Consider the following 115343-nt stretch of genomic DNA (forward strand, 5'->3'; position numbering starts at 1 on the left):
CTTAGCAATCATGCGTATTCAGTTTTGAAGGAACAAGCCTTCTATATGGAGCTGTGGTGAAGTTGGAGTTCACGCCGGTCTGTCACACCGGAGGTCGCGGGTTCGAGTCCCGTCAGCTCCGCCATTCTTATTTAAGAGTGGCGAACAAAGTATATGGCTCGGTAGCTCAGTCGGTAGAGCAGAGGACTGAAAATCCTCGTGTCGGCGGTTCGATTCCGTCCCGAGCCACCATGTACGAGCCATTAGCTCAGTTGGTAGAGCATCTGACTTTTAATCAGAGGGTCGAAGGTTCGAGTCCTTCATGGCTCACCAGTTTTTTCAATCGGACAAAATATGAATAGTTGATAAGATATGCGGACGTAGCTCAATTGGTAGAGCGTCGCCTTGCCAAGGCGAAGGTCGAGGGTTCGAGACCCTTCGTCCGCTCCATTTTTGTTCGTAAACACCACTTGCTATGGGCCAGTGGTGTTTCTTGCTTTATCCGCTGAACACTTTAAAAGACGAGTCAGCTTGTAGGGTGCCGATGCTTCTGGTACGATACTTGGAGTGTAAGCTCCTACGATGTTGGAGGTTTTATGAAACATAACAAAAGTATTTTGAAGAAAACGACCGTCGTTGACTTTAAGCAAGATGCTGCTTTTTTTGTTGACCGGGGAATGCGTTGTTTGAATCGGTACGACTATGATAAAGCTTTGCGTTCATTTCGCCGAGCAGTTGAAATGGAGCCGACGAATGCAGAATGCCACTGCCATTTGGCTAGTGCCTTAGCTGAAACCGGACAGTTTGAAGCGTCAAATGAAGTCCTCTATGAAGTGATAGAAAAATGGGACCCATCCATGACAGAAGTGTATTTCTACATGGCGAATAACTATGCCAACTTAGAAGATTACCATATGGCAGAAGAAATGGCTGTTCGTTATTTACAAGAAGATAGCACTGGACCGTATCGGGAAGATGCTGAAGAGCTCCTCGACTATATTTACTTTGAGCTGGACATGCCACCGCGACACTTCCTCCCAAGTGAAAAAGAGGACGTATACAGTAAGCATGAACGAGCTCGTCGCAGTCTGGAAGAGGGACGTTTCCTGGAGGCACTGGATATTTTAAAGGAAATCGTCGAAGCCGATCCTGACTTTTTGCCAGCGTGGAACAATTTGTCTCTTGCCTACTATTATGCTGGCGAATTCCAGAAGGCGATGGAGACAATCGAGCAGACGCTGGATAAGGAAGAAGGAAACCTGCATGCACTGTGCAATTTGGCGGTTTTGCTCTCCCATCACAATCAAACGACAGAGCTGTTGAGCTTGATTGATATGCTGAAAAAGGTCGTTCCGTTCCATCCGGAAAATACCTATAAGCTCGCAACAACAATGGGAGTGCTCGGCCAGCATGACGAAGCATATTTCCATTACCACCGAATGCTGCGAAATGGACGGCCGCATGAAGCGTGCACGTACCACTATGCTGCAATCTCCGCTTATTTGAGCGGGAAAAAGGATCAGGCACTACGCTGGTGGCAAAAAGCCAAGCAGTTAGATCCAGAAGCAGGAATCGCAGATCAATACATTCAAATGGTAAAAAACGAACAAGAAGGGGAGACTATAAAACCGATCCCCTACCAATACAATACGACCCAACATGATGTTTCTTGGGAAAAGGCTTCGTTCACGGGAGTGGAAGATTTTAAAACAGACCCGATGATCCGAGCTTCCCTTCTCTGGGCATTGCAGCATGGACGCGATGAAGTGAAATTCGCGGTGCTGCAAACATTGTCTCTGATCGGAGACGATGAAGCTGAAACTGCGGTCCGTCAATTTTATTACCAGACGGATAACCAACAGCTGCAAAAGTTGGCTTTGCTGGCTTTGGCTGATATGGGTGCAGACATGCCGGAAGGAACTCCTGATGGACCGAATGGTTCACCGACGACGGAAGAGCAAAAGAGCAGTATAGAAGAAGAAATAAGCCATTATTTGCTCTCGCAGGGCAAGCAAGAGGCCGGAGAATGGTGCCTCGATGTATGGCGCAAGCATCATGAATATGCCCAAAGTCGTGTACAAGTGCGAAAAGAAGTAGCGTGGGTCGCAGCATTAGAATATGTATACGGAACGATAAGGAACGAAAAACAGTCACAAGCCCTTCTAGCTCAAAAATACGGCATTTCTGCCGCTACCTTGGCAAAGTGCGTCAAAGTTTTGTCGACACTTGATTTTAAATAGATTATTACATTATAATTAATTTAAATAAGGAAACAAAACTGTGTGAGATGAGGAGGCAACAAGCATGAGCGATCAAAAAATTTATGATGTTATTATCGCCGGAGCTGGCCCTGCTGGAATGACGGCTGCAGTATATACATCCCGTGCGAACATGAGCACATTGATGCTGGAGAGAGGAATTCCAGGCGGTCAAATGGCGAACACGGAAGATATCGAGAACTACCCAGGCTTCACTTCCATTCTTGGCCCTGATCTCTCTACAAAAATGTTTGAGCATGCACAGCAATTCGGTGCGGAGTATGCATATGGCGAAATCAAGGAAATCCGCGATGAAGAGCCGTACAAGCGCGTTATCACGGGTGACAAAGAATACTTGACCAAATCTGTTATTGTGGCAACTGGTGCAGAGCATCGTTTGCTCGGTGTACAAGGCGAAAAAGAATTGTCCGGCCGTGGTGTTTCTTACTGCGCGGTTTGCGACGGTGCATTTTTCCGCAATAAAGAGCTGGTGGTTGTTGGTGGAGGAGATTCCGCGGTAGAAGAGGCTGTGTTCCTTACTCGATTCGCTTCCAAAGTGACTATCGTACACCGTCGTGATCAGTTCCGTGCACAGAAAATCCTGCAAAAACGCGCTTTCGATAACGAAAAAATCGAAGTGATCTGGGATACAGAACTAAAAGAGATCCGTGGTGAAGGCAAAGTACAAGCGGTTCTCTTGGAAAATACGAAAACAGGTGAACAAAGAGAATACCCAGCAGATGGAGTGTTCATCTACGTTGGTATGGACCCATTGACTGCAAGCGTACGTCCACTGGGCATCACCAACGACGCAGGCTACGTACTGACAGACGAAAAAATGAACACCAAAGTAAAAGGTGTTTTTGCAGCAGGAGATGTACGAGAAAAAATGCTGCGTCAAGTCGTGACAGCTACTGGAGACGGTTCTATCGCTGCTCAATCTGCTCAACACTATGTAGAAGAGCTGAATGAAAAGCTAAAGGAACAAAATGTCACAATCTCTTAACCTGCTTGTAACATGGGTGAAATAATTCAAGAGTAATCTATAGACAATGAATTGACCCCCTTATCTATATAAACAATTGTTGCGTGGCTGGCATTCAGTCACGCATCTTTTTTTCTAAAAAAGCTTGAACACCTGTAGAAGACGTCATTGGAAAAACAGGGGAAGCGGTTCAAAAAGGTGCGAATAAGGTGGACAATATGGTATGCTATTGTCAGAATCGTAGGAGGCGAGTTGCGTGACGGAATTGGGAAACGACAAGGCCATGAATCTCCTGATTATTACCGGAATGTCAGGTGCGGGAAAGACAGTTGCTGTACAAAGCTTGGAGGACCTGGGCTTTTTTTGTGTAGACAACCTACCCCCTGTACTGATTCCCAAATTTGCTGAGTTGGTCAAACAGTCTGGTGGGAGTATTGAGCGAGTCGCATTGGTGATTGACTTGCGAGGGCGTGAGTTTTTTGAAAATCTAGCCGTAACCATGGAGAGCCTCAATCAGATGAATGGATTATCGTACCACATCCTTTATCTGGATGCCAACGATCAGACATTGGTTTCTCGCTATAAGGAAACACGTCGCAGACATCCGCTTTCCCCGAACGGTTCGCCTTTGGAAGGAATTCACGCTGAGCGCCGTTTGTTGGAGGAAATGAAGGGCTGGGCGCATCAGATTATCGATACGAGTCAAATGAAGCCAGTTCAGCTTCGAGAAAAAATCATCAACCAATACGGTCAACAAGGATCACCACTTACGATTAATGTATTGTCGTTTGGTTTCAAATACGGCGCACCGATAGACGCTGACTTGATGTTCGATGTCCGTTTTTTGCCTAACCCACATTATGTGGAGGATTTGCGTCCGAAAACAGGATGTGATCCAGACGTGGCAGAGTATGTGATGCAGCACAAGGACACAAAAGAATTCTTAGAAAAGCTTACAGACTTTTTGGGGTACACCCTGCCGCATTACCAGCGAGAAGGAAAAAGTCAACTTGTGATAGGAATTGGATGCACCGGTGGCAAACATCGCTCGGTCGCCATTGCAGAACATTTGGGAGAAACCTTTGGCAAAGATTTTTCTGTCCGTGTCAGTCATCGAGACATGGAAAAGAACAAATGAGCATAAAATGGCAGGAAAGACTGAAACGCGCATAAATAGCCACCTGTGGTATGTGTATTAGAAATAATGAGGTGACATATGCCTACTAAGGGAGTCGGGAGGCTACAGTCAAGGCCATTACGGCTAGTCGTTATTGGCGGAGGAACGGGTCTGTCCGTCCTTCTACGCGGTTTGAAGCACGAGCCGGTGCATATCACAGCGATTGTTACGGTAGCAGACGATGGGGGAAGCTCTGGACGTTTGCGAGAAGAAATGGATATGCTTCCACCTGGCGACATTCGAAACGTCTTGACTGCTCTGGCCGATACAGAGCCGTTGATGGAAAAAGTCATGCAATATCGTTTTTCCACAGGCACGGGATTAGCAGGGCATAATTTGGGAAATCTATTACTTGCAGCGATGAACGAAATCACTGGAGATTTTGTCACCGCAGTCAAAACATTGAGCGGGGTTTTGGCAGTACGTGGAGATGTATTGCCAGCTTCCACGCAATCGATTCAGTTGAAAGCGGAAATGACAGATGGATCTCTCGTAATCGGAGAATCCCAAATACCGTTGACAGGCAAAGAAATCAAGCGGGTGTTCCTCGATCCGGAGGACGCTGTTCCTCTGAGCGAAGCCCTGATGGCTATTGCCGACGCGGATGCCATTTTGATTGGGCCTGGCAGCTTGTACACAAGCATCCTGCCTAATTTATTAGTACGCGGGTTATTTGAAGCGATTACACGCGCACAAGCCCCGAAAATCTACATTTGTAACGTCATGACGCAACCGGGGGAGACAGACGGTTTTTCTGCATCCAGGCACGTGAATGTCATGTATGACCATGTAGATAGACCATTTCTGGATACGATCATTGTCAATTCAGCCGAGCTGCCTACCCATGTATTGGACAAATACGCGGAAAAAGGAGCAGCTCCTGTCCGATGTGACTTAAAGCAATTGCGCCAAATCGGTCTGCATGTTGTGGCGAAGCCGTTAGTCACATTTGAGGACGGATACTTACGTCATGATGCACATGCTGTCAGCAAGCAGGTTGTGTCACTCGTCAGACGAAGACGGAAGGTGCTGAAGATAGAGAAGGAGTAGTGAAGTCGATGTCATTCGCCGCGCATACCAAAAAAGAACTTACCATGATGGAGGGTGCCGATTGCTGCAGCAAGGCAGAGCTTTCAGCCTTGATTCGGATGAATGGAAGTCTGCAGTTTGGAGCCGGACGACTGGTGCTGGATGTGACGACAGAGAACGCGGCGATTGCCCGACGCATTTACACGTTAATCAAGAGGTTGTTTCAGATACATGCTGAACTGCTGGTTCGCAAAAAAATGCGTTTGAAGAAGAACAACGTCTACATTGTGCGTATTCCGAATAAGGCTAATGAGATCTTGCAAGACTTGGGCATCATGGATCAAAGCCTGTCGTTTATCCCAGGAATCGCTCCTGAGATCGTGAAAAAGTCCTGTTGCCGCGCTGCTTATTTGCGGGGGGCTTTTTTGGCGGGGGGATCAGTGAATCATCCAGAGGCATCCAGCTATCATCTGGAGATTTTCACTTCCTATCAGGATTTTTGCGAAGCATTGACCAAGATCGCCAATCGGTATAAACTAAATGCCAAGTGCATCGAGCGGAAAAAAGGGTATGTTCTCTATATTAAAGAAGGCGAAAAGATTACAGAGTTTTTGAGCTTGATTGGCGCTCATCAGGCGCTTCTGTATTTCGAGGACGTCCGAATCGTAAAGGACATGCGGAACTCAGTAAACCGTTTACACAATTGTGAAATCGCCAACATAAACAAAACGGTGAATGCAGCCACCAGACAAATGGAAAATATTCAGCTCATCGATCAAGAGATGGGATTGGAGAATTTGCCAAAACGTCTGCGAGAGGTCGCGGAGCTTCGAGTGGCTCATCCTGACATCAATTTGAAAGAATTGGGTGAGATGGTGCCAAGCGGAGTAGTGAGCAAATCGGGCATTAACCACCGCTTGCGAAAAATTAACGAAATCGCTGACAAAATACGAGAAAAACAAAATATTTCGATGTAGATGCATGTTATACTAAAGGATAATAGTCTACAAGTGAGGAGGTCCATTCATGGTTCAACAGCAGGTCGTGGTTCAGTTAAAGACCGGTTTGCAAGCTCGTCCAGCAGCCTTTTTCGTACAGGAGGCTAACCGTTTTGCATCGGAAGTATTCGTAGAAAAAGGCACCAAGAAGGTCAATGCGAAAAGCATCATGGGTATCATGAGCCTCGCAATCAGCTCTGGAACGGAAATTACCATTTTGGCAGAAGGGCCGGATGCCTCCCAGGCAGTCACCAGCCTTACGAATCTGGTAAGCAAGGAAGAATAGAGTTACGAGAGACACTTTTCCCTTATAGGGAAGTGTCTTTTTTTGTTGGTCATCTTGATGAATATGTATCAATTCACTTCGGGCAGGGCATTTCTAACCATGTATATTGCATGAAGGAGGAATGACACATGAGTAACCGCGATAAGTGTTACGAAGGCCGTGATTGTTATGATATGGACATTGATCGGATGGTAAACGAGGGACTGGGGGGCGGAGTTGTTTCCGACCAAAACGGACTGATTGAAGAAACGACTGTAGACACGATGACAGGGGCGTCGTCAGCCAAGCAAGCCCTTGAAGATGAGCAATAGGGAGCCGCTTATGAATGTAACGAGAGCACAAGCCATAATGAGCTCCGACGACCATATCAAGGTAGAGTACGAAGGACAAGCCGTTTGGATAGATGCTGTAGACGAAAAAACGTCAACAGCACGTGTGCATGAGGAAAAAAATCCGGGACATAGCCGGACAGTCTATGTCAGTCAGTTAATGGAAGTATCACCATGATCCATCGAAATAGCCGAGCAAACCAAGGGAAGCCTCTTGGGATTTGCTCGGCATACAAAAAAACACTCGGCCTGTAGTCCAGGCACGAGTGCTTCTTTTTTTACTACGTATCTCTTATTTTTTGGAAGATGGTTCAGAAGTGATGACTTTGTCAATCAATCCGTACTCTACTGCTTCTGCGGCAGAGAGGAAGTTGTCGCGATCGGTATCCTTTTGGATGCGCTCCAAAGGCTGTCCAGTGCGTTCAGCCAGGATGGTGTTCAGATGATCACGCATCTTCAAAATACGTTTTGCGGCAATCTCAATGTCACTCGCTTGACCTTGTGCTCCACCCAATGGTTGGTGGATCATGACTTCACTGTTTGGCAGAGCAAAGCGTTTGCCTTTTGCCCCAGCAGCCAGCAGGAATGCTCCCATCGAAGCAGCCATTCCGATACAAATGGTGGATACATCTGGCTTGATGAAGTGCATAGTATCGTAAATTGCCATACCAGCAGTAATTGAACCGCCTGGGCTGTTTATGTACAAGTGAATGTCTTTCTCCGGATCTTCCGCCTGAAGGAACAACAACTGTGCCACAACGATATTGGCTACGGTGTCGTTGATTGGGGTTCCCAGAAAGATGATGCGGTCTTTGAGCAGGCGGGAATAAATGTCGTAAGCACGTTCCCCACGGTTCGTCTGTTCAATGACGGTTGGAATTAAATTCATATGCATCTAGTCTTCCTCCTCTCTTTGTAACAATATCATACACAAAAGGTCAATGAAGGTCAAACACATAAGTGCGTGCCCTCACTACCATGTTTGCCAATTTCCCTCTGTCTAAACGTACTCGAAAAAGAAAACATTCATTCCTTGGAATTCTCATCGGCCTCGGCCAAATCGACGGCGAGTTTCAACGTGGCTTTCATCTTTTTTCCCTTGATGATCGTATATTCATCGATTTGTTTGGCTTGCAGCTGATTGATGGCTTCCGCCAGCTCCTGTTGGTCTTTATATGGTTCAATGGTCAATAAGCATTCTTCGTCACTGGCCTCTTGATAAATGAGAAAAAAACGTTCCCCTGCCATGGTAAGCCTCACTTTCGAAAGTTATCCACAATGTTATACACAGGTTGTGCACAAAAACGTTTGTTCGTGGGATATTTATTTTTTTTCCTAGTCTTGTCATGTTTGGGGAGAGAATTACATAGGAAATGTATGGAATAAAAAAGAAGGGAAAAGTTAATTCATGTCGAACCTTACATAATTGGAATTCATTTCATGATATTTGAGGGGTGTTAATTATGCTTCGCAAGTTTTCGACAATGATGCTGACAGCGGCTCTTCTAACAGGAAGTGTAGCGGCAACGGCTGCGTTTGCCCAATCTGCTCCTGTACAGCAACAAAAAATCAAGGTTCAGCTAAACGGCAAGGAGTTCCCATTCCCACAAGAAATCGTTACTGAAAATGGTGTTGCGTATGTGAATTCGAGCACATTGGCGATTGCTTTGGGTGGTACTGCAGCTTGGGATAGCACGACCAAATCTCTGCTGATTGCCAAAGACAACCAGTACGCTCTGCGCATGTACGAAAACAAAAACTTTGCTTATAAAAACGGCAAAGAAACAAGTGTAGCAAATCCGCCACGTCCAGTGACCGGAGCAGTGCTCGTTCCACTCGTATTCATCGCCCAAGAATTGGGTGCAAAAGTAGAGTACGATGCAAAAACGCTCACTTACAAGCTGAGCATTCCAATTAATTCCTAATAATCAAACGGATACTTCTCATCAAGATAGCCACTTCTATGCGTAGAAGTGGCTATTTGCCTCAATACACCACGTGTACGCCTCTATTAGCAGACAGTGATAGAGGTTTTTGATTGATTCTTCTTTCAATCATTTCTATTGCAAATTTTCTAAAATATCCTACAATAAGATTGTGATTCATAGTTTGCTCATAAATAAAGAGGGGGATGTTTTGCTATGAAAAAACAGAAATCATTGTCGATACTGGCTGCAACATTTGCTCTGAGTACATTGCTCGCGGGCTGCGGTGGAGGTACGGGGACTGGTGGTCAAAGCGCGACACCACAGCCGAGCAACAATAGCGGAGGAAGCACGGGCGGTTCAAGCGGAGCTACTGAGAAGCTCGTGATTGCTGTAGTTGGTCCGATGTCTGGTCAGTACTCCGATTACGGAAGCACTGCAAAAGCTGGTGCTGAATATGCATTGAAAGAAAAAAAGGAGGCATTCAAAGCACTTGGCTTTGATGTTGAGTTGTCCGCGCAAGATGACCAAGCTGACCCGAAACAAGGGGTAGCAGTCGCACAAATGTTGATTTCAAATTCTGACGTAGTTGGAGTAGTTGGACATGCTACAACAGGTGCTTCGATTACAGCAGCAGCGCAATACGAGCAAGAGAAGCTCGTAATGGTATCTCCTTCTGCAACGGGGTCAGATTTGACTGAGCAAGGCAAGAAGATCGTACACCGCATTTGTGCGCGTGATGATCAACAAGGCTCCAAGGCTGCTATTTTTGCCAAAAATCAGTTGAATGTAAAAACGGCTTTCGTTATGCATGACAAGGCTGCTTATGGACAAGGTCTTGCGGAAGAAGTGAAAAAGCAATTTGAAAAAGACGGCGTACAAGTTCTCGGCTTTGAAGGGGTAACGGCAGGCGAAAAGGATTATAGTGCGATCATCACCCAAATTCTTGCGAAAAATCCAGAGATGATCTACTTCGGTGGATACTACTCTGATGCAGGGATCATCGTGAAACAAGCACGTGAAAAAGGCTTCAAAGGTGTCTTCATGGGCGGCGATGGCTACGACTCCGCTGACATGGTGAAAATTGCTGGTGCGGAAAATGCGAATAACGTAGTCTTTACTTCTACTGTTGGTGATATTGGTGCTACCGAAGACGGCAAGAAATGGATCACAGATTTCGAGGGCGCGACTGGCAACAAAGTAGGGATCTTCACTTCGTTTGGTTATGACTCCATGGGTGTTATGCTGAACGGACTGGAAGAAGCGATCAAAGCAAACGGCGGCAAAAAGCCAACTCGTGAACAAGTGCTGGAAGCTGTTCACAAAACCAAAGATTACAAAGGCAAATTCGTCAACGTAACATTCAATGAAAAAGGCGACAACGACTTTGCTTCCGTATACGTGTACAAGTATGAGGATGGAAAGAAAGTATTTATGGGTGAAGCGAAGTAATTCTTCATTATGAATAAGCTGTTTGGGACATACTACGTTTGGCATGAATACCAGGATGAAAAGGAAGGGATTCTGATGTCAAACAATCGTAATACGAAGAATGGCGGCAACCAAGGACACAGCAGCAAGACGCAAGGCACCCAGAAGCAAAAGTCCGAAAGAGATCGTAACCTGAATAAGCAGGATCCACAATAACAAACAAAAACCCACCTGGCTCGGCAGTGAGCTCGCAGGTGGGTTTTTGCTTCGTTATACTCGTTGCTTGCTGGGCAGACGCTGTTCCGGATGACCGTAGCCCTGATGCTGTTTGTTACGCAGGTTTTTCGCTTGGGATTCGCGAATTTTGGCCACGAACTCACTCGTGCTCATTTTGGTGAAATCCATAGGGCACCTCCATTGATGATGGGATGTACACCTTTCTAGGATGACCCAATTTGGTCTTGTACAATCGGAAGTGTAATCTCTACCACTGTACCTTCGTGCTTCCTGCTTTTAATTTCGAGGCTGCCGTTGTGGTCTTTCATGATTTTGCTGCTGATCATAAGGCCGAGGCCAGTCCCGTTTTCTTTTGTCGTGAAAAAGGGGGCACCCAGCTTGTGAATCATTTCTTCAGAGATTCCACAGCCAGTATCCGTGAGCGTAATGAGTACTTGATGATTGTCTATTAAAGCAGTGGCAATAAGAACCTCACCATGTCCGTCGATCGCTTCGATGGCATTTTTAATGATGTTGATAAAGACTTGCTTGAGCTGGTTTTCTTCTCCCGCAATGATCGGATGGTAAGCAAATGCGGTACGGAAATTGATGTTTTTCAAATTTGCTTCCGACCTCAATAGTGCCAAGACGCTTTCTAGCAAAGGGATGAGCGGAAGAGGCTTAATTTGGATGCTATGTGGCTTTGCCAAGACAAGCAATTCACTCACAATAAAATTGATCCGGTCCAGTTCAGAGAGCATAATGTCGGCGTACTGCTGGTTATCATTCATGCTCGGATAAAGAAACTGGATAAAGCCCTTCAAAGATGTGAGTGGATTGCGAATCTCATGGGCGATTCCAGCAGCCAGCTCCCCAATTACGGACAGCTTCTCAGCCTTTCGTAATAGTTCCTCGTTATTTCGGCGTTCTGTAATATCCCGCGATACAATGATAAAGCCATCACAATCTCCCGTTTTTGTCAGGATGGGGGCACCCTTTGATTCGAGAACGATCCATTTGTTATTTTTGGTTTGGAAACGAAACTCGCATATTTTTGGTTCTTGGGTCGCCAGTAAATGATGAAAGTGGTCAATGACAGTTTGCCGATCTTCTGGATGTATCTCGGCAAAGGTGAGCTGACGGCATTTTTCACTCGTTTCGATTACACGTGAATGCGATGGGGAGAGATAGAGGATATCCCCGTTTTTGTCCGTAATCAGAATAAGATCATCTGTGTATTCTGAGATGATTTTGTTCGTATTCTCGCTTTTAAACAAGGCGGCCTCAGAGTATTTGCGTTCTGTGACATTTCGCGAGACTAACATGATGTTTTGGACGTCTCCTACCGCGCTTAAAATGGGGATACCGCGTGTTTCGAAGGAGACCTCGTTTCCGTTTCTATGCATAGAGCGCGTCTCGAAATGAACGGGTTGTTTCGTTGCCATGATCTCTTGAAATTTGTCCTGAAACATAGGAATATCCTCTGGATGTGTGAGTTGCAGATTGTTAGGGGAAGTAACCTCGGCTGGAACAAATCCCAATTGCTCGATTGATGGGGATGCATAGATGCGGCGCATGGATAAATCATAAATCGTCACGATATCCTGGGTATGATCGATGAGGAGACGATATTTGGCTTCGGTTTGACGCAAGGCCTCTTCAATTTTTTTGCGGTCGGAAATGTCACGGGTAATGCATGAAGCACCAATAATTTTTCCCGTTTCATCTTTGATTGGAGCAGCTGACAGAATGACATCCATCTTCGTGCCATCTTTTCGCTGCCTGATGGTTTCGTAATTGGTTAGTAGTACACCCATGCTCCTGACCGCATCAAATAACTGTTTGGTCTCGCTCCTATACTCGTCTGGAATAAAGCAGAGCGGTGAAGTGTAAATCTCCTCCATGGACCAACCGTAGTATTGCTCAAAAGCATGATTTACCAAGACGATATTGTTATCGAGATCACTAATCGAGATGGCATCCGTCGTAAAGTGAAAAAATGCTTTTAATATTTGATCTGGAAACAACACTTGCGTGATTTCCTTTTTTGAGCGTTTCTTTTTCCAGAAGAAAGGGGTATTAAGCTTGTTCATCAGATTTCCCCCGCATAGTCTATCAAGTATTTGAGTGAGATAGCGTTGTCGTAACTATTCGAGATATAGGAGCCATTTTCCTATCAAAATTTGGAATAGTTTGTTATTCCATAATGAATTGGTTATGCATGAAGGTTCTGACTCGTATGGAAATCAGCTATAATGAGAGTTAGAAAAAAGTCGGGGGTGTATGCATGACAACTGGTTTTATCGTTGCGTTGGTGCTCATTTTTATCGTCATCATCGGTGCGACGATTTTGGTTACAAACAAAGCTTATTCGCGTAAACCTGAACAAATAGATCCGATTCTGCCCAGTAAAGATACTGCTGGTAATAAGGAACTCGATCAATAATGCCAGTAGGCAAAAGAAAAGGAGTGGTTATCTCAACCACTCCTGCTTTTTTGACGGTATCGGAAAGTATATAGCCTACAGTTTGGAGAAGCGTTCTACGATGTCATCAACAAGCAGTTCCGCAGAAAGGATACCGCCGCCTACGTTCCAGATCACTTCGTTAACTTGGAATGCCTTATTGTTTTTCGCGACATTCAGTTTTTGATAGAGCGGATCTTTCATCCATTCCTCGGTGTATTTATTGGCAGATCCATCACCGGAATAATCGCCGACCCAGTAAAACATGATGTCGCCATCCATTTCAGCCATGAGCTCTTTTGGAATGTCTTTTTTGAACTTATCGATATCTTGGGAGGCTGGTCGAGCAAAGCCGAGCTGGCTCAAAACAACGCCAGAGAAAGTGTCTTTCAAGTAAAGACGGGTTGTGCCTGCTACGAAACGAGCGACAGAGACTTTCATCTTCGTCTTGTCACCCAGTTTTCCTTTTGCATCCTCAATCTTCTTATCGAAATCAGCCATTAGTTTGTCGCCTTCAGCCTTTTTATTCAACGCTTCGGAGTAAAGGGCAAAGTTGATTTTCCATCTGCCTACGAGATCCTCGGAGAAGACGGTTGGGGCAATCGTGGAAAGCTGATCGTATACTTTTTCTTGTCCTTGGCGTCCTTTTGTTCCCAGAATCAGGTCTGGCTTCAGGCTGGCGATCAGTTCAACGTTTGGTTGGTTCTCGTCACCCAAATCAACTGCATCCTTCATTTTTTCTTTAATATGTGGATGCCATGGATCACCAGGTTTACCGAGACCACTCATGACAGCCCCAACTGGCGTAATCCCTAATGCGAGAACAGCCTCTGTGCTTTCACTGGTAAGAGCGACGACACGTTGCGGAGTCCCTTTTATTTTTGTTGACCCCATAAAGTGTTTTACTTCTCTCTCTTCAGACGCTGACGGTGCAGGCGCTGGTGTAGTTGTTGATGCAGCTGCAGCTGGAGTAGAAGAAGATGAGCTAGATGAAGACGTTGCCTGTCCCCCGCAACCTGTTACGAGCATGACAGCGGAAAGCATCGCCCCGAGCATCAAACGCAGGGAAGTTTTGCGCATGATGGAAAATCCCCCTTTTAACTGATAATGATTATCATTTTTCTTCACTACTGTATATGCTTATATGACAATGTGTCAATATATTTTTTGGAATGAAAGGAAAACTATAGATATTTTTGTGCTAAATTTTCCAATACCGATAATAAAAATCAATATCATTGACTAGCCCTATCCGCAAGCTTAGACTGATTAGTGGGAGAAACTTACATACATATGTAGCGAATAGACAGAATAGGTAGAATGCAACGGAAAGAAGGGAACAGGCGTGAATGTGATTTTGTCCAGCCGACTGCAAAAGATTACTGTACTCATAGTAGGACTCGTCGTCCTGGCAGTCGTGATGGTAGCTAGTATCCTTTTCGGAATCAATCGGTATTCGCTCACTACTGCAGTAGAGGCATACACCCAATTTTCCGGTTCAGAGGAACATTTGATTATTACGACTTCCCGAATGCCGCGTACACTGACAGCGGTAGCGGTGGGGAGCAGCCTCGCTGTAGCAGGTGTTTTGTTGCAGGCGTTGACTCGCAACCCTTTGGCTTCACCATCTCTTATCGGTGTGAACGCTGGGGCTGCAGCAGCTATTGTGACGACGATTGCTGTTTTTGGCTCGCAATTCCCAATGTCGCAAATGATGTGGGCAGGCTTTATCGGGGCGGGTGTGACTGCTCTCCTTGTATACGGGTTGGCTTCCGCTGGGCGGGGAGGCATGACTCCGATCAAGCTGACACTTTCGGGTGCAGCGGTTGCCGCTTTTGCTTCGTCTGTAACTTCTCTATTTATGCTGCTACAAGAAAAGACGATGACAGAGGCCTTTTACTGGTTAGTTGGTTCTGTGGAGGGAAGACAGCTCGATCATTTTTTTATGATCATTCCATATTTGCTAGTAGGCTGGTTAGGCGCTATGCTACTGACCGGCTCGTTAAACTTGATGGTACTCGGTGATGATGTAGCGATTGGCCTGGGCCAAAAGATTATCTTGGTAAAAGCTACAGCGATATTGATCGTGGTGCTCTTGGCAGGTGGGAGTGTCGCGCTCGCCGGACCGATTGCATTTGTGGGCATCATCATACCGCATCTTTGTCGTTTTTTAGTCGGCCTTGATCATCGCTGGTTGGTTCCCTATTCGATTGTCTTCGGCGGAGCTTTTCTGGTTTGCGCTGATTTGCTTTCTCGCCTTGTTTTGATGCCTATGCGTTTGGAAGTACCAGTAGGCGTAGCAACTGCCATGATCGGAGTGGCTTTTATCATCCCGCTGGTCAGGGGGAGGGCGTATGCATAGACATGTAGTCATTCGGACCAAAAAGCCAGCGCTCTCGTTTCATGTTAATAAGCGGGCGTTAGGAATTAATTTCATACTATTTTTGCTGTTATCTGTTGTGATTGTATTGAGTATTGGCTTAGGAAGCTTGCATATTCCTGTATGGGAAGTCATCAAAGCTTTTGTGGGAGCGGGCAGTGAACAGAATGAATTAATCGTGCTTGATTGGCGGTTGCCTCGTGTTGTCGTTTCAGTTATGGTGGGGGCTTCCCTAGCGGTATCGGGGGCCATCTTACAGTCTTTGGTGCGAAATCCGTTAGCTTCGCCTGATTTGATCGGGACTACAGCGGGAGCCACGGCAGCGGCGGTAGCATTTATCACATTCGCAAAAGATGTAAGTGTGCAATGGATGCCATTGGTGGCCTTGGTTGGTGGATTGTTAACCGCTACGCTTACGTATCTCACTGCGTGGAAGGAGGGAGTATCACCTTTTCGCCTCGCGCTTGTCGGTGTATGTATCTCAGCGGGTATGGGGGCATTAACGATCTTTTTCCTGGTGATCACCCAAACCCACAAAGCCTCAAACGCTCTCGGGTGGATGACTGGAACGGTGTACGGTATGTCTTGGGTAAATGTCATGACGTTGCTTCCATGGACCGTTTTGTTTCTCGGCGCTACGATTTTCCAAATCCGTTATTTGAATGCCCAGGAGCTCGGTGATGATATCGCCAAAGGCATTGGTGTAGCGATTGATAAAAAAAGATTGCTCTTGATCGCGATCAGTGTGGCGCTGGCTGGTGCTGCGGTCGGTGTGGCAGGAGGAATCAGTTTTATCGGTTTGATGGCTCCACACATTGCTCGTAGGCTAGTTGGCTCTGCGTATGGCTACTTACTACCGGCTTCCGCCGTTTTGGGCGGGATGCTAGTCGTCTTGGCTGATTTGATTGGGAGAACGGTGTTTTTACCGCATGATTTGCCAGCTGGGATTTTTACCGCAGCGATTGGAGCGCCGTTTTTTGTGTATCTTTTGTATAAAACGAGGAATTATCAGTAGGGAATTGAAGTGTGTTTATCGATAGTTGAGTGAGAACCCTGAAGGAGAGTAATGCTTCAGGGTTTTTTCGTATTCAATTTTTGTTCCCATGGGGGTTCAACATAAAAAAGCGACCTCTTGAAATTCAAGAGATCGCTTTTGGTTTGAAAGTATGGTACGCCTGAAGGGAATCGAACCCCCGCACATGGTTCCGGAGACCATTGCTCTATCCACTGAGCTACAGGCGTATATTGTGACGACAACTTTTATTATAAAACATCGAGAATCTCAATGCAAACGAAAAAAAGTAGTTCAACAGAAAAAACTAGCCATAAGGTAAGCGAGAGTGAAAAAGCCCATTGATGAAGAGCTTTCGCTATTTTTTGTGTTCTGCTTCATCAATTTGGCAGGAAAATTGCATGAGAGAACGAATATAATGAAAATAAAGAGTCATCGAGCAGCATGAGCAAGTGCGAAGGAGGCGAGCTTCATGAACATGGGATTGGGGTTATTTCAAGAACAAACACTGAAATTAGTGATGACGCCGGAATTACGCCAAGCGATTACCATATTGCAGTATTCAGCCATTGATCTCATCTCCTATTTGCAGGATCAGGCCAATGAAAATCCTGTTTTCGACCTTGAAGTGGCTGGAGAAGTCGCTTCTGCAAAAGCAGAGAAACCAGCTCCTGAGATTGACTGGAAAGAAATTGTGGGCAATCGCGCGACAGGTGAGTACGGTTCGTCGAAAAATGAAAGCACTTACAATCCACTGGATTACGTCCAGCAAGGTGCGGAGACGCTGTACGAACATTTGGAGCGTCAACTCGGCTATGTAAAAGGATTCTCGTCGCTGCAAAAACAGATCGCTCTCTTTTTGATCGGGAATCTGGATGAGAAGGGATATTTGGAAATTACACTGGAGGAAGCGAGTGCGCGCCTGGGTGCTGAAATGCTGGAGATTGAGGACGTGTTGTCCGTTTTGCAGCATTTTGATCCGGTTGGTGTAGCTTCACGCAGCCTGGAAGAATGTCTTTTGCTGCAGCTCGGACATTTGGCACTCGATGACGAAAAGATCGTTCAGGTCGTTCGCAACCACCTGCAAGATTTGGCGGACAATCGCTATCAGCGGATTGCAGACAAAATCGGATGTACACCGCAAGAGGTACAGGCGATGGCAGACCTGATCCGTACGCTGAATCCGCGTCCAGGTGCGGCCTTTTCCTCGGTAGAGACAAGATATGTCATTCCAGATGTGACAGTAGAGAAGGTCGGGAATGATTATGTGGTATTGGTTAATGATGTTGCTGCACCGAGGCTGAAAATCAGCAGCTTTTATGAAAAAATGCTCAGCCAGCAAAAAAGTCAGGATGAAGCCAAGCAGTTCATTCACGAAAAGCTGAATTCCGCCATGTGGCTGGCAAAAAGTCTGGAGCAGCGCCGCCTGACGCTCATGCGTGTAACACAGGCCATCCTCGATATGCAACGGGAGTTTTTTGATCGGGGGATTCATTATTTAAAGCCCATGACACAAAAGGAAATAGCAGAGCGGGTCGGCTTACATGAATCGACGATCAGTCGGGCAACCAGCAACAAATACGTCCAGACACCGCGCGGGATCTTTGAGCTGAAGTATTTCTTTACGTCAGCACTCTCTACTTCTAGTGGGGAAGCGACTTCTTCTGAGAGTGTTAAGCGCAGAATCAAAGCACTGATCGAGCAAGAAGATCGGAAGTCTCCGTTATCTGATCAAAAGCTGAGTGAGATGCTGCTTACAGAGGGGATTGAAATTTCCCGCCGCACGGTTGCCAAGTACCGGGAAGAAATGCTGATCCCGTCGTCGGCCAAACGAAAGAGGTTTTAATGGGAATGAATGAAAAAACGTTTGAGATGGTCTTGTACGGACGAAATAAATGTCATTTGTGCGACGAGGTGGAGCTCTACATCCGCAGTCTGGCGGAGGAGTTCCCCCTTCGTATGCGTATGGTTGATATTGAAAGTGATCCGGTCTTGCATGAAGAAATGATGTTTGTCATTCCAGTAGTCGAGATTGATGGAGAAATCGTATTTCGTTCCATTACACATGTGGTGACGCTCGAGGAGCTGCGAAACGAATTACATAGACGTGCCGCTCGGTCATGAGTGGCACTTTTTTGTATGGGTTCGTGGGAACTTGCAAGATATTGTTAAATATGATACATTCAAGTTGTAGCAAGTGATCTTTTTTTTGCACCAAGCGGGACATAAAATGTATATAGAGGGACATTAAACGTCCCGATCAACAATTTGTAACCAAGGAAGAAGGCAAAATGCGACGTTTACTGGAACTGCAACAAAAATTGTTGCCTGACTTGATTCAGGTTTTGCGTCAGCGGTACATGTTGCTCCGATCCATCTATCATTTGCAGCCGATTGGCAGAAGAGGTCTAGCTCAAGCCATGGATACCACTGAGCGTATTTTGCGGGCAGAAGTGGAACTGCTAAAAGAGACGGGGCTCCTTCATGTAACGGCTGCGGGAATGAGCCTGAGTGAAGAAGGACAACAAGTCTTGGACGACATGGAGCCTTTCGTCGGAGAGCTATTCGGCCTTACTGACTTGGCGGAGCGCCTGCGAAAAAAGCTGGGCATATCAGAAGTCATTGTGGTGCAGGGCAATGCAGACCAATCGCCTTGGGTAAAGGAAGAGCTTGGACGGGTAGGGGCAAGGGTTCTCAAACAGGTCGTGCAAGAAGGAGACATTGTAGCGGTAACAGGTGGTTCATCCATCGCCAGCGTAGCAAGTCATCTAATGCCTTCTGCTTCGTTCAAAAACGTTCAGTTTGTCCCTGCTCGCGGTGGACTGGGAGAACGCGTAGAGCTGCAAGCAAATACGCTCGCTTCCGCCATGGCAGCGAAAACAGGTGCTTCTTATCGGCTTCTTCACGTACCGGATCGCCTTCATCCAGAAGCCTTGCAGACATTGGTCAAAGAGCCGCAAGTACAAGATGTGCTGTCGCTCTTGGGTGAAACTCGAATCGTTTTGCATGGAATCGGGGATGCCGTCACGATGGCGAGAAGGCGGAATTATTCGGAGGAAGAACTCGCAGAATTAGTGGAGACGGGTGCTGTATCAGAAGCATTCGGCTACTACTTTAATGAAGCGGGAGAAACGGTCCACAGAATGCCGACAATTGGTTTACAGCTAGAGGAAGTGCACAAGGCAGAAACTGTGCTCTCCATTGCGGGGGGCGAAAGCAAGGCAAAAGCGATTCTTTCCTTTGCTAAGCAATCGTGTCAGAATGTACTCATTACGGACGAAGGAGCAGCTTACACGCTGTTGTCCACACGATTGTAACGGAAGGAAGTCGGTCGCATGTCTATCACATCGGTAACACCCATCTTGGCAATGATCGCTGGCATCATTTTGAGCCTATCGCTCGGTTTTCCGATTGCATGGGGGATTGTTTTTGCGATCTTGGTCACACTTGTTAGTGTAAAAAGATTGGGTTATCCGTGGAAGCAGCAGTTCGTGTTTGGCTGGGAAGGTGTCCAAAAGGCAAAGCCCGTCCTTACGATTCTGTTTTTAGTAGGACTCTTGATTCCGCTATTAATGATGGGAGGAACTATTCCCGCCATCATTTACTACGGATTATCGATTGTGAATGTCGAGTATTTGTTCGTTCTCTCTTTTCTGTTGACCGCAGGCGTCAGTTATTTATTGGGTACATCAATCGGTACGCTGAGTACGATTGGGCTGTCCCTGATGGGCATTGCCCACGCAGCAGGGATATCACCTGCAATCGTAGGAGGTGCGCTCATCTCTGGAGCGATGGTGGGGGAACGTTTCTCACCGATATCCAGCAGTCGATTACTGGTGCTTTCCAATGTCGGTATGACAGAAGAGCAGGAAAGAAAAATACGGCGTCCTGCTTTGCTTACGGTAGCGATTTGCGCGTTACTTTTCCTGATCCTTGATCTGGTTCGACCTCAGGCGAACTCGACGGATACCATTCAAATGTACCAAGAGCTGTTAGTCAGTCATTTTTCTGTACATTGGCTGCTCATGCTGCCTCTCGTCGTGTTAATTGCCTCTTTTGCACTGAGAGTAAAAGCAGTGAAAGCATTGCTTTTCGGTATCGGAGCCAGTGCGATTCTAGTCGGGATCAATGGGAAGTTGGATGTCAAGACGTTTTTTACATCAATGCTATATGGATTTGAGCTTCATTCAGGAACGCCGCTGGATCAACTGGTCCATGGGGGCGGGATGTTCGCCATCTTCAGTGTTCTGGCGTTAATCATTCTCGCAGGCTTTTTAAACGGCATTTTGAACAGAGCCAATTTATTAACCCCCATCGTAGACAAAATGATGGGTCATACAAAAAATAATACGGTGTTGGTAGCGAAGGCAGCGGCATTGTCGTTGTTAGTGGTCATCATCAGCTGTAATCAAACCATTCCGATTCTGGTTCTTGGCTCGACTCTTCTCGGGAGGTTCTCCCAATGGGAGGGAGGGCGCGAGCTGTTGGGCAAGACGATGCTGGACTCCGCAGTTGTCATGCCTGTACTGATCCCATGGAACGGACTATCGATGATGATGGCACTCACGTTAGGTGTTTCGACGATCCAGACATTACCCTTTGTGTTTTTTCCAATCTTATTACCGATTGTTACGATATTATCGACCCGCTGGTTTTCGCCAGAGGGCAGGTTTCTCGCGATGAAGAATAAAGCTAGCTAATGAGCAGGAGGTATACATTATGGTAAAAGTAGGTATTAACGGATTTGGTCGTATTGGTCGTAACGTATTTCGTGCAGCACTGAACAATCCGAATGTAGAAATCGTGGCGGTCAATGACCTGACAGATGCACACACACTGGCTCACCTTTTGAAATATGACTCTGTTCATGGTGTTCTGAACGTGAGCGTTGAAGCTTCCGAAAACACGCTTATCGTTGACGGCAAAGAAATCAAGGTATTGGCAGAGCGCGACCCAGCTCAACTCAAGTGGGCAGATTACGGTGTTGAAATCGTAGTGGAATCGACTGGACGCTTCACGAAGCGCGAAGATGCAGCGAAGCACTTGGAAGGTGGCGCGAAAAAAGTCATCATCTCTGCTCCAGCAACAAATGAAGACATTACAGTCGTAATCGGTGTAAACGAAGACAAGTACGATCCAGCACAACACACTGTGATCTCCAACGCGTCCTGCACAACGAACTGCTTGGCGCCATATGCGAAGGTCCTCAATGAAAAATTCGGTATCGTGCGCGGATTAATGACAACCGTTCACTCTTACACCAATGACCAACAAATTCTCGACCTGCCGCACAAAGATTTGCGCCGTGCCCGTGCAGCTGCGGAGAACATCATTCCAACCTCTACAGGAGCGGCAAAAGCGGTAGCACTCGTACTGCCTGAGTTGAAAGGCAAGCTGAATGGTTTCGCAATGCGCGTACCAACTCCAAACGTATCCGTTGTGGACTTGGTAGTTGAGTTGAAGATAGACGCAACTGTTGAAGAAATCAACAACGCTCTGAAGGAAGCGGCAGAAGGCCCACTCCAAGGCATTCTCGGCTACTCCGAAGAGCCGCTCGTATCGTCTGATTACAATGGAAACCCTGCATCCTCCACAATCGATGCTTTGTCTACAATGGTACTGGAAGGAAACATGGTGAAAGTCGTTTCCTGGTACGATAACGAGTGGGGTTACTCCAATCGTGTCGTAGACTTGTGTCATTATGTTGCACAGCGCGGCTTCTAACACGTAAAATAGAACTGTTGTGGAAAAAAAGGGAGAGCAATCTCCCTTTTCCCATATCTTTTTTCCGAATAAAAAGCCAATGATTTGGGAGGATCGTTCATGAACAAGAAATCTATCCGCGATGTTGAGCTGGCAGGCAAGCGCGTATTCTGCCGTGTCGACTTTAACGTGCCGATGCAGGACGGGGTAATCACCGACGATACACGCATTCGTGCTGCTGTACCAACCATCCGTTTCATGATGGAGGCAGGGGCCAAAGTAATCCTGGCGAGCCATTTTGGGCGTCCTAAAGGCCAAGTAGTGGAAGAGATGCGTCTTACTCCTGTCGCAGCTCATCTGTCCTCGCTCTTGGGTAAGGACGTGCGTAAGCTGGAGGATTGCCATGGTGCTGACGTAGAAGCGACAGTAGAACGGATGGAGTCTGGCGACGTCATCCTTTTGGAAAACGTGCGCTTCCATGCGGGAGAAGAAAAGAACGATCCAGAACTGGCAAAAAACTTTGCGGCCTTGGCTGATCTGTTTGTCAATGATGCATTCGGGACAGCTCACCGGGCACATGCTTCTACAGCGGGAATCGCTGAGTACATACCAGCAGTTGCGGGCTTGTTGATGGAAAAGGAGATTCGCTTCATGGGCGGAGCCTTGTCCAATCCAGAGCGTCCGTTTACAGCGATTGTCGGCGGTGCAAAAGTAAAAGATAAGATTGCTGTCATTGAAAATTTGTTGACCAAAGTCGATCATCTGATTATTGGTGGCGGTATGGCGAATACATTCCTCAAAGCACAGGGTTATGGCATTGGGGCTTCTCTGTGTGAAGACGACAAGCTCGATCTCGCACGTACGTTGATGGATCAGGCAAAAGAGCGCGGCGTTCAATTACTGATGCCAGTTGATGTTGTCGTAGCTGACCGTTTTGCGGCAGATGCAGAAAAGCAGGTCGTGGCAATTGATGCGATCCCAGACGGCTGGATGGCACTCGATATCGGGCCAAAAACAGTGGAGCAGTATCATAGCGTCATCGTAGAATCCAAAACAGTGGTGTGGAACGGTCCGATGGGCGTATTTGAAATGGATGCTTTTGCAGGCGGCACGATTGGCGTAGCCAAGGCGATGGCAGCATGCAGCGGAACGACCATCATCGGTGGCGGTGATTCCGTAGCAGCAGTGGAGAAAGCAGGCGTAGCCGAGCAGATGACACACATTTCTACAGGCGGCGGAGCGTCCCTGGAATTCATGGAAGGCAAGGAACTGCCAGGCGTAGCTGTGTTGGCAGATAACAAATAAGAGCGAAGAGGGGGAGTTTGCATGCGAACACCAATTATCGCGGGGAACTGGAAGATGTTCAAAACGATGGCCGAGGCAAGAGCGTTTGCGCAGGAAGCCAAGGCAGGCAACAATACTTCCGGGGTACAAAAAGTCATTTGCGCACCTTTTACAGCGTTGGCAGCACTTAAGGAAGAGCTGGCGGGCACGGATATTGCCATCGGCGCGCAAAACATGCATTTTGAAGAGCAAGGTGCTTATACAGGGGAAATCAGCGCGTCCATGCTCAAAGAAATCGGTGTGGAGTACGTGATCCTTGGTCACTCCGAGCGCCGTCAATATTTCAATGAGACAGATGAGACCGTGAACAAAAAGGTTGTAGCCGCTTTAGCAGCAGGTCTCGTTCCGATTGTGTGTGTAGGCGAGAGTCTGGAGCAACGGGAAGCGGGCGAGACAGCTGACGTAGTCCGTACGCAGACAGAAGGTGCCTTTGCTGGAGTGGATGCTGCACAAGTGGCGGATACCGTTATTGCATACGAGCCGATTTGGGCGATTGGCACAGGCAAGTCCTCCACGGCAGAAGATGCAAATGAAACGATTGCTATTATTCGCAGCGTAATCGGTGAACGCTTCGGACAAGCGACAGCCGAGAAAGTGCGCATTCAATACGGCGGAAGCGTAAAGCCGGAAAACATCGCAAGCTACATGGCACAGCCGGATATCGACGGAGCATTGGTCGGTGGAGCGAGTCTCGTAGCGGACAGTTACTTGCAGCTTGTGGCAGGAGCAACGTCGCGATAGGAGGAGAAAGCAATGGCACAAAGACCAAAACCGGTTGCCCTTTTGATTGTGGATGGTTTTGCTCTGCGTAACGAGACGCATGGAAACGCAGTAGCACAAGCCAACAAGCCGAATTTTGACCGTTACTGGAATCAATACCCTCACGCGACCCTGGAGGCAAGTGGGCTGGCTGTTGGACTGCCAGAAGGACAGATGGGCAACTCCGAGGTAGGCCATCTCAATATCGGGGCAGGGCGTGTTGTTTATCAGGATCTGACGCGCATTACCAAGTCGATTCAAGAAGGCGCTTTTTTTGAAAACGAAACACTGATCGCTGCTTTCCAGCACGCGAAGCAAAATGGCAAGCAGCTCCATCTGTTCGGGCTTTTGTCCGATGGTGGTGTACACAGTCACATTAACCACTTGTTTGCGATGCTCGAGCTGGCGAAAAAGCAGGATTTTGCGGATGTGTTCATCCACGGTTTCCTCGATGGTCGCGATGTATCGCCTGACAGTGCAGTGGGTTATATCGAACAGCTGCAAGCCAAAATCGCAGAGATCGGCGTTGGCCACATTGCTACCGTACAAGGCCGCTACTATGCGATGGATCGTGACAAACGCTGGGAGCGTGTAGAGAAGGCGTATCGTGCCATGGTGTACGCAGATGCTCCAGCTTATCGTGATCCGGTTCAAGCGGTAAAGGAATCCTACGAAAAGTCCATTATGGATGAGTTCGTTATGCCAACCGTGATTCTCGATGAAGCAGGAAAACCAGTGACGACCGTTCAAAGCGGCGATTCGATTATTTTTTATAATTTCCGTCCAGATCGTGCGATTCAAATGTCGCAAGCCTTTACGAATGAAGATTTCCGTGGCTTTGACCGCGGCGATGAGCGCCCACGCGATCTACATTTTGTGTGCCTGACGCATTTTTCCGAGACGGTTGACGGGTATGTCGCTTACAAGCCTTCCAATCTGGATAACACGTTGGGTGAGGTGCTTTCCCAGCACGGCTTGAAGCAGCTGCGCATTGCTGAGACGGAGAAATATCCGCACGTGACGTTCTTCTTCAGCGGCGGGCGTGAAAAGGAGTTTCCAGGTGAGATGCGTATCCTGATTCCTTCGCCAAAAGTGGCAACGTACGACCTGCAGCCGGAGATGAGTGCACCAGAGCTGACAGACGCTGTTGTGGCTGAGATCGAGGCGGATAATTTTGATGCGATCATCCTGAACTTTGCCAACTGCGACATGGTTGGTCATTCCGGTATGATGGAGCCAACGATCAAAGCAGTCGAGACAGTCGATGCATGCTTGGGTCGAGTGGTCGATGCAATCGTTGCAAAAGGTGGCGTAGCCGTCATCACGGCTGACCACGGTAACGCGGATCTGATGCTGGATGAAGCGGGACGTCCGATTACTTCACATAGCACGTATCCGGTGCCTGTAATCGTGACCAAAGACGGGGCTGCTCTGCGCGAAGACGGTATTTTGGCCGACTTGTCGCCAACGCTTTTGGAGCTTTTGGGGGTAGCGCAACCGGTTGAAATGACAGGCAAATCGTTACTTGCAAAATAGGCTTTACTGGGACACACTGTAAGGGTAGCTTGGCGTTTATCGAAAAATAGATTGTAAGTGCACATGAAAAAAGGAGATGGACGAGAAATGGCAATGATTACTGACATTTATGCACGCGAAATTATGGACTCCCGCGGTAATCCAACTGTGGAAGTAGAAGTATATCTCGAAGATGGCTCGATGGGTCGCGCAGATGTTCCATCTGGAGCGTCTACAGGTGCGTATGAAGCAGTTGAGCTTCGCGACGGTGACAAATCCCGTTACTTGGGTAAAGGCGTTCTGAAAGCCGTAGAAAACGTGAATGAAATCATTGCTCCTGAACTGATCGGCATGGATGCCCTTGATCAAGTTGGCATCGATATGGCGATGATTCAGCTCGACGGCACGCCAAACAAAGCCAAGCTGGGCGCAAACGCGATTCTCGGCGTGTCCATGGCAGTAGCACGTGCAGCTGCAGATTCTCTCGGCGTTCCTCTCTACAACTACCTCGGCGGCTTCAACGCGAGAATGTTGCCAGTTCCTATGATGAACATCCTGAACGGTGGTAAGCACGCAGACAACACCGTAGACATTCAGGAATTCATGGTCATGCCAGTAGGTGCGACATCCTTCAAGGAAGCACTGCGTACAGGTGCGGAAATTTTCCACTCCCTGAAAAAAGTATTGGGTGAAAAAGGCCTGAGCACAGCAGTAGGGGATGAGGGCGGATTCGCTCCAAACCTGAAATCCAACGAAGAAGCGATCACAACTATTTTGGATGCGATCAAAGCAGCAGGCTATGAGCCAGGCAAAGACGTGTTCCTCGCGCTGGACGTAGCAGCTACAGAAATGTTCAAAGACGGTAAATACCACTTCGAAGGCGAAGGCGTTGTGAAAACAACAGAAGAAATGATCGCGTTCTACGAAGATCTGGTAAACAAATACCCAATCATCTCCATCGAAGACGGTCTGTCTGAAGACGACTGGGATGGCTGGAAAGCACTAACTGACAAATTGGGCAGCAAAGTTCAGCTGGTAGGTGACGATTTGTTCGTAACGAACACCGAGCGTCTGGCTCGTGGAATCGAGACCTCTACAGGTAACTCCATTCTGGTAAAAGTAAACCAAATCGGTACGCTGACAGAAACCTTCGAAGCAATCGAAATGGCGAAGCTGGCTGGTTATACTGCGGTGATTTCCCACCGTTCCGGTGAAACTGAAGACTCTACGATTTCGGATATCGCAGTCGCTACAAATGCAGGTCAAATCAAGACTGGTGCGCCTTCCCGCACTGACCGCGTAGCGAAGTACAACCAATTGCTGCGTATTGAAGACGAACTCGCTGATACAGCTCGTTTTGGCGGTCGTTCTGCATTCTACAACCTGAAGAAGTAAGCTTGTATGATTGATAGATAAAAAGAGCGCGCGGCAGTCCAGGACGCAAAAAAGTCCGGGACTGCCGCTGTTTTTTTCCACCGGAAGCCTCGATTCGTTGCGCGTTCAAGTTTTTGCATACGAAAAAAGACTGCCCATACGACTCGATGGACAGTCTTTTTGTTGTTTGGCGCTTACGACATGGCGAATGCTTTTCGTTCGGTCTGCACAGTGCCCAGGCGACTTTTACTGTACGGGATGCACATAGGAGTTCCGTACAGCGGGTCTTGCGTAATTTGGCAATCCATATCGAATACCGTACGGACAAGGTCGGTCGTCAGCACTTCGTTCGGAGCGCCCTCTGCCACTACAGTCTGATTGTGAACGGCAACGATATGGTGGGCATAGCGGCAAGCGAGATTCAGATCGTGGAGAACCATGACGATGGTGCGCATTTCCGTTTGGTTCAGTTCAAACAATAGGTCCAAAATCTCAATCTGATGCGACATATCCAAATAAGTCGTAGGCTCATCCAGCAAAATCGTTTCGGTACCTTGTGCGAGCGTCATCGCAATCCAGGCGCGCTGACGTTGTCCACCAGAGAGACTGTCGACGGCACGGTTAGCCATACCCGTGAGTTGTGTCGCTGCCAATGCTTTGTTGACCATCTGCTCGTCTTCTTCTGACCATTGCTGTAGCCAGTTTTGATAAGGATAGCGTCCTTGTTTGACCAATTGCAGAATCGTCAATCCTTCTGGTGCAGATGGGCCTTGAGGAAGGATAGCAAGACGTTTAGCTACCTCTTTGGTAGAGCGTTTCGCGATCGATTCTCCTTCAAGCAGGATAGCGCCTTCCTTTGGTTTGAGTAAACGTGCCAGAGAGCGCAGCAATGTCGATTTGCCACTGCCATTACTGCCAATGAAAACTGTGATTTTTCCACGCGGGATGTTTAAATCTAATGCTTCAATGATGTTGCGTTCTCCGTACGATAACGTAAGCCGTTGGGTTTCCAAAGCTTGCATATGGTCTGGACTCCTTTCACTAGCGATTTCGGTTTTTGTACAGCAAGTAGATGAAAAACGGAGCGCCGATGGCAGAGGTGAATACTCCTACAGGCACTTCGATTGGTGAAAAAGCCATACGTGCAATCAAATCCGCAAGCAATACGATAATGGCACCCAAGAAAGCCGAGAGTGTCATGGCACCGCCAAAGGACGGACCAATCAGTTGCTTGGCAATGTGTGGGGCCAGCAAAGCCACAAAGCTGATATCTCCTCCAACAGAGACGGCTGTTCCCGTCAAAGCCGCGCAAATCATGAGCAGGAGGAAGCGATCCAATTGCAAGGAACTGCCGAGACTTGTCGCCAGATCATCGCCGAGCTGTTGAATGTTCACGCGTCTAGCAAGTAAGCCAGCTACGAGAATCAGTCCGACGACCCACGGCAAAATCATGAATACGTCGTTCCAGGCAACGCCGTAGATGCTTCCTGTCAGCCAGAGCAATGCTTTATTTTGCAGCAAAAACGGACTGAACATGATCAGCATGGTGACAATGGCACCCGCTGCGATTTTGATTCCAACACCGATCATGACGAGACGAAGCGGCGTGACGCCTTTTTTCCAAGAGAGAGCGTACAGCAGGAATGTCGTCAATGTTGCTCCCAAAAAAGCGATGGGAGGAAGCCACTTGATACTAGCTGTTTCAAATAAGATCAAGAAGCCGACTGCAAAAACAGATGCTCCACCCGATACCCCAAGAATATCCGGGGAAGCCAACGGATTGCGGACGAGGCCCTGCATGATGGCACCGGCGACGGCGAGTGCAGCACCTACCAGAATAGCAATGACGATGCGCGGCAGGCGAAATTGCTCCACAATCAAAGCATTCTCTTCTGAACCTATTCCCAACAGAACTTTTACCACATCGAGCGGGGCGATTTTCATTTCACCCATTCCGAGACTGACAACCGCCACTGCGATGACGATCAGCAAGGCGAGTAGCGAAAACCAGATCGTCTTTTTATGTAGCTGAAACGATGAAAAGCGCTTGCCGATGCGAAGAGACAGGTAGTCTTTCATTATTTATCCAGCCCCTTGCGTGCGACATAGATGAAGAATGGAATCCCGATCAGGGCTGTCATTACTCCAATAGGAACTTCAGCAGGCATTGCGATATAGCGAGCGCCGATGTCTGCTAACAGCAACAGAATGGAACCAAGCAGACCGCTGTATAAAAGCACCCAGCGAGTGTCGATTCCGACGAGATAGCGGGCCAGATGCGGAGTGACCAATCCGACAAAACCAATGGGTCCCGCAACAGCAACCGCGCAACCAGATAAGAGAACAATGACAATTCCAACACTGAATTTGACCAATAATGTGCGTTGTCCGAGACCTTTTGCTACGTCATCACCCATCAGTAACGTTTGAATCGGGCGTGCGAGGACAAAAGCAGCGATCCAGGCAATGATCATATAAGGAAAGACAGTGGCTAAATACTCTAGCTTTCTGCCTCCAACGGAACCCGCCAGCCAGAAAAGTACCTCATCAGTAGCCTTTTCATTAAGGACCATCATGCCGTGTCGGATCGAGGAAGCCAAAGCGGTGATAGCTGCACCCGCTAGAACCAGCTTCACAGGCGAAAGCCCATCTCTGCCGAATGAACCGAGCAAGTAGACGATCATACCTGCTACAGCGGCTCCTAAAAAGGAAATCCACGTAAACTGGGTCAAGGAGCTGATCCCGACAAATGTAACGGCGAACACAACAAAAAGAGAAGCACCTGCATTAAGACCGAACAATTCAACGTCTGCAACAGGGTTTCTCGTCAAGGATTGGAGCAGAGTTCCGGCCAAGCCGAGGCAGAAACCGACTGTAAGCGCATTGAGCACACGCGGTACTCGCACTTCTTTAATGACGATGTGTTCATTGGAGCCGTTGAAATTCGTGTAGGCATCAATCGCAGTTTGCCAACTCGTGTCAATGACGCCAAAGATGAGGCTGGCATAACTGAGGTAAGTAAGGATGAGGAGGGCGAATACCACTCCCAGAATTTTACGAAAGTTGCTAGCTAAAAAAGAATTCATGATGGCTACATCCTTATTTCTTAGATGGTTTCATAGTTAAGTGTAGAGCTACATAAAGGAAGTGTCAATGACGTTGATAGTCATTATCATTTTATGATTGACTTTTGACAAGCAGGGGAGTAGGATAGACTACGTCATTGATATGAATTCTCATTATAGAAAAGGGAAAGGGGTCCTTTCATCATGTTTTCTCGTACATATCGGACCGCAGGCGGTAAAGCTTTCTTTGCTGTCTTAATGGCGCTCTTGCTGGTTGTTACAGGTTGCGGTACTCCGCAAGCAAGTGAACAAAAGCCGGCAGAACAAAAGCCTGCTGATCAAGCAACAGGCAATTCGGAGGGTTCCGGACAAAGTTACACAGTGAAACACGCGATGGGCGAAACGACCATCAAAGGTACACCAGAACGCATCGTCATGTTGACCAACCAAGGTACTGAAACTCTGATGGCTCTCGGTGTAAAGCCAGTAGGGGCTGTAGGTTCGACCATTGATCCTACTCAATTCTACGATTTCACCAAGTCCTTCCTTGAGGGTACAAAATCCGTTGGTACAGAAGGACAACCTAACCTGGAAGCAATCGCAGCACTGAAACCTGACCTGATTCTGGGTATGAAATTCCGTCATGAAAAAATTTATCAACAATTGACTGCAATCGCTCCAACCGTATTTGTGGATGAGCCACGCGGTGACTGGAAAGAAAACTTCTCCTTGTTCGCAGAAGCAGTAAACAAAAAGGCTGAGGGAGAAAAAGTCCTCGCTGATTGGAACAAGCGCGTAGAAGAGTTTAAAGCAAAAGCGGGCGACAAGCTGAACACAAAAGTTTCCGTTGTACGCTTCATGCCTGGTAAAGTTCGCATCTACTACAAAAACACCTTCACTGGCGCGATTTTCAAAGACCTTGGCCTGGCACGTCCAGCTGCCCAAGACAAAGAAGAATTCGCAGCAGAAGTAACCAAAGAGCGCATTCCAGAAATGGACGGCGACATCATGTTCTACTTCACGTACGAAACAGGCAAAGGCGAGGCTTCCAAGCTGGAGCAAGAGTGGACGAACGATTCCCTTTGGAAAAACCTGAACGTCGTGAAAGCGGGCAAAGCATTCAAAGTAGATGACACCATCTGGAATACTTCCGGTGGCGTAATCGCAGCCAATAAAGTACTGGATGAGCTGGAAGGCTACATCATCGGTAAATAATGAGAAAAGACGGGACTAATGCTCCCGTCTTTTTTGTATAGTTATCCTGCCATGTTGTTAAATGTTCCTCGTGGGTAGTAAATGTTTACGTGATCGATGTAGATAGTGTTTGGATCATCGGTCATGATGCCTGAGAAAATGAATTTCAATTCGTAATCAGGGGTTACCTTGTAGGTGTAGATGGTTTGGCCGCCCGTTGTGGCTTTGTTTGTTGGCTCCCCAAGTGTTTCACGCACCTCGGCAAGTGTGATTGCTTGCAGGCGTGGGTCATAGGAGCGAATATCAACGATCTGCATTCCTTTGTTAAAGGCAAAGACTAGATTGAGATCCCGGTACGTATTGTACGTGATGCCATTGATGAAGGAGACGACATCCGGTTTACCCAGTTGTTTTTCTGCGTCATCGAATACATCCTTTTCCAAACGATACTGACTGCCAAAGATTTGGCCTTTCCCGGCGAGATCACGCACGCTTTGCAACAACTCGGCATTGTCCCCATAAAGCATGAGATTTTTATTTCCTTGCGGGTAATACAGATGGTACTCAACAAGAATCAGGTCTTCCTTGCTCGTGCTTTTTGTTCCTTGGAAGATCAGCTTGACCTGATATTTGCTCGTCACATCATAGGTATAAATCGTATGATCGCCAAACTCGCTGATACGCCCCGGCTTTCCCCAGCTCTTTTCGACGGCAGACAGGCTAATTTGCTGCAAACGAGAATCTGTCCTACGCATGTCTACGAGCTGCATGCCTTTGTTGTAGCCAAACACGACTTCTTTTTTCGGGTAGGCGGAGTAGATCAGTCCATTTGCTGTGTAGGTTTTCTCAGGTTTTCCCCAGCCCTTTTCTACGTCATCTACCGTTTTTTCCAGAACGAAAGGAAGGGAGATGACTCTGCCTTCTTTAGCATTTGAGCGAATTTGTGCCAAAAGCTCCTCTGACTGCGGAATAGGCTGAGTTGTTACGCTGTTGTTTGGATCAGGTCCCGGAGAAGCGGTAGGAGAGCCAGGAGCAATAGGCGCAACGGTCTCTGGTAATGTGCTCTGTTGTTGATTCGTAAGGAGTGAGGCTCCGAGCCAGACGGTCACAGCAAGTACGGAGCAGAGGGCCAATCCCTTGCCAAGTGCAGAGAAACCACGAAAAGAAGCAGTCCCTCCAGATTTACTCACATTTGTTTGGCGAATAGCAGAAACGATCTCGTGATTTTTTTCTCCACTCATTTTCATATCCGGCATCCCTTTCAATTTAGCTAGTAAGTCATGGTCTGAATTAGATCGCATCGCCAATCATCTCCTTTTTCTCACGCTCAAGTATTTCCCTGACGGCTTTCATGGCGCGGTGCAGTGTCACGTTCACTTTGTTTTCGGACCACCCAAGTATTTCAGCCGTCTCCTTGGAGGACAGTCCCTTGACTCCACGCAAAATGAGCACCTCGCGAAAAGCGGGTTTTACTTCACGGATTGCATGGTAAAGTGCTTGCTGCTCCTCATGTACATGCAGAATTTCTTCCGGTGTTTTCTCTTCCGCCTCTACGTTCGCCAGCCATTTATCTGGCAGCCAATTACGAAGACGTTGCTTTCGTTTATGATCGATGGCGGTGTTCCTCGCGATCGTCAATAGCCATGTTTTCGGTTGCGATCTGCCTTCGAATGCATCCAGAGACCGAAGCGCTTTTAAAAAGACATCCTGAACGAGGTCTTCTACATCACGGGTTCCTGTGTAGTAAATAAGAAATTTGTAAATATCATCGCCATAGCGGAGGAACCATTGCTCCATTAAACCGTTTTTGTCCATAGCTGAACCACCTTTTGTACGTTCTACTTGTAATTTGACGACTCAGGGTGCATTTCATTACAAAAACAAAAAAACTGCCGGAAGCTGTATCCGACAGTGTGTGTATTTAAGCGTGGAGCATGGAGTCACGCGTAAACCAGAGCTGATAACTGAGCATGCTGATCAGGACCGCCGAAATGGCCGCAGAGGAGCTGAAGCTGAGCATAATGAGGATTTGATAGCGTACGGCCTCGATGGGACTGGCACCCGCGACGATCATTCCGGTCATCATCCCTGGCAATTGGACGAGTCCGATTGTTTTCATCGTGTCAAAGGTAGGAATCATGCTCGCTTTGACCGCGCGCTTCAACACTACATGCACGGCTTGGCGTGTAGTGGCTCCCAGACAAAGCAGTGTTTCGATTTCCCCACGAGAGGCTTCTACTTCTCTGTTCATATGCGTGAGAAAAAGGCTCGTGACGATCATAGAGCTGCCAATAATCATGCCGCTCATCGGAATGAGATACTGCGGCGTAGGAGAGATAAGCCCGAGTATAACCAACAGTCCCATGGTGATGATCTCTGTTATCGCAAGTGAAAGGGAGATCCGCCAAAAGATCCCCGATAAATGCTTCGCTCTGCTGGCAGCGTTCCACGAAGCGACCAAGATCATCATGAGAATGATCAATAAAATAAACCAGACACTATCGGCAGCAAAGACAAAATGTAGGACGTAGCCGATCGCGAGCAATTGAACGGTAGAGCGGATGGTACCAATCAAAATATCTTTTTCCAAACCGAGCTTCTGCCAAACGGAGAGCAGAAGGGCAATGAAAACAAAGGCATAGGCAAAGAGTAGCCACATGTATGAAAACGTAAACGTATGCGTCATCGCTGTACCTCACTTAGGGCAGCATGGACATTTCCATCTTGCAAAAATTCACGAGCTTCAACGGATTGGGGAGAGTGGAAAAACGCTTCACATTCAGCGTCTTCTGCGAGTTGGTGGTTGGCCATAAACCAAATGCGCTTGCAAGCAATTCGCGCTTCTTCTAAATCATGTGTGACCCAAATTAAGGTCGTACCCGTTTGGCGGTGCAAATCGACGAGGAGCCGCTCAGCAGCCTTCTTGCTTTTCGTATCGAGTGAAGCCGTGACCTCATCCAGCAGCAGGACAGGTGGCTGAAGCATTAGGCTGCGAACGAGAGCGAGCCGTTGCTTTTCTCCGCCAGACAGTTGAGCGGCTGGTTTTGACCAATCGATCTCTTCCATATATAACTGCTCCATCAAGTCAGAAGCGAGCTTCTTATCAAAAGGACGCTGATGCAGGCTGCTCACTGTCCGTAGGTTGTCTTCCACGTTGCCGGGCAGCATAACCGCTTGCTGTGCCACATAACTGATTTTCATTCGCCAAGCTCTCGCGTCCCACAGTGACATTTCTTTATTCTCCAAGAAAACCGTACCGGCGTCAGGTTGTAGAAGACGACCCAAAATACGAAGCAAGGTGCTTTTTCCCTGACCTGATTTGCCCAGAATTCCAATAATCGTAGGTTCATTAATACTAGCATTTACGTCACGGAACAACCATGTACTCGTGGGAGAGTGAATTTGTTTCCCTAAAGCTTCAATCTTGATGGTCATATGTAAAAGCCTCCCCATTAACGCGGAAAACACCGAAGAGGACGAGTCTTCGGTGTTTCTTTCTTACAGGCTATCTATGTACTTATTTTTTCTCCGACAGCCACTGTGAAACCGCTTGAATTTCTGGTTGTTTCTTCAGCATTCCAGGAGGCATGCCGCCCTTACCGTCTTTGATGATTTTAGCAATGTCGTCAGCGCTGAGCGTCGCTCCAATTTTCGTCAGGTTTGGACCTGCAATGCCTTCGAGATTTTGACCGTGACAGGAAGCGCAATTTTGTTTAAATACAGCAGCAGCGTCAATTTGTGCAGTTGGTGCGCCGCCACCATTTGCCTCTTCCCCATGTTTTGGTGGAAAAATAATTGATCCTACAAGTGCAATGAGAAAAACTAGAAACAAGATACCAAACGAAGTGAAAAAGGCCTTCGCGGAATCAATTACATCGTTTTGATTCATGTCTTTTTTGTTGGACCCAGCCATCTGACAAAGACCTCCCAAAGCAAATTATAAAGTTTCATGGTAATTTTACGGCAAAAGTTTGACAATATCAAGGCGACTACCAAACAAGACAAAGAAAGTACACAATTTGCCATTTTTTCGTAAAAACACATTGCTCTTATTCTACCTTATAACGGTCAATATTATTTGAAAGAATTTCTCTTATAATGGAAGGGATAGCGGGTTGCTGTTACCAGACAAGTGTGATAAAGTTGTTGTATTGGTTTTTTCCGCCTTGGAAATACGTTTTGAGGTGAATGAAAATGGCATTGGCTGCGAAAATTTTACTTGTGATCGCAAGTATTGGCTTAATTATCGTCGTGTTGCTGCAATCGGGAAAAAGTGCCGGCCTTTCCGGAGCGATTGGTGGCGGCGCAGAGCAACTGATGGGCAAACAAAAAGCCCGCGGGATTGACGCACTTTTAGGGAAACTGACCGTTGTATTTGCGGTTGGCTTCATGATTTTTGCGATTTTGCTCGGGTATTTCTTGAAATCAGGAGCGTAATAGACGAATGGCCGAAAGACAGCGAGTGCAACTTGCTGTCTTTTTCTCTATTCCGATTGCGATATGCGGGAACGGTGAATACTACATAATAGGATGGTCATGGAGAAACGCGGGAATGCCACGCGAAAAAGGAGGTTTGTAAATGGAAGACCAAGAAAAAATACTCGCGTTTATGCGAGAGCAAGCATACCACCCGATGACGGTGAGGGAACTGGAAGAAGCGTTTGGAATTAAGGAATCTGCCACGTTTAAGGAGCTTGTGAAAACGCTGAATGCACTGGAAGCGAGCGGAGAGGTGATCCGCACCAGAGCGAATCGGTATGGCGTGCCTGAGAAAATGAATCTGGTACGTGGACGCCTGCAAAGTCACCCGAAGGGCTTCGGATTTGTGATCCCGGAGACACCTGACACGGATGACGTATACGTACATGCGAATGATATGAATGGAGCGCTCCATGGCGATACGGTTTTTGTCCGCGTGGAAAAAGAAGCAGGCGGCAATCGTCTGGAAGGGCAGATCATTCGCATTGTCGAGCGTGGAATCAAGCAGGTCGTAGGGACATTCAAGGATGAGAGGCATTACGCGTTTGTCATCCCCGACGAAAAGCGAATCGGCAAAGATATTTTCATCCCGAAAGACTCCTTCAACGGAGCAGTAGATGGTCACAAGGTAGTCGTGAGCATCGTTCGCTATCCAGAGGGGCGTGTGAATCCAGAGGGTGAAGTCGTCGAGATTCTCGGACATAAGAACGATCCGGGCGTCGATATTCTGTCGATCATCCGCAAGTTTAACTTGCCTGAGGCTTTTCCTGAGGACGTATTAGCTGAGGCTGAGGCAGCACCAGATGAGATATCCGAGGAAGAGATCAAGGGTCGTCGTGACTTGCGTGATCGGATGATGGTCACCATTGATGGAGCAGATGCCAAAGACTTGGATGATGCTGTGTCTCTTGAAAAGCTGCCAAATGGAAACGTAAGACTCGGCGTGCATATCGCTGACGTGAGCTATTACGTTCGCGATAAGTCCCAGCTGGATAATGAAGCGTATCGTCGCGGTACCAGTGTCTACTTGGTTGACCGCGTCATTCCGATGTTGCCACATCGCTTGTCCAACGGAATATGCAGTCTCAATCCGCAGGTGGATCGATTGACGATTTCTTGTGATATGGAGATGGATGCAGGCGGGAACACCGTTAAGTACGATATATTTTTGAGCGTGATTCGTACAGATGAGCGCATGACGTATGCGGATGTACGAAGTATTTTGGACGAAAAGGACGAAGCGCTGATCGAGAAGTACAGCCAGCTCGTCCCGATGTTCGAGGAAATGAAAAACCTGGCCCTGACGTTACGTAAGAAACGGATGCAGCGTGGTGCCATTGACTTTGACTTCCGCGAAGCGAAAATTTACGTCGATGAAGAGGGAACCCCTACGGAAATCGGCTTCCGTACGAGATCGATTGCGGAGCAGATCATCGAAGAGTTCATGCTCGCAGCCAACGAAACAGTGGCAGAGCACTTCCACTGGATGAAGCAGCCGTTCATGTACCGGATTCACGAAGACCCGAACGCTGAAAAGCTCATGGCCTTCATGGAGTTCATCACGAATTTTGGCTACTCGATCCGCGGGAAGGGCAATTCTGTTCATCCACGTGCGCTGCAGCAGCTGTTGGAAGAGGTAAAAGGAACACCGGAAGAAATCATCATCAGTAAGGTTATGCTGCGCTCGATGAAGCAAGCGCGTTACGACGCGGAAAGCTTGGGGCATTACGGCTTGTCTACGGAGTTTTATACCCATTTTACTTCGCCGATTCGCCGTTATCCCGACCTGATCGTACATCGTCGTATTCGTGAATGGATCGAGCTAGGAAATCAAATATCAGAAAAACGTCTGGGGTATTGGGCAGAGCAAATGCCAGTAATCGCAGAGCATGCGTCACAGCGTGAACGGTTGGCTGTCGATGCTGAGCGTGAAACAGACGATCTGAAAAAAGCGGAGTTCATGCTGGAGCGAGTGGGAGAAGAATTCGAAGGGGTCATCTCCAGCGTCACTTCGTTTGGGATTTTCGTCGAGCTCCCTAACACGATTGAAGGCTTGGTGCACGTCAGCTTTTTGACCGACGACTACTATCATTACCATGAGAAAATGTTTGCGCTGGTCGGTGAGCGTACAGGCAAGCAGTATCGGATCGGGGATGTCGTCGAGGTACGTGTAGCGAATGTCAACGTGGATGAACGCACCATCGACTTCGAAATCGTCGGGATGCCGAAGGCTGGCTTCCGTGGTAGCCGTGAGCGTACGCCTCGCGTAATAGATGGTCGCGGTGGGGATCGTAAGCCGACACGTGGCAAGCAACAAGATCGTTCACGTACAGGCCGTCCGGAGCGCCCAGAGCGTCCAGGCAGACCAGATCGTCAAAAGGATAAAAAGCATCCGGCGGAAATCCGTCAGAAATACAAGGATCGCCGCAAAGCAGAGGGGAACAAACCTCCTCGTCGCGCTGGAGCGGGCAAAGCATCGAGCGGTGAAGAAGTGCTGCCAATCGGTACAGGAGAAGGGGATACCCCAACGAAACGCCAGAAGGGATTCTGGGAAGATCTCGTCAAGTCCAAGAAAAAGAATCGCAAAAATGTAGCCAGTCAGGTGAAACGGAAACGCCGTTAAACAGTTGTTTAATCCCCGAAAAGTACTCGGAACGATCCGGTTCCCTTTTCGGGGATGGCTATTTACCCGGTAAATGACTTGCCACAATGGGCAAAATTTGCTAGACTAACTGGTACGAAACGCAGTACGTACAAGTGAGGTGATCTCCATGTCAAAAGATAAGGCCGGAACCAAGACAATCGCCCAAAACCGAAAAGCGCGCCACGATTACCACATCGAGCAAGTATACGAGGCAGGCATTGAGCTGACCGGTACGGAGATCAAGTCCGTGCGTGCGGCGCGTGTCCAGCTCAAGGACAGCTTCGCCCGTGTGCAGGATGGCGAATTGCTTCTGTACAATGTGCACATCAGTCCGTACGAGCAGGGAAATCGTTTTAACCATGAGCCAGAGCGCACTCGCAAGCTGCTGATGCGCCGCTTGGAAATCCTCAAGCTCAATGGTCTGATTCGTGAAAGAGGGTACTCGCTGGTCCCGCTCAGCATTTATTTGAAGGGCGGCTGGGCCAAGGTCGAGCTCGCACTTGTCAAAGGGAAAAAGAACTACGACAAGCGTGAAGACCTCAAGAAAAAAGAGTCTGCGCGTGATATCGAGCGTGCTCTGCGTGAACGCCAGAAGGTTTGATTGGGTTGCACTGGCAGGCTTGGTAGCAATCAACGTTGAGTTTTGGTTGTCGCCTGTGCTATATTTAATAAGCAACAACAAGCACAACAAGCCAATACACTGTTACAATATAGTCTAGGTGCGGATTTAATGGCTCTTCACCTAGACTTTTTCTCACCTACCTGGGGGCGTTCTGGATTCGACGGGGATGGTAGAGCATGAGAAGCGAGCCGGGGGGCTGCGGACCTCGTCAACAACGCGGAACGCCATTAACTGGCAACAAACAACTTTCTCTCGCTGCTTAATAACCAGTGAGGCGCTACCATTCCATCGCCCATGTGGCATGACTAGCGCTCAACTTTAGTGGGATACGCCGGAGGCTTCCGCCTGGAGCCGAAGGAAGAAGATCAATCAGGCTAGGTAACGGGTCAGCGCGTCACTCCGCGAATCCGGTACCGAAATTTAAATGAGTGACTGCGCTCGGAGATGCTCATGTATCGCTGTTTTCGGACGGGGGTTCGAATCCCCCCGCCTCCACCAAATACATAACAATGAACACCACTGAATTAGTGGTGTTTTTTTATATATTCAAGTCAGGGTCAAAGAAGGAATTGGATATGTCCATGTCTCATTGTTCATAACAGATTGTGTTATAATAGTAAAAAATTACTTAGGGAGATTGGTATGATCATTCCAAAAGTCTTTAAAGACATGATTGATAATAACCAGGAAATATCCGGTGTCTTATATTCCACAATATCTAAATTCGAACAAATAATAAAAGATAGTAAGTTCGAATTCTTCGATGAATATTCCAATCACGGAGTTGAGCATATCGAAAACGTATTATGTACGGCTGAATGGTTAATATCAGATGAAACGTACGCTCTGTTAAACTCAAAAGATATTTTAATACTTGTTTTATCAGTGTTACTACATGATCTTGGTATGCATCTTACTCATGAAGGTTTTTTAGAGTTGATATCTGGTAGTCATAAAGATAGAAAAATCCATGGTATTGATGAAAAGCAATGGTTAAAGGAATGGGAGGATTTCTTAAAAGAGACTAAACAATGGGATGATAAAAAAATAATAAAAGTGTTCGGTGAAAAGATTAACATTACTACTCCATCTAAAAATCGTGAGCATTTAACAGGTTATGATAAGAAGCTTATTGGTGAATTTATTAGGAGGATGCACCCAAGAATTGCGCATGAGATAGCAATATATGGTTTCCCGACATTTGATGGAGAGACAATTCCATTTGCTGAAGGCTTATCAGAACAGTTAAGAGATCTGTCAGGCTTGGTAGCGAGAAGCCATGGAATGGATCTTCGTAACACTTTTGAATATTTAGAGAAAAGGTTTACTCGACATTCGTGGAAGACTCCACACGAGATCAAAGTAATATTCTTGATGGTAGTATTACGTATTTCTGATTTTCTTCATATTACGCCAGATAGAGTGACTCCGACGTATTTGGAAATAAGAAAGTATTCCAGTCCCCTATCCAGAATAGAAAGAGACACTCATAAGTCAGTTGAGTATATACACAATAACTCTGATGATCCTGAATTAATGTATGTTCATGGTAACCCACCAACTAGTGAGTTGTTTCTTAAATTGAAAAAGTTATTAAGGGACATTCAACATGAGTTAGATTTATCATGGGCCGTACTAGGTGAAGTTTATGGAAGTCATAAAAATTTGAAAAATATGATGATACGCTTGAGACGGGTACAGTCTAATATAGATGACGTTGAAAACTTTAAACAGCAAGTTAGCTATTTACCAGAAAAAGTGCTTTTTGATACTAATCCAGATTTAATAAAATTATTAGTCGCCCCTTTATATGGAAATAATCCCACATATGGTGTTAGGGAACTATTACAGAATGCGATAGATGCTTGCAGAGAGAGAGAACAATATCACAAAAACAACAATGAATTCGAAGAATATACACCTGAGATTACAATTTCTATAGAGGGTAGTTCACAGAATGGTTATTACTTTGTGATTTCAGATAATGGATTAGGAATGGCTGAAGAAACAATTTTAAATTATTTTTTTAAGGCGGGCGCATCATTTAGAAAAAGTGAAACTTGGTCAAAACAATTTATAAATAATAACGGAACTTCTAAAGTTCAGAGAAGTGGAAGATTCGGTGTTGGTGTATTAGCATCATTTTTATTAGGTGAAGAAATTACAGTAAGCACGAGATTTGTAAACGATATAACCGGGTGGAAATTTAAAGCTAAGATTGATGATCAACAAATAGAAGTATTAAAAGATGAACGAGAAGTAGGAACCACTATTAAAATTGCTCTTACAACTGATACACTTAATTTATTTAAACGTGATGTGGAATTTTATGAATATTGTTTCACCCCTTCCGAGACATATTGGTATACTTGGCACAGGTTACCACATCCTAAGATTAAACTATGTTTACCTAATACATGGAAGGGTGCAAATGAAGTAAATGAGATTATAGAAAACTTTGATGATGTAAAAGGGCACCAAATTTATCCTGATGGTTATCAAGTAGTTTCTTGGGATTATGAAGCTGAAAGAAGAGAATTACTATGCAATGGAATCTTAATACCTGATTGGGAGAGGATTGGAGGATACGAATTCCCAACTTTCCCCATAAAACCTAGAGTTGTCGTGTCGGACTTTGATGGCAGGCTTCCAATGTCTTTAAATCGTGACAAACTTGATGGAAGACTTCCTTTTTCAGACGAATTAGCAATTGATGTTTGCAGGGATCTTTTGGCTAAGCTATTCTTACAGCCTGACATTAAAGTAGATATGTTAATTTCCAAAGATCAAACTATATTTAGGCATCCCTCGTTAAAAATATCTGAAAAGAATTCTTATATTACAAGGTGGGGGGAAAACGAGTTATTATTGCATAAAAATGGATATGTATTACCACATTCATATTTTTTACAAAAACTATCCATTCGAGAAATTACAAAGGTTTGGCTAAAGAAAAATGCAGAAATTTGTATAGATGATTTTTTAAGTTCTAACAGGTTTGTGTCATTCAGCAGAGACGAAGTTATGTCTGCGTCTGATCTAAAGGCTCTAATGTATCCATCTGAAATTCAACTTGATAAGCGTTTTCAAATAAATTCAAAGAGATTCTTAATGAAGAAGGAACACAAGGATTTTTTGTTTGCTGAAGTTGATCGTAGAATGAGAAAAGATTTTAAACAAAAGGTTACTACTATTAGTGAAACAAGGGATTGGGTCGATTTAAGTGTCGACTCTGAACTCAGATCATTTATTGACATTCAGAAAATTGAGAATTACACAAGTGAAATTGATTTTGTACTACAAGTAGAAATAGGAGAAGAGATTCCAAAGCAAAAGTATGAAAGAAATATAAAGGATATATTTAGTAAGCTCTTGGAAGAATATTTTGAGGATGAATCTCTAATACCATACAATTTAGATGAACGCAAAAAGCTGTTTCCAAAGGTCTTTAAAGAACTAGATAAATACATGTGGAAGTATCTCAACGTGATGAATAGTTAATTAAGATTCTCATCGCACTAATAACCAGTGAGGCGCTACCATTCCAAGGCCCATGTGGCATGACTAACGCTCAACTTTAGTGGGATACGCCGGGGGCTTCCGCCTGAAGCCGAAGGAAGAAGATCAATCAGGCTAGGTAACGGGTCAGCGCGTCACTCCGCGAATCCGGTACCGAAATTTAAATGAGTGACTGCGCTCGGAGATGCTCATGTATGGCTGTTTTACCCCTGCGGGGCACTAAGGTCGAACGGGTATTAGAATCCCCCACCTTCACCAGATACATAAAGTGAAGCCACCTGATGAGGGTGGCTTTTTTTGTGTTTATGGGGGAACTGCTATCTATACATTGTGGTTTGGGAAGAAAGATATAACAAACGTTATAGAGATTTACCCATGTAAACTGGACTAAACAGTGCTGTTCGAGTCCCAGGACGCACCGACGAGAGAGACTTTGAGCAATTTTGAGGCGACAGATGAAGCGAAAAAACTGGACGATAACTGGAAAATATCACCATAATCTCAATAAGAAAAAACACCCGCTCTCACAAGTAGGTGTCATTGTCATTATGCATGTTTTCTCTAACTACCACTATCCTCTATAAGTAAGGATATAATAGTCTGATGTAGCGGTTGTAATGACCCAGCCTGGTGGAATTTGGGTAATTTTTGCGGTCTGTACGGTCTGTCCAAAGCTTGCCCCTCCTACATACATCAGTTGATAAAAATCCGAAGTCGCTAGAGTAATTACCCAGTTTTCTGGAACTTGGGTTATTTTTGCGGTCTGAATTGTATGTCCGAAGCTTGCTCCTCCTACATACGTCCATACAAAGAAATCACTTGTTGCTAGAGTAATCACCCAGTCTTTTGGAATGGGGGTCGTTCTAGCAGTCTGTACTGTCTGACCCAATCTTGCTCCACCTACATATTGGATGACGTAGTAGTCACTCATTACTGTTGTAATAACCCAATCTGGAGGAATCGGAGTTGATTTTGAAATTTGTCTTGTAGCTCCAAAATTAACACTAGTTACTCTTGATACTTCACGAGAGTCGGTTGAATGATTTTGAAGTAACGTCGTTTCCTGAGAAGATGTTGTGAGTTCAGTAGCCTTAGTAGGAATGGATAGAGACATTGTAACTACTAGTAGACCTAAAGCAGAAACCACTTTTTTTAAGCATGAACAAAACATCCTTTCATAAGACATATTTTCTGTTAGGATTCGCTTTTGTCTTATTAAGCCCCTTCAATTATTTAGTGTTTTTAGAGAATTTTGCCATAAAATGCGATAGACTTAATCGATCCAATCAACAACTCTAATCTAAGACTTTATTTTTTCCCTGTGAGATACAACAGACTCCGTGCCAAGTCTTAGGATGAAGCGTCGTTCTCTTATGCTAAACTAAAAGAATACTCCCAAAAGCAAAGGAGCCCCCTCATGTCTTCCACTCTACGAAACCTACTAACCATGCTCCTCCTCGGAGCCGCAGGTGGCTTAACGATCTTCTTCCTAGACATAGAACCTACCCCAATCATATGGATCACTTTTTTCCTGATCGCTTTCGTCATTCTCATCGGCAAAGACCTCTATATTTTTAAATTCAGTACCAACATGAATACAGTTGAACGCTACGTCAAAAATTCAAAACAACCTTACTATCGTTTCTTGTACGCCTATCTACACGAAAACGAGGCGGAAGCCGAGAAGGAACTAGCAAAAATCACATCCGATAAACTTCGTGCCTACATCACCGTAGTGGTAGAACTCCATCGCGGCAACTACGATTTAGTAGAAAAAGCACTTAGTAAGATTGATTCAATCGAGCATCGACACTATTACTCCGCACATTTAGCACTACTAAAAAACAACCAAGATGCCTACAACCAACACCGCTCCGCAATCAAAAACCGTATCTACCAGTTGTCACTCGATGCTGAAGTGGCCTATCATCAAGGAAACATGGCAGAAGCAGAACAATACGGCCAACTAGCCATTGCCGAATCCAAGGGCGTACAAAAGTATTTGATGATCAAGACACTTGAAAAAAGCAAACACAGTCTGCATCGGAACTCTTACTTCTAGATCACTTTCCTAGTGCGTTTTCTGAATCTGGGAGGGAAAGTTGTGTCTCACGAATACCGATCACGACTAAACCGTGTCGTCACATGGCTGCCACAGAGAGGTTACGTACCAAATGATCGTCTATACTACGAATACTATACAGGTGGGCAAGTAGGGGACAGGTACGTCGTCGATATTTGTGTGCCGGTAAAACATATCTAGATCTGCGTTTTTCTTTTACAAGAAGGACTGTCCCGATTCAACGCTCGAGACAGTCCTTCTTTGCGCTACAGTTCCATCGCCCATGTGGCGTAACTAAGCAAGCCTATTTCTTCAATATAACCCACTCGACTATAACAAAATTAAGAATAAGCCCAGCCCAAATGTTTACATTCAATACCTCTCCAATGACGGTTTCTATACCTTGCGGAAGAGAAAAACCGTGTAAAATAAAGTACAGAAGGAGTAATACTGGCACCAATAGACGCGCGCTTACGGCAACTAATGTCATTCCAAAGCTGCGGATCATCCATTTTCGGTGTTCCTCAAATTCCCTGTTGATGGCGGTGCGGTACCCTTTCCAGCAAGTGAACAGCCAAGCCAAAGATAAGACAAGGAAGCTTGTTGCCTTCATGAAATTTTCTGCATAAAAGATACTAGCTAAAGAGAGGAGTCCGCTGATAAACACACTGTACACATAAACCCTCCCAAGAAAACGATGTATTCTTGGGTTCTTTATACGAATTCGGTCGACAAACTGGAAAAAACCAGTGAGAAGAGCAATGAAAGCAGACACGATATGAGCAACTAATAAAGGATACTGAGCAGTGCCGGGAATAATCGTTATTCGACTGTTTGCAGGATCTAATGTTAAATAGGGAGCCATAAATGGAACGATAACCACTAGAGATACAAGAAATAAGCCCCACCAAATTTTAGGGAGTTTCATGCCTGTTTCCCCCCTAGATTATGAGCATGTTTTACAGTGGTGAGAGATCCCCAGAAGAGAAATAAGGCAATGACCGGGTGAAGTGCAGAGAGGATTCCTAAGTTGGAGGAATAAATAACGGTAAGGAACTGCGCAACGATCATTAGGTATAATCCGAGACAAATCCAACGAAGATGTACGGGCAGCTTTCCAAGGAAAGAAAGAACCAACATGCCGACTGGAAGCAATGCAAAATATTGAGCCATGGTTCTATGCATTATCCAATGTTCTCCGTTGACGAACAGCCCAAGACCTGCCAGTGATACCTGAACAATAATGAAAGCAAAAAACACCCATGCGAGGACAATAAACATGTACCTCAATATTTTCACACGAGGAGGGGGAAGGGGAATCTTCTCATTCATCTCAAGCATGCAAAAACCTCTCCGATCTGAATAATTTGTCTTACCCCCATCCTAAACGCAATTTCAAAACAAACCCTAAACGATTTCTAAAAAAAGGATAAAATCCGAATGTCATAGCGGCATATGTGTACGTTACATAAAAAAACAAAGACCAACATAGTAAATATCGCCGGTCTTTGACTCATAATCAGCTATTAATTGGGCTCTAACACAAAGTAATAGGGTTTGGAGAGAAGATTGTGCAAATGATCGCGTACTTCCACGTTAGGCAATCGGTTTAATGATTCGTTAATTTCTCGTTTCATATCGGCGTGCTGGCTTTCATGCTGTTCTTCCGGGCCCACTTTTTGTTTCTCCTCAAGAATTACTTTAGCTAAACGCTTTGCTATCTCAAATAGCTCTTGATTGGTGTCACCATAACCAGGTTCATTCGCGTTTGCCAAATATCCGCGCATTTCTGCCAACCGAGACAGGGTATCACGCCAGTTCCATACTTGAATATTTTTTTCTCTTATTTGAGAGCATACCTCAACAAACGGATTTTTCGATAACAAATCCTCTAATGTACTCCATGAATCTGGTCGCATAGATTCTTCGAGTTTTTGCAAACAGTACGCATCAGGAGAGAGTAACTCTACTACTTCACGAAACGCTGGAATCGAATTTCGTCGATAGCTTTTGATTCCCCACAAGCTATGTACTTGCAATGCCGTAGCAAATGACTTGCAGTATGTATCGAGCTCTTCTAATCGTTCTTCATCTAGCTTATGACTAGCAAGAATCCTCGTTTTCACCTCATTATCAGGGATGTTTTCATTCGCTTCGCCTAATTGCATGTTTCTTTTGATGTAAGTGCGAACCGTGTCTTTTGGTATCGATCTATCCTCTTGAGCACCAAGAATTCCAAATCGATAAGAGATAAAATCCTCGAATCCTTTACTACTTCCGAATCCATCATCGATGGCATGCAAGTCTGGTTGCACTTCCATCATTTCAGCTAGCACTTGCTCCTCAAGACCATAAATGCATGCTTCGATATGTGTCCAGTAGCTTCTGCATTCGTCTTCGCTACCCAGTACACGTTGATAGACGTCATGGAAGAAGAGGATATGAGCAATTTCGTGGAAGTAATTTTGAAAAGGGAACTTGATGTGATTTCCCTCCAAATACGATCCTGCATTTTGATAGATCCGTCCATGCTCTGGTCGGAATAATGTTGGTAGCGTCGAGTGTAAATCTAAGTATAATCCAATCCCTTCATTGTAACTATGTGCCCAAACAGCTAAATAGGTTGGGCTTAACAACAAAGCGATGGAGTGATTGGTAATTTGAACAGGCAAGTTGAAATAGCCGCCGTTTATTTGAGGCTGTAAGCTTAACCAGGTCATCCCAACTGCTAGAGCCTGATAGAAAGGAAATTCACCATCTGCGGATGCTTCCCTACAATAACGTTGAAATTGACGTATATCGCTTACAATTCCATGGTTCTTAAAACCGTAGTTACCCTCGAATCTCTCAAGTCCCTCAATAAAATCCTCTGGTGATACCGTTAAAAATACGTTAATGCCATCCACCCAAAGATCGGAACCGATCTCTGATTCCAGCCATGCGTCTGCGTCCTCGGCAAGCTCTCTCAACTGATGATATTTTTCCAACAAATGCGCTTGATTCATAAACTGCACCATCCCGTCATGTTTGCTTACTGCCTGGAAAGCGAGAACTCTATGCAAAAAATTCAAGAGCACACGAGGTGCTCTTGAACGATCGATTACTTTTTACATGCAAGTGTCATAATTGGATGGAAAAGCAATTTCATTTCTTGAACGTTTTGATTGTTAGAAAGTTGTGCTTTCACTACCTTTTTCATGGGCAATCCCGTCCTTTCCAAATTTTATATACGGAGATAACGCATGCTATTTTGATTCTTTTACAAGCACACATCAACAACTACACGCCATTTCAGTGCTTTCATTTCTTGCACTTGTTTGTTCTTGTTTACTGCTACCTTTACGACTTTTTTCATGAGTTTACACCTCCTTCCCAAAGAAATAGAATTATACGTGCCCTCTCTCAACAAAAGGCTTAATTGTAATTATAAGGAAAATTGACAATTGATTTCAAGTTAAGAAAAATAAATATTTTCTGAAATATATAAATTTGATTGATGGCGGGGTGAATCTCCCTCTTCCAAGAAATACATAAATGATAGGTGGTTTCCAGGGAAGGTACTTCCTGCTGCGACACTGGGGGTGCTTGTAGTAAACTGTATCAGGGATGTAAGCTTGATTTTCGGCAACTTGGAGTATCTGAGCTCATAGTGAATGGAGTGTCGAGCTCCTCCGTATTTGGAAGAGAAAGATGATTCGTGTGTTTGAAAAGAATGTTTATTTGGAGTATAGTATCAGAATGTATAAATGAGGGTTGGGTAAGCAACCATCTGAATGAACATTTATGAATGAGAGATAGAGAACAATTAGGAGGATTGTTGTGTCACAGAAAGCGCCAGTTTCTTTTGTAGTTACGATAGGATTCATGTTATTTGCTTTGTTTTTTGGAGCGGGTAATTTAATTTTTCCGCCAATGCTTGGCCAATTAGCAGGAACAAATGTATGGATAGCCAATGCAGGCTTTTTGGTTACAGGGGTTGGGTTACCTTTGCTAGCGATCACAGCCTTTGTTTATTCGGGAAAAGACGACTTGCGCTCATTAGCCAGTCGGGTGCATCCCGTATTCGGAATGGTATTCACGATTGTTCTTTATCTAGCAATCGGTCCGTTTTTTGCGATACCTAGATCCGGCAATGTATCGTTTGATATTGGGGTAAAGCCTTTCCTGTCAGAACAAGCAGGTTCGGCACCGCTGATTCTATTTACCATCTTGTTTTTCGCAATTGCCTGCTTCTTATCGCTCAATCCTATGAAAATTATCCATGTAGTCGGAAAAATCTTAACTCCAATTAAATTAACGTTTATCGGAATTATTGCAGTAACGGCTATTATTTATCCAATTGGATCCCTTCAAGCCCCGCAAGCAGATTACACATCCCATGTATTTTTCAAGGGTTTTCAAGAAGGGTATTTAACATTGGATGCGCTTGTAGCTTTTGTTTTTGGAATGATCATCGTGAATGCGATTAAGGAAAAAGGAGTTACTGCCAAAAAACAAGTTTTGGCTGCGTGTGCAAAAGCAACAATGATAGCCGGTTTACTTCTCGCTCTTTTCTATACCGCACTTTCCTTTATGGGTGCATCTAGTGTAGAAAAGTTGGGCCACTTAGAAAATGGAGCGGAAGTTTTGGCGAAAGTTTCGAATTACTACTTTGGTTCTTATGGTGGCATTTTATTGGGATTAATGATTACAGTGGCATGTTTGACTACAAGTGTAGGGCTTATTACAGCCTGCTCTTCTTTTTTTCATTCATTGTTTCCGAAGATCTCTTACAAAAAATTCGCGGTTATTTTGTCTGTTTTCAGTACTCTCGTTGCTAATATTGGATTAACGCAACTCATTAAAGTCTCCGTTCCGATCTTAATGACCATGTACCCGATTGCCATCTCGTTACTCTTCTTGACGTTTCTGCACAAAGCGTTCAAGGGCAGGCCAGAAGTGTATCAAGGAAGTTTACTTTTCACTTTTCTGATTAGTCTGTTTGATGGCTTAAAGGCTGCTGGAGTCGAAAACAGTGTTGTCCAACATTATTTTACTCAGTACCTTCCGCTGTATGATGTAGGTTTGGGCTGGCTGCTGCCTTCTCTTATAGGGGGGATATGCGGATACATGATTAGTGTATTCCGGAAGAATACGTACCACGTTCAAAAACAAAAAGAGGCATGAATATAACTATTCACATAGACACATGCCACTTAGAAGATGCTTTACAAACCCGTCTCTTACCGTATAGGAGACGGGTTTATTTCATAAGCCAATTAGCATCAAGTAACAGTTAAAAATATTTGTACTCTTCTAAAATTTATTGATTGAAATTACCCGTTTTATGGTATTCTATTTTTTGCGATGGAAGTCATATATATGGGGTGCATAATAATGATAGAGCACACGACAGAGAAAGAACGGACGATATTTGATCATACTGGGAATAGGATCAAGACAGCAGATCGAGAGATTCGAATTCTTGCTAAGTATGAGGAACCACTGGTTGTCGTGTTAGGAAATGTGCTTAGCGATAGTGAATGCGATGAGCTAATCGAACATTCCAGAGAAAGATTGCAACGCTCAAAAATAGGCGAAGATCGTTCAGCCAATTCTATTCGGACGAGCAGCGGGGTGTTCTGCGAGCAGACGGAGACGATTACAAGAATCGAGAAGCGAATCTCTCAAATCATGAACATTCCTATTGAGCACGGTGATGGCTTGCAAGTTCTACGATATACCCCTGGCCAAGAATATAAACCCCATTATGATTTCTTTGCAGAAACGAGTCGAGCAAGTACGAACAATCGCATTAGTACGCTCGTGATGTATTTGAATGATGTGGAGCAAGGCGGAGAAACGGTGTTCCCTTTGCTTCATTTATCTGTTTTCCCTACGAAAGGCATGGCTGTCTACTTTGAATATTTTTATAGCAATCAAGAATTAAACGAGTTCACTTTGCATGCAGGGACACAAGTGATTCATGGGGAAAAGTGGGTTGCAACGATGTGGATGAGAAGACAAAGCTTTCGGGTTTCCTAGATAATGATGTACTAAAACTACCACCTGAAAAAGGTGGCTTTTTTGTGTCCACAAGCCAAGAGTCGGCAGTTTGAACTTTCTTATATACTTGAAACGAATATTATCAAGTGTTAGACTATTTTTTATTTATTGCATAATGGCTACATGCTAAATACAAGGGGGCATCGAATGCCTGTCTTACGAAAAAAAGCAAACCACTCAAAAAAGATTAGCCTAGTGACACTATTAACAGGACTAGTCTCTTTATCCGTTGTTCTGACTGTTACCATTCTCCTTATCTCATTCTATCAGTCCAAAAAACAGGCACTGATTCACACCACGTTGACCTTAAATCACACAAGTGCAACCAAAATGAGCCACACCATAGACTCTTTGATAAAATCCATGCGGAGTAGCTTACAGTATTCGGCGAGCATCTTTTCCAATAGGAACGAGATGAATGCAGATGAGGTATATTCCAAGCTTGAGTTGATCCGCCGTACAAACAACTATTTTAATTCGGTTACCGTGATAGATGAAACCGGGCTGGTTCGAAGTGTGTCTCCCGGATATATTGGTACCGTAGGAAGCTATATTAAAACGGAAACAGCGAAATCGGCATTGGCTTTAAAAAAGCCATACATTTCTAAGCCTTACGTAACTGCAAACACCAAGCGACTCATCGTACTGATGAGCGAGCCCATATTTGATAAGGACGGGCTCTACCGGGGGTTTATCGGGGGAACGATTTATCTTCATGAAGATAACATATTGAATGCGATCTTAGGGAGTAATCCAACAGACGAACTAGGTTCATCTTTCTACATCGTAGGATCTGATGGTCATTTGTTGTTCCATCGTGATACAAGTCGGATCGGAGAGGATATCAGTGCGAATCCAGCTGTGCGAAAGCTGATTCAAGGGAAAAGTGGCTATGAACAAATCGTCAACTTGAGAGGGCAGACGGTATTAGCCGCTTACGTGAAGGTTCCTGAGAATGACTGGGGTGTCGTTGTCGTTTCGCCTATCAGTGTTGTTTATGAACAAGTAAATCGTGATATTCAATGCGTTTTGTTGTATACGTTGCCTCCCTTTTTATTATTAATGCTAGTTGTGATTGGGCTTGCGCGCAAAGTAGCAAGACCTTTCGTATCCCTGGCCGATCTTGTGAGCAAGGCCGGTAGAGAAGAGGTTGAGTTCTTGGAAGGTGATCAGCATTGGAATCGAGAGGCTGAGCTGTTAACGCGAGCCATTCGCTTTACATTAAACGATATCAAAAAACAGACAGATCAGTTGGCTCATGATGCTCGAACAGATCCGTTGACAGGGCTAACAAACCGAAGAACGCTCGAGGAAACCATGGAAAAATGGATGGCGGAGCAAATCCCCTTTTCTCTTATTATGATGGACCTTGATCGATTTAAAGCCATTAATGACACATATGGCCATCCGGCTGGAGATGAAGTGTTGAGGCATTTTGCGAAAATCATTTCTTCCTCACTTCGGCCTGATGATGTCAGCAGTCGCTTTGGCGGTGAGGAATTTGTTGTTCTTGTTTCCCATGCTGGCGTGGAGGAGGCCTATCAGGTGGCTGAACGAATACGCCATGCCTTAGAAACAAGTACAAATCCAATCGGGCAGCCGCTGACCGTGTCACAAGGCATTGCGCACCATCCTTCCCATGCTGTTTCGGCTGAAGATCTGATGTATGTAGCTGACGAGGCCATGTACAAGGCGAAGAGATCGGGTAGGAACCAAACAATGATAGCGGAGAAGTGAAGAAAAAAGATTTACTCCTCGGGTGCTAAAAAAGTAAATTCGGAGATATATTATCGCGGAATTTACATATGCATCTAATAAATGGATAATTAAGGGAATTTCTTGTTCGAAAATGTGAAGCACATGATTCTTGCATCTCACTTTGAAAGAGGGGGATTCAGATGGAGAATGTTGTCACATGGGAACAGTATGAGAGGGCACAACGCTTGCATCCCGCCAATTATTACGACGCAGTATTCAATGCTTTTGTCAGGCCAAATTGGATCAGCGGGAATCAGTTCTGGTACATCCGTGAACTCCGTTTGGAGAAGGGTACTGGCAGGCAATATGTGATCGTGGATGCTGAACAGAATACGAGTCAGCCAGCATTCGATCACGCGCGATTAGCCGTCTGTTTGTCAAGAAGGGCAGGAGAAACGTATAGCGCAGAAACATTGCCACTTGGGGAACTTTTGTTTACCGAGAATGGATCGTCATTCCAGTTTGAGGTGGGCGGTACTGTTTGGAACTGTGATTTACAGGAATACAGCTGCAAGCCAATAGATAAAGTTGATAAGCCGTCGATGGATGAACTGCCGTCTCCAGATGGAAAATGGGTGGCGTTCGTATATGATCACAACTTGTATGTTCGGTCACTCGAAACCGGAAAGCGTATCAGGCTGACCCGCGACGGCAAGGCTTACTATGATTACGGAACCCAACCTGAATGTCGGCTCTCGACAGTGGCGGAGCGATTGGCAAACATGAAGCTTCCTCCAGTAGCGATTTGGTCACCCGATTCCAAGATGCTGTTGACCCATCGGCTTGACCAAAGAAAGGTGCGCAATTTGCATCTGATTCAATCAGTTCCGAAAGGCGAAGAAGTAAGACCGGTACTGCACTCGTACCGTTATCCTCTGGTTGGCGATCCACACGTACCGTTGGCAGAGTTGGTCGTCTGTGATTTGGAAAGGCGAACCACAGTCCAGATTGAAAGCGAGCCTTTACTGGCATGTCCAGTCTCACCCCTTACTCCGGGGATGCAAATGGCCGGATGGTCAGCCGACAGTAAACAGGTTTATTTCGCCCGGATGTCCCGTGATGCCCGCTCTGTCGATTTTTCCGTAGCTGACCCTTGCTCCGGTGAGGTTTGCACGCTACTGCGGGAAGAAAGCGATACGTTTTTGAACCAAGACCTGCATAATCTCGGAGCAGCTAATCCGAATATTCGGTTATTGGCCGATGGTTCGTTCATTTGGCACTCAGAGCGTGATGGGTGGAGCCACCTCTACCATTGCGATGGCAATACGGGGGAAATTCGCAATGCGATCACATCAGGTTCCTGGACGGTACGAAGATTGATGGCAGTGGACGAGCAGCAGGGATGGGTGTATATCACTGGAGGGGGGCTAGAAGAGGGGCGCGATCCTTATTATCAACACCTGTATCGTGTTCGCCTGGATGGAACGGATCTGTCGTTGCTGACGCCAGAAGATGCAGAGCATGATGTTGTGTTTTCTCCCACTATGAAGTATTTCGTCGATACGTTTTCGCGAGTTGATTTGCCGGCTGTTTCTGTTTTGCGCTCGGTAGATGGTACCCTGATTCGCGAATTGGAGCACGCTGATGTGGAAATGCTGCTCGAGATGGGGTACCAATTTCCAGAAAGGATTACCGTCAAAGCACGAGACGGTGTGACCGATCTTTATGGGGTGATGCTTCGTCCATTCCCGTTTGATCCTTCACGCAAGTATCCGGTCGTAGATTACATTTACGGGGGACCACAGATCATCAATACGCCGAAAGCTTTCGCGCTCGATCCCGGTCGAAGCCATGACCCGCTGGGTGGTGGACAATCATTGGCGCAGTTGGGTTTTATCGTATTGATCCTAGATGGAATGGGGACACCTTATCGTTCCAAATGGTTCCATGATATCTCGAACGGAAAATTGGAGGAAGCAGGAGGTTTGCTTGACCATGTGACAGCGGTAAGGCAATTGGCTGAGCGCTACCCGTATGTGGATGTTGATCGGGTAGGCATTTGGGGCTCGTCAGGGGGAGGCTATGCTTCGACAAGGGCCATGCTCTCATTTCCTGAGTTTTACAAGGTTGCGGTTTCCGCGTGTGGGAATCATGATCAACGACTGTATATAGCAGCATGGGCAGAACGCTATCAAGGTCTGTATGATCCGGACTTGTACAGGGAACAAGATAATGCACGTCTGGCAGCCAATCTGACAGGAAAGCTCTTACTGGTGAGCGGAGATATGGATGAAAATGTGCATCCTTCCCAAACGATTCGAATGGCGGATGCGCTGATTAAAGCGGACAAAGATTTTGACATGCTGCTATTGCCCAACCGACATCACGGCTTTTCTTTAGAACCTTACTTTATCCGCAGAAAATGGGATTACTTTGTACGGCACTTGATGAGAACAGAACCTCCGTGGGGAAATCAAATAGCCAACAAAAAGGCCAGTGATAAAGAGCCGATAGAGAAATAGCGTGTGAGTGGAAAGAAAAAGCAATTCTTAACCCATGCAGCTTCGCAAAAAAAAGAGGTTCTACAAAAGTAGAACCTCAGAGTGTTGAGAAAGTCCCCTTTCGCAAAAAAGGGGACTTTCTGTGCCATTTTAGGGGGTACAAATATGTCTCCCCACCTTCGTAAAACGCCTTAGAAGCGAATCTAGAAGGTCAAAATTTTTTATCTTAATCCGAGAAATCCAGACTGGGGGTTTCTCGACAGCCTGAAGCCACCTAATTAAGGTGGCTTCTGTGTTCAGTCGCTATTTTACCTCGCGAAAACTTGCACTGACCTTTTGCAGCTCTTGCTTGAGGGACTCAAATCTTTTTTCTTCTGTCCAAGCCATGATTTGATGAAAATGTGTAGGCGTTTCGACCAATGTCACAATATAAGCGACCTTAATGCCGTCTACTTCGCCTTTGGCATTGAATTGGATAGCCACCTGGTTGTCGACTACAGTACGAATCTGTTTATCAACGGATACATTTTCTACACCCTCTTGAAGATTTGCTTCAATGACTTGGGTATAATCTTGAAGCGTGAATGAACTGTCTAGATCCTGTTTCGATTCTGACAGTACCAATACATACTTTTCGCTAAAACGATTGGAGATTTGTAAACCAGCTTCATCGTGGAGGGCTGAATCCTTGCCCCAATCCGAAGGTGCTGTAATTTGAAACTTTTTATCCTTGCTATAGAAAATTTCTTCGGTAGGCGTTCTTGATGCGAGATCGACTATCCCAAAAATCATACCAATGATAGATAAAACAGCTACGATGGAGAAGACAACAGCGAGTACGGTTGTTTGCTTTTTGCTGACGTTGTTTAGATCCTTCACTTTAACGACGTATGTATTCGCTGCTAGATCGCCTAACCGTTGTCTTTTGTCAGAAGCCAACACACTGATACCGGCTGGCAACCCGCCTAGAAGAAATACATTTGCTTCGAATAGACGAATAAGGGAACGAATAAATGATTTCCATAACCCGGGTGGTCGTCCTTCCGCATTGACAGCAATGATGCGGAACGTAAATTTTCCGATCGTATATCCGGTAAGTCCTTCTAACAGTACATAATAAGAACATAGGATAATTGCGGCTAGGATGAAGAAGTAGAGACCGTTGGCGTCTTTATCAATGGAAACCCCAAGTGAGAGCAATCCGATTAGAAAACAAGCGAGAAGAATATGATCAAGAACATGGGCTCCCCATCTCGTGAAAAAAATCGTTGCCCTGTCGTACGATTTCGATAAATCTCCCATGTTTTTTGGTGGATCTTGCTGGGCAAGAGGAGAAAACTCTGTTGGTACCAATGGTGATGGCGGTTGTTGCTCCAATTTTGTGCACCTCCTGAAGAATGTAAACATATTACATTTAACCACTTTGAAAATTGTATTGTCAATTGTAGACGATTAGAATGGGAAAAGATGAGTAAGGCGCTGCCGTCCCATTCCGGGGAGAGGGGAATCGCATATGGAAATCCACCAAATATCTGGTCAATTGCCAGTGATCAAACATTCCAAAGACCGCTGGGGCTCTTTTGCCTATAGCAAGTGTAAGGATGCATACGGTTATGACGAGAACGGGCTGAAAAGATACGCGCTGATCGTTCAGCTTCAATACGATCAGACTGTGACAGAAGCAGACAAGGAGTTCCTGCACTATTTGATGAGCCAAGAGATTGAGATGCATAAGTCCCATCCGTATCAGGGATTACATGAATCCATGGACATCGTGGCTTATTTGTTGGCGAAGTTTAAGGATGTTAACCATATCCCACTGTTTGAGCAGGCAAAATTAAGCAATTTCGATACCTACTATGGCTTTGACACCGAGTATATCATTTCGGCGGGGATTGAAGAGGCGATCACGTATATCGAAGAGAACGATCTGTACCGAATCAGCTCTTTCTTTCAGGAAAAGAAAGAGGAGCTGGAAACGATGTATACGGCTGAACATATGGAGCGATGGTTTCAAGCCAAGGCAAGGAATTATCCCGCCAATCTAGAGGATGAGTCCTTGATTACGTTAATGGACAGAGCAATCGATTTTGGTAACAGGGAAGAAGCCAGAAAATTACTGGAGAAGCTGGAGGAGCAGCTAGGCTCTGACAAAAGGAATTATTCTCTGCTGTATCATCGTGCAAAGGAATTGGAAGAGTACGACAAAGCGCTTCATTATCTCACACAAGATCTCCCGGAACAAAAAGATTCTTTTGACAAAGTATTCCTCTGGTTAAAAATTGCCGAAATCCATTTGCTCAAGCAGGACTGGGTCCAGGCTTTTGCGAGCGTCAAGCAGTGCGAGCCAGAGCTCAAACTCTTTTCCTCCTGGAGGAGTGCCGGTTTGGGCAGAAGCTTGAGCGAGACCTTGTTGGATATCAGCTTGAAGGCAAAGGACAGCGACGAGTCTTTGGCTAGAGAAGCGTACCGCTGGGCCGACCAGATGTTGAAATCGACAAACAACTACAGCAGTAACGTTTTGAGAAAGGCGCACCAGTGTGCCAAGGTGCTGCAACTCAAACAGGATAAAAGGCTGTACAGTAAAAAAGTCGCGATAGAAGCCAGACGAATCAACAGAATGCTTAGATGACTCAAAGTAAACCCGACATCTGTAATGGTCGGGTTTTTCTCTGTTTGGAAGCAACGTTCATAAAAAAAATATCCACTCAGGGATCACTTTGCTGTATCTTTAATCTGAGCAATATTTCCTATCTTTATATAGACACTTTTTCCTCGTTAGCCAACCTCATTGCGCTTCAGGTCATCGATAGCAAGGCTACTTTCCATGTTTCCTTCATGAATGTCATTTTACTTCTAGGCAGGAGATGCGTATGGATTTATTAACGTACAGTCCACTTATCGCAACCAAGCTTCATGTTCCGAAGTATGGTTCGGACCTGTTACTTCGACATCAGATATTGAAAGAAATCGATGACGCGGGCGCTGCAAGATTGATTCTCGTGTGCGCGCCAGCCGGTTTCGGTAAAACGACAGCAGTCAGTCAATGGACGCAAAATTCTGGCAAACCGACCGGCTGGATCTCTCTGGATGAATCAGATAACGATCCCGTGCGCTTTTGGCGATATTTTGCTAGGGCAATTGATAGGGCTCAGGAAGACTTGGGCAAAGAATCTTCCTCGGTGCTCCACCCACAATACACGGCCTCTGCTGAGCAGTTGATGTCCGTGTTACTCGAAGAAATTGCGGGGTTTGAACGTGATTTTTATCTGGTATTGGACGATTACCATCTCATTAAGGAACCTTCCATTCATGAAGGACTGCAGACACTGATCCAGCATGCTTCCTTCTATATGCATGTCGTCCTGATTACGCGGGAGGAACCTCCTTTTGCCCTTCACCGTCTACGCGTTCGGAAACAGTTGAAGCAACTGGGCTCAGACACTCTTCGGTTCAATGAGGAGGAGTGTCGACGCTTATTCCATGAGCAACTGGGTCTGAGTCTGTCAGAACAAGATATTGGCTCGCTAAGTAAACGAACGGAGGGATGGGTTGCTGGTTTGCAGTTAGCAGCCTTATCCATGCAAGGAAAGCCTGAAGCGTCTAAGGTCATTCATCAATTTTCCGGTAACGATAAGTATGTCGGAGAATATTTGACGGAAGAAGTATTGAAACGACTTCCAGAAAAGGTGCAGATGTTTTTGTTGAAAACGTCCATACTGCCGCGTTTGACAGGAGATCTATGCGCAGCCGTTACCGGAGAGCCGGACGCTCACGACATCCTTCGCATGCTCGAGAGAACGAATTCATTTGTCATCGCGCTGGATGGCATAAATGAGTGGTATCGTTATCACCATTTGTTCGCAGAACTTCTTCTTTCCCATGTAAGGAAAATATATAACGAATTGCTTCCTGCCCTACATATCTCTGCAAGCTGTTGGTTTGACAGTCACGGGTGGATAATGGAGGCGACTGAGCATGCGTTTCTCGGAAAAGACTGGACCCGGGCGAGCCGTTTGATCGTCGCACATGCGCCGTGGATGTTGAAACAGTACGAAAATATAACACTGCGCAGATGGATGAAATACTTTGAGAAGTCCTGGTTGGAATGCAACCCCGAGCTGTGCATTGCTTTTGCTTGGCTGCATGCTGTGTCCAACGAAATTGATCAGGCGGAAATCCTCCTTCAATTGGCTGACGAAGCAACACGGATCAATCATGGGAGCTTTGACGACTGTCGAGTAGAAATGTGTGTGCTCCGGGGATATATCGAAGTAATGCGGGGAAATGTAGACCTTTCCCTCAAATATATGGAAGAATCAGTTCAAATGAAGCCAAAATTCAGCCGCTACTTCATCATTGGCATAGAGCTGAATTCGGATGAGCCCTACGTGCTGCGTAGTCGTGTGGCCTTGAGCGGGTATTTGTCCAACGTGAATGAATACTATCCAAAACTAAGGGCGATCTGGAAGCACAGTGGTCTTGGTATATTAGCCTACGGTTCCATCGTGATGGCTGAGCTCTATTATGAGAAAAATGATTTTGAGCAGTTAAAATATTTCGTACCACGAGCTATCCAGTTAGGTACCATCTCCTTGAATTTTGGCGTATTGGTTCCCGTGTATTTGACTTTGGCCCGATGGAGAAAAGCAGAGGACCGTAACGACGAGATGTGGCTGGCCATGGAGGAAATCACATCGTTATGCCGCCAGCATGATGCGCCTCCCCATTGGATGTCTTTTGTAGAAACATTCCGCGTCCGATTATGGATCGAAGAAAATCGACGGGAAGAAATAGAAAAATGGGCCGAGCCCTACACCAAAATGAATGTCGATATTGTCGCTTCCCGACATGAATTTGAGCGAATGACGTTGGCCCGGGCATACATCTATGTAAAAAACGACAGTGCAGCCATCATGCTACTAACCAGCTTAAAGCACGAGGCGGAAATAAAGGATCGGCTCGGGAGTCGGATTGAAGCCTTTCTTCTGCTCAGCCGAGCTTACATGATCCAAAAACAGCAGCATGAAGCGATGGAGTGTATGCGCATGGCGGTGACGTTAGCCGCGCCAGAAGGCTATGTACGCACTTTTTTGGATGAAGGCCCTGGCGTTGCCAAAATGCTCTATTCGCTCTATAAAAGCAAAAACGTATCCAAGCAAGAGATGGCTTATCTTTCGATGCTGCTCAAAAGTGTGGAGAAGGAATTTCCTACGCTTGATATTCAAATTCGGGTATCCCCTGCATTGGAAAAATTGACGGAAAGAGAGTCGGAAGTGTTGGCGCTGATTGGTGAAGGGTTATCCAACTCGGAGATTGCGGACAAGCTGCATCTCACACTGGGGACGGTAAAAGGGCATGTGCATCAAATTTTTAGCAAGCTCCAGGTAAAAAATCGGGCACAAGCAATCGTCAGATTAAGAGAAAGTGAGATCGACCATTAGAATCAACCCCGCCTATACGGAGGCCACTGAAAAAGTCCACTCTTTCAAGATCAACAAAATAACGAAAGCAAAACGAGCCTCTAGAATCGATTCTAAGGCTCGTTTTGCATGTTTTCAGTTTTCGGGTGTTTGTTTTCTTTGCAAATCCATCTCATGTACACACAACGGTCACATCAGCCATCTATACTCATCTTGTAAAAACAAGGTTGGCGGTCATAGGAATGGTCACGATAAACTGGTAATCTATGCAATAAATGCACAACCACGAGTAAGGAGAGCGGAAATGAAACGGAAAGTGTTACTCGTAGAGGACGACGAGCTCATACGCGAATTTGTATCGGATTATTTTAAAAAAGAAGCTTGGGAAGTGTACGAAGCGCAGCACGGTAAAATGGCGATGGAGCTTTTCGCTCTGCACCCTGTCGATTTAGTTGTACTAGATATTATGATGCCCGAGATGGATGGCTGGTCGGTGTGCAGAAAAATCCGCCAACAATCCGACATCCCCATCATGATCATTACAGCAAGAGTAGACGACGATGACCAGTTGATGGGTTTCGAGCTTGGCGCGGACGAATATGTCACCAAACCGTTTAGCCCAAAAGTATTAGTGGCCCGTGCCAAAGCTCTGATGAAAAGGGCAGAGGGGAGCATCGGAAGGGGAGATGATATCGCTCAGTTTGGAGCATTGACGGTAAACAAACGAGCTCACACCGTTACGATTGCGGGCGTCCCGATTTCATTGACACCAAAAGAGTATGAGCTGCTTCTGTTCTTCATCAAGCATGAAGGGACGGTCTTGTCCCGAGATAGCATATTGAATGGGGTTTGGGGGATGGACTACTTTGGCGACCATCGCACCGTTGATACCCACGTGAAAAAACTGCGTGCCAAGCTGGATACAGAGCAGCATCTGATTCAGACGATGATCCGTTTTGGATATAAGTTTGAGGTAAAACGATGAAACACCTTCGACTAAACGTTGTGACAAAATTATTTGCCGCCACTTTTGTTTTTGTCTTTTTGCTCTACGCTTTGATATTGATCGGGGAAAAGTTTTTCTTTGAGCGCTTTTATTTAAATGCGAAAGTAAGCGATCTCTCGCAAGCAATGGCATCTTTCCCAGAAGAGTACGCCAAACTCCCTCCAGGCAAGCACAAACTGGATAGGCTGGTTGGAACATTGATGAATCGTACAGATGCCAGCTTTGCGATCGCAAACGAGCAGCTTAGGCAAATGAATCTCGATCCCTATTTTCTAAAAGTAAACGTAGCAAATCAAAATCAAGTGATTACCTTACCGTTAAAAGAAATGACGAGCACCGAGCTCCCAGATGGACTCCATGTGGGAGACACGATTACCGTTGACGGAATCTTTATGGATGAGAACGACACGATCATGAAGCCGATACAGATAGCAAGACAAAGTCCATCCACAAATGTATCCGAAAAAGGACTAACCCGGGTTACGGGTGTCATTTCTGACCTCATGCTACCTAGTCAGCAGCGGGCACATAACCCTTTTTATCAGGATTCTCTCGTAGAGGATCAAATCGGATCATGGCTGACGCAGCAATCCGAAGAGATTACACAGATGAAAAGCGGATCATTCCTCCAGCGGAAGTGGACTGATCCGTGGAGTGGTGTAAACTATGCCATCGTCATTCATCGGTTCTCCTATCATAGCGAGGCGATGTACATGATAGCGGTGACGACACTGCAACCTGTGAGCGATGCAATAAGTATGCTAACCAGCTATTCCTTCTACGCAACACCAGTCATTCTTGTCATTTTGCTGCTGCTGTCCTTTGTCTTTTCGAAGATCATCACGAAACCATTAGTTACGCTGAGTCATTCCGCTTCACGCATGGCTAATCTGGACTTCACAGAACTTGCTTCGATTCATTCTCAGGACGAATTTGGTGAGCTCTCTCGCCATCTGAATACATTAGCTGCCAAGCTGGATCAGACATTAAAAGACCTGACGAGTGCCAACGTCACTCTTCGCGAGGATCTAGAGCATAAGGAAAAAATGGAGCAGCTTCGCAAAGAATTGATTGCAAACATCTCTCATGAACTCAAGACCCCGCTTGGCATTGTGAAGGGCTTTGCGGAAGGGTTAAAAGATGATGTCGCACATGAAAAGCGGGAGCGGTACATGGACGTCATTTTAAGCGAAGTCGACAAGATGAATGAGCTCATTATGGATATGCTGGAGTTGTCCAAATTCGAAGCCAAAGCCATTTTGCTTCGTAGACAATCGTTTCCCGTATCGGAAGTAATAGATCGTGTAGCCGCTTCCTTTCAACTACAGCTGGCAAACAAGCAGGTACGACTATGGCTCGCCTTACCTGAAGAGAACAACGTATGGGCAGATCCAAGACGTATCGAGCAAGTGATCGTGAATTTGCTCGGCAATGCAGTTCGGCACGCCAATCCATCAAGTGAGATTCGGATTACGGGGGCCCGCGAGCGGGAGTGCATCCGGTTTCGAATCGAAAATGAAGGAGTGCACATCCCAGACGATCAACTAGCGCGGATATGGGAGCAATTTTATCGAGTAGATAGCTCTCGCTGGCGGAAATCTGGCGGCACGGGTCTCGGATTGGCGATCTGTAAACATATCCTCGATCTGCATGGCAGTGATTATGGTGCGGAAAATACCGTGAATGGAGTCGCTTTTTCCTTCACGTTGGTTGAAAATGAAAACAAAGGTGGAAATGACAATGAATCTGAAAAAGAATAAAATGAAAAGTTTACTGGCTGTATTGGTCCTATCACTCGTTACTAGTGCTTGTGGCACACCGCTTCCTTCAGAATCGACTGGTCAAGTGCCGCCGCAAGTTCCTCAGGAAAACAAAGAAAACAAGGAGAAACAACCGGAGAACGTTGCACAAGACATGGCCCAAGAACAGCAGGAAAAAGAAATTCTCGTCGTGGTCGACCAGGAACCGAAACCCATCGAGGGAAATAGCTTCGATTTCTTTATCGAACAGCGACCTGCCGACTATTCATTAGCTAGCATGCAGTGGAAGTCTGAGAAAACTGACATCGTAACCACGACAGAGCAAGCGATCAAAAACGACACAGAAGGTATCCCTGGTGAGAATCGCTTTGTCATCGGTGGTAGCATGCCGTTATCCAGTTTCTACTACAAGGATGAGTTGAAGGGGGAAAAGGGGAAATTGATTTTGGTCTTTCAAAATGAGCAAGGCAATGAAAAGACATGGGAGAAGGAGCTAACCCTTAAATAACGCTCATCAATTGGAACCTCATTTTTGGGGTTCTTTTTATTTTGTTTGGCACATGTTGAGATTTTTTGCTTCGCCAATTTGTATATAAGGATTATTGGGAAGAAAAACAATTACGAAAAGACATAACTTTAGTTAGTATTTTTTGCAAAAGACTGTTGTTACCATATTTTTGTTTCACTAGATGTTTTGCTGGGAGAGTGTGTCGATAGTAGGGGGAGTTCAAATGAAGAAGGAAGGAGGACAGTGTTATTGATGAAAAGAATGATTGCTCGTTTGTTGGTATTTACTTTGCTGTTTGCAATTGTCCAACCTGTGTTTATTCAAGAAAAAGCGAACGCAGCTGATCTTCCAGATGTGATTAGAGTAGAGGCGGACAAGTTCGTGGATGCGTCTGGTGCCTATCCTGATGGCTTGGATTACCAAGGAGTTCCGAACACGTTGATCGTCGGCTATGCGCGAGACTCTGGTGGGGATTATGGGGCTGCGAATGCTGCTCTACGTTTTGACCTGAGCGGCGTGAAAAGTGAGAAGAAAATTGAGTCCGCCAAACTGAGAATTTATGTGCATAAGGTAGAATCAACAGGCGGAGATATGCCCTTTATTGATTTATGGGGCTCGTCTGATGACAGCTGGAACGATGATCCTGCGATGACGCTACCTATGCATCATGAAAGAATCATAACAAATGAGATGCTTCCTAGTAATTTCACAGGGTGGAAATCGTTTGATGTAACTAGCTTTGTCAAGAGCAATATTCCAGACAAAAAAGCTACCTTTGTTTTAAGAGGACGACAAACAGCGCCACCTCTTCCCGTTTTGTATCAGCCCCAAATCATTTTTTACGACAAAATAAATCTTAGCTATGCTTCTCAGCTAGAAATCACTTATGCTGCTAACACTCCACCAACCGATATCCTCTTATCGTCCAATTCGATTCCTGAAAACAATCAAATAGGAGCGGTAGTTGGTACGCTTTCGGCAGTAGATCCTGATCAAGGAGACACCGTTACGTTCAGTATTCAAAACTCTACGGTTCCATTTACTGTTGAGGGAAATCAACTGAAGGCGACAGAAAAGTTTGATTTTGAAACGAGGTCGACTTACTCTGTACCGATTACCGCAACAGACTCGGCTGGCAATATATTCACCAAGGTGATGACCATCCAGGTGACAGATGTAAATGAACCACCTACGACAGCGACGGTTACCATCAATGGCGGTGCTGCGATTACGAATTTAGCAAATGTGACGCTCACTATGACCCATGATGACCCTGACGCGACCAAGCCCGAGTACCGTTTGACGAACGTGGAAGGTGGTCCTTGGAGCGAATGGAAGTCGTTTGTGACACCTGTGACGTGGACTCTCACAACAGGAGAAGGAACCAAAACGGTCTTCATGGAGCTACGTGACGGAACAGGAACTGTCCTGCAAGCGCAGGATAGCATTGTGCTGGATATGACGCCTCCGGCAGGGACCATCGAGATCAATAATGGGAACGTAGCCACTTCATCAGAAAAGGTAGAGCTTACGATTCAGGGAAGTGATGCTAACGGTCCGGTAGAACTGATGTTGTCGAATGATAACAACTTTACAGGCAGTTGGATACCTGTCCCAGTCAACAACAAGCTGGAATGGAACTTGGCTAGTGGAGATGGACAAAAAACGGTCTATGCGAAGTTCCGCGATGGTGCAGGGAATCTGTTTACGACATCGGATACCATCGTGTTAGACAAAACACCACCTGTTGTAACGGGGGTTGCGAATGGCAGCTTCTACACGACAGATGTCACACCTGTCTTCGACGATGGCACAGCAACATTGAATGGTGCTCCTTTTTTCAGCGGCACAAAGGTGAGTGTGGAGGGCAAGTATACGCTGGTAGTGACGGATACAGCGGGGAATACGACTACGGTAACCTTTACCCTGGATAAAACCGCGCCTACTGGAACTCTTGTGATCAATAACGGAGCCACCCATACGAATAGCCAGGATGTCACTTTGCAAATCGATGCCACTGACGTTTCCAGCAAGGTGAAAATGAAGCTGTCCAACGATAACATCAGCTGGAGTGCGCTAGAGGATGTGGCGACCGCCAAGGCTTGGAAGCTAACAAATGGGGATGGACAGAAAACGGTCTATCTACAGTTGATCGACGAAGCTGGCAACCCCCATGATTTACAGGCATCGATTACACTCGATACGGTTGCACCTGCTGTCACAGGGGTAGAGAACAACAAGCTGTACAATCATAGTGTCACGATCAGCTTCAACGAAGGAAAGGCGACCTTGAACGGAAAGACGATAGCTGACGGAGAAATCGTTAATGAGGATGGCGCTTATACGTTGATAGTCACGGATGAAGCGGGCAATACAACGACGCTTGCATTTTCGATTGATCAAACGAAACCGTCAGGCAGTCTCAAGATCAATGGTGACGCCAATTATACCAATTCACTTGCAACCACATTACAAATTGCCGTTACCGATTTCAGTAATGAACTACAGATGCGCTTTTCCTATGATACAAGTGATCCAGCCAAGTGGACTTCTTGGGAAGCGCTGACTCCAACAAAGGCGTGGACCTTGCCGACTGGGGACGGAACCAAGTCGGTTTACATGGAAGTAAAGGACAAAGCAGGGAATATTGCCAGCTTTACCGATGAGATCACACTCGATATGACCAACCCTACGGGTGCTTTTGAGATCAATCAAGGTCAGTCGTATACCAACAAGAGCAAGGTTACGTTGAGTGTGGAGTCGGCTGATGCTCATGGTGTGGAAATGCGCTTGTCGAATGACAACCTGACGTGGAGCGAATGGAAAACAGCGCCGACAAAAGGCGACGTTCCATGGGAGCTGAGCGGTGTTGATGGAACCAAGACGGTCTATCTGGAGCTAAGAGATCCGGCTGGAAACCAATTGGCCCTTCAAAAGCAAATCACGCTTGATTCTGCTGGACCAGTCGTCTCAGGAGTCGCCCAGGATGGTGTCTATGCGAGCCACGTAACGATTACCTTCAACGAGGGAACAGCATTGCTGAACGGCAATCCGTTTACGAGCGGTTCTGTCGTCAGTGCGGAAGGATCGTATGAACTAGTCGTAACAGACGAGGCGCAAAATCGCACGACGATTCGTTTCACGCTGGATAAAACACCACCGACTGGAACGCTCAGCATCGATAACGGAGCCGAATTTGCAAAAACAGAAGATGTTACGCTGCAACTCACTGCGTCAGGAAATCCAGACGACATCGAAATGGCAATCTCTAACGCGGATGACAATTCGGGTACGTGGGAGCGATTCACAACGACAAAAGCATGGAAGCTGGCTGATGGCAGTATAAACGGCACCAAAACAGTCTATGTCAAGCTGCGGGACAAAGCTGGGAACGTCATAAAGCTAAGTGATACGATTGAACTCGATGTGGTGGCGCCAACTGGATCCATCACGATCAATAACGGAGACAATTACACTAAGTCCCGTGATGTTACGCTCGCCATCACAGCGAACGACAGTACGAGCGTTGTACAGATCCGCTTCGCCAATGGTGACAACGACTGGAGTGATTGGGAGGCAGTAACTGCAACCAAAGCATGGCAGTTGAAGTCCGGTGATGGAACCAAGACTGTCGAGATGCAGATCACAGACAGGGCAGGGCACATCACAACCGTTTCCGATACGATCGAGCTGGATGCAGATGCACCAGTTGTTACAGGAGTCGAGGACAAAGGCATTTACAAAGATGACGTGACAATCACATTCAACGAAGGAACCGCGACGTTGAATAGTGCTCCGTTCACAAGTGGCGACCGGGTAACAAGTGAAGGCAAGCATGAACTGCTGGTCGTAGATGCTTCCGGAAACGAAACCAAGATCACGTTTACTTTGGATAAGACAGCACCAACGGGAACGTTCGTCATCAACAATGATGATCGTCTAACCAACTCTACCAGCGTGAGACTGCATGTTACTGCCACGGACAATTTGGGAAATGTAGAGATGCGTATCTCCAATGACCAAGGCAAGTGGAGCAGCTGGGAAAAAGTGACGGGAACGGTACCGTGGAACTTGACGTATGGCAATGGCACGAAAAAAGTTCTGATCCAGCTTCGCGACCAGGCAGGAAACACGGTCGAACTGGATGATTCCATTGAGCTATATGTGCCAAATGTGCCGAATCCGCCAACGGGAGAGCCGGTCACCGGAGTTGAGTTGGATGAAGAGGAGTTAACGCTGCGTGTTGGCGATACAGAAAGCCTTCGTGCCACTGTAAAACCAGCGAATGCTACCAACAAACGAGTCAAGTGGGAAAGCAGCGACTCTGAAATCGTCGAGGTAGACGAGGAAGGCAAGATCACAGCTGTAGCTCCTGGGACTGCGACGATTACAGTGACAACCGTGGACGGGAACAAAACCGATTCGATGGAAGTAACCGTTAAGGAAATAGCGACCTTCCAGTTGGAAACAAACGAACCGTCCTTCTGGATTAAGCCAAGAGTAACGACAACCTTACGACTTTATAAGGTAGAGGGCAAAAAACGCAAAGACATCACGAGAGACAAAAATGTTGAATACGACACGGAAAATGGACTAGTTAACGTCAAGCAGGGCCGCATTACGGCAGGCAAAGAAGAGGGAGAAGACATCGTTACCGTTCGCTATATGGGCGAGGAACTGGAGATTCCGGTGACGGTTTCTAAGAAAACGATTCGTTCGTTGACGACTTCCTTCAAGGATTTGGTGCTGGAGATCGATGAGGAGAAGCAGCTAACGCTGACAGCCGTCTTCAGTGACAAGAACACCGAAGAGGTAACAGAAAAAGCAACCTGGTCCTCTAGCGACGAAGAGGTCATCGAAGTAACAAAAGAGGGTAAAGTGACAGCGTTGGCTGAAGGGAAGGCTGTCATTACTGCGAAATATGGCGGTAAAAAGGTAACCAATCGTGTGCTCGTCGTAGAGGAAAAGAAAGTGAAAGATTTGCGAGTATCGCGCTCTTCGCTGCGCTTGAAGGCAGACAATACTGGAGAGATCGTCCTGTATGCGGTCTATGAAAATAGATACGAGGAGATCGTCACCAAGGATGCTGAATGGACAGTGGAAGATCCTGAGATTGCGACCATAGAAAATGGTGTCGTGACCGCACTGGAATCTGGTAAAACAACCATTACTGTGGAATACGGCGGCGAGACCATTACGATTAACATTACGGTCAGGTAAATGAAAAGAGGCTGTTCGATCTACTGTGGAGGGCGGCCTCTTTTCCATTCTGTTTAAAAGGTGAAGAAATATGGAAAATGCACTCATTGCTTTTGCAACTAGCATCATGGTTGGCGCTATTTTTTTGGGGATCTTATGGTGGGAAGGCTCGTGGTTCAGTCTTCGGTTTACGAAGTGGTACTTCGGTATTTTATTTGTAGTCTCGATAGGAGTAGGAGGGTATACCCTTTTTCAAAGCTAATGATTTTACGTATCGAGTAAGCAAATTTCTACAAAGAAAATAGACATGTTCAACCTTCTCAGGTATCGATCAATTTCTACACCAGCCAACCCGAGAAGGTAAACATGTCTATTTTTGTTTTATGATAAACCAATGTCTATGCTAATATTTGACATAAAATTCAGATATGATATAATGCCATTAAATGTCAAACTATTACATTTTATGCTTTTAATAGGTAATTGTTCTAAAAATTCCCCTCTACCTAGTAGAATCTGAAGCTGACTTTCCACGATTCGAAAGAACAATTCACCATTCAATTGCAAGGTTGTCCTTCATAGGTGTTTCATACTCAACTGTATTCAAAACACTACTCCACTTTTGACGCGAATTCATAGCAATTCGATTCATTTACCTTCCCATTCACATCTCGTTTGTAGCCGCTTTGAACATGCACTATTAAATTTGGAAAAAACATGTTTGTTTGGTCAACTATTCTGACCTTTTTTGACGCTGCTTAATTGCTTCACCTTAACCAATCGGGTGTCCAGTCTTTATCGTGGACGATTCGATGAGTCAACGCCTACTTTGTAAAGGAGGGGGAGGCTTACCGACCAATATCCATTTTAAAAGTCTGATCAAGCAGAGCGGGAGAGGAACTTCATAATTTTAGAGGGTTCCCCCTTCAGTATCAAGCTCAAAAAGGGAGGATAACCATGACTATGGAAGATCAAGTGAATCATTGGCTTTCAGAATTGGCAGGAGAGGCTCCATTACTGCAGCTTCCGTTTGATGTCCCCAGACATAAGAATGCTCGCTATGCGGAAGAGACGCAATCGTTTGAGCTGTCAAAAACGGTAGGGGAGAAAGTGAGTTTACTTTGCATACAAGAAGAGACCAACATGTTTACTCTATTCTTGGCTGCATACCATAGCTATCTTTACAGATATACGGGGCAAAACGACATTCGGATTGGTGCGATAGCGGGTGATAGTTCTGCCTTTTTTGCAAGTCGAGTGATTGTTGCTGGAACGACGAATTTTAAGCAGCTGTTGAACGAAGTCAGAGAGAATGGGATTGAGGAGAAGCTTGCCAATAACTCCGAAGCTACGAAATTATTTCATACCTTTTTAAGAGTGAGAAAAGCTGGGGATGAGGATGGCAAACTTCCTGTCGATTCCCAAATAGAAAATGTAGAGCTGCGTGTTGATGTCGAAGAGGCTGAGGGAATGCGCATCACATTTACATATAATTCCTTCCTGTTTACACAACAAACGATACGACGAATGATCGAGAATTTTTGTAACTGGATCGAACAAGTAATCACTAATGTCGAAACTCCTATCGATTTATTGAGACTGATAACCAAAAACCAAGAGAGAGAATTGGTAGACGAGTGGTGCAGGAAGGATGAACCCACGAATGTTCCTGACACAATCTTGGCTGCCTTTTACTTCCAAGGCAATCGGAATCCCGATGCTATTGCGCTCGTTTTTAAGCAAGAGAAGATGACCTATAGGGAATTGGATCTCCGCTCAAATCAATTAGCGAATTACCTCCGAAAGATTGGCGTAACGAGTGAAGTGCTGGTGGGAATATGCCAAGAGCGTTCCATTGAAATGATCGTGAGCATATTGGGTGTGTTGAAAGCAGGAGGCGCTTATGTACCGATCGATCCTGCTTATCCCGTTCAAAGACTCCACTATATTTTGGAAGATGCAGCTTTGAAAGTAGTGATTGCGGATGAAGCGTCCGCGACGAAAGTGCCTGACGGAATAAAAGTGGTTAAATTGTCGGATTATTACAAAATCTTGTCGAATGAAAGCACGGAGCCCCCTGCAATGGAAGTAAACGGCCACAATCTTGCTTATGTCATTTATACCTCCGGTTCGACAGGAAATCCGAAGGGCGTAATGATTGAGCATCATTCCGTTATGAATTTTCTTCAAACGCTGGAGAGTCGGAGTCCGCTATTACAGACGGACAGGCTTTTGCAAAAAACGTCTGTTTCCTTTGATGCTTCTGTTTGGGAACTCTTTTGGTGGATGTTGAAAGGTGCTAGCTTGTACATCCTCCTGAACAGCGATGAGAAAGACCCCGCTTTGCTTGTGAAAGCAGTTGAAACGCATCAAATTACCCATCTTGAGTTTGTGCCGTCTATGCTGAAAGCCGTATTGGATTATATAGAAAATCATAGTTCTTCTTCTGCATTATCCTCCTTGAAATACATCACGGTTGGGGGGGAAGTGCTTCCGCCTCCTGTTGTTACGAAAAGTATCGATCTTTTGACCATTCCTCATGGTACAACCTTATACAACACTTATGGGCCGACAGAGACGACAGTCGAGGTTGCCAGCTTCAAATGCCATCCAGGTGAAACACACACGCAAATACCCATTGGGAAACCGAATGCCAATACACAGTTATACGTGTTGAACGAGCATTTGCAAATCCAACCTGTTGGAGTTACTGGAGAACTCTATGTCGGCGGATCAGGCGTAGCAAGAGGTTACTTGAACCGTCCTGATTTGACAAAGGAACGCTTTATTTCCAACCCGTATTGTGCGGGATCAGACTCGCATTTGTATCGAACGGGAGATTTGGTTCGGTACTTGGCCGACGGAAACTTGGAGTATATCGGGCGGAATGACAACCAGGTAAAAGTGAGAGGGTACAGAATTGAGCTGGAGGAAATTGAAGTCACTTTAGGCAATCATTCGACTGTTGAACAAGCAATCATTGTGGCGAAAAAAGACGCCTATGAAAATAACAAGCTGATCGCTTATGTGATAGGGTCTGGAACGGTAACAGAATGGCGTGATTATCTGAAGGCTCAGCTTCCAGAGTTTATGGTTCCGGCCTATTTTGTGAAAATGGATGTTTTCCCGCTTACGCCCAGCGGAAAAATTGATCGTAAGTCACTGCCAGAGGTAGGCAATAGTCGCCCGCATGTTTCGACGGAATATGTAAAACCGGAAACAGAATGGGAAACGAAGCTCTTGGACATTTGGAAGGATTTGTTCGGATACGATGAGATTGGAGTCGAGGATAATTTCTTTGAATTAGGCGGACATTCGCTGTTGGGGACTCAGGTTATTGCCAGAATTCGTGCTCTTTTCAAGAAAGAGATTCCGTTATCTGCTTTGTTTACACATCCGACGATTCGGAGCATCGTGCCGATCGTAACTGCCGCAGATGAGGTAAATGCAGTGGATACATTACCTGCCATAAAGAGGGTATCACGAGATCGAGAATTGCCGCTTTCTTATTCGCAAGAAAGAGTGTGGTTTTTAGAACAGTTAAGCGCTAATAATTTGGCTTATATTTTTCAAGCCACAATGAAAGTGCGTGGGATGCTGGAGCTCCCCATTCTCAATAAATGTTTTACGGAGATTGTACGCAGACATGAAATATTCCGAACCGTATTTCATGAGAAAAATGGGCAACCGTATCAAGTGATCTATGAACCATTCGATGTGGAATTGCCTGTTATGGATGTTTCGCACTTACCTGAGAGTGATCGTGCCGCTGAAGTCCATAGATTGATCCAAATGGAGATCAAAAATCCGATTGATATCGCGCAGCTGCCATTAGCCCGCTGGATTGTTTACAAGATTTCTGAGTTGGAGTCCGTCATTCTGTTTGTGGAGCATCATCTGATTCATGATGGATGGTCGTTCCGCAAATTTTTAAAAGAGCTGTTTACGCTGTACAGTGCCTATCTTGAAAATAAACCATCTCCATTGGCTGAGTTGCCGATTCAATTCGCAGACTATTGCGTGTGGCAAAATGAGTTGTTTAAGCGCGGTAAGGAAAACAAGCAGTTATCGTACTGGAGGAATCTACTGCAAGGGGCCAATGGGGTTCTGGAACTGCCCACTGACAGGCCACGACCAGTAAATCAAACCTTTAACGGGAATATGTTCACCCAATTAATACCGGAAGAACTGTATCTTCAACTGCGTGATTACTGCATGAAAACAAACACGACCTTATTCATGGTCATGATGGCTACGTTTCAAACCTTGCTCCATCGTTATTCCAATCAAGAAGACATTATTGTAGGTTCGGGTATCGCGAATCGGCGCTGGAAAGACACGGAAGAATTGATCGGGATGTTTGTTAACAATATTGTGATCCGTCAGCAATTTACCGACAATATGACGTTCCGGGATGTATTGCAAGACGTGAAGATGTCAGCTTTGGAAGCGTACGAGAATCAAGAGATTCCTTTCGATCAAGTAGTCGATGCCTTAAAGCTGAAGCGTGATCAAAGCCGCAACCCTCTATTCCAAGTCATGTTTAGTTTCCAGGATGCAAAAGTCACTCATCTACCTGTATCCAATCTGAATATTCAACTCACCGAAGGCATTAGCAACGGATCGGCCAAATTTGATATCAACGTCGTAGTGACGAATCACGAGGAGCTCGCTTCTTCCCTTTTAACAAAGGATGAATACGGAAGTATAAGCCTTGACTGGGAATACAATACGGATTTGTATGACGAATCTACTATGCGCCGCATGTTTGCGCATTATATTGAATTGCTGAAAAGCGTTCTTACGCACAATGACCGGACGTTGCATTCCATGCCTATGCTGACCGCTTCTGAGCAGAACCAAATCCTCCAAGAGTGGAATGCCACGGAAGTTGCGTTTGAGGATCAGAAAACGCTCCATCAAATATTCGAGGAGCAAGCTGCCCGGACGCCAGAGCGAATGGCGGTTGTATTCGGCAACGAACAATGGACCTACAGGCAAATAAACAACAGGGCAAACTTCCTGGCAAGCAAATTGCGAAATCTGGGAGTGAAGCCCGATACATTAGTGGGGTTAATGAGTGAGCGTTCTCCCGACATGATGATTGGTATTCTTGCCATTCTAAAAGCGGGTGGAGCGTACATGCCGATGGACACAGTGGCTCCGAAAGAAAGACTGTCCTATATTCTCCGGGATAGCGATACGAAGGTCGTCGTCATGCAAGAGAAATTCAAGACAGCGATCGATTTTAATGGACCCGTTCTGTTATTGGAAGAGAATAGGTCAGATCAGGATGTGGAATGCGATAATCTTGAGTCCATTGCCCATTCGAATAATTTGGCGTACGTCATCTATACCTCAGGTTCGACGGGAGCACCAAAAGGAGTCATGATCGAACATTGCTCGGTTGTCAATCGGATGAACTGGATGGTCCATCGCTATCCCATGGACGAGCATGACACCATTATGCAAAAAACTCCCTATTGTTTTGATGTTTCCGTAACGGAGTTAGTCCTATGGTTTTTCACTGGCAGCAAACTATGTTTCCTCGCACCCCATGCAGAGAAAGACCCGGAGCTTATTATCAAAACGGTTGCCCAGCACCAAGTAACTTATATTCATTTTGTTCCATCTATGCTCAGCATCTTTTTAGACCATTTGGAGAACGTGGATTGCGCAGAGGAAATCAAAACTTTACAGCGAGTTTATACGACCGGGGAAGCTTTGAGTACGGAACAGGTTCAACGTTTTCATCAATTAATCGGGCAACGGAATCATACGACTCTCATCAATCTGTATGGTCCTACGGAAACGACAATTGAAGTGACCTACTATGATTGCCAGGCCGATAGCAAGGTAATCCCTATTGGTAAGCCTATGGATAATATTCAAGCTTACATCCTCAATAAGGAAGGGGACCTGCAACCAGTAGGCGTGATGGGAGAATTGGTTATTGGGGGTATTGGTCTTGCACGAGGGTATATTGGAAAGCCCGAGTTAACAGCTGAACGTTTTGTCCCGAATCCTTTTGGCAATCTATCTGAAAGGCTATACAAGACAGGCGACTACGCGCGGTGGATGCCAGACGGCAATATTGAGTATATCGGGCGTATGGATAATCAAGTGAAAATTCGCGGTTATCGGATTGAATTAGGTGAAATCGAAGCGGTTATGAGGAAGCAGCAAGGGGCAGGAGAAGTTGCAATCATTGCCCATGAATATGAGCCGGGGGATAAACGATTAATTGCTTATTATAGTGGGGCATCAGAGGTCGAGACACTAAAAAGTCATTTGCAGAAACAGTTACCGCCTTATATGATTCCTTCTTATTTTGTACGGGTGGGGGAAATGCCGCTCACATCGAGTGGGAAATTAGATCGTAAAGCATTGCCACTGCCTGAGATCCACATTGTAAGCCATCACTACACAGCGCCGCGAAACTCAACGGAAGAATTGCTCGCACTCATATGGAGTGAAATTTTAAGAGTAAACCAAATTGGGGTATTTGATTCGTTCTTTGAATTGGGCGGACATTCCCTGTTGGCAACACAGGTTGTATCGCGCATACGAGAAGTGTTTGGTCAACATCTACCTCTCCGAGCGATCTTTGATTGCCCGACCATTGAGGGCTTGGCTAAGCGGCTAACCGAATTGCGACAAGGAGAGAAAATGGTTCATTTGCCTGCGCTCCTGCAAGTGGATAGAACGGAACCGATCCCGTTATCTTTTGCGCAGCACCGGTTGTGGTTTTTTGACCAACTGGAGCCCGGAAGCAACGTCTATAACATCCCTTATGTATGGCGCTTAAGCGGTTCGTGGGATGTTGCAGGATTAGAAACAGGATTTAACCAATTGGTTGAACGTCACGAAATGCTTCGTACCGTATTCGCAAAACAAAATGGCGTCCCTGTACAGCTCGTTAAGCCGCATCAACCAAGATCATTGCCTGTTATGGATGTAAGCAGTCTCTCCGCGGATGAAAGAGAAAAGCAGGTCCAGCATTCTATTCAACGGAGTGCTGATCGCGTATTCGACTTGAGTCAAGGACCGTTGATTGAAGCCGAGCTGATTAAGCAGGATGAATCGGAGTATGTTCTTCTTTGTACCGTACATCATATTGTTTTCGATGGCTGGTCAGAGGATATCTTGTTGGACGAGTGGATGGCGTTTTATGAAGAAGCAGTCAGCGGAACGCCTGCCGATCTGCCACCGTTATCCATTCAATACGGGGACTTTGCTGTATGGCAAAGACAATGGCTATCGGATGAGACGATGAAAGAGCAAGTGGCGTATTGGGAAAATGAACTTGCGGACGATCTTACGGTGCTTCAGTTGCCATTCGATCGTCCACGACCAGCCATTCAAACGTATGCAGGGGACATGCAGCATATCGATTTGGCACCTGCATTATTAGAAAAGCTAAAAGCTTTCAGTAAGCAAGAGGGTGCTTCCCTGTTCATGACATTGCTGGCTGCCTATCAGGGCTTTCTCTCTCGCTATACCGGGCAAACAGATATTTTAGTAGGAAGCCCGGTTGCGAATCGTACTCGAAAAGAAATGGAAGGGTTAATCGGGTGCTTTGTAAACACGCTGGTTTACAGAGTGAACGTCGAAGACAATCCAAACTTCAGGCAATTGGTGGCCCAAGTCAAAGAAAAAACGTTGTGCGGGCAAGAAAATCAGGATGTGCCCTTTGAAAAAATAGTAGAGGCTCTTCAGCCAGAGCGAAATGCAAGCTACTCCCCTGTCTTCCAAACGATTTTTACGATGCAGAACCACTTGAGAAACGTAAAGCAATGGCCAAATCGAAAAATTGAGCCAGTGAAAAGCACCATCAAGGTTGCCAAATTTGATTTGTCGATTTCAATAGAAGTCAATTCTGAGCACTCGTTGACGATTTCATTTGGCTACAATACAGACCTATTTAATCCGTCCAGCATAGAACGAATGATCGGACATTTTGTGAATTGGCTCGAACAAGTGATGGCATATCCTGAGGAGTCAATAGAAGGCTTGCGATTGATTTCAGAAGAGGAAGAAAAACAACTGCTGGAAATGTGGAGTAATCATTAGGAGGTGCTGTATGCAAGATTCCATTACTGCATTATTTGAAGAACAAGTGGAACTTCATCCTGATGCCATTGCATTGGTATACAAAGATGCAAGCCTTACCTACAAGGAGCTTAACAGCAGAGCGAATCGATTGGCGCATTATTTAAAATCGTGCGGGGTTGGAGCAGAGAGCCGAGTTGGCTTGTACATGGATCGATCGTTTGAAATGATCATCAGTATGGTCGCTATTTTAAAGGCAGGCGGGGCCTATGTCCCGCTTGACCCTGCCTACCCTGAGCAACGGTTGCTTTATATGCTGCAAGATGCAAGCATTTCGATTGTGCTGACACAAGAAAGCTTGGTGCCCAGACTGCCAGATGGATTGAAAATCGTTTGTCCCGATCTGGACGCTAGCAAGATCAACAAGGAATCAGATGCGAATGTAGGCGAGAGTGCGACTTCGGAAAGACTTGCCTATTTGATGTATACGTCCGGTTCGACAGGAAATCCCAAAGGGGTACTTATCCCTCAACGAGGGGTGATCCGACTTACGAAGCATGCCTCTTATGTATCGCTCACACCGGATGAAACCATGCTGCAACTCGCGTCGATCTCATTTGATGCGGCGACCTTTGAAATATGGGGGAGCTTGCTAAATGGCGCGAAATTGGTGATTTATCCATATCACGGTCTGTCTCTGGACGAGCTGGGGCAAGTGCTGCTTGATGAAAAAATCAGCACGTTATGGCTAACCGCAGGCGTCTTTCATCAAATGATCGATTACCGGATCGAAGATTTAAGAGGGGTGCGTCAATTGTTGACGGGCGGCGACATCGTGTCCGCCAAGCATGCCCAACGAGCCTTAGACATGTTACCAGATACACTTGTGATTAATGGATATGGCCCGACAGAAAACACGACATTTACTTGCTTTTATCACATAAAACAGAAGAGCGAGATTCAACATTCCGTTCCGATCGGTCGACCAATCAATGATACCGAGGTCTTTATCCTAAACGATAAGCAAAAGCTCGTTCCTGTTGGTCTTGTGGGCGAATTATATGTGGGGGGAAAGGGACTCGCTTTCGGATACTGGAATCGACCGGAGTTGAATCAAGAGAAATTTATTCCGCATCCCTTTCAGACAGATCCTGAAGCGAGATTGTACAGAACAGGCGATTTGGTGAAATTTGTGCCGGGGCGAGGAATCGAATTTATCGGGCGAAAAGATAATCAAGTGAAAATAAGAGGGAACCGGATCGAGCTCGGTGAGATCATAGCTGTTCTCAATCAGTATGAGAGCGTTAGGGAAGCCGTCGTCCTTGTACATGAATATGGATCCGATGATAAACGCCTGATTGCTTATATCGCGGGAGACGGGGATGTCGATGAATGGAAGCGATATGCGAATGAACAATTGCCGCCTTTTATGGTCCCTTCCTATTTTGTGAAAATGGACGCTTTCCCGCTCACAGCTAACGGGAAAGTAGACCGTCAAGCATTGCCGTTGCCAGAAATGCGCACGATGAAGGATGAATTTGTTGCACCACGTACGGATACAGAGAATAGGATCGCAGAGATTTGGCATGAAATTTTAAAGGTGGAGCGTCTTAGCATCCATGACTCCTTCTTCGATTTGGGCGGACACTCGCTGCTTGCGACGCAGGTCATATCCCGCTTGCAGGATGCCTTTCATCTGTCTATCCCGTTGCGCATCCTGTTTGAATGCCCGACGATCGCAAGCCTAGATGCCAAAATTATGGAGCTTGGCCGGGATGGCAAAAGAGAACGGACACCAGCTATTACGAGAGCCTCTCATCGAGACAAGCTGCCGTTATCGCATGCCCAGCAGCGTCTATGGTTTTTACATCAATTGGAGCCGGAGAGTACGGCCTATAACGTTCCTCACATGTGGCGTTTAACAGGGCAGTGGAATGTGCGTGCACTGGAAACGGGCTGGAATGCACTCCTTCAACGCCATGACATCTTGCGCACTGTGTTTTCGAATGAAGGGGGCCAACCTTTCCAGGTCATTGAACCCTATATGTATCAAACGTTACCAGTGATCGATCTACGCGATCGACCTGCTGCCGAAAAAGTAGAGCAAATCCACGACTATATCGAACAGGAAGCAGACAAAAGGTTTGATCTACAGCGAGGACCTTTGATTCAAGTCAAATTAATCGTCGTTGAAGAGGATCAGTTCCTTTTGCTGTGCACGATGCATCATGGCATTACTGATGGATGGTCAGAGGATATCTTATTGGAAGAATGGCTGTCCTTTTATGAGGAAGTAGAAAGTGGAACTCGTGCGGAGCTGCCAGAATTGCCGATTCAATACGCTGATTTCTCGGTATGGCAGCGCGATTGGCTGACGGATGAGGTGATGGGCCAACAACTCGACTATTGGAAAGCGGAGTTGTCCGGAGAGCTTCCTGTCTTGCAATTGCCGATCGATCGACCAAGACCAAGCATTCAAACCTATGCCGGAAGTATGCATAAAATTGTACTAGCATCCGAATTGCTTGAGAAGTTGAAAGCGCTCAGTCGGCAAGAGAATACCACCTTATTTATGACTCTGATGGCTGCTTACCAAGGCTTTTTATCCAGATATACCAGACAAAACGATATTTTAGTGGGCAGCCCCATTGCGAACCGTAATGTAAAGGAAATCGAAGGATTAATTGGCTTTTTCGTCAATACGCTCGTCTACCGGGCGAACCTCCAAGACAATCCTACGTTTAAGCAATTGCTTGCCCAAGTAAAAGAAAAAGCTCTACAGGCACAGGAGTACCAAGATGTTCCGTTTGAAAAAATCGTCGAGATGTTGCAATTGGAGCGCAATACAAGCTACTCCCCGGTATTTCAGACGGTGTTCACATGGGCTGAAATGGAAGCAGATGTCTATCGCACGTCCAGTGGACAATTAGAGAAAATGCCAGTTCAGATCAATGTGGCAAAATTTGATCTTCAGTTATCTATGGGTGAGTCCGAAGACGGCCTTGTGATGAACATGATCTACAACACGGATTTATTTGATCCATCCACGATTGAAAAAATGACAGACAGCTTCGCGTATTGGTTACAAGAACTTGTAAATGCACCGGATATGCCGATTGCTTTGCTGGAATTGTTAACCGAGGAAGAACGTCACAAACTCTTACTCGAATGGAATCACACTAGCAGTGGCTTTGGAAAAAATGATGGGGCTACTGTCTCCATGCAAGATTCCATCTCCACATTATTTGAAGAACAAGTGGAGCTTCATCCTGACGCCACTGCATTAGCATACAAAGGCACTAGCCTGTCCTATAGAGAGCTAAATAGCAGAGCAAATCAATTGGCGCATTATTTAAGAAAGTGCGGAGTAGGAGCAGAGAGCCGAGTTGGCTTGTACATGGGTCGCTCGTTTGAAATGATCATCAGTATGATTGCTATTTTAAAGGCAGGCGGTGCCTATGTTCCGCTTGACCCTGCCTACCCTGAGCAACGATTGCTTTATATGCTGCATGATGCAAGCATTTCAATTGTACTGACACAAGAAAGCTTGATGTCCAGACTGCCGGACGGATTGAAAATCGTTTGTCCCGATCTAGACGCTAGCGAGATCAACAAGGAATCAGATGCGAATGTAGGCGAGAATATGAATTCGGAGAGCCTTGCCTATTTGATGTATACGTCCGGTTCGACAGGAAATCCCAAAGGGGTACTCATCCCTCATCGAGGGGTGATCCGACTTACGAAGCAAGTCTCTTATGTATCACTCACACCGGATGAAACCATGCTGCAACTCGCGTCGATCTCATTTGATGCGGCGACCTTCGAAATATGGGGGAGCTTGCTAAATGGCGCGAAATTGGTGATTTATCCATTTCACGGTCTGTCTCTTGAAGAGTTGGGACAGGTGTTGCGTGACGAGAAAATCAGCACGCTATGGCTAACCGCAGGTGTTTTTCATCAAATGATCGATTACCGGATCGAAGATTTAAAAGGGGTGCGTCAATTACTGGCTGGCGGCGACATCGTGTCCGCCAAGCATGCGCAACGTGCCTTGGATATATTACCAGATACATTGGTGATTAACGGGTATGGCCCGACAGAAAACACGACATTTACTTGCTATTATCCTATAAAAAATAAGAGCGCAATCCAGCACTCCGTTCCAATCGGTCGACCGATCGATGATACAGAGGTGTATATCTTAAGCGAAATGTTAAAGGTAGTTCCTGACGGTCTCGTGGGGGAATTGTATGTGGGAGGCAAGGGACTAGCTTTCGGATACTGGAATCGACCGGAGATGAACCAAGAGAAATTTATTCCGCATCCATTTCATTCAGACCCTGAAGCGAGATTATACAGGACGGGCGATCTGGTGAAATATGTGCCGGGGCGAGGAATCGAATTTATCGGTCGAAAAGATAATCAAGTGAAAATAAGAGGGAACCGGATCGAGCTTGGTGAGATTGTAGCAGTCCTCAACCAGCATGAGAGCGTAAGAGATGCCGTCGTCCTTGTACACGAATATGGAGCGGATGATAAACGTCTGATTGCTTATATCGCGGGAGACGGAGATGTCGATGAATGGAGACGATATGCGAGTGAACAATTGCCGTCTTTCATGGTCCCTTCCTATTTTGTGAAAATGGACGTTTTCCCACTGACAGCTAACGGGAAGGTGGACCGTCAAGCATTGCCGCTACCAGAAATGCGCACGATGAAGGATGAATTTGTCGCACCACGCACGGATACAGAGAATCGGATCGCATCGATTTGGCGTGAAGTTTTAAAAACAGAAACGGAACGATTGAGTATCCACGATTCCTTTTTCGAGTTGGGTGGTCACTCGTTGCTTGCGACGCAGGTCATTTCCCGCTTGCAGGAAGCTTTCCAACTGTCTATCCCGTTGCGCATCCTGTTTGAATGCCCGACGATCGCAAGCCTAGATGCCAAAATCATGGATCTGGGCCGGGATGGAAAAAGAGAACAGACACCAGCTATTGCGAAAGCCTCGCATCTAGAAAAGCTGCCGTTATCGCATGCCCAGCAGCGTCTATGGTTTTTACATCAATTAGAGCCGGAGAGTACAGCGTACAACGTTCCATACATGTGGCGCTTAACAGGGCAGTGGAATGTGCAGGCGCTGGAAACGGGATGGAATGCACTTCTGCAACGCCATGACATCTTGCGCACTGTGTTTTCGAATGAAGGAGGTCAGCCTTACCAGGTCATTGAACCCCATGTGTATCGAATGTTGCCGGTGATTGATCTACGCGATCGATCTGCCGCCGAAAAAGAAGAGCAAATCCACGATACTATCATGCAGGAAGCAGACAGAAGGTTTGATCTACAGCGGGGACTTTTAATTCAAGCCAAGCTAATCGTCGCTGAAGAGGATGAGTTCCTTTTGCTGTGCACGATACATCACGTCATTACGGATGGCTGGTCAGAGGATATCTTATTGGAAGAATGGCTGGCCCTGTACGAGGAAGCAGAGAGTGGGGTACGTGCGGAGCTGGCAGAATTGCCAATTCAATACGCTGATTTCGCCGTATGGCAGCGCGAATGGCTGACGGATGAAGTGATAGGCAAACAACTGGACTATTGGAAAGCCGAGTTGTCCGGGGAGCTTCCTGTCTTGCAATTACCAATCGATCGACCAAGACCAAACATCCAAACTTATGCCGGAAATATGCATAAGATGGTGCTGGCAACTGAACTGCTTGAGAAGCTGAAAGCACTCAGTCGGCAAGAGAATACGACCTTATTCATGACTCTGATGGCCGCTTACCAAGGCTTTTTATCCAGATATACCGGACAGACAGATATTTTGGTGGGCAGCCCCATAGCGAACCGAAATGTAAAGGAAATCGAAGGATTGATTGGCTTTTTCGTCAATACGCTCGTCTACCGGGCGAACCTCCAAGACAATCCAACGTTCAAGCAATTGCTTGCCCAAGTAAAAGAAAAAGCTCTACAGGCACAGGAGTACCAGGATGTTCCGTTTGAAAAAATCGTAGAAATGCTGCAACTGGAACGCAATACTAGCTACTCCCCGGTATTTCAGACGGTGTTCACATGGGCAGAAATGAAAGCGGATGTCTATCGCACGTCTAGTGGGCAATTAGAAAAAATGCCGGTCCAGATCAATGTGGCGAAATTTGATCTTCAGTTATCCATGGGTGAGTCTGAGGCCGGTCTCGAGATGAACATGATCTACAACACGGATCTATTTGATCCATCCACGATTGAAAAAATGACAGAGCACTTCGCGAATTGGTTGCAAGAGCTGGTGAACGCACCGGACGTGTCGATGGCCTTGTTAGAATTGTTGAGCGAGAAAGAACGTCACAAAATCCTCGTGGAGTGGAATGATACAGCAGTCGCCATTCCGGAGAATACATGTTTGCATGATTTGTTCATCGAACAAGCAAAAAAGACACCGGAACTCATCGCAGCTGAATATGGTAGTGAAAAAATGACCTATCAAGAACTGGATAGACGTTCTAACCAGTTGGCGCACTACCTGATTATGCTGGGGGTTGGACCCAATACGCCTGTCGGGATATGTATGAATCGCTCCATTGAGCTTGTCATCTCGATTCTCGGCATCGTAAAGGCTGGCGGAGTATTTCTCCCCTTGGATACTGAAATGCCGCAAGCGAGGATGACGAAACTGTTGGAAAGCTCCAAAACCAACATTTGTATATCTGAGCTGGAGTTCATGAACCTGTTTGGACAAGCCACCCATGTTAGATGTATAGATTCCCAAGCGGAAAAAGAAAAAATAGCAAGCATGCCGGAGGGATTGCCGGAGCAAACCGTAAAACCGACAGATTTGGTTTCGATTTATTACACGTCAGGATCGACGGGAAATCCGAAAGGCGTTGAAAACCACCATTATGGTTGGGTAAATCGCATGTTATGGATGCAGCGACAACATGGCTTGGAACAGGGCGAGTCTGTTCTGCAAAAAACCACATTAACATTTGATGATGCAGCTGTTGAGTTTTTTTGGCCATTGTCTGTTGGGGGACGGATATCACTATTGGAACCATGGCTGCATCGGGACCCTGAGGCGATTATCCAGGCTGCTATTCACTATCAGGTAGCGTGCATTCAATTTGTACCGAGCATGCTCAATATGTTTGTGGACGCCCTTACTCCAGAGGATGCATCCAAATTGCACAAATTAAAAAATGTCATCTCCAGTGGTGAGGCGCTATTACCCGAAACAGTAGGCAAGTTCTTTAAAAAGCTAAATGCCAAACTCCATAATACGTGGGGGGCCACAGAAGTATCGATCGATTCCACCCTTTACACATGCTCGCCAATGGACGTGTTGGAAAAGGATTGTGTGAGTGTAGGCAAGCCGATTGATAACAACAGAGTCTATGTTCTTGACCAAAATATGAAGGCTGTCCCAATTGGCGTCATTGGCGACCTTTATATTGGTGGCCTTGGATTGGCCAGAGGCTATCTGCATAATAGCGAGAAAACTCAAGAAGTATTTATGGAGAATCCGTTTGTACCAGGAGAAAGAATATATCGAACCGGAGACAAGGGGTACTTCCTGCCTTCGGGCAACATTAAATTCGTAGGCAGAAAAGATAATCAAATCAAGATTAGGGGCATGCGGGTTGAATTGGGTGAAATCGAATCCACATTAAGTAGGCATCCGTCTGTTCGTGAAGTAGCCGTTATTTCTGTTAAAAACGACAGGTCAGCTACCGAATTGGCTGCTTATATCGTAGGGGACGGGGATGTAAACGAATGGCGGGCATTCCTGAAGGAGCATTTGCCTGCTTATATGATTCCAACTTATTTCATGAAGTTGGACAGCATTCCTAAAACTACGAGTGGAAAAATTGACCGAAATAGACTGAAATTGCCGGATGTGAAACCAAGCGATTTCTCGATCATTGAGCCGCGCACGATACCTGAGGAACTTATACACTCCATCTGGTGCGATATATTACAGGTAGATCAGATTTCGATCAAGGACTCATTCTTTGATAGAGGTGGACATTCCTTATTGGCTACGCAAGTCATTTCCCGCATGCGAACCGTTTTTGGGATGGACATACCTTTGCGCACGATATTTGAGTTTCCAACCATTGAAACGATTGCCGCTCGTATATCTGAGATCAAGCAAGGCAGTGAAACGAGTACCCGCATCCTTGAAGTATCGCGAGTAGAAAATCAGACAGATGTCTCCTTGTTCGAAGTATCCCACGGGCAAAGAAGACAATGGTTCCATGCAAAATTCAGTGACCAAGAAGCAGTAGGAGGGGTTTACCTCTTTGAAGTAGCTGGTCCCGTTGACAGTCATTCTATGCACAGGTCTATGGGCCTCATGTTTGAACGTCACAGAATCATGCGCACGACGATTATAGAAAACGAAGGGCAATTGTATCAAAAAGTGCATGACGACCTTGAGGTGGAGAATGCGTTTGTAGATTTGTCTTCATTATCTGTGACGGAAGGCGAGCAGCGTATCAAAATGGATTTGCAATCTGCTCTGTACAAGCCATTTGATTTTTCGCGAGAGTCTTTCTTCCGGATGACTTTGTACCGAGTCACACCAACGAAGCATTTCCTCATCTTGAGTGCTCATCATATTGGATTTGATGGCTGGTCGTTAGATGTGTTTATGAATGATCTCGCGGGCATTTATCAACAAGTAGAGAGTGGTGTGCAAAAGGAGTTTTCCAAACCATTGGATTATATGGATTACACCCTGTGGCAGCAAGCACGATTGCAAAATGGAGAACTGAACCGACAACGGGACTATTGGTTAAAACAGCTGCAACAAAATGTAGATGCGCCGTTCATACCGCGAGAGACACATTCACTCACTCACGGCAACCGAATTTCAAACGTGGCATCGCTACCCATTGAGCAAGTGACGGGACAATCGCTTTTAGAATTGACTCGAATGGCTGGTGGTACCGTCTATACGAGCTTGTTGACGGCGATCAACATTTGGTTGTCACTCCTCACAGATCAACCCATCATTACTGTCGGATCGACTTTATCTGGTCGTACCCAGACGGACCTTGAAGGAATTATTGGTCCGCTAATCAATCCGGTCGCCATGCGTACAGACTTGTCTGGCAACCCGACCATACTGGAAATGATGAACAGAACCAGAGAAACCGCATATGGAGCGTACGAGAATCAAGAGTATCCGTACAATTTGGTCGTAGAGGATCAACAAGCTGCCACAGGAGATAAGAAGAGTTTGTATTCCATTGTTTTTATTGGACAACACGTATCGAACAATCAGCCTGAATTAGATGAAATTACCTTTACGGAATGTCCGTTACGTCGTTTTCTGGATGAAACGATTATCAAAACATATGAAGGCAGTCACTTCGTTCAAGATGATCAATTGGATATGATGCTATTTTTGTCCACGCGTCGTGACCAACTGATGTTAACGGCACATTACAACACGGAAGCATTCAGCGAGAATGCCATGGATACGTTACTGGATCAGCTAAAGCATGTCATCTGCCAAATGATTCACAATCCAATGCAGCGCTTGTCTCAAATAAACTTGGTTGAAGAATATGATTTCAATGAACTGTTCAGCTAACTAGTTTATGACTGTTGGGGCATGCTGGTGAGAGCAGCATGCCCAACCATTACGCAGTTGCGTTTCGGGGAGACTACGAATGATGGATAAAACTTTTATCAAAACCATCCCTCTGTCTGAGGCTCAAAAAGATTACTATCTACACTATTTGGTCTATCCAATGAGTCCCTATTATCAGGAGCAGTATCTGTTCCGATTCGAAAGTAGATTGGATGTATCGGTTACGATCCGTGCTCTTTGCGAGATCGTGAAACGCCACGAAATCTATCGATCCATTTTTGTTTTGGAAGACGAGCCCATCCAAAAAGTATATAGCGAGTCCGTAGTGGATTTTGAACATGTGTCTTCCGCTACCTGGGACGACACGATGATTAGAGAATATTTTAACCAAGAGTTCAGCAAGCCTTTTACGCTGGAAGAGGGGCCGTTATTCAGTTGCAGATTGCTGGATTATAAAGATAGCGGCAGTATTTTAAGTTTCAAGTATCACCATATCTGCTTTGATGGGTGGAGTGTCTCGCTCACGCTCGATGAATTTACGATGATCTACCAGCTACTGATAACCGGCAATGATCACGAGTTGCAACCTCAAATACACCAGTACGCAGACTTTGTGGAGTGGGAACAGAATTACATAGCCAGCCAAGAAGGCGAAGCTGCGAGAGCTTTTTGGAAAAAGAAATTGGGCGGAAATCTTGAGAGGTTAGAAGTACCGGCAGATAAAAAACGTCCGAGTACCCCTTCGTTTAAAGGGGGGATATCATTCTTTACGTTTACCCGCGAACTCCGGGATGAGTTGATTGCTTATCATAAACATAACAAATATCCTACGGATGTCATTTATTTATCCCTTTTTAGTGCTTTTCTTTATCGGATAGCTGGGCAAGACGACATCATTGTTGGCGTACCAAGATACGGCAGGCCAAAAAGAGAGTTTCATACGATCATGGGGCCGTGTATGGTGATGCTTCCCCTGCGAATCAAAATTCCAAAAAACAGCTCGCTACGTGAATTGGCAGAGCTGATTCATGAAGAATTGTCTTTATGTTCACAGTATCAAAACTATCCAATCTCTTTGATTACAGCTGAATTGCAATATGAGCGCGATAAAAAATATGCTTCCTTTTTTTCAACGGCTTTCGTCCATCAAAAAGCGATTAAGCAGGATGCAGCCATTATGCTGGGCAATGCGCAAAATACTTTTGATAGCAATGGTCTTACCGTAAGCACCTATCCGATTGGCAAAGATGTATCCCAGTATGATTTATGTTTGGTCGTTGAAAAGGACAACCATCATGACGTATTGGCAGGATTCGAATACAATTCGGATATTTTGGATGAAGAAACCATTGCGAAATGGGTTGTCGACTTTGAACGCACCAGTCTTTATCTTTTGAAAAATGATCGCGAAAGCATCCCTGTATATGCAGGTCAGTCCAACGATTGGATGAAAAGTCTTACCAATTTACCTTCCCTCAAGATATTGCCGGAGGACGTCACCACGCTCTCTACCGACTCAATAAAGTTCGAGCAAGAGACGTTTGAATGGGCATGCTTGCAGGAGAATGGGATATCTCAACTAGTTGAAGTTTGGGATACCTCTTCCTATGCGATATTCATGACCGCATTTCTCGTACTTTTGTATGCAGAAACCGAGAAGGAGGATTTGGCTTTGGCATTTCGTGCGGGGTGGGACGAGAGCGAGGATGTCCCAAGCGCCTTGCTTTTACGAGCTGATCTGTCAGGCAATCCGCTACTTGGCGATTTGGTTTTGCAAGTACAAAGCAAGTTAAAAGAAGCCCATTATCATCAAGTGTCCTTTCCTAAACCTCACGAGCCCCAACTCTTATTTGAAATGAGTGAGAACGATCCCTCCACGATTGATTTTCAATTCCGCATCCATGAATCTAACGACAACATAAATGGCGCCATTACCTATCATGCGAATGTATTCAAGAGGGAGACTGTGCAACGGATCTGCACCCAATATGAATACTTGTTGGAAAGTGTGACAGCCGAGCCGCATCAAAGAATCCGCGAGATAGTCAGTCATCTGAACAGCCAATTTCTGACCAGTGATGATTTTGAACAATTATTTCTGTAGCGAAAGAGGTGCACTGGCTTGAAGCATTTAACAAAAGAGAACGTACTGGAAGTCATAGAGCTTTCCATGGTGCAAAAGCAATTATTACGTCCTGACAAGATGACAACCATGCGCTATCTCATCGAGCACCGTCTCGAACTGGAACGCGTTCAAGAAACGTGGAAGGAATTGGTCAGCCAGACGCCAGTGATGCGAACGGTTTTCCGCCAGCTCAAAAATAAACATGTACAAGTCGTATTGAAGGAGCTACCCATTCCCATCGACTGGCACGATGTACGGGAATTATCTCCTGAACAGCAAGAGCAAGTGTATCTCTCTACGCTTACATCCCATCAGGAGTCCATTGCGTATGAGGAGGGGCCATTAATCCGGGTATCGATTTTGCAGATGGACGCTAATCAATCCGTCCTCATCTGGACCCATCATGCATTATGTATGGACGATGCCAGTCGCGAGCTTCTTGTAGCGGAATGGCTGAAACGGGTACGGGGTACGCAACCATCTGTTGACCAGAGGGCCTCATTCAAAGAGTACGTTGCTTGGGAGTCAAGCCAAGATGGCTCCAGAGTCAAAAGCTTTTGGACAGATCAATTCCAAGGCTATGAAAGCGAGACTGTGTTTTATCCGGTACAGGGGGCACAGAAGGAAGCAAGTCATCCGCTCAGTTGCAACGCTGTTCTTACCGAAGTGTTAACCACGTCCATCAAAAGGATGGCATTCGAGCAACGTGTATCCATAGAGGCAATCCTTCAGGCTGCTTGGTTCTTGCTGGAGAATATGTACAGTGGCGAGGACAAACTGGTTCTAGGTGTTACCGTCTCTGGCAGACCCGAAACATGGAAAGAGGCGAATACCATTATTGGGCCATTGGCTCACAGCTTACCTGTCTTCCTGACAGTGCATGCGAATCAAAAAGTGGGTGATGTCGTAAAGGAAGTTCAGGAAAGCTGGGAACAACTGCAGCAACATGAAATGGCCACACTAGATATGGTCCGTAACTATGCAGGTGTCCGAGAAGCTGATCCTATATTTGGAACGACACTGACGATACGGAATGGTGCAGAAGATCATCAGGAATCTGCCATGCTTTATCGCGGCGGCCTCCATACAGTGGAGATAGTCGTAACGGTTGGGCAGCTCATGAAGATTCAAATATTCCATGAGAATGCGTCCTCCAAGAGCGATCTGGAACGTCTCCAGTCCCATTACATTCATATGCTCGAGCAGATTTGCTCAGAGGCAGACAGGAACATCAGTGAACTGAACATCGTGACGGATGAAGAACAAGAGATCATGACGAAGGTGATGGGGAATTTTGCGAAGTCGAATCGCAGCATGGAGCAATTTGCCCAGCAAATCATAGAAGAGCAGGTCAAGCGCAATCCTGACGCTATTGCTGCTATCTATCGGAAGCAATCCATCACCTACCGGGAATTGAATGAGGATTCGAACCGATTGGCGCATTGGTTGCGAAGACAAGGATTTGGCCGAAATGATCTTGCTTGCCTATTTGCAGAGAGAAGCATCGACATGCTGATTGGCATTCTGGCTGTGCTAAAAGCAGGAGGGGCCTATGTTCCGCTTGATACGGCCCATCCCGATCAACGTCTCCTGACGATTCTTGATAACAGCAAGGCGAAGGTCTTACTGACCGAGGCGCGTTTCCAAGCGCGCAGCATGACCTTGGCAGACAGATTGGAACACAAGCCGGTCGTGTTTTGCCTGAACAAGGGGGACGGGTCAAGCCCGGACATTTCTTCTTTGCAAGCGTTGGATACATCGAATCCAGAGATCATCCAAGCACATGATGATTTGGCAAACGTCTTTTTTACCTCAGGCTCCACTGGTATGCCAAAAGGGGCAATGATCGAGCATAGTGGCATGCTGAATCATCTTTACGCCAAAATGGATGTCCTTGGACTGAATGAAGACAGCATTGTAGTCCAGAATGCTTCCCATTGCTTTGATATATCGGTGTGGCAATTCCTGGCTCCCTTGATGGCAGGGGGGAAGCTTGTGATTTACGACAACGAGACGGCTACTGATCCGGATGCATTGCTCCAAGCCTTGAATCGAGATGGTGTCACAGTGATTCAGATGGTGCCGGCGATGATTGAAGCTTTGCACAATGCTGCACTGACTCTTCCACCGGAACAGCATGCTTTGCCTCAATTGCAATACATGATTTCTACCGGAGAGGGATTGCCAGTTACCCTGTGCAAAAAGTGGCAAGACCTGTATCCCGATGTGATCGTAGTGAACACGTATGGAGCTACGGAGTGCTCAGATGATACGATGCATGAAATCATTGATCGTTCGTATGCGCATGATGATTATCCTTATGTGGCCTTGGGAAGCTCGATCGCCAATATGAAGCACTATGTGCTGGACAAATGGATGCGTCCCGTTCCGGTTGGTTGTGTCGGAGAAATCTACATTTCTGGCACTGGAGTAGGGCGCGGGTATCTCCATGATGCTGAACGCACAGAGCTAGCCTTTTCAGAAAATCCATTTTTGCAGGGTAGAACAGTACGGTTGTATAAAACAGGAGATTTGGGACGTTATTTGCCAAATGGGAGACTCCTATTTGTTACGCGTGCTGATTTTCAGGTAAAAGTACGCGGACATCGTATAGAGCTCGGCGAGATAGAAAACGCCCTTTTACGTCACACGCTGGTGAGACAGTGTGTAGCGATTGCACGAGAAGATGAAAATGGACAGAACCGAATGGTTTGCTATGTGGTCATGCATGAACAGCAGAGTGAACCTGAGCTGCAAGCCTATCTCAGAACGATCTTGCCGGAGTATATGATTCCGGAGCGAATCGTCATTCTGGATGCAATGCCACTGAATCGCAACGGAAAAGTAGACAAAAAAGCATTGCCAGAGACAGATGTGGTTCAAAAGAAGCTAGAAGCATTCGTCGCTCCGCGCAATGATTTGGAACGAAGCTTGGCAGCTATCTGGCGTACCGTGCTAAACATAGAGGACATCGGGATCGACGATGACTTTTTCCAGCTTGGCGGGCACTCCATGAAAACCATTCAGGTTCGCTTGCGCATGAAAAGAGAGCTGGGCATAGAAGTTACCATCAAGGACTTATTCGAGCATCGAACCATTCGAGCGTTATCCTCCCTGTTTCATACCGAGGAAGCGCTGTCCACAGGAGAGTTCCATACACAACATGATCGATCAACGATTCCAAAGGCAGAAGAGCAAGCGTATTACCCGGTGTCACATGCGCAGAGGAGACTGTTTTTCATTCAGCAGCTAGAGCCTGAGAACACCGCTTATAATATGCCGACGATCTACCATATCACGGGACCGTTGAAGGAGCGTATTCTGCATCAGGCATTCGGGTTGCTGGTGAAAAGACATGAAGTGTTGCGAACAAAATTTTTGTTAAGAGACGGACGCCCCGTTCAACAGGTGCTGCCGAGCAATGACTTCACCTATGCATTTGTCGATCTTTCCAAGGAGTCAGAAGCGTCGAAGCAAGAAGCGATTGATCTGGTAATCCAAAAAGAGACGGAAACCAGCTTTGATTTTGACAGGGATACATTGTTTCGTGTGAAGTTATGCAAGGCTGCGGAAGAAAAATATGTGTTGCTAATGAACATGCATCACATGATCAGTGATCAATGGTCATGGGGGATATTGATGAAGGATTTGGGCACCATCTACGAATCCTTGCATCAAGGGATAGAGCCAGCATTGCCGGAATTGAACATCCAGTATAAGGATTACGCAGTCTGGCAAAATCATTCGATTCATCATGGAGAGCTGGGGGAATCAGAAGCGTATTGGCTGAAGACATTCGAAAAAGAGATTCCCGTATTGGACTTGCCGACAGATTTTCAGCGCCAGCCTGTACAAACGTATTTTTCGGCAATGGAATCTTATCGGATTCCGGAAAAAACGTTTAGCCGGATGCAAGAAATTGCTCAGCAGCATGATGCATCCATGTTTATGGTGATTTTATCAACGATAGGCATTTGGCTGTCCAAGCTGACCAATCAACAGGATATCATCATCGGAACTCCGGAGGCTGGCCGGAATCACATGGATATTGAACAGGTCATTGGATTTTTTATTAACACACTCCCGTTGAGACTGGAAGTCAATCAGGAGCATACCTTCATCGAGGCGTTGCACGATTGGCGCCAGCAAGCCCTGGAGTCTTACATGCATCATGAGTATCCATTCGATAAATTGGTCGAAAAAATTAACCCGGAAAGAGATGTAAGCCGCAATCCTATTTTTTCTTTTATGTTCCAATATATTGAAAAAACGGAAGAAGAAAATAAAATAAATGGTTTGGAAATGACAGCTGTTGAATCCTATAATTCCATGACGAATTTCGATTTATCGCTCGTATGCATGGATCTAGAAAATGGAGCGGGTTTGACTGTCGAATATCGCACGGATTTATTTAAGCCAGAAACGGTTCAACGGATGCTCCGATACTTGGGCAACATCATCGAACAGGTAGCCAACCAATCAGATATTCATTTCAAGCATATCGAATTATTGTCAGTGGAAGAAAAACAGGCAATGATCTCTGCCTATAAGGAAGTTTCTTTTACCAATGGGGATGAGCATAAAACGATCATCGAATTATTCGAGGAGCAAACGGAGAGAAACCCGGATCGAATTGCTCTCGCTTTTGAAGAGCAAGAACTGTCTTATTCAGAACTAAATAAACGGGTGAATCAGCTGGCGCGGACATTGGTAGCTGAGGGCGTCCGTGCGAATCAATTGGTGGGGATCATCGCGGAACGGTCCATAGAGATGATAGTTGGCGTATTGGCGATTGTGAAAGCGGGTGGAGCCTACGTCCCTATTGACCCTGATTATCCAGAAGAGCGCATACGGTACATGCTGGAACATTCGGGAGCAGAAGTTTTGTTGCTGCATCATTCGGTACGCAATAAAGTGAAGTCTGACAAAAAAATGATCATGCTTGATGACGTTGAGTCCTATCATCAGGAGAACACGAATCTGGGGTTACCTGTTCAGTTTGATCAACTTGCTTATGTGATTTATACATCAGGCACTACGGGAACGCCAAAGGGAGTCATGATTGAACACCGACAGCTTCATTCGCTTGCGCAGGCATGGAAACAAGAATACAAGCTGGATGAATTCCCCGTCAGGAGTTTGCAATGGGCAAGTTTTTCTTTTGATGTGTTTACTGGGGATTATATGAGATGTCTGTTAAACGGTGGGAAACTGGTTATTTGTCCAAAAGATGCGAGAGTGGATTTGGAGCGTCTTTACCACCTGATGGAAAAGTATGAAATTAATCTGTTTGAATCGACTCCCGTCCTGGTGCTTCCTTTCATGGACTATCTCTATGAAAATGGGCTCAACATAGACTTCATGAAAATATTGATTCTTGGCTCGGATCAATGCCCGTTACATGCCTTTCACAAGCTTGTGGATCGCTACGGAAGCTCAATGAGAATCTTAAACAGCTATGGAGTGACGGAGGCTACCGTTGATTCCTCCTATTATGAAAGAGATAAACAGCAAGATTACAAATTTTTGCCGATTGGAAAACCTTTGCCAGGGGTGAAGATGTATATTCTGGACGCCAATCTTCATGTGCAGCCTGTGGGTGTCCCAGGAGAACTGTATATTGGGGGCCTAGGAGTAGGAAAAGGATATTTCAAGCGGCCAGATTTGACGAATGAAAAATTCGTTCCCAATCCGTTTTGTATCGATGAAAACATGTATAAGACAGGGGATATGGCTCGATGGCTCCCCAGCGGAGATATTGAATTTTTAAGGCGATTGGATAATCAGGTGAAAATACGTGGAAATCGTATCGAATTGGAAGAAATCGAAGCGGAATTACGAAAAATGGGCGATATTCGCGACGCGGTCGTTATCGCAAGAGCGGATGAATCCGGTCAAAAAAGGCTGGTTGCATTCTATGTAGCTGCAAAAGCTGTGGAATCGAATGTATTGAGAGAGTCGTTGCGAAAATCGTTACCAGCATTTATGGTTCCATCCCATTTTGTTCAGCTCGATGAAATACCAGTAACACCGAATGGAAAGATTGATCGAAAAGCGCTAGTGGATATCAACATCGTCTTGCAGAGTGAAATGGAATATGTGGAGCCCAAAACGGACACCGAGAAGATATTGGTGACTGTGTGGCAAGATGTTTTGCATGAAAAAAAGATTGGGACTTTGGATCATTTCTTTGAACTTGGTGGCGACTCTATCAAATCCATTCAAGTATCCTCGCAATTAGCGGCTTTGGGATACAAGATGGAAATTCGGGATCTTTTCAAATATCCAACGATCGCAGAACTGAGTACAAAACTGAAACCTATGAATAGGAAAATTGACCAGAAGGATATTGAGGGCGTTGTACCGCTGACCCCGATTCAGCATTGGTTGATTCAGGAACACAGTCAGCATCTCCATCACTATAACCAATCTTTTGTGTTGTACCGCAAAGAGCGGTTTGACGAGGGGATAGTTCGCAAAGTAATAGATAAGCTCGTACAGCACCATGATGCGCTGCGAATGATTTTTCGCGAGACCAATATCGGCTATGAAGCCTATAATCGAGGCGTCAACACTAGCGACATGTATCGTCTGGAGATTTGGGACTATCAAAACAAGAATGGGTCTGAGATCGAACAAGCGATGGACTTGAAATGCAGTGAAATTCAATCGAGGCTAAACATTTTTGATGGCCCATTAATGAGGCTAGGGTTATTCCAATGCTCGGATGGCGATCACTTGCTTATTGCTGTTCACCATTTAGTCGTTGACGGGGTATCATGGCGCATTTTAATCGATGATTTCAAAACAGCTTATGGGCAGCTCCTCCGTAACGAAGAGATTCGTTTGCCTTTAAAAAGTGATTCCTTCCAATTATGGGCGCAACAATTGAACGAGTATGCCAATAGCGAAAGACTCGAACAAGAGCGTGAATATTGGAATCGAATCGAGGAGAGGGACACCCAAACGTTGCCAACGGATTACGATGAGCAAAAACCGCTTCGGAAAACAACCAGGACGAAAACGGTCACGATGGATCAGCAGCAAACCGAGGAATTGCTAAAACAAGCCAATCGTGCCTATCAGACGGAAATCGATGAGCTTTTGTTGGCTGCTATTGGAATGGCCTTCAAAAAATGGGCAAATATCGATCATATCACCTTGAATATGGAAGGGCATGGCAGGGAATCGATTCTACCAGATCTGAACATTAACCGCACAGTGGGATGGTTCACGAGTGAATATCCAGTAATGGTAGACGTCGGGAACGAAGTGAATCCGTCAGCTATCCTTCCTAAAATCAAAAAAGATGTACGACGAATACCGCATAAAGGGATTCACTACGGTGTATTGAAATATTTGTCTGCAATATCGCCAAACACCACCATGAATGTACAGCCTGAGGTCAGTTTTAATTATTTGGGACAATTTGATATGGATCGAAAAGAAAAGGATGACGACATTCAATTGTCCGCATTCTCAGGCGGAGAATCAATGAGTCTGGAGCAGACCCGAGAATGCAAGATTGATATTGAGTGCGTGGTGTTGAATGGAAGCTTTCACTTTATGGTCGCTTACAGCGAGGCACAGTATAAAACGGAAACCATCGAACGACTTACTACATGCCTCCAGGATAGTCTAAGGGAAGTTATCCAACACTGCATGATGAAATCGCGCAACAGTCCTGACCACGAAATCGCTGGAGAATGGGTAGATTTCGAGGCAGTGGTAGACGGATTTTTCGACGCTTCTACGATGAATGATATTCCTGGCGCAATTGCTGTGGTAGTCCAACACGGTGAAGTGAAAGTAAAGAAAGCTTACGGTTACGCCAATCTATCAGAGAAAGTGCCTATGAGTGCAGATGAAACGATAGTCAAGGTAGGTTCGATTTCCAAACTCGTAACAGTCGCTGCCATTATGAAGCTCGTGGAGCAAGGTCTGATTGGATGGAACGAGGATGTTCAGCAATACCTCGATATTGAAATACCGAGAAGTGTTGAAGGACCACTAACGGTAGAACATTTACTCAGCTACACAACAGGGTTTGACTCGCCAGACGCGGGAAATGATCAAAGCTATAATTTTGGCGGGCGTGACTCCCTAACGTTACGGGAGTATATTCATCGCTATATGCCAACCGTGATTTACAAACCTGGCGAACAATATGGGAATGAGAATTTTGCTTTTATGCTTGCGGGTTATCTTGTGGAAAGAGTTACGGGAGTTTCCTTTGATCGCTATGCAAGTGAGCATTTCTTTGCGCCTCTCGAAATGACAAACAGCAGTTTTCTACTACAACCAGAATTAGAGGCGAAAATGGCCACAGGCTATGATCTGGAAAATCAGGCCGTGCAAAAGTACGATTTCAGCCCTGCAATCTCACCAGACGGCAGCATGCTCTCCACGGGGCACGATATCGCAACATTCATGCTGGCTCTCTTACGTGGAGGCGTTGATGGCAAAGAAACAATTTTAGAGGCGGATTCGATAGACAAGATGTTCTCCAGTAAATCAGTCCCTTATCCAAAAGGAACATATACAGGGTATGGATTTACAGTAAAATTCCACCCAGAATACGTACATGAGAATGTTTTGGCGAAGGCAGGAGAGGTCATCGGCTTTAACTCATTTATGTGGTTCCTGCCAGAAAAACAAATGGGGGTCTTTGTTAGTACAAATAAAAGTCAATTCAACAAAATTGAATTTTTTGATTACTTCATGAAGTGCTATCGTCCTGCGGAAGCGATCATCATGTAAATCATGTGTTTCCCTGAAGTCAAGCTGTATAGGGGAATCAGCACCAAATCATATTCGTGTAAACGGGGGGCCACTATGAGCATGATAAAGACTAGTTCCATTAGTCGTTTTCCTAATACGAATGACGTAGGAATCGGTGTATCTGTTGGTACTTTTGGGGAACTTCTGCAGGGGATTCTAGAGGAAAATAATCTGGATTTTCTGGTGACTTTGCCTATCAAAAATGCATCTTACGCTACTTTTTATTCGATTCCAACCCTACAGGAGATCGTCATCGTGCCACGCTCCAAGCAAAAATCAAAAAGGTTGGTCGAAAAAATCATTCAGCACTATGGATTGCCTCCAGGTGGAATTTTAGAGATCAACTCTGAGCTTCCGGTTGGGAAAGGCTTGGCAAGCTCATCAGCAGATTTGGTGGCTGCCTCCAGAGCGGTTGGGGATTGTTTCCATATAAACATTGAGCCTTCCTTACTAGAGTGGTTTTTGTCGAGTATTGAGCCGACGGATGGCGTTATGTATGAGGGTTCTGTTTCTTACTACCATAAAGAAGTCAGATTACGAGAATACATCGGGGAACTGCCAGCATTATGCATTGTAAGTATTGATGAGGGAGGAACCATCGATACCGTTGAGTTCAATAAGCGAACAAAGCCCTATACCCAAGAAGAAAAGATGGAGTACAGCTTGTTGTTGCAAAAAATCACGAAAGCGATCAGAGAAAGAGATGTCCACACGATAGGTGCCGTGTCTTCCCGAAGTGCGATCTTGAATCAAAAAATTCTGCCCAAAAAATTATTGCCAGAAGTCATGGAGATCAACGAGAAAATTGGAGGATTAGGTACTGTTGTTGCACACAGTGGGACCAGCCTCGGTATTTTATTGTTGAAAGAAGAACCTGATTTCTATCAAAAGCTCGAACTGGGGTATAGATGGTTAAGTGAATTGAATAAAGAAGTGCATGTGTACCACACGTAGAGGAGCAGATCCAAGAGATGGCTTCTGGCATTCTCGGAAGTCATCTTTCCCCAAAAATTGATTCCGTTCGTATTGGGAGTGGATTATCGAGATGGAACAGCCAGTAAGCGTTAATGAAAAGGTATCTTTTCGGGCGTTGCTGAGCTTGAAAAGTTATCGCTATTTAATTTTTTCGCAATTTGTCTCGAATATGGGAGATGGAGTGTATCGCTTAGCGCTTATTTGGCTAATGAAGGTTTTGACGGAAAGTCCTTTGTTAATGTCGATTTTATTGGCAGCGGAGACCATTCCATTGATCATATTCGGATTGTTCGCGGGCGTTTTTGTTGATCGAGGAAATAAAAAGAGGATCATGGTCGTTTCGCATTTATTGAGAGCTGCGCTCATTTTATGCATCGTCCTGTTGTTCTTGTTTAACATGCTGCATCCTGCTGCACTGATCATCCTTGCCGTGTTGCTGACCACGGTCAGTGCCTTCTTCAGGCCAGCACTCACGGTAGCGATACGGACGCTGGTTCCCGAACAACATATGACGCAAGCCCAAAGTTTATCGCAGATGATTCAAACGATTGTCAGCTTGGCGGCTCCGGCATTGGCAGCGGGGTTGATCGTGTTTGGAATGGAATATGCTTTTATTTTGAATGTCGTCACCTATTTGTTAGGTGCACTGATTATTTTATGGATTAACGAGAGGGAGCTTGTCCTATCTACTGTCAGTGAGTTTACAGCAAGGATGATCATGACGGATTTGAAGGATGGAATCCATGCGATTACGAAGCATGATTTTTTGCGAAACTGCATGATTTATTTTACCATCCTCAATTTTTTGACGGCTCCAGAAGCGATTTTGCTGCCACTGGTCGTTACCAATGTTACCGAATTGGCCATGCTCGAGATCAGCTTTTTTATCGGGATTTTGCTTGGGTCTCTATGTATTAATTATTTGAATCGATATGATGCGATTATTTACATTTGCTGTGGCATTAGTCTGTTCAGTATCGGAATCGGAATGTTTGCGTTTGGCATTCCACTTGTTTGGCAAGTCATATGTGTATTCGTGAATGGGATAGGCTCGGCATTCGTCAATATCAAGATGAGTACGTTGATCACCTTGATGGTGCCTAAAGAAGTCTTGGGAAGAGCATCGAGCTTGATCAGTGTAATGGTTCAGTGCGCCATGCCAGTCTCCGTTTTCCTGGTAGGTCTGACTACAGGTCTTGTTTCCATATTTACGATATTTGGAATCATTGGCGGAGCGGGACTTCTCATTGTGGTTCTCATGTGGCTGAATCCACACTTGAGAATGAAAAAAGAACATCACTACGATTATGCGGAACAGAAATCAGGGGGTATCTCTCTTTAGTGTAACTCCTGGTTGGATCGTTACTCAGTCGGAAGCGAGGTGTATTTTTTGCATGAGTGTAAATTTAACGGGCAGAATTGCTTCGACACCAAGCCGCCTCTTGCATGATGAAGTATTGGAACCACAGTTCAAATATGAAGTCGATCATTTGCTCCCTGGGTATATTCAGATTGAATTCGCCATGCTTCTGGAATATGTCAGAATGGGCTTGATTACACGACAAGACGCTTTGCATATCGCAAAGGCACTCCAGGGCGCTACACCAGAAACAATAGCTCCTGACCCCGGACGGAACATGTCTGATATCTCCTTTGCCCTCGAGCGTTATATTGAAGGTTTGCTCCCGAGACCAGTACCGTGTTGGCATATGGATCGCAGCCGCAATGATGTCCAAGCGTGCGCCCAAGTGATGTTTGGTCGTGCGCAATGGCTGGAGACGATAGAAGAATTGGGACAGCTTATTCAATCGATGCATACACTCGCTGATCAATATCGTTCGATTCCCATGCCAGGATATACTCACTATCAATCCGCACAAATTATTACCCCTGGGTTCTATCTTTCCTCTATGAACGGTGAATTTTTGCAAGCCTTGAATCGATGGATACAAATCTATGACGACATGAATCAGTGCCCGCTTGGGGCAGGGGCTATGGCTGGGGTAGAACTGCCGTGGAACCGTCAACGGTTGTCCAAGCTGCTTGGGTTCCGACAGCCTCGAATGAGTGCGTTGTCGGCGGTCGCGTCTCGGGAATGGGTTTTGAGAATGGCAGGAGAGCTGTCCAACTTCTCAGTATTGGTCTCCCGATTTACAACGGATTTAATTCAATGGGGCAGCAGCGAAATGAACTTTCTCCAATTGCCGGATGAGCTATCCGGAATATCTTCTGCCATGCCACAGAAAAGAAACTTCCCGATCCTGGAGCGTATCCGGGGGAAGAGTGCGCATCTAACCGGATTTTATATGGATATGGTGCTAGGTCAGCGCAATACAGCTTTCACGAATTTGGTTGAGACGTCCAAAGAGGCAGGTACTCATCTTCTGACGCTGTTTCAACAAACCAAAACGTTGCTGCGCCTGTTAAAAGCGGTTATCGATCATTTGCAATTCAATGAGGATCGTTTGCTCCATATATGTAAACGGGACTTCTTTGGAGGATTTACTCTTGCGAATTTGCTGACGTTGGAGCATGGGATTCCGTATCGCACAGCCCAGGTAATCGCAGGCCGATACATCGTTAGCGCGCTGGAACACGGTGTATTGCCGGAGCCGGGAGATCCACGGTTACTCTATGAAGCTTGCGCGGAAGCAGGCTTTCAAGTACCGGATACGGCTGCGCTCCTCGCTGCTTCTTTCGATGTGCAGGGGGGCTTGTACGCGAAGAAATCAACGGGCTCCACGAACCCCGAGGAAGTAAAGCAGATGCTGACAGCACAGAGGGAGCATGCAGAGAAGCTACAACGGGAGTGGCAAGATCGACAAGAGCAATTGCAGGCGATCGAAGAAAGGCGGGAGAGGGTAATGAAGAGGCTTCTTTCTGGCAAGCAAGGGAAGGATGTGAGCGTAGATGCGCTATGAACAGTTGGCAGATACAATCGGGGATACCCCTCTGGTCAAGCTGAGACTTGATGAAAAGGCAGTGGGTTCCGTATTTGCAAAGCTCGAGTTAATGAATCCGTTCGGTATGAAGGATCGTGTAGCCAAGCAATCGGTCTTGGCAGCGATACAGTCAGGAGAACTTCAGGAGGGCATGCCGATTATCGAGAGCTCGTCAGGAACGTTGGCTTGCGGCTTGGCCTTGGTTGGGCGCCAGTTGGGGCACGACGTACACATCGTGACTGATCCGAGAATTGACCCGATTACCTATGCCAAGTTGACCTCGCTTGGCTGCCATGTTCACGTGGTTTCACAGATGGGCAAACAAGGGTGGCAAAGCGCCAGACTGGAACGACTCCAAGAATTAATGAAGGAGTATCCAGGAGCGTTCTGGCCTCGACAATATGATAATCCGGAAAATCCGCGTGCATATGCTGCGCTGGCATCCGAGTTGATGCAAGACCTCGAACGAATTGACGTGCTTGTTGGCGCAGTCGGCAGTGGGGGTTCCTTGTCCGGGACCGCCAGAGAACTGAAACGTCATTATAAAGAGCTGCGCGTCGTGGCAGTTGATGCAGCGGGGAGTGTGATATTCGGACAGCCCGATCAGCCTACGCGTCTACAAGGTGGCTTGGGAAACAGTTTGATCGCCAAGAATGTAGATTTTTCCATGATCGATGAAGTGCATTGGTTGAACGATGCTGAGGCATTTGCGGCTACGCTACGATTGGCCCGTAATGAGCATATTTTTGCTGGCAACAGCTCGGGTTCCGTGTACGCCGTAGCCAACTGGTTAGCGAGCCAAGTCGGGAGTGAGTGCAATATCGTGGCCATATTGCCGGATCGAGGGGATCGTTATGTCGATACGATCTATAGCCACTCCTACCGAGAGAGTAAGGGTCTGATGCAGACGAACCTGCGAGACACGCCACAATGTGTGGAACCAAAGACAGTCGTGACAAGCTGGTCCTATTCTAAATTGATGGGGATGTATCCGAATGAACAAACACTTTCTGTTCGTTGAAGCAAATACGACGGGGACAGGTATGCTCGCTATTAAAAAGGCGCGCGAATTGGGGTTTACGCCCGTATTTTTCACAGAGAAGCCTGAACGTTACCACGGTTTGAATGAGTTGGAATGTCACGTAGTCGTGACAGATACGAATTCACAAGCAGAGCTGACTGACAGTGTAGCACAAGTGATTAAGGAAGGCAGAGAGATAGCTGGAATCATGTCGACAAGCGACTATTACCTCGAATCGGTAGCCAAGTTGGCCCGGAAATTCGGTTGGACTGGCAATTCTCTGGAGGCGATTGAGGCCTGCCGTAATAAAGCGATATTTCGCGAGAGGCTTCAGGGTCATCAAGTGACTCAGCCTGAATTTGTGGCAATAGGCTCTATAGAGGCCTTGATGGAAGCGCGGTCTTCCATTTCTTTGCCGTGCGTGGTAAAGCCTGCTGACGATAGTGGGTCAAATAATGTACGGCTGTGCTTTAGCTGGGATGAAGTGGAGCATATGGCAGCGGAAATCCTTGCGATCAAGCACAATGCGCGCGGCCAGGAAACAGCTCGGACAGTTCTTCTCGAGCAGTATGTCGAGGGCCCTGAATTTAGCGTGGAGACGTTCTCGTGGCAAGGGCAATGCTTTGTCATTGGCATTACCCAGAAACGGTTAACGGGATATCCATTTTTCGTGGAAGCAGGACATATTTTCCCTGCACCGCTATCGGCAGAAGAGAAGCAGGAGATCGAGCGAACAGTGGAAAGAGCGTTAACAGCGGTGAACTACCAGTTCGGTGCTGCCCATACAGAAGTGAAGTGGACATCAGCAGGTTGTGTTGTCATCGAAGTCAACGCAAGGCTTGCGGGTGGAATGATTCCAGAGCTGGTTCGCCGGTCAACAGGGATTGATCTGCTTTTGCAACAGATTCGGTGTGCGGCTGGACTTGCGCCAGAATTGTCTCAATCCATCGAAGAGCAACGCTATGCAGGCATTCATTTTCTCGTGTCTGAGAGTCAGGGAACATTTAGTGGGATGCATGGAATGGATACCGTTCGCAACCTGCCAGGGATAGCTGAAGTGGCCGTTCATGCAAAAATCGGTCAAAGCGTCCAGCCTCCGCAAAATTTCTCGCATCGTCTCGGCTATGTCATCGTGGTAGGCAAGCATTACAGCGAGACCACTGAGCTGATACAGCAGGTGAAAGACAGCTTGAAAGTACAAGTAGGTCAGCAATTGGAGAGTGGGGTATGAAACCGTTGATAGAATTGAGAAGTGATACATTCACTTTGCCGACAAGTCAGATGATGGAAGCAATCCAAGAGGCGGTACTCGGTGACGATGTGTATGGGGAAGATCCTACGGTTCGCCAATTGGAGCAAGAAGCGGCCCAGAAGCTGGGCAAAGAGGCAGCCATTCTCATGCCGAGTGGAACGATGGCCAATCTGGCATCCTTAATGGCGCATTGTCCTCGCGGCTCCAAAGTCATTGTAGGCAATGAGACCGACATTTATATCTATGAAGCGGGCGGCGCGGCTGTGTGTGGCGGCATTATGTACGAACCGATTCCGACGCAGCCAGATGGAAGGTTGGACATCGCTGATATGGAGCGGGTATTTCCGTTGGAGCCAGAAGATCCACAATTCGCATTGCCTTCCCTGATCTGCCTGGAAAACCCGCATAACCGGATGGGGGGACGTGTCCTACCGCTGTCTTATTTGGAAGAGGTTCGCGCATTTGCGAACGAAAAGGCTGTGCCTGTTCATATGGACGGTGCACGTTTGTTCAATGCGGCAGTTGCTCTTGGCGTAGATGCAGCTGAGATTGCGCGTTATGCGGATTCCGTGCAAATATGTCTGTCGAAAGGGTTGTCAGCCCCGATTGGTTCCCTTGTCGTGGGAACTGAGGACTTTATTCAGAAAGTGTATCGTCTTCGCAAAATGCTGGGTGGCGGTATGCGCCAGGCTGGGATTATTGCAGCGCCAGGTCTGGTTGCTTTGCAGCAGATGACGGATCGATTGGCAGTCGATCACGCAAACGCCCTTCGCTTGGCGCGTGGTCTGGCGGAGATTCCAGGAATCGTGACTCATGTGGAGGATGTAGAGACCAATATTGTGTTCTTCCGGATTGAACACCCAGTCCATACGTGGCAGACCTTCGTAGAAGCAGCGCAAGCGCGTGGGCTGCGCGTAGCTGAGCTCGGTCACGGCAGAATTCGAGCGGTGACTCATTCCGGTATTGAGACAGCGGATATCGACAAGGCGCTAAGCATTGTACGTGAACTATTGCAGTTCCAAACTGTGTAGAGCAGACATGCCCCCTTCATGAGAAGGGGGATTTATTATTAAGGTTTATAAAGGAATATAAAATCATCAGATTTTTTTAAATATTTTAAAGGGAAAATATTTTCAAATAACAGAAAATTATTTAATATTAAAAAGACAGGCCTTGGGATCTATTACCCATTATGGAAAAGGCTTGAAAAACATGTGGAAGAGGGGGAATTGATTTGAAAAAAGGGAAAGGTTGGTTGAAGCCGTTGGCGTTGCTCTCGTTAACCGGGGCACTGTTGGTCGGTTGCTCAAGCGTGAACAATGCTTCGCCAGGAACTGCAACACCAGCACCAACAAAAAAAACGGTGGAGCAGGTGGCTCCTCAGGCGACCAGTACGGATGATGAGAAGCCAGTAGACGGTGGAACGTTCACGCATTCTACGACGTCTGACATCGTCACGATCAATCCGATTTTTGGAAACGACACAGCGTCCGGCGACGTTATGGAGTACACCCAGGCGTATTTGTACAATCGGAACCCGTCATTTGATTTAGCGGTTTACCCTTGGTCCCTTGCAGCTGAGCTGCCGAAAATAAGCGAAGATGGCCTCACCTATACAATCAAGATGAAGGATAATGCGAAATGGTCGGATGGAACGCCAATCACGGCAGACGACTTGATTTATACCATTAATGCCATCAAAACTCCTGAGACTGGATCACCAGAAATTACGAAATACGACAAAGTTAAAGAGATGAAAAAACTGGATGATTACACCGTAGAAATCAAATTGGCTCAATTGTACGCGCCGTTTGCTTTTGGATTAATGCAAAAGTTGGCACCAGCCCACGTGTTGAAAGACGTACCGTTTAAAGATTTGCAAGCACATTCTTACGGAAAAGATCCAGCCAAGACGCCAACTTCCGGACCATTCAAATGGTCGGAGTGGAAACAAAAGGAATTCCATGTGCTAGATGCTAACCCAGATTACTGGGGCGAAAAGAAGCCGCATATCCAAAAGGTTGTGTACAAAATCTATGCGGATCAAAACACACAAGTACAGGCTCTGATGAAAGGTGATGTTGACTTGGTAGATTCCATTCCTGTCACGCAGCTCGAAGCGGTGAAGGCGAAAGGAACGATCAACATCTCGACGGAGCCAGGTCCTAGCTATGAATACTTTGCCTTCAACTTCGACAAGAAGAACTTCCCGAACAACTACGGGTTGTTTGAAGGTCAAAAAACGCGTCAGGCCATTGCCCACGCAATCAATCGTCAAGGTATTATCGACAATATCTTGAAAGGAACCGGAAAAATTATGGATGCACCGTTCCTGCCAGGTACATGGGCAGACCCGGGCGATGCAGCAGTCCATTACGAATATAGTGCAGAGAAAGCAAAACAATTGCTGAAAGAAGACGGATGGGTAGCTGGGGCAGATGGAATCCTTGCCAAAGACGGCAATCGGTTCTCCTTTGAATTCATTTTCAACTCGGGGAACAGTCGTCGTGAACAGGCAGCAGTCGTTATTCAGCAAAACCTGAAAGAGATCGGAATTGAAGCGAAGCCAAAAGCATTAGACTTCTCGGCTCTTGTCGATCAGTATGCCAACCCTGGTAAATTCCAGGTTCTGTTACTCGGATGGCAATTGTCTGATCCAGATCCGGATGGCATTTCTACTTTCGGGAAAAAGGCATTCCCGCCTGGCAACAACGCTGGCTGGTACGACAATCCGAAGCTGGATGCGCTCTGGGAAAAAGCTGTATCCACGGTTAAACAAGAGGAGCGCGCAGCGATCTATAAGGAAGTCGGAAAAGAAATCTCGACGAACCTGCCATACGTATTCATGTATCAGTACGGAACGCCACGAGGCATGACTTCTCGCGTCAAATATAAGGATGAGTTTAAACCAGTATCCATGATTCCATATGGGGAGACCTTTGGTTTCCTGAATTGGTGGATCGACGATACCAAAAAATAAGCTCGGCTGGTAGCGGTTAGCAAAATGAAAAGGGGGAAGGGCAGCCTATGTCCCTTCCCCTTTCAAACGAAAGGAGGATGCTGATTGACTGAATATTTAGTACGCCGCGTACTACAAGCCGTGCTTGTTTTATTTTTGATCACAGTGGTTTCGTTCGGACTCATGCATGCAGCACCCGGGGGACCGCTAAAAGTCATGCTCTCACCGGGAATGTCTCCTGAGGCACAGCTCATCCAAATGAAAAATATGGGGTTGGATCAGCCAGTCTATATCCAATACATGAAATGGGTCGGTAATTTGCTGCAAGGCGATTTAGGCCACACCTTTAAAAACAATGTTCCTGTTGGGGATATTTTGTGGCCGACGGTTTGGAATACGTTTGTGCTCATGTCTGTAGCGTGGGGGCTTTCCATGCTGATCGCTATTCCGTGGGGGATCTACAACAGCACAAAACAATACGGTCTATCTGACCAGATCGCCTCCATCGTTGCCTATCTGGGATTCGCGATGCCGACCTTCTGGTTTGGGATTATGCTACAGCAGTATTTCGCGATGCAGCTGAATCTGCTCCCACTATCTGACATGTACACGATGGGGAAAGAGGGACAAGTAAGTGACCTCATTTTGCACTTGATTCTACCTGTTACGGTGTTAACACTGGTGAACATCGCAGCCTATGTCAAATATACGCGCGCCAGTATGCTGGAGGTTTTGGAGCAGGACTATATTCGGACGGCACGTGCCAAAGGGATGAAGGAAAGACGCGTTATTTTCCGCCATGCTCTGCGGAACGCACTGATTCCTGTTGTGACGATCATCGGATTGGATTTGCCGACTCTGGTAGCAGGTGCAGCATTGACAGAGAGTGTATTTAACTGGCCAGGCATGGGGCGGCTGTTTGTGGAAATGGCTGTAGCGCGTGAGTATTCTGTGTTGATGTCGATCACGTTGCTAATTTCGCTTATGGTGATTATCGGAAATCTGTTGGCAGATTTAATCTACGCACTAGTTGATCCTCGCGTACAGCTTGGACGAAAAGGAGGCAAGGCAGCATGAGTCAAGTGCAGCTTCAAGACGACACTGTGGTCGAACCAAATAGACCAAGTGGACAATTACCGACGAATCCTGTTGGTCAAAAACCTCCTGGTCTCTTTGCAACAGCGGGCAAAAAGTTTATGCGAAATCCATATGCTGTTGGTGGGCTGATCGTACTGTTGTTTTTTATTGGGATTGCTGTGTTTGCCGATTGGGTTGCACCGCATGATCCGGCAAAGGTTGATTTTATGATTACCAATCTGCCTCCTGGAACAGAAGGGCATGTGCTCGGAACAGACGAGCTCGGTCGTGATATCTTGTCCCGCCTCATTCATAGCAGCCGGGTGTCCATGCTGGTCGGCTTCAGCGTTGCTTTTGCTGCGGTTGTCATTGGTACGCTGATTGGAGCGATTTCTGGTTATTTCGGCGGCTGGATTGATACCTGCTTCATGCGTCTCGTTGACGTGATGAACTCCATTCCAAGTCTATTCTTTAACATTCTGGTTCTGGCTCTCTTCGGAGCGGAATTTATCTACATGATCCTGATTTTGTCGCTGACGAGTTGGACAAGTGTGGCACGTCTGGTGCGCGGGCAGTTCCTACAGCTACGAGAAATGCAGTATGTAGAAGCAGCGAGAGCGATCGGCGTTTCGCACTGGGGCATTATAACGCGTCACCTGATACGCAATGCAATGGCTCCCATCATTGTGTACGCGACTCTCATGGTTGGTTCGGCCATTCTGTCAGAGTCAGGTCTCTCTTATTTAGGTTTGGGGATTCAACCGCCTGAAACAAGCTGGGGATTAATGCTGAGCAAGGCACAGGAATTCATGCTGGTCGATCCATTGCAAGCACTTTATCCTGGTCTTTGTATTTTGCTCGTGGTGCTAGCGGTTAACTTCGTCGGAGACGGCATCCGCGATGCATTCGACCCACGGAAGAAAAAGAAGAACCCGAAAAGGAGGCTGAACAAGTGGAACGCAACATCCTCGAAATAAAAAATTTGACCACTTGCTTCTTTACGGATGACGGCACGGTCAAGGCCACGGATCGAGTGAGCATCAACGTTGGCAAAGGACAGACGGTGTGCTTGGTAGGGGAATCCGGCAGTGGAAAGAGTGTGACGTCACTTGCGGTCATGCGACTGATTGATTATGCAGGCGGATTTATTCAGAGTGGGAACGTCATGTTTCACGGTCAGGATCTGGCGGCAAAGAACTTGGATGAAATGATGCACATTCGCGGAAACAAAATCGCGATGATTTTCCAAGACCCAATGTCGGCTCTCAATCCGGTGTTTACGGTAGGCGATCAAATTGCGGAGAGCTTGATGCTGCATCAAAATATGAACCAGATAGATGCGTTCAAAAAAGCGATCGAGATGCTTCGTCTGGTTGGGATCCCAGCGCCGGAAGTACGAGTGAAACAGTACCCGCACGAAATGTCTGGTGGGATGTGCCAACGTGTTGTCATCGCGATGGCCTTGGCCTGCAAACCGGAAATGCTGATAGCAGACGAGCCAACGACTGCTCTTGATGTAACGGTTCAGGCGCAAATTTTGGATTTGCTCAGACGGCTACAAAAGGAATTGGGCATGTCAATTTTGCTGATCACCCATGACATGGGGGTAGCAGCAGAGATGGCGGATCGTATCGCGGTGATGTATGCAGGAACGATTGTGGAGGAAGGAACGGTCGAACGGATATTTGACGAGCCCCGGCATCCTTACACAATTGGCTTGCTGCAGTCCATTCCCGGATTTGAAGGGGAGCGCGGCAAAGAATTGTACACCATCCAAGGCACCATCCCGAGCATTACCCAATTGCCGACGGGCTGCCGTTTTCACCCGCGTTGTCCGCATGCGATTGACAAATGCCGAAAAGAGGAACCTATTTTGCGCGAGGTTGTTATGGGACAACAAGTGGCTTGCTGGTTGAATGAAGATGTCAGCAATCAATTCAGAATAAATCAGCGTGCCAATTCAGTCGCTGGAAGCAAAGCAGAGGTGAACCGCCAATGAACCAGGAATATTTGATCGAAGCAAAACAAATCAAAAAGTATTTTCCGATTAAGGCTGGCTTGTTGAGCCGTGTCATCGGTCAAGTAAAAGCCGTAGATGATGTATCTTTCGGAATTCGGCCAGGGGAGACATTCGGGCTCGTAGGAGAATCCGGTTGCGGGAAGTCGACGCTGGGGCGTGTTGTACTGAATTTGCAAGGGGCGACGAGCGGAGAAGTGCTGTTTGACGGAACCAATATCCATCAGGTGAATAGACAAGAGAATTTGAAGCTGAGACGGGATATGCAGATTATCTTTCAAGACCCGTTTGGTTCATTGAATCCACGATTTTTGGTAAGCGATATTATTGGAGAGCCGTTACGGGTTCATCTACGTGCATCTGCAAAGGAAATGGATGAGCGGGTAGTCGAGCTGATGAGTCTGGTGGGACTCGATCCTTCGAGACGAAATCGGTATCCGCATGAGTTTTCCGGCGGACAGCGGCAACGGATCGGTATTGCGCGGTCGATTGCACTCTCGCCACGGTTTATTGTGGCGGATGAAGCTGTTTCTGCGCTGGATGTGTCCGTACAGTCACAGGTTTTGAACCTGATGATGAAATTACAAAAAGAGATGGGGCTGACCTATCTATTTATCGCGCATGGCCTGAATGTGGTACGCCATATTTCTGATCGGGTAGGCGTGATGTACTTGGGGAAAATGGTGGAGATTGCACGAACGGATGACTTGTTTGCACAGCCACTGCATCCGTATACGGCGGCATTGTTGTCGGCGATTCCGAAGCCTACTCCGCATCGGCGACAAGAGCGGATCGTCCTGCAAGGGGATGTACCATCTCCGGCCAATCCGCCGTCAGGTTGTCGTTTTCATCCTCGTTGTCCAATGGCGCAGGAGAGATGCAGCAAGGAGATTCCTGAGCTGATTGAGGTTGGGCAGGATCGGCAGGTCGCGTGTCATTTCCCTTTAGCATAGAGAGAGAAAGAGCCACCCATCATGGGTGGCTCAGAGTGTTGAGAAAGTCCCCTTTCGCAAAAAAGGGGACTTTCTGTGCCAGTTTAGGGGGTACAAATATGTCTCCCCACCTTCGTAAAACGCCTTAGAAGCGAATCTAGAAGGTCAAAATTTTTTATCTTAATCCGAGAAATCCAGACTGGGGGTTTCTCGACAGCCTGAGCCACCCATCATGGGTGGCTTCTTCTATTCTCAAAATAACTCGATAACGGTAATACTGACATTGGCTGTTTGGGGAGGGAATGGTTCTGCAAAAAAGACTGTTCCGATGATTGTCGCCACGAGGTTAAGGACACTGGGTGCCCCGACAGGAGTCGTTATGATAGCGGAATAGGTAGAGGCTAGGGGTGTTTCAGCAATAATCGTATATCCAGAGCTGAACAGGAGCTCCATTCAGTGTGAGAAACATGGCAGGAGGTGTGTTGTTCGTCATATTGACAGAATGAGTGACAAAGTAAGTATGGCCGCCTGCCAGTAAGATATCAGGTGAGCCTGCAACATGGGTAATATCGGTTCCCGTTATGACGCCGTTATTACTGAGGGCGACAAGCTGATTAGCAACGGTTGTTATAATCGTAGTCAAATTATAGACATGCGCACTATTGGTCAGTTGGCAGCTCTTCTAAATAGAGGACAATAGCATATTAATCGCGTCGTCACGGGTGAGTGTTATGGCTGGAGTAATATTCGGCAAATTTGCTTGTGACACGGTTCTCCCTCCTGGAAATCATAAATAGAGCTAGTTCCATTGTTTCTATAAGTTTGATATATAATTTTCCCAAAAATTACATATATATCTAGAAAAAGTGGGTTTGTTTTGATATATATAAATCAGTGTTGTCGGATTGTATCGGAATGGGGGATATCTTGGCTGTGGCTATATTAGGCTATGAACGGGAGAGATGCGTGGTGCAACATAAAGGGAAATGGATGATCACCATTGCGATGACATTATGTCTGATTGTGGTTCTTGGCTTTGGTAATCAACAAACAATGGCGACTGCACCAACGAAAAAGCCAGTGATAAATGTTATGGGCAGCGATCCTGTCAATATCAATTCAGGTCGAAGCTTTGTCACCGTTCAAGGCGAGTGGATTTTTTATAACAACGATGGCTTATACAAAATCAAGAAGGATGGAAGCTCTCTTCAAAAGTTGGGCAGTGATTGGGCCGATAATCTGAATGTGGTAGGGGACTTGGATTTACTATACGCGCAATAAGCCTAGGAAAGAAATCTATCAGCTTGAGATGCCCCATTTCGATATCAATGATACGTATGAAGATGTGACGGAGCTCATGAAAATCAAGACAGACGGCAGTTCGAAAACAGTCATCAAAAGTGAAGCCTTGCGGAAGGGGATCGCAATAACGTATATAGATTGTACGTAGTGGGAGATATCATCTGCTACGCAGATGGTTATGGTCCTTTGTACAGGATGGACACGAACGGTAAAAATCAAAAGAAGCTGCTTGATCAGTATGAGGAAGTTTATTTCTATCAGGATTGGATTTTTTACACCAATAAGAGTGGTCAACTATACAAAATGAAGCGGAATGGAACGCAGAATAAGGTAGTAAGCAAAGACAAAGAACTGACCCTTGTCGGTCTGTCTGGAGATTTCATTTACTACACAAAATGGGTAAACGATAAAGGCGTCGTCGATGTTTATAAAATCGGACTAAAGGATGGGAAGACCGCTCTCGTGAAGAAAGGGTTGCCTCCAGCAGAAAATCCGATCATCGTCGCTGGGAAGTATCTATACTACATCTCAGAAATAAAGGACGCACATACGGTAGGCAGAATGAATATGACGGACGGCAAGACAACCCCACTGTATCCATTAGGTAGCATTTCCAGTCAATCGATAAACATCGGGGGAGATTTCATCTTTTTTTACGATTATCAAGCTTCCGATCATGATAAAAAAGATGTATTCAAAGTGAAAATGGGCGAAAACAAAGTGGAAAAGGTAACCCCAAAGGCGAAGTAAGGATAAGAGCCACCCCAAGACGGGTGGCTCTATTGTTATGGCTAATTCCTCGGGGCATGAAGCTGACTTCTTTTTCTCTCCCACTTCTTGTACATGAGCACGGAGCCAAACATGAATATAGAAGCGATGAGCGCACTCACGGGCAGCATGACTACCATTTCGTCCGGAAAGACAAAAGGAAGAAGTGGAAAAGCGTATGCAGCTGGGACACGCATGCCGACGATGCGTAATAAAACAAGCATCAAAAGCATGTCTAGGAGCGTGACAATCACCCACGAATCAATTGCAAAGTAGAGCAATGTACCGACTGTTGCCGATATGGTTAACACCAGTCCGAGCTTGAAGGCCATCTTGCCGTTGAACATCGGCTTGTGAAGCGATTCATATACAACGACGAGAATGGGCGGAATAACGGCCATTTGTGGGTAACCAGCTATCCAACATAAACCAATCCACACGAATATCAAAATCAGGAACACGAGCATATACTGATACGGTATCTTCACTTTTTTCTCAAGACCGTCATTCCATTTGAAGGCGAGAACGCCAAGCATGATGATGAAGGAAAGCATGACGACGGAGATCATAAAAGACCATTCAACTGCATTTGTGACCAGAGGTAATAAGCCAGTGGCAAGGGATGGTCCAAAATTCGATTGGATGATTCGTAAAAAGAGCATCATGAGTACGAGTGTGATGCTGACTTTTCCAAGGTACGGCAAGTCTACTTGATTTATCGCAAATCCGATTGCAGCCGTAATCGACGGAGCCACAAAAATTTTAGAGGGCTGTCTGATCCATCCCGGTTCTCGGTATACCCATATGCCAATCGCCATTGCTGCAATTTCTGGTAGAATAACTTCGGGATCATCGAGTATGACGGAAGCCGCTACCATGAGCAAGATAAGCGTTATGGCAATGATATAGGAAAGAATGGTTCCATTCTTCGATATCACTGAATTCATTCTGACTAACTCCTTTTCGTTCGGATTATCCTTTATTATGGCAAGGATTGAGGAAGTCAATTGTGCCAATGGGAGCAACATTGTCTGTAACAAAACCGTCACTAACAGTGGAAAAGCAGCACCCAGAAGAGGGTCTAAACAAAATCAAAACGGCATAAGGTAAGGGGTATTACCAAGACGGATGAAGGTCAAGATGAGCATTTCGTGTTTGATAGCGGTGAAAAATGGGCAGACCAATAAGGGAGCTTTACGTTACGAATTACACCTAGTATACCGATAGGGGGAACGTGCAATTGTTGAGTTCATTTAAACCATTGAAGAGAATTGAAGAAAACAGCAAGATTGTACAGCAGACGATACAGTACATAGGTAATCAAAAAGTCAGTACGATTACGATAGAAACGCCTAAAAAACTACCTAAATGTAGGTAGTTTTTTCCTATTTGTAGAATCTCAATATAATGTTAAAATAATGTAAAATCTTACCAGAAGGAGAGGTTTACAGGTGCTAAAGAAACTCGTGCAGAGCCATGTGAAAATTGTTTTTTCTGTTCTTGGCATCTTGTTCGTTCTGGTCTCATGGCTCATATTTGAAATTTTAAAAGGTTTGCTGCCAGATTTGATAGCAGTCATACATAAGTGGATGTTTCAACCGATCGAATGGCTGTTTATCCTAGCGCCGCCAAATGAGGAAAACAAACTAGCTTCATTAGCCTCTGTTCTAGGCTTGTCTATCTTGTATTCTGCTATTTTGGCAGGAATGGTATTCATCGTCTTGTTCATTTGCAACAAGATTAGAGGGAACGAAATCGAGTTTCAGATGGAAGTGAAATATTGTGAGAAAGAATTGGCCAATGCGATTTACAGCTTGGATGGCAGTGGTCAATCAACTGCTATTATTAATGCGAATGCGATCATGTTTATGAAGGCATTTGAAATGGAAGTAAAGACGATTTATGGATTGAAACCGGACGAGCTATGCTGTTATTGGATCGTACCTACGAATAATGACAAGCAGTTTGAAGTGTTCTACTTAACCGAGTTGAAAGATTTTGACACAGTACGTACGCTACTACTGTCTTCCATGCTTCAAGAGGATTGCAGAATTGCCGATAAACAAGTAAAGGGACGTATTCAAAACACGGATATTGAACAATTTGCAATTGTAAAAAATTTCGGTAAGTTCAGGCTTGGATTCGCGGTCGCAGTTTACAAGAATGACACATTTACTCCCGAAAATATGCAGGAGTTCGAGCGGTTGACTACGTATATGTTATTATTAGGATTTGTTACCAAGTTTGTGAATAAGGTCAAAACCTTAAAGAGAGCTAGTTAGGAGTGGGATACGATGAAATTAGCTGAGTTCTTCGCGAAAAGAGGCAACGAAACTGCTGTTTACTCGAAAAATCTCTCTTCTAAGAAGAAGATTCCCAACAGCAAATTTACTCCTGGCTTCGCTAGCTTAAAACAGATTGTAGATGAGCATAGTCCGAATGAGCGACATGATAATAAAGTGGTTGGAGGAAAATGACACTGCCTGTGAGCAGTGTTATTTTTTGTTTCGAGGTACTTGGGATAGAGGAAAAGCCACCTGATGAGGGTGGCTTTAGTTTTGGGAGATCTCTACATTGTGTTTGCTCTTCCTGTGGGACCATATCAGGACAGGGACCAGCAAGAGTGATAAAGCGCCTCCGGCAAGTGAAAGTG

The 115343-nt window shown here is 45.9% G+C and carries 80 protein-coding genes, 5 tRNA genes and 1 other RNA gene (1 of these 86 running past the window's edge); 64 read left to right on the forward strand and 22 right to left on the reverse strand.

Annotation, left to right across the window (positions count from 1 at the left end; all coding sequences use genetic code 11):
- The first annotated feature begins 47 nt into the window (after nucleotides 1-47).
- The 12 genes from ACM6JA_RS19775 to ACM6JA_RS19830 all read left to right on the forward strand — a co-directional run bounded on the left by ACM6JA_RS19775 (nucleotide 48) and on the right by ACM6JA_RS19830 (nucleotide 7219).
- A tRNA-Asp gene (locus tag ACM6JA_RS19775) sits at nucleotides 48-124 on the forward strand.
- A gap of 31 nt (nucleotides 125-155) precedes the next feature.
- Nucleotides 156-231: transfer RNA gene (locus ACM6JA_RS19780), tRNA-Phe, on the forward strand.
- 5 nt (nucleotides 232-236) lie between these two features.
- Nucleotides 237-312: transfer RNA gene (locus ACM6JA_RS19785), tRNA-Lys, on the forward strand.
- 41 nt (nucleotides 313-353) lie between these two features.
- Nucleotides 354-429 (forward strand) — tRNA-Gly (locus ACM6JA_RS19790).
- Between the two features lie 146 nt (nucleotides 430-575).
- Complete coding sequence (locus ACM6JA_RS19795; protein ID WP_414853703.1) at nucleotides 576-2219, forward strand: tetratricopeptide repeat protein; 1644 nt, start codon at nucleotides 576-578, stop codon at nucleotides 2217-2219.
- Between the two features lie 64 nt (nucleotides 2220-2283).
- Nucleotides 2284-3243 carry a thioredoxin-disulfide reductase gene (gene trxB, locus ACM6JA_RS19800; RefSeq protein ID WP_048034968.1) on the forward strand — a complete coding sequence of 320 codons (960 nt, stop codon included), beginning with the start codon at nucleotides 2284-2286 and terminating at the stop codon, nucleotides 3241-3243.
- A gap of 235 nt (nucleotides 3244-3478) precedes the next feature.
- Nucleotides 3479-4360: an RNase adapter RapZ gene (rapZ, locus tag ACM6JA_RS19805; protein ID WP_173616975.1), complete on the forward strand. Its 882-nt coding sequence runs from the start codon at nucleotides 3479-3481 to the stop codon at nucleotides 4358-4360.
- A gap of 78 nt (nucleotides 4361-4438) precedes the next feature.
- A complete protein-coding gene (locus tag ACM6JA_RS19810) occupies nucleotides 4439-5449 on the forward strand; it encodes a gluconeogenesis factor YvcK family protein (RefSeq protein WP_414853704.1) in 1011 nt (336 codons plus the stop codon).
- Nucleotides 5450-5457: 8 nt separating this feature from the next.
- Nucleotides 5458-6405 carry a DNA-binding protein WhiA gene (gene whiA / locus ACM6JA_RS19815; protein WP_015893487.1) on the forward strand — a complete coding sequence of 316 codons (948 nt, stop codon included), beginning with the start codon at nucleotides 5458-5460 and terminating at the stop codon, nucleotides 6403-6405.
- A 49-nt stretch (nucleotides 6406-6454) separates the two neighbouring features.
- Complete coding sequence (locus tag ACM6JA_RS19820) at nucleotides 6455-6712, forward strand: HPr family phosphocarrier protein (protein ID WP_007720434.1); 258 nt, start codon at nucleotides 6455-6457, stop codon at nucleotides 6710-6712.
- A gap of 128 nt (nucleotides 6713-6840) precedes the next feature.
- Nucleotides 6841-7023 (forward strand): hypothetical protein, encoded by a 183-nt coding sequence (locus ACM6JA_RS19825; protein ID WP_007720436.1) that lies wholly within the window; start codon nucleotides 6841-6843, stop codon nucleotides 7021-7023.
- A gap of 10 nt (nucleotides 7024-7033) precedes the next feature.
- A complete protein-coding gene (locus ACM6JA_RS19830) occupies nucleotides 7034-7219 on the forward strand; it encodes an H-type small acid-soluble spore protein (RefSeq protein ID WP_007720438.1) in 186 nt (61 codons plus the stop codon).
- Between the two features lie 114 nt (nucleotides 7220-7333).
- Here ACM6JA_RS19830 and clpP read toward each other — a convergent pair whose 3' ends face one another.
- Nucleotides 7334-7936 carry an ATP-dependent Clp endopeptidase proteolytic subunit ClpP gene (gene clpP / locus ACM6JA_RS19835; protein WP_007720441.1) on the reverse strand — a complete coding sequence of 201 codons (603 nt, stop codon included), beginning with the start codon at nucleotides 7934-7936 and terminating at the stop codon, nucleotides 7334-7336.
- 131 nt (nucleotides 7937-8067) lie between these two features.
- The gene (locus tag ACM6JA_RS19840; protein ID WP_007720442.1) at nucleotides 8068-8289 is read right to left on the reverse strand and encodes a hypothetical protein; all 222 of its coding nucleotides are present in this window, start codon (nucleotides 8287-8289) and stop codon (nucleotides 8068-8070) included.
- A 215-nt stretch (nucleotides 8290-8504) separates the two neighbouring features.
- Here ACM6JA_RS19840 and ACM6JA_RS19845 point away from each other — a divergent pair, with 215 nt between their 5' ends.
- Both ACM6JA_RS19845 and ACM6JA_RS19850 read left to right on the forward strand, forming a co-directional pair.
- Nucleotides 8505-8966 (forward strand): copper amine oxidase N-terminal domain-containing protein, encoded by a 462-nt coding sequence (locus ACM6JA_RS19845; protein WP_414853705.1) that lies wholly within the window; start codon nucleotides 8505-8507, stop codon nucleotides 8964-8966.
- Nucleotides 8967-9182: 216 nt separating this feature from the next.
- Entirely contained in the window at nucleotides 9183-10418 is a 1236-nt protein-coding gene (locus ACM6JA_RS19850; RefSeq protein ID WP_414853706.1) for a branched-chain amino acid ABC transporter substrate-binding protein, read from the forward strand.
- Between the two features lie 249 nt (nucleotides 10419-10667).
- Here the strand turns inward: ACM6JA_RS19850 and ACM6JA_RS19855 are convergent, their stop codons facing one another.
- Together ACM6JA_RS19855 and ACM6JA_RS19860 are read right to left on the reverse strand one after the other, a co-directional pair.
- A complete protein-coding gene (locus tag ACM6JA_RS19855) occupies nucleotides 10668-10802 on the reverse strand; it encodes a DUF4023 domain-containing protein (RefSeq protein ID WP_007720451.1) in 135 nt (44 codons plus the stop codon).
- 35 nt (nucleotides 10803-10837) lie between these two features.
- Entirely contained in the window at nucleotides 10838-12706 is a 1869-nt protein-coding gene (locus tag ACM6JA_RS19860; protein WP_414853707.1) for a PAS domain S-box protein, read from the reverse strand.
- Nucleotides 12707-12900: 194 nt separating this feature from the next.
- Here ACM6JA_RS19860 and ACM6JA_RS19865 point away from each other — a divergent pair, with 194 nt between their 5' ends.
- Nucleotides 12901-13059, forward strand: coding sequence for a hypothetical protein (locus ACM6JA_RS19865; RefSeq protein ID WP_007720456.1), 159 nt, complete (start codon nucleotides 12901-12903; stop codon nucleotides 13057-13059).
- 75 nt (nucleotides 13060-13134) lie between these two features.
- Here ACM6JA_RS19865 and ACM6JA_RS19870 read toward each other — a convergent pair whose 3' ends face one another.
- Complete coding sequence (locus ACM6JA_RS19870; RefSeq protein ID WP_414853708.1) at nucleotides 13135-14157, reverse strand: ABC transporter substrate-binding protein; 1023 nt, start codon at nucleotides 14155-14157, stop codon at nucleotides 13135-13137.
- Nucleotides 14158-14422: 265 nt separating this feature from the next.
- Between ACM6JA_RS19870 and ACM6JA_RS19875 the strand changes: the two genes are divergently transcribed.
- Together ACM6JA_RS19875 and ACM6JA_RS19880 are read left to right on the forward strand one after the other, a co-directional pair.
- Complete coding sequence (locus tag ACM6JA_RS19875; RefSeq protein ID WP_414853709.1) at nucleotides 14423-15439, forward strand: FecCD family ABC transporter permease; 1017 nt, start codon at nucleotides 14423-14425, stop codon at nucleotides 15437-15439.
- On the forward strand, nucleotides 15432-16472 hold the full coding sequence (locus ACM6JA_RS19880; protein WP_414853710.1) for a FecCD family ABC transporter permease: 1041 nt from the start codon (nucleotides 15432-15434) through the stop codon (nucleotides 16470-16472). The genes ACM6JA_RS19875 and ACM6JA_RS19880 overlap by 8 nt, the downstream gene beginning before the upstream one ends.
- 152 nt (nucleotides 16473-16624) lie before the next feature.
- Here ACM6JA_RS19880 and ACM6JA_RS19885 read toward each other — a convergent pair.
- A tRNA-Arg gene (locus ACM6JA_RS19885) sits at nucleotides 16625-16699 on the reverse strand.
- 242 nt (nucleotides 16700-16941) lie between these two features.
- On the opposite strand from ACM6JA_RS19885, the gene rpoN reads away from it, so the two are divergent.
- The 9 genes from rpoN (at nucleotide 16942) to eno (ending at nucleotide 27185) form a co-directional block, all read left to right on the forward strand.
- The gene (gene rpoN, locus ACM6JA_RS19890; RefSeq protein WP_414853711.1) at nucleotides 16942-18315 is read left to right on the forward strand and encodes an RNA polymerase factor sigma-54; all 1374 of its coding nucleotides are present in this window, start codon (nucleotides 16942-16944) and stop codon (nucleotides 18313-18315) included.
- Nucleotides 18315-18593, forward strand: coding sequence for a glutaredoxin family protein (locus ACM6JA_RS19895; protein WP_173616959.1), 279 nt, complete (start codon nucleotides 18315-18317; stop codon nucleotides 18591-18593). Before rpoN ends, ACM6JA_RS19895 begins: the two co-directional genes overlap by 1 nt.
- A gap of 167 nt (nucleotides 18594-18760) precedes the next feature.
- Nucleotides 18761-19786: a sugar-binding transcriptional regulator gene (locus ACM6JA_RS19900; RefSeq protein ID WP_414853712.1), complete on the forward strand. Its 1026-nt coding sequence runs from the start codon at nucleotides 18761-18763 to the stop codon at nucleotides 19784-19786.
- Nucleotides 19787-19804: 18 nt separating this feature from the next.
- Nucleotides 19805-21169 carry a Na+/H+ antiporter NhaC family protein gene (locus ACM6JA_RS19905; protein WP_414853713.1) on the forward strand — a complete coding sequence of 455 codons (1365 nt, stop codon included), beginning with the start codon at nucleotides 19805-19807 and terminating at the stop codon, nucleotides 21167-21169.
- A gap of 19 nt (nucleotides 21170-21188) precedes the next feature.
- Complete coding sequence (gap, locus tag ACM6JA_RS19910; protein ID WP_414853714.1) at nucleotides 21189-22193, forward strand: type I glyceraldehyde-3-phosphate dehydrogenase; 1005 nt, start codon at nucleotides 21189-21191, stop codon at nucleotides 22191-22193.
- A gap of 99 nt (nucleotides 22194-22292) precedes the next feature.
- Nucleotides 22293-23477 carry a phosphoglycerate kinase gene (locus ACM6JA_RS19915; RefSeq protein WP_414853715.1) on the forward strand — a complete coding sequence of 395 codons (1185 nt, stop codon included), beginning with the start codon at nucleotides 22293-22295 and terminating at the stop codon, nucleotides 23475-23477.
- 21 nt (nucleotides 23478-23498) lie between these two features.
- Entirely contained in the window at nucleotides 23499-24257 is a 759-nt protein-coding gene (tpiA, locus tag ACM6JA_RS19920; RefSeq protein WP_414853716.1) for a triose-phosphate isomerase, read from the forward strand.
- A gap of 12 nt (nucleotides 24258-24269) precedes the next feature.
- Complete coding sequence (gene gpmI / locus ACM6JA_RS19925) at nucleotides 24270-25811, forward strand: 2,3-bisphosphoglycerate-independent phosphoglycerate mutase (RefSeq protein ID WP_414853717.1); 1542 nt, start codon at nucleotides 24270-24272, stop codon at nucleotides 25809-25811.
- Nucleotides 25812-25898: 87 nt separating this feature from the next.
- Nucleotides 25899-27185, forward strand: a complete 1287-nt coding sequence (eno, locus tag ACM6JA_RS19930) for a phosphopyruvate hydratase (protein WP_007729436.1) — start codon at nucleotides 25899-25901, stop codon at nucleotides 27183-27185.
- Between the two features lie 173 nt (nucleotides 27186-27358).
- Here eno and ACM6JA_RS19935 read toward each other — a convergent pair whose 3' ends face one another.
- The 3 genes from ACM6JA_RS19935 to ACM6JA_RS19945 are packed head-to-tail and all read right to left on the reverse strand — an operon-like array spanning nucleotide 27359 to nucleotide 30250.
- The gene (locus ACM6JA_RS19935; protein ID WP_414853718.1) at nucleotides 27359-28186 is read right to left on the reverse strand and encodes an ABC transporter ATP-binding protein; all 828 of its coding nucleotides are present in this window, start codon (nucleotides 28184-28186) and stop codon (nucleotides 27359-27361) included.
- A gap of 19 nt (nucleotides 28187-28205) precedes the next feature.
- Nucleotides 28206-29243: a FecCD family ABC transporter permease gene (locus ACM6JA_RS19940; RefSeq protein ID WP_414853719.1), complete on the reverse strand. Its 1038-nt coding sequence runs from the start codon at nucleotides 29241-29243 to the stop codon at nucleotides 28206-28208.
- A complete protein-coding gene (locus tag ACM6JA_RS19945) occupies nucleotides 29243-30250 on the reverse strand; it encodes a FecCD family ABC transporter permease (protein ID WP_414853720.1) in 1008 nt (335 codons plus the stop codon). The genes ACM6JA_RS19940 and ACM6JA_RS19945 overlap by 1 nt, the downstream gene beginning before the upstream one ends.
- 183 nt (nucleotides 30251-30433) lie before the next feature.
- Between ACM6JA_RS19945 and ACM6JA_RS19950 the strand changes: the two genes are divergently transcribed.
- Nucleotides 30434-31444: an ABC transporter substrate-binding protein gene (locus tag ACM6JA_RS19950; RefSeq protein ID WP_414853721.1), complete on the forward strand. Its 1011-nt coding sequence runs from the start codon at nucleotides 30434-30436 to the stop codon at nucleotides 31442-31444.
- Between the two features lie 41 nt (nucleotides 31445-31485).
- On the opposite strand, the gene ACM6JA_RS19955 is transcribed toward ACM6JA_RS19950, so the two are convergent.
- From ACM6JA_RS19955 to ACM6JA_RS19975, 5 genes are all read right to left on the reverse strand, one after another.
- The gene (locus ACM6JA_RS19955; RefSeq protein ID WP_414853722.1) at nucleotides 31486-32724 is read right to left on the reverse strand and encodes a YjgB family protein; all 1239 of its coding nucleotides are present in this window, start codon (nucleotides 32722-32724) and stop codon (nucleotides 31486-31488) included.
- Entirely contained in the window at nucleotides 32714-33238 is a 525-nt protein-coding gene (locus tag ACM6JA_RS19960; protein WP_007728785.1) for an RNA polymerase sigma factor, read from the reverse strand. The genes ACM6JA_RS19955 and ACM6JA_RS19960 overlap by 11 nt, the downstream gene beginning before the upstream one ends.
- 106 nt (nucleotides 33239-33344) lie before the next feature.
- Nucleotides 33345-34109 carry an ABC transporter permease gene (locus tag ACM6JA_RS19965; RefSeq protein WP_414853723.1) on the reverse strand — a complete coding sequence of 255 codons (765 nt, stop codon included), beginning with the start codon at nucleotides 34107-34109 and terminating at the stop codon, nucleotides 33345-33347.
- Entirely contained in the window at nucleotides 34106-34858 is a 753-nt protein-coding gene (locus ACM6JA_RS19970) for an ATP-binding cassette domain-containing protein (protein ID WP_414853724.1), read from the reverse strand. Before ACM6JA_RS19970 ends, ACM6JA_RS19965 begins: the two co-directional genes overlap by 4 nt.
- Before the next feature lie 82 nt (nucleotides 34859-34940).
- Nucleotides 34941-35336: a YqzM family protein gene (locus ACM6JA_RS19975; protein ID WP_007728788.1), complete on the reverse strand. Its 396-nt coding sequence runs from the start codon at nucleotides 35334-35336 to the stop codon at nucleotides 34941-34943.
- A gap of 281 nt (nucleotides 35337-35617) precedes the next feature.
- Between ACM6JA_RS19975 and secG the strand changes: the two genes are divergently transcribed.
- The 5 genes from secG (at nucleotide 35618) to ACM6JA_RS20000 (ending at nucleotide 42669) form a co-directional block, all read left to right on the forward strand.
- Nucleotides 35618-35860 carry a preprotein translocase subunit SecG gene (gene secG / locus ACM6JA_RS19980; RefSeq protein WP_007728789.1) on the forward strand — a complete coding sequence of 81 codons (243 nt, stop codon included), beginning with the start codon at nucleotides 35618-35620 and terminating at the stop codon, nucleotides 35858-35860.
- A 142-nt stretch (nucleotides 35861-36002) separates the two neighbouring features.
- Nucleotides 36003-38525: a ribonuclease R gene (gene rnr / locus ACM6JA_RS19985; protein ID WP_414853725.1), complete on the forward strand. Its 2523-nt coding sequence runs from the start codon at nucleotides 36003-36005 to the stop codon at nucleotides 38523-38525.
- Between the two features lie 148 nt (nucleotides 38526-38673).
- Complete coding sequence (gene smpB, locus ACM6JA_RS19990; protein ID WP_173616944.1) at nucleotides 38674-39147, forward strand: SsrA-binding protein SmpB; 474 nt, start codon at nucleotides 38674-38676, stop codon at nucleotides 39145-39147.
- Nucleotides 39148-39310: 163 nt separating this feature from the next.
- Nucleotides 39311-39666, forward strand: a transfer-messenger RNA (tmRNA) gene (gene ssrA, locus ACM6JA_RS19995).
- Nucleotides 39667-39810: 144 nt separating this feature from the next.
- Nucleotides 39811-42669: an ATP-binding protein gene (locus tag ACM6JA_RS20000; RefSeq protein ID WP_414853726.1), complete on the forward strand. Its 2859-nt coding sequence runs from the start codon at nucleotides 39811-39813 to the stop codon at nucleotides 42667-42669.
- Nucleotides 42670-43258: 589 nt separating this feature from the next.
- Here ACM6JA_RS20000 and ACM6JA_RS20005 read toward each other — a convergent pair.
- Nucleotides 43259-43801, reverse strand: a complete 543-nt coding sequence (locus ACM6JA_RS20005) for a hypothetical protein (protein WP_414853727.1) — start codon at nucleotides 43799-43801, stop codon at nucleotides 43259-43261.
- A 303-nt stretch (nucleotides 43802-44104) separates the two neighbouring features.
- Between ACM6JA_RS20005 and ACM6JA_RS20010 the strand changes: the two genes are divergently transcribed.
- On the forward strand, nucleotides 44105-44749 hold the full coding sequence (locus tag ACM6JA_RS20010; protein ID WP_414853728.1) for a hypothetical protein: 645 nt from the start codon (nucleotides 44105-44107) through the stop codon (nucleotides 44747-44749).
- 42 nt (nucleotides 44750-44791) lie between these two features.
- Nucleotides 44792-44950 (forward strand): hypothetical protein, encoded by a 159-nt coding sequence (locus ACM6JA_RS20015; RefSeq protein ID WP_414853729.1) that lies wholly within the window; start codon nucleotides 44792-44794, stop codon nucleotides 44948-44950.
- A 103-nt stretch (nucleotides 44951-45053) separates the two neighbouring features.
- Here ACM6JA_RS20015 and ACM6JA_RS20020 read toward each other — a convergent pair whose 3' ends face one another.
- From ACM6JA_RS20020 to ACM6JA_RS20030, 3 genes are all read right to left on the reverse strand, one after another.
- Nucleotides 45054-45677: a DUF2306 domain-containing protein gene (locus ACM6JA_RS20020; RefSeq protein ID WP_414853730.1), complete on the reverse strand. Its 624-nt coding sequence runs from the start codon at nucleotides 45675-45677 to the stop codon at nucleotides 45054-45056.
- Nucleotides 45674-46090, reverse strand: a complete 417-nt coding sequence (locus ACM6JA_RS20025) for a DUF6220 domain-containing protein (protein ID WP_414853731.1) — start codon at nucleotides 46088-46090, stop codon at nucleotides 45674-45676. The genes ACM6JA_RS20020 and ACM6JA_RS20025 overlap by 4 nt, the downstream gene beginning before the upstream one ends.
- A 185-nt stretch (nucleotides 46091-46275) precedes the next feature.
- Nucleotides 46276-47754 (reverse strand): hypothetical protein, encoded by a 1479-nt coding sequence (locus tag ACM6JA_RS20030; RefSeq protein ID WP_414853732.1) that lies wholly within the window; start codon nucleotides 47752-47754, stop codon nucleotides 46276-46278.
- Nucleotides 47755-48568: 814 nt separating this feature from the next.
- Here ACM6JA_RS20030 and brnQ point away from each other — a divergent pair.
- The 4 genes from brnQ to ACM6JA_RS20050 all read left to right on the forward strand — a co-directional run bounded on the left by brnQ (nucleotide 48569) and on the right by ACM6JA_RS20050 (nucleotide 55014).
- The gene (gene brnQ / locus ACM6JA_RS20035; RefSeq protein WP_414853733.1) at nucleotides 48569-49915 is read left to right on the forward strand and encodes a branched-chain amino acid transport system II carrier protein; all 1347 of its coding nucleotides are present in this window, start codon (nucleotides 48569-48571) and stop codon (nucleotides 49913-49915) included.
- Between the two features lie 210 nt (nucleotides 49916-50125).
- Nucleotides 50126-50773, forward strand: a complete 648-nt coding sequence (locus ACM6JA_RS20040) for a 2OG-Fe(II) oxygenase (protein WP_414853734.1) — start codon at nucleotides 50126-50128, stop codon at nucleotides 50771-50773.
- 168 nt (nucleotides 50774-50941) lie between these two features.
- Nucleotides 50942-52531, forward strand: a complete 1590-nt coding sequence (locus tag ACM6JA_RS20045) for a diguanylate cyclase (protein ID WP_414853735.1) — start codon at nucleotides 50942-50944, stop codon at nucleotides 52529-52531.
- A gap of 161 nt (nucleotides 52532-52692) precedes the next feature.
- Complete coding sequence (locus ACM6JA_RS20050; protein ID WP_414853736.1) at nucleotides 52693-55014, forward strand: DPP IV N-terminal domain-containing protein; 2322 nt, start codon at nucleotides 52693-52695, stop codon at nucleotides 55012-55014.
- A 282-nt stretch (nucleotides 55015-55296) separates the two neighbouring features.
- Here ACM6JA_RS20050 and ACM6JA_RS20055 read toward each other — a convergent pair whose 3' ends face one another.
- Nucleotides 55297-56370 carry an RDD family protein gene (locus tag ACM6JA_RS20055; RefSeq protein WP_414853737.1) on the reverse strand — a complete coding sequence of 358 codons (1074 nt, stop codon included), beginning with the start codon at nucleotides 56368-56370 and terminating at the stop codon, nucleotides 55297-55299.
- Between the two features lie 136 nt (nucleotides 56371-56506).
- Between ACM6JA_RS20055 and ACM6JA_RS20060 the strand changes: the two genes are divergently transcribed.
- From ACM6JA_RS20060 to ACM6JA_RS20160, 21 genes are all read left to right on the forward strand, one after another.
- The gene (locus tag ACM6JA_RS20060) at nucleotides 56507-57625 is read left to right on the forward strand and encodes a hypothetical protein (RefSeq protein ID WP_414853738.1); all 1119 of its coding nucleotides are present in this window, start codon (nucleotides 56507-56509) and stop codon (nucleotides 57623-57625) included.
- A 241-nt stretch (nucleotides 57626-57866) separates the two neighbouring features.
- Nucleotides 57867-60437 carry a LuxR C-terminal-related transcriptional regulator gene (locus tag ACM6JA_RS20065; RefSeq protein WP_414853739.1) on the forward strand — a complete coding sequence of 857 codons (2571 nt, stop codon included), beginning with the start codon at nucleotides 57867-57869 and terminating at the stop codon, nucleotides 60435-60437.
- Between the two features lie 283 nt (nucleotides 60438-60720).
- Entirely contained in the window at nucleotides 60721-61401 is a 681-nt protein-coding gene (locus ACM6JA_RS20070; protein ID WP_414853740.1) for a response regulator transcription factor, read from the forward strand.
- A gap of 20 nt (nucleotides 61402-61421) precedes the next feature.
- Entirely contained in the window at nucleotides 61422-63182 is a 1761-nt protein-coding gene (locus ACM6JA_RS20075) for an ATP-binding protein (protein WP_414853741.1), read from the forward strand.
- Entirely contained in the window at nucleotides 63163-63690 is a 528-nt protein-coding gene (locus ACM6JA_RS20080; RefSeq protein ID WP_414853742.1) for a hypothetical protein, read from the forward strand. Before ACM6JA_RS20075 ends, ACM6JA_RS20080 begins: the two co-directional genes overlap by 20 nt.
- A gap of 252 nt (nucleotides 63691-63942) precedes the next feature.
- A complete protein-coding gene (locus tag ACM6JA_RS20085; protein WP_414853743.1) occupies nucleotides 63943-68910 on the forward strand; it encodes an Ig-like domain-containing protein in 4968 nt (1655 codons plus the stop codon).
- A gap of 936 nt (nucleotides 68911-69846) precedes the next feature.
- Nucleotides 69847-76962, forward strand: a complete 7116-nt coding sequence (locus tag ACM6JA_RS20090; RefSeq protein WP_414853744.1) for an amino acid adenylation domain-containing protein — start codon at nucleotides 69847-69849, stop codon at nucleotides 76960-76962.
- Nucleotides 76963-76972: 10 nt separating this feature from the next.
- Entirely contained in the window at nucleotides 76973-86539 is a 9567-nt protein-coding gene (locus tag ACM6JA_RS20095; RefSeq protein ID WP_414853745.1) for an amino acid adenylation domain-containing protein, read from the forward strand.
- An 82-nt stretch (nucleotides 86540-86621) separates the two neighbouring features.
- A complete protein-coding gene (locus ACM6JA_RS20100) occupies nucleotides 86622-88643 on the forward strand; it encodes a condensation domain-containing protein (protein ID WP_414853746.1) in 2022 nt (673 codons plus the stop codon).
- Between the two features lie 18 nt (nucleotides 88644-88661).
- Complete coding sequence (locus ACM6JA_RS20105) at nucleotides 88662-97424, forward strand: amino acid adenylation domain-containing protein (protein ID WP_414853747.1); 8763 nt, start codon at nucleotides 88662-88664, stop codon at nucleotides 97422-97424.
- Nucleotides 97425-97499: 75 nt separating this feature from the next.
- Nucleotides 97500-98399, forward strand: a complete 900-nt coding sequence (locus ACM6JA_RS20110) for a kinase (protein ID WP_414853748.1) — start codon at nucleotides 97500-97502, stop codon at nucleotides 98397-98399.
- Between the two features lie 91 nt (nucleotides 98400-98490).
- The gene (locus ACM6JA_RS20115; RefSeq protein WP_414853749.1) at nucleotides 98491-99762 is read left to right on the forward strand and encodes an MFS transporter; all 1272 of its coding nucleotides are present in this window, start codon (nucleotides 98491-98493) and stop codon (nucleotides 99760-99762) included.
- Between the two features lie 52 nt (nucleotides 99763-99814).
- Complete coding sequence (locus ACM6JA_RS20120; RefSeq protein ID WP_414853750.1) at nucleotides 99815-101341, forward strand: argininosuccinate lyase; 1527 nt, start codon at nucleotides 99815-99817, stop codon at nucleotides 101339-101341.
- Nucleotides 101331-102383 (forward strand): PLP-dependent cysteine synthase family protein, encoded by a 1053-nt coding sequence (locus ACM6JA_RS20125; protein ID WP_414853751.1) that lies wholly within the window; start codon nucleotides 101331-101333, stop codon nucleotides 102381-102383. Before ACM6JA_RS20120 ends, ACM6JA_RS20125 begins: the two co-directional genes overlap by 11 nt.
- On the forward strand, nucleotides 102358-103614 hold the full coding sequence (locus ACM6JA_RS20130) for an ATP-grasp domain-containing protein (protein WP_414853752.1): 1257 nt from the start codon (nucleotides 102358-102360) through the stop codon (nucleotides 103612-103614). Before ACM6JA_RS20125 ends, ACM6JA_RS20130 begins: the two co-directional genes overlap by 26 nt.
- Nucleotides 103611-104666, forward strand: a complete 1056-nt coding sequence (ltaE, locus tag ACM6JA_RS20135) for a low-specificity L-threonine aldolase (RefSeq protein WP_414853753.1) — start codon at nucleotides 103611-103613, stop codon at nucleotides 104664-104666. Before ACM6JA_RS20130 ends, ltaE begins: the two co-directional genes overlap by 4 nt.
- Before the next feature lie 203 nt (nucleotides 104667-104869).
- A complete protein-coding gene (locus ACM6JA_RS20140) occupies nucleotides 104870-106615 on the forward strand; it encodes a peptide-binding protein (protein WP_414853754.1) in 1746 nt (581 codons plus the stop codon).
- An 84-nt stretch (nucleotides 106616-106699) separates the two neighbouring features.
- Complete coding sequence (locus ACM6JA_RS20145; RefSeq protein WP_144619054.1) at nucleotides 106700-107671, forward strand: ABC transporter permease; 972 nt, start codon at nucleotides 106700-106702, stop codon at nucleotides 107669-107671.
- Nucleotides 107668-108648, forward strand: a complete 981-nt coding sequence (locus ACM6JA_RS20150) for an ABC transporter permease (protein ID WP_144619055.1) — start codon at nucleotides 107668-107670, stop codon at nucleotides 108646-108648. Before ACM6JA_RS20145 ends, ACM6JA_RS20150 begins: the two co-directional genes overlap by 4 nt.
- Nucleotides 108624-109670 (forward strand): ABC transporter ATP-binding protein, encoded by a 1047-nt coding sequence (locus tag ACM6JA_RS20155; protein ID WP_414853755.1) that lies wholly within the window; start codon nucleotides 108624-108626, stop codon nucleotides 109668-109670. Before ACM6JA_RS20150 ends, ACM6JA_RS20155 begins: the two co-directional genes overlap by 25 nt.
- Complete coding sequence (locus ACM6JA_RS20160) at nucleotides 109667-110641, forward strand: ABC transporter ATP-binding protein (RefSeq protein ID WP_173616899.1); 975 nt, start codon at nucleotides 109667-109669, stop codon at nucleotides 110639-110641. Before ACM6JA_RS20155 ends, ACM6JA_RS20160 begins: the two co-directional genes overlap by 4 nt.
- Nucleotides 110642-111032: 391 nt before the next feature.
- Here the strand turns inward: ACM6JA_RS20160 and ACM6JA_RS20165 are convergent, their stop codons facing one another.
- A complete protein-coding gene (locus ACM6JA_RS20165; protein ID WP_414853756.1) occupies nucleotides 111033-111263 on the reverse strand; it encodes a hypothetical protein in 231 nt (76 codons plus the stop codon).
- Between the two features lie 326 nt (nucleotides 111264-111589).
- Between ACM6JA_RS20165 and ACM6JA_RS20170 the strand changes: the two genes are divergently transcribed.
- From ACM6JA_RS20170 to ACM6JA_RS20180, 3 genes are read left to right on the forward strand one after another with little or no spacing between them, the layout of a single operon-like run.
- Complete coding sequence (locus ACM6JA_RS20170; RefSeq protein ID WP_414853757.1) at nucleotides 111590-111901, forward strand: DUF5050 domain-containing protein; 312 nt, start codon at nucleotides 111590-111592, stop codon at nucleotides 111899-111901.
- A gap of 28 nt (nucleotides 111902-111929) precedes the next feature.
- Nucleotides 111930-112070, forward strand: a complete 141-nt coding sequence (locus ACM6JA_RS20175; protein ID WP_414853758.1) for a hypothetical protein — start codon at nucleotides 111930-111932, stop codon at nucleotides 112068-112070.
- Nucleotides 112070-112672, forward strand: coding sequence for a DUF5050 domain-containing protein (locus tag ACM6JA_RS20180; protein ID WP_414853759.1), 603 nt, complete (start codon nucleotides 112070-112072; stop codon nucleotides 112670-112672). Before ACM6JA_RS20175 ends, ACM6JA_RS20180 begins: the two co-directional genes overlap by 1 nt.
- A 41-nt stretch (nucleotides 112673-112713) precedes the next feature.
- Here ACM6JA_RS20180 and ACM6JA_RS20185 read toward each other — a convergent pair whose 3' ends face one another.
- The gene (locus ACM6JA_RS20185; RefSeq protein WP_414853760.1) at nucleotides 112714-113637 is read right to left on the reverse strand and encodes a hypothetical protein; all 924 of its coding nucleotides are present in this window, start codon (nucleotides 113635-113637) and stop codon (nucleotides 112714-112716) included.
- Nucleotides 113638-114141: 504 nt separating this feature from the next.
- On the opposite strand from ACM6JA_RS20185, the gene ACM6JA_RS20190 reads away from it, so the two are divergent.
- Nucleotides 114142-114972: a hypothetical protein gene (locus ACM6JA_RS20190; RefSeq protein ID WP_007723977.1), complete on the forward strand. Its 831-nt coding sequence runs from the start codon at nucleotides 114142-114144 to the stop codon at nucleotides 114970-114972.
- Between the two features lie 12 nt (nucleotides 114973-114984).
- Complete coding sequence (locus tag ACM6JA_RS20195) at nucleotides 114985-115167, forward strand: hypothetical protein (RefSeq protein WP_007723975.1); 183 nt, start codon at nucleotides 114985-114987, stop codon at nucleotides 115165-115167.
- Between the two features lie 75 nt (nucleotides 115168-115242).
- Here the strand turns inward: ACM6JA_RS20195 and ACM6JA_RS20200 are convergent, their stop codons facing one another.
- On the reverse strand, nucleotides 115243-115343 hold the 3' portion of the coding sequence (locus ACM6JA_RS20200) for an MFS transporter (RefSeq protein WP_414853761.1). The gene runs 1195 nt beyond the window's last position; only the last 101 of its 1296 coding nucleotides appear in the window; its start codon lies beyond the right edge, outside the window; it ends in the stop codon at nucleotides 115243-115245.

The sequence above is a fragment of the Brevibacillus sp. IT-7CA2 genome (assembly GCF_949767855.1).
In the GTDB taxonomy this organism is placed as follows: domain Bacteria; phylum Bacillota; class Bacilli; order Brevibacillales; family Brevibacillaceae; genus Brevibacillus.

Coding starts and splice junctions, on each gene's coding strand:
- ACM6JA_RS19900 (WP_414853712.1), top strand. CDS start 18,761: ATGCGACGTTTACTGGAACTGCAACAAAAATTGTTGCCTGACTTGATT.
- ACM6JA_RS19970 (WP_414853724.1), bottom strand. CDS start 34,858: ATGACCATCAAGATTGAAGCTTTAGGGAAACAAATTCACTCTCCCACG.
- ACM6JA_RS20095 (WP_414853745.1), top strand. CDS start 76,973: ATGCAAGATTCCATTACTGCATTATTTGAAGAACAAGTGGAACTTCAT.
- ACM6JA_RS19955 (WP_414853722.1), bottom strand. CDS start 32,724: ATGCGATCTAATTCAGACCATGACTTACTAGCTAAATTGAAAGGGATG.
- ACM6JA_RS20000 (WP_414853726.1), top strand. CDS start 39,811: ATGATCATTCCAAAAGTCTTTAAAGACATGATTGATAATAACCAGGAA.
- ACM6JA_RS20065 (WP_414853739.1), top strand. CDS start 57,867: ATGGATTTATTAACGTACAGTCCACTTATCGCAACCAAGCTTCATGTT.
- tpiA (WP_414853716.1), top strand. CDS start 23,499: ATGCGAACACCAATTATCGCGGGGAACTGGAAGATGTTCAAAACGATG.
- ACM6JA_RS19870 (WP_414853708.1), bottom strand. CDS start 14,157: ATGCGCAAAACTTCCCTGCGTTTGATGCTCGGGGCGATGCTTTCCGCT.
- ACM6JA_RS19845 (WP_414853705.1), top strand. CDS start 8,505: ATGCTTCGCAAGTTTTCGACAATGATGCTGACAGCGGCTCTTCTAACA.
- clpP (WP_007720441.1), bottom strand. CDS start 7,936: ATGCATATGAATTTAATTCCAACCGTCATTGAACAGACGAACCGTGGG.
- ACM6JA_RS20010 (WP_414853728.1), top strand. CDS start 44,105: ATGTCTTCCACTCTACGAAACCTACTAACCATGCTCCTCCTCGGAGCC.
- ACM6JA_RS19965 (WP_414853723.1), bottom strand. CDS start 34,109: ATGACGCATACGTTTACGTTTTCATACATGTGGCTACTCTTTGCCTAT.
- ACM6JA_RS19935 (WP_414853718.1), bottom strand. CDS start 28,186: ATGCAAGCTTTGGAAACCCAACGGCTTACGTTATCGTACGGAGAACGC.
- ACM6JA_RS19830 (WP_007720438.1), top strand. CDS start 7,034: ATGAATGTAACGAGAGCACAAGCCATAATGAGCTCCGACGACCATATC.
- rnr (WP_414853725.1), top strand. CDS start 36,003: ATGGAAGACCAAGAAAAAATACTCGCGTTTATGCGAGAGCAAGCATAC.
- ACM6JA_RS20050 (WP_414853736.1), top strand. CDS start 52,693: ATGGAGAATGTTGTCACATGGGAACAGTATGAGAGGGCACAACGCTTG.
- ACM6JA_RS19895 (WP_173616959.1), top strand. CDS start 18,315: ATGGGAATGAATGAAAAAACGTTTGAGATGGTCTTGTACGGACGAAAT.
- ACM6JA_RS20175 (WP_414853758.1), top strand. CDS start 111,930: ATGCCCCATTTCGATATCAATGATACGTATGAAGATGTGACGGAGCTC.
- ACM6JA_RS19905 (WP_414853713.1), top strand. CDS start 19,805: ATGTCTATCACATCGGTAACACCCATCTTGGCAATGATCGCTGGCATC.
- ACM6JA_RS19855 (WP_007720451.1), bottom strand. CDS start 10,802: ATGGATTTCACCAAAATGAGCACGAGTGAGTTCGTGGCCAAAATTCGC.
- ACM6JA_RS20130 (WP_414853752.1), top strand. CDS start 102,358: ATGAACAAACACTTTCTGTTCGTTGAAGCAAATACGACGGGGACAGGT.
- ACM6JA_RS19860 (WP_414853707.1), bottom strand. CDS start 12,706: ATGAACAAGCTTAATACCCCTTTCTTCTGGAAAAAGAAACGCTCAAAA.
- ACM6JA_RS20030 (WP_414853732.1), bottom strand. CDS start 47,754: ATGAATCAAGCGCATTTGTTGGAAAAATATCATCAGTTGAGAGAGCTT.
- ACM6JA_RS20100 (WP_414853746.1), top strand. CDS start 86,622: ATGGATAAAACTTTTATCAAAACCATCCCTCTGTCTGAGGCTCAAAAA.
- ACM6JA_RS19915 (WP_414853715.1), top strand. CDS start 22,293: ATGAACAAGAAATCTATCCGCGATGTTGAGCTGGCAGGCAAGCGCGTA.
- smpB (WP_173616944.1), top strand. CDS start 38,674: ATGTCAAAAGATAAGGCCGGAACCAAGACAATCGCCCAAAACCGAAAA.
- ACM6JA_RS19795 (WP_414853703.1), top strand. CDS start 576: ATGAAACATAACAAAAGTATTTTGAAGAAAACGACCGTCGTTGACTTT.
- whiA (WP_015893487.1), top strand. CDS start 5,458: ATGTCATTCGCCGCGCATACCAAAAAAGAACTTACCATGATGGAGGGT.
- ACM6JA_RS20090 (WP_414853744.1), top strand. CDS start 69,847: ATGACTATGGAAGATCAAGTGAATCATTGGCTTTCAGAATTGGCAGGA.
- ACM6JA_RS20125 (WP_414853751.1), top strand. CDS start 101,331: ATGCGCTATGAACAGTTGGCAGATACAATCGGGGATACCCCTCTGGTC.
- gap (WP_414853714.1), top strand. CDS start 21,189: ATGGTAAAAGTAGGTATTAACGGATTTGGTCGTATTGGTCGTAACGTA.
- ACM6JA_RS20070 (WP_414853740.1), top strand. CDS start 60,721: ATGAAACGGAAAGTGTTACTCGTAGAGGACGACGAGCTCATACGCGAA.
- ACM6JA_RS20040 (WP_414853734.1), top strand. CDS start 50,126: ATGATAGAGCACACGACAGAGAAAGAACGGACGATATTTGATCATACT.
- ACM6JA_RS19960 (WP_007728785.1), bottom strand. CDS start 33,238: ATGGACAAAAACGGTTTAATGGAGCAATGGTTCCTCCGCTATGGCGAT.
- ACM6JA_RS20080 (WP_414853742.1), top strand. CDS start 63,163: ATGAATCTGAAAAAGAATAAAATGAAAAGTTTACTGGCTGTATTGGTC.
- ltaE (WP_414853753.1), top strand. CDS start 103,611: ATGAAACCGTTGATAGAATTGAGAAGTGATACATTCACTTTGCCGACA.
- ACM6JA_RS20020 (WP_414853730.1), bottom strand. CDS start 45,677: ATGAAACTCCCTAAAATTTGGTGGGGCTTATTTCTTGTATCTCTAGTG.
- ACM6JA_RS19950 (WP_414853721.1), top strand. CDS start 30,434: ATGTTTTCTCGTACATATCGGACCGCAGGCGGTAAAGCTTTCTTTGCT.
- ACM6JA_RS20120 (WP_414853750.1), top strand. CDS start 99,815: ATGAGTGTAAATTTAACGGGCAGAATTGCTTCGACACCAAGCCGCCTC.
- ACM6JA_RS20185 (WP_414853760.1), bottom strand. CDS start 113,637: ATGAATTCAGTGATATCGAAGAATGGAACCATTCTTTCCTATATCATT.
- ACM6JA_RS20160 (WP_173616899.1), top strand. CDS start 109,667: ATGAACCAGGAATATTTGATCGAAGCAAAACAAATCAAAAAGTATTTT.
- ACM6JA_RS20085 (WP_414853743.1), top strand. CDS start 63,943: ATGAAAAGAATGATTGCTCGTTTGTTGGTATTTACTTTGCTGTTTGCA.
- ACM6JA_RS20005 (WP_414853727.1), bottom strand. CDS start 43,801: ATGTCTCTATCCATTCCTACTAAGGCTACTGAACTCACAACATCTTCT.
- ACM6JA_RS20195 (WP_007723975.1), top strand. CDS start 114,985: ATGAAATTAGCTGAGTTCTTCGCGAAAAGAGGCAACGAAACTGCTGTT.
- eno (WP_007729436.1), top strand. CDS start 25,899: ATGGCAATGATTACTGACATTTATGCACGCGAAATTATGGACTCCCGC.
- ACM6JA_RS19840 (WP_007720442.1), bottom strand. CDS start 8,289: ATGGCAGGGGAACGTTTTTTTCTCATTTATCAAGAGGCCAGTGACGAA.
- ACM6JA_RS20025 (WP_414853731.1), bottom strand. CDS start 46,090: ATGCTTGAGATGAATGAGAAGATTCCCCTTCCCCCTCCTCGTGTGAAA.
- secG (WP_007728789.1), top strand. CDS start 35,618: ATGGCATTGGCTGCGAAAATTTTACTTGTGATCGCAAGTATTGGCTTA.
- ACM6JA_RS20110 (WP_414853748.1), top strand. CDS start 97,500: ATGAGCATGATAAAGACTAGTTCCATTAGTCGTTTTCCTAATACGAAT.
- gpmI (WP_414853717.1), top strand. CDS start 24,270: ATGGCACAAAGACCAAAACCGGTTGCCCTTTTGATTGTGGATGGTTTT.
- ACM6JA_RS19825 (WP_007720436.1), top strand. CDS start 6,841: ATGAGTAACCGCGATAAGTGTTACGAAGGCCGTGATTGTTATGATATG.
- ACM6JA_RS20045 (WP_414853735.1), top strand. CDS start 50,942: ATGCCTGTCTTACGAAAAAAAGCAAACCACTCAAAAAAGATTAGCCTA.
- rpoN (WP_414853711.1), top strand. CDS start 16,942: ATGAACATGGGATTGGGGTTATTTCAAGAACAAACACTGAAATTAGTG.
- ACM6JA_RS20150 (WP_144619055.1), top strand. CDS start 107,668: ATGAGTCAAGTGCAGCTTCAAGACGACACTGTGGTCGAACCAAATAGA.
- ACM6JA_RS19945 (WP_414853720.1), bottom strand. CDS start 30,250: ATGAATTCTTTTTTAGCTAGCAACTTTCGTAAAATTCTGGGAGTGGTA.
- ACM6JA_RS19975 (WP_007728788.1), bottom strand. CDS start 35,336: ATGGCTGGGTCCAACAAAAAAGACATGAATCAAAACGATGTAATTGAT.
- ACM6JA_RS19865 (WP_007720456.1), top strand. CDS start 12,901: ATGACAACTGGTTTTATCGTTGCGTTGGTGCTCATTTTTATCGTCATC.
- ACM6JA_RS19940 (WP_414853719.1), bottom strand. CDS start 29,243: ATGAAAGACTACCTGTCTCTTCGCATCGGCAAGCGCTTTTCATCGTTT.
- trxB (WP_048034968.1), top strand. CDS start 2,284: ATGAGCGATCAAAAAATTTATGATGTTATTATCGCCGGAGCTGGCCCT.
- ACM6JA_RS19810 (WP_414853704.1), top strand. CDS start 4,439: ATGCCTACTAAGGGAGTCGGGAGGCTACAGTCAAGGCCATTACGGCTA.
- ACM6JA_RS19880 (WP_414853710.1), top strand. CDS start 15,432: ATGCATAGACATGTAGTCATTCGGACCAAAAAGCCAGCGCTCTCGTTT.
- ACM6JA_RS19850 (WP_414853706.1), top strand. CDS start 9,183: ATGAAAAAACAGAAATCATTGTCGATACTGGCTGCAACATTTGCTCTG.
- ACM6JA_RS20115 (WP_414853749.1), top strand. CDS start 98,491: ATGGAACAGCCAGTAAGCGTTAATGAAAAGGTATCTTTTCGGGCGTTG.
- ACM6JA_RS19820 (WP_007720434.1), top strand. CDS start 6,455: ATGGTTCAACAGCAGGTCGTGGTTCAGTTAAAGACCGGTTTGCAAGCT.
- ACM6JA_RS20060 (WP_414853738.1), top strand. CDS start 56,507: ATGGAAATCCACCAAATATCTGGTCAATTGCCAGTGATCAAACATTCC.